Source organism: Devosia rhizoryzae, from assembly GCF_016698665.1.
Classification (GTDB): Bacteria; Pseudomonadota; Alphaproteobacteria; order Rhizobiales; family Devosiaceae; genus Devosia; species Devosia rhizoryzae.
The window spans coordinates 1,625,676-1,738,627 of the sequence record NZ_CP068046.1; the positions used below are offsets into that span (position 1 = coordinate 1,625,676).

108 protein-coding genes and 2 tRNA genes (1 of these 110 only partly in view) are annotated in these 112,952 nt (G+C 62.7%); 40 read left to right on the forward strand and 70 right to left on the reverse strand.

The features are described from left to right. Nucleotides 1–127: 127 nt before the first annotated feature. A complete protein-coding gene (locus JI748_RS08090) occupies nt 128–514 on the reverse strand; it encodes a hypothetical protein (protein WP_201636680.1) in 387 nt (128 codons plus the stop codon). A gap of 94 nt (nt 515–608) precedes the next feature. Here JI748_RS08090 and hemB point away from each other — a divergent pair, with 94 nt between their 5' ends. Continuing rightward, nucleotides 609–1,622: a porphobilinogen synthase gene (gene hemB, locus JI748_RS08095; RefSeq protein WP_201636682.1), complete on the forward strand. Its 1,014-nt coding sequence runs from the start codon at nt 609–611 to the stop codon at nt 1,620–1,622. Here the strand turns inward: hemB and JI748_RS08100 are convergent. Next, nucleotides 1,619–2,560, reverse strand: a complete 942-nt coding sequence (locus JI748_RS08100; RefSeq protein ID WP_201636684.1) for a DMT family transporter — start codon at nt 2,558–2,560, stop codon at nt 1,619–1,621. The genes hemB and JI748_RS08100 overlap by 4 nt on opposite strands. Before the next feature lie 105 nt (nt 2,561–2,665). Here JI748_RS08100 and JI748_RS08105 point away from each other — a divergent pair, with 105 nt between their 5' ends. Both JI748_RS08105 and JI748_RS08110 read left to right on the forward strand, forming a co-directional pair. Then, complete coding sequence (locus JI748_RS08105; protein ID WP_201636686.1) at nt 2,666–3,184, forward strand: RDD family protein; 519 nt, start codon at nt 2,666–2,668, stop codon at nt 3,182–3,184. An 81-nt stretch (nt 3,185–3,265) separates the two neighbouring features. Continuing rightward, nucleotides 3,266–3,991, forward strand: coding sequence for an arginyltransferase (locus JI748_RS08110; RefSeq protein WP_201636688.1), 726 nt, complete (start codon nt 3,266–3,268; stop codon nt 3,989–3,991). Nucleotides 3,992–4,116: 125 nt separating this feature from the next. Here the strand turns inward: JI748_RS08110 and JI748_RS08115 are convergent, their stop codons facing one another. The 10 genes from JI748_RS08115 to rpoZ all read right to left on the reverse strand — a co-directional run bounded on the left by JI748_RS08115 (nt 4,117) and on the right by rpoZ (nt 14,393). Continuing rightward, on the reverse strand, nt 4,117–4,425 hold the full coding sequence (locus JI748_RS08115; protein ID WP_201636690.1) for a Dabb family protein: 309 nt from the start codon (nt 4,423–4,425) through the stop codon (nt 4,117–4,119). 111 nt (nt 4,426–4,536) lie between these two features. Further along, a complete protein-coding gene (parC, locus tag JI748_RS08120; RefSeq protein ID WP_201636692.1) occupies nt 4,537–6,837 on the reverse strand; it encodes a DNA topoisomerase IV subunit A in 2,301 nt (766 codons plus the stop codon). Nucleotides 6,838–7,095: 258 nt separating this feature from the next. Further along, nucleotides 7,096–7,824, reverse strand: a complete 729-nt coding sequence (gene recO, locus JI748_RS08125) for a DNA repair protein RecO (protein ID WP_201636694.1) — start codon at nt 7,822–7,824, stop codon at nt 7,096–7,098. Nucleotides 7,825–7,936: 112 nt separating this feature from the next. Continuing rightward, nucleotides 7,937–8,860, reverse strand: coding sequence for a GTPase Era (era, locus tag JI748_RS08130; protein WP_201636696.1), 924 nt, complete (start codon nt 8,858–8,860; stop codon nt 7,937–7,939). Further along, entirely contained in the window at nt 8,857–9,564 is a 708-nt protein-coding gene (rnc, locus tag JI748_RS08135; protein WP_201636698.1) for a ribonuclease III, read from the reverse strand. Before rnc ends, era begins: the two co-directional genes overlap by 4 nt. Beyond that, on the reverse strand, nt 9,561–10,388 hold the full coding sequence (gene lepB, locus JI748_RS08140; RefSeq protein ID WP_201636700.1) for a signal peptidase I: 828 nt from the start codon (nt 10,386–10,388) through the stop codon (nt 9,561–9,563). The genes rnc and lepB overlap by 4 nt, the downstream gene beginning before the upstream one ends. Before the next feature lie 31 nt (nt 10,389–10,419). Next, nucleotides 10,420–10,842 (reverse strand): holo-ACP synthase, encoded by a 423-nt coding sequence (acpS, locus tag JI748_RS08145; protein ID WP_201636702.1) that lies wholly within the window; start codon nt 10,840–10,842, stop codon nt 10,420–10,422. 142 nt (nt 10,843–10,984) lie between these two features. Beyond that, entirely contained in the window at nt 10,985–11,575 is a 591-nt protein-coding gene (pyrE, locus tag JI748_RS08150; protein WP_201636704.1) for an orotate phosphoribosyltransferase, read from the reverse strand. Continuing rightward, on the reverse strand, nt 11,568–13,847 hold the full coding sequence (locus tag JI748_RS08155; protein WP_201636706.1) for a RelA/SpoT family protein: 2,280 nt from the start codon (nt 13,845–13,847) through the stop codon (nt 11,568–11,570). The genes pyrE and JI748_RS08155 overlap by 8 nt, the downstream gene beginning before the upstream one ends. 177 nt (nt 13,848–14,024) lie before the next feature. Further along, nucleotides 14,025–14,393, reverse strand: coding sequence for a DNA-directed RNA polymerase subunit omega (rpoZ, locus tag JI748_RS08160; RefSeq protein ID WP_201636708.1), 369 nt, complete (start codon nt 14,391–14,393; stop codon nt 14,025–14,027). A 193-nt stretch (nt 14,394–14,586) separates the two neighbouring features. On the opposite strand from rpoZ, the gene JI748_RS08165 reads away from it, so the two are divergent. Beyond that, nucleotides 14,587–15,141: a LabA-like NYN domain-containing protein gene (locus JI748_RS08165; RefSeq protein WP_201636710.1), complete on the forward strand. Its 555-nt coding sequence runs from the start codon at nt 14,587–14,589 to the stop codon at nt 15,139–15,141. 117 nt (nt 15,142–15,258) lie between these two features. Here the strand turns inward: JI748_RS08165 and smpB are convergent, their stop codons facing one another. Together smpB and dapA are read right to left on the reverse strand one after the other, a co-directional pair. Beyond that, the gene (gene smpB / locus JI748_RS08170) at nt 15,259–15,759 is read right to left on the reverse strand and encodes an SsrA-binding protein SmpB (RefSeq protein WP_201636712.1); all 501 of its coding nucleotides are present in this window, start codon (nt 15,757–15,759) and stop codon (nt 15,259–15,261) included. Nucleotides 15,760–15,764: 5 nt separating this feature from the next. Next, a complete protein-coding gene (gene dapA / locus JI748_RS08175; protein WP_201636714.1) occupies nt 15,765–16,640 on the reverse strand; it encodes a 4-hydroxy-tetrahydrodipicolinate synthase in 876 nt (291 codons plus the stop codon). Nucleotides 16,641–16,807: 167 nt separating this feature from the next. On the opposite strand from dapA, the gene JI748_RS08180 reads away from it, so the two are divergent. Then, the gene (locus JI748_RS08180; protein WP_201636716.1) at nt 16,808–17,761 is read left to right on the forward strand and encodes an alpha/beta fold hydrolase; all 954 of its coding nucleotides are present in this window, start codon (nt 16,808–16,810) and stop codon (nt 17,759–17,761) included. Here JI748_RS08180 and JI748_RS08185 read toward each other — a convergent pair. The 7 genes from JI748_RS08185 to JI748_RS08210 form a co-directional block, all read right to left on the reverse strand. Next, the gene (locus JI748_RS08185; RefSeq protein WP_201636718.1) at nt 17,758–18,225 is read right to left on the reverse strand and encodes a hypothetical protein; all 468 of its coding nucleotides are present in this window, start codon (nt 18,223–18,225) and stop codon (nt 17,758–17,760) included. The genes JI748_RS08180 and JI748_RS08185 overlap by 4 nt on opposite strands. 32 nt (nt 18,226–18,257) lie before the next feature. Beyond that, nucleotides 18,258–18,389: a hypothetical protein gene (locus tag JI748_RS17500; RefSeq protein WP_267911611.1), complete on the reverse strand. Its 132-nt coding sequence runs from the start codon at nt 18,387–18,389 to the stop codon at nt 18,258–18,260. Nucleotides 18,390–18,399: 10 nt separating this feature from the next. Then, nucleotides 18,400–20,895: an OmpA family protein gene (locus tag JI748_RS08190; RefSeq protein ID WP_201636721.1), complete on the reverse strand. Its 2,496-nt coding sequence runs from the start codon at nt 20,893–20,895 to the stop codon at nt 18,400–18,402. A 157-nt stretch (nt 20,896–21,052) separates the two neighbouring features. Beyond that, complete coding sequence (locus JI748_RS08195; protein ID WP_201636723.1) at nt 21,053–22,528, reverse strand: porin family protein; 1,476 nt, start codon at nt 22,526–22,528, stop codon at nt 21,053–21,055. 379 nt (nt 22,529–22,907) lie between these two features. Then, nucleotides 22,908–24,065 carry an N-acetylglucosamine-6-phosphate deacetylase gene (gene nagA / locus JI748_RS08200; RefSeq protein ID WP_201636725.1) on the reverse strand — a complete coding sequence of 386 codons (1,158 nt, stop codon included), beginning with the start codon at nt 24,063–24,065 and terminating at the stop codon, nt 22,908–22,910. After that, complete coding sequence (locus JI748_RS08205) at nt 24,062–25,072, reverse strand: SIS domain-containing protein (RefSeq protein WP_201637142.1); 1,011 nt, start codon at nt 25,070–25,072, stop codon at nt 24,062–24,064. Before JI748_RS08205 ends, nagA begins: the two co-directional genes overlap by 4 nt. Before the next feature lie 14 nt (nt 25,073–25,086). Next, nucleotides 25,087–25,869, reverse strand: a complete 783-nt coding sequence (locus JI748_RS08210; RefSeq protein ID WP_201636727.1) for a GntR family transcriptional regulator — start codon at nt 25,867–25,869, stop codon at nt 25,087–25,089. Between the two features lie 194 nt (nt 25,870–26,063). Between JI748_RS08210 and JI748_RS08215 the strand changes: the two genes are divergently transcribed. Continuing rightward, the gene (locus JI748_RS08215) at nt 26,064–26,963 is read left to right on the forward strand and encodes an N-acetylmuramic acid 6-phosphate etherase (RefSeq protein ID WP_201636729.1); all 900 of its coding nucleotides are present in this window, start codon (nt 26,064–26,066) and stop codon (nt 26,961–26,963) included. On the opposite strand, the gene JI748_RS08220 is transcribed toward JI748_RS08215, so the two are convergent. Both JI748_RS08220 and JI748_RS17400 read right to left on the reverse strand, forming a co-directional pair. Next, nucleotides 26,960–29,383: an EAL domain-containing protein gene (locus tag JI748_RS08220; protein WP_233280641.1), complete on the reverse strand. Its 2,424-nt coding sequence runs from the start codon at nt 29,381–29,383 to the stop codon at nt 26,960–26,962. The genes JI748_RS08215 and JI748_RS08220 overlap by 4 nt on opposite strands. Before the next feature lie 349 nt (nt 29,384–29,732). After that, a complete protein-coding gene (locus tag JI748_RS17400) occupies nt 29,733–31,661 on the reverse strand; it encodes an alpha/beta fold hydrolase (RefSeq protein ID WP_233280642.1) in 1,929 nt (642 codons plus the stop codon). Nucleotides 31,662–31,875: 214 nt separating this feature from the next. On the opposite strand from JI748_RS17400, the gene hisD (JI748_RS08235) reads away from it, so the two are divergent. Then, complete coding sequence (hisD, locus tag JI748_RS08235) at nt 31,876–33,174, forward strand: histidinol dehydrogenase (protein WP_201636731.1); 1,299 nt, start codon at nt 31,876–31,878, stop codon at nt 33,172–33,174. 155 nt (nt 33,175–33,329) lie between these two features. Here the strand turns inward: hisD (JI748_RS08235) and JI748_RS08240 are convergent, their stop codons facing one another. The 5 genes from JI748_RS08240 to JI748_RS08260 form a co-directional block, all read right to left on the reverse strand. After that, nucleotides 33,330–34,031 (reverse strand): RraA family protein, encoded by a 702-nt coding sequence (locus JI748_RS08240; RefSeq protein WP_201636733.1) that lies wholly within the window; start codon nt 34,029–34,031, stop codon nt 33,330–33,332. Nucleotides 34,032–34,193: 162 nt separating this feature from the next. Further along, entirely contained in the window at nt 34,194–35,321 is a 1,128-nt protein-coding gene (locus JI748_RS08245; protein ID WP_201636735.1) for a cobalamin-independent methionine synthase II family protein, read from the reverse strand. A 3-nt stretch (nt 35,322–35,324) separates the two neighbouring features. Continuing rightward, nucleotides 35,325–36,362, reverse strand: a complete 1,038-nt coding sequence (locus JI748_RS08250) for a cupin domain-containing protein (RefSeq protein ID WP_201636737.1) — start codon at nt 36,360–36,362, stop codon at nt 35,325–35,327. Between the two features lie 194 nt (nt 36,363–36,556). Further along, entirely contained in the window at nt 36,557–38,362 is a 1,806-nt protein-coding gene (locus JI748_RS08255) for a YbhB/YbcL family Raf kinase inhibitor-like protein (RefSeq protein WP_201636739.1), read from the reverse strand. A gap of 57 nt (nt 38,363–38,419) precedes the next feature. Then, nucleotides 38,420–39,517 (reverse strand): alpha/beta hydrolase, encoded by a 1,098-nt coding sequence (locus tag JI748_RS08260; RefSeq protein WP_201636741.1) that lies wholly within the window; start codon nt 39,515–39,517, stop codon nt 38,420–38,422. A 241-nt stretch (nt 39,518–39,758) separates the two neighbouring features. On the opposite strand from JI748_RS08260, the gene treZ reads away from it, so the two are divergent. Continuing rightward, nucleotides 39,759–41,606, forward strand: a complete 1,848-nt coding sequence (gene treZ / locus JI748_RS08265) for a malto-oligosyltrehalose trehalohydrolase (protein ID WP_201636743.1) — start codon at nt 39,759–39,761, stop codon at nt 41,604–41,606. A 3-nt stretch (nt 41,607–41,609) separates the two neighbouring features. On the opposite strand, the gene JI748_RS08270 is transcribed toward treZ, so the two are convergent. Next, nucleotides 41,610–41,699, reverse strand: a tRNA-Ser gene (locus JI748_RS08270). Between the two features lie 110 nt (nt 41,700–41,809). Here JI748_RS08270 and JI748_RS08275 point away from each other — a divergent pair. Then, complete coding sequence (locus JI748_RS08275; protein ID WP_201636745.1) at nt 41,810–42,337, forward strand: DUF2147 domain-containing protein; 528 nt, start codon at nt 41,810–41,812, stop codon at nt 42,335–42,337. A gap of 12 nt (nt 42,338–42,349) precedes the next feature. Here JI748_RS08275 and JI748_RS08280 read toward each other — a convergent pair whose 3' ends face one another. Next, on the reverse strand, nt 42,350–42,790 hold the full coding sequence (locus JI748_RS08280) for a glyoxalase superfamily protein (protein WP_201636747.1): 441 nt from the start codon (nt 42,788–42,790) through the stop codon (nt 42,350–42,352). 277 nt (nt 42,791–43,067) lie between these two features. On the opposite strand from JI748_RS08280, the gene JI748_RS08285 reads away from it, so the two are divergent. Continuing rightward, nucleotides 43,068–43,832, forward strand: a complete 765-nt coding sequence (locus JI748_RS08285; protein ID WP_201636749.1) for a sulfite exporter TauE/SafE family protein — start codon at nt 43,068–43,070, stop codon at nt 43,830–43,832. A 232-nt stretch (nt 43,833–44,064) separates the two neighbouring features. On the opposite strand, the gene JI748_RS08290 is transcribed toward JI748_RS08285, so the two are convergent. From JI748_RS08290 to JI748_RS08300, 3 genes are all read right to left on the reverse strand, one after another. Continuing rightward, nucleotides 44,065–46,155 carry a molybdopterin-containing oxidoreductase family protein gene (locus JI748_RS08290; RefSeq protein ID WP_201636751.1) on the reverse strand — a complete coding sequence of 697 codons (2,091 nt, stop codon included), beginning with the start codon at nt 46,153–46,155 and terminating at the stop codon, nt 44,065–44,067. A gap of 258 nt (nt 46,156–46,413) precedes the next feature. Further along, nucleotides 46,414–47,031, reverse strand: coding sequence for a hypothetical protein (locus tag JI748_RS08295; protein WP_201636753.1), 618 nt, complete (start codon nt 47,029–47,031; stop codon nt 46,414–46,416). A 176-nt stretch (nt 47,032–47,207) separates the two neighbouring features. After that, a complete protein-coding gene (locus JI748_RS08300) occupies nt 47,208–48,785 on the reverse strand; it encodes an MDR family MFS transporter (RefSeq protein WP_201636755.1) in 1,578 nt (525 codons plus the stop codon). Between the two features lie 142 nt (nt 48,786–48,927). Here JI748_RS08300 and JI748_RS08305 point away from each other — a divergent pair, with 142 nt between their 5' ends. Continuing rightward, nucleotides 48,928–49,536 carry a MarR family winged helix-turn-helix transcriptional regulator gene (locus tag JI748_RS08305; RefSeq protein ID WP_201636757.1) on the forward strand — a complete coding sequence of 203 codons (609 nt, stop codon included), beginning with the start codon at nt 48,928–48,930 and terminating at the stop codon, nt 49,534–49,536. A 202-nt stretch (nt 49,537–49,738) separates the two neighbouring features. Here the strand turns inward: JI748_RS08305 and JI748_RS08310 are convergent, their stop codons facing one another. From JI748_RS08310 to JI748_RS08320, 3 genes are all read right to left on the reverse strand, one after another. After that, a complete protein-coding gene (locus JI748_RS08310) occupies nt 49,739–51,604 on the reverse strand; it encodes a DEAD/DEAH box helicase (RefSeq protein ID WP_201636759.1) in 1,866 nt (621 codons plus the stop codon). 98 nt (nt 51,605–51,702) lie between these two features. After that, complete coding sequence (gene ndk, locus JI748_RS08315) at nt 51,703–52,125, reverse strand: nucleoside-diphosphate kinase (RefSeq protein ID WP_201636761.1); 423 nt, start codon at nt 52,123–52,125, stop codon at nt 51,703–51,705. A gap of 198 nt (nt 52,126–52,323) precedes the next feature. Then, on the reverse strand, nt 52,324–52,701 hold the full coding sequence (locus tag JI748_RS08320; protein WP_201636763.1) for a hypothetical protein: 378 nt from the start codon (nt 52,699–52,701) through the stop codon (nt 52,324–52,326). A gap of 174 nt (nt 52,702–52,875) precedes the next feature. Between JI748_RS08320 and JI748_RS08325 the strand changes: the two genes are divergently transcribed. The 3 genes from JI748_RS08325 (at nt 52,876) to JI748_RS08335 (ending at nt 56,102) form a co-directional block, all read left to right on the forward strand. Beyond that, a complete protein-coding gene (locus JI748_RS08325) occupies nt 52,876–54,750 on the forward strand; it encodes an ABC-F family ATP-binding cassette domain-containing protein (protein ID WP_201636764.1) in 1,875 nt (624 codons plus the stop codon). Continuing rightward, entirely contained in the window at nt 54,750–55,172 is a 423-nt protein-coding gene (locus tag JI748_RS08330) for a cupin domain-containing protein (protein ID WP_201636766.1), read from the forward strand. The genes JI748_RS08325 and JI748_RS08330 overlap by 1 nt, the downstream gene beginning before the upstream one ends. Nucleotides 55,173–55,286: 114 nt before the next feature. After that, on the forward strand, nt 55,287–56,102 hold the full coding sequence (locus JI748_RS08335; RefSeq protein WP_201636768.1) for a DUF4344 domain-containing metallopeptidase: 816 nt from the start codon (nt 55,287–55,289) through the stop codon (nt 56,100–56,102). On the opposite strand, the gene JI748_RS08340 is transcribed toward JI748_RS08335, so the two are convergent. After that, nucleotides 56,099–56,716, reverse strand: coding sequence for a YitT family protein (locus tag JI748_RS08340; RefSeq protein ID WP_201636770.1), 618 nt, complete (start codon nt 56,714–56,716; stop codon nt 56,099–56,101). The two genes, JI748_RS08335 and JI748_RS08340, sit on opposite strands and share 4 nt — an antisense overlap. Beyond that, nucleotides 56,713–57,159: a DNA polymerase III subunit chi gene (locus JI748_RS08345; protein WP_201636772.1), complete on the reverse strand. Its 447-nt coding sequence runs from the start codon at nt 57,157–57,159 to the stop codon at nt 56,713–56,715. The genes JI748_RS08340 and JI748_RS08345 overlap by 4 nt, the downstream gene beginning before the upstream one ends. 122 nt (nt 57,160–57,281) lie before the next feature. On the opposite strand from JI748_RS08345, the gene JI748_RS08350 reads away from it, so the two are divergent. From JI748_RS08350 to rsmA, 5 genes are all read left to right on the forward strand, one after another. Further along, the gene (locus JI748_RS08350) at nt 57,282–58,340 is read left to right on the forward strand and encodes an LptF/LptG family permease (RefSeq protein WP_201636774.1); all 1,059 of its coding nucleotides are present in this window, start codon (nt 57,282–57,284) and stop codon (nt 58,338–58,340) included. Further along, on the forward strand, nt 58,295–59,410 hold the full coding sequence (locus tag JI748_RS08355) for an LptF/LptG family permease (protein WP_201636776.1): 1,116 nt from the start codon (nt 58,295–58,297) through the stop codon (nt 59,408–59,410). The genes JI748_RS08350 and JI748_RS08355 overlap by 46 nt, the downstream gene beginning before the upstream one ends. 102 nt (nt 59,411–59,512) lie before the next feature. Then, entirely contained in the window at nt 59,513–60,403 is an 891-nt protein-coding gene (locus tag JI748_RS08360; protein WP_201636778.1) for a peptidylprolyl isomerase, read from the forward strand. A 77-nt stretch (nt 60,404–60,480) separates the two neighbouring features. Continuing rightward, on the forward strand, nt 60,481–61,461 hold the full coding sequence (gene pdxA / locus JI748_RS08365; protein WP_201636780.1) for a 4-hydroxythreonine-4-phosphate dehydrogenase PdxA: 981 nt from the start codon (nt 60,481–60,483) through the stop codon (nt 61,459–61,461). Beyond that, nucleotides 61,458–62,300, forward strand: coding sequence for a 16S rRNA (adenine(1518)-N(6)/adenine(1519)-N(6))-dimethyltransferase RsmA (gene rsmA, locus JI748_RS08370; protein WP_201636782.1), 843 nt, complete (start codon nt 61,458–61,460; stop codon nt 62,298–62,300). The genes pdxA and rsmA overlap by 4 nt, the downstream gene beginning before the upstream one ends. A gap of 128 nt (nt 62,301–62,428) precedes the next feature. On the opposite strand, the gene JI748_RS08375 is transcribed toward rsmA, so the two are convergent. The 8 genes from JI748_RS08375 to JI748_RS08410 form a co-directional block, all read right to left on the reverse strand. Beyond that, nucleotides 62,429–63,664 (reverse strand): MFS transporter, encoded by a 1,236-nt coding sequence (locus tag JI748_RS08375; protein WP_201636783.1) that lies wholly within the window; start codon nt 63,662–63,664, stop codon nt 62,429–62,431. Beyond that, on the reverse strand, nt 63,664–64,302 hold the full coding sequence (gene gmk / locus JI748_RS08380) for a guanylate kinase (RefSeq protein WP_201636785.1): 639 nt from the start codon (nt 64,300–64,302) through the stop codon (nt 63,664–63,666). The genes JI748_RS08375 and gmk overlap by 1 nt, the downstream gene beginning before the upstream one ends. A gap of 79 nt (nt 64,303–64,381) precedes the next feature. Next, nucleotides 64,382–65,488 carry an endolytic transglycosylase MltG gene (gene mltG, locus JI748_RS08385; protein ID WP_201636787.1) on the reverse strand — a complete coding sequence of 369 codons (1,107 nt, stop codon included), beginning with the start codon at nt 65,486–65,488 and terminating at the stop codon, nt 64,382–64,384. A gap of 138 nt (nt 65,489–65,626) precedes the next feature. Further along, a complete protein-coding gene (fabF, locus tag JI748_RS08390) occupies nt 65,627–66,889 on the reverse strand; it encodes a beta-ketoacyl-ACP synthase II (RefSeq protein ID WP_201637148.1) in 1,263 nt (420 codons plus the stop codon). A 28-nt stretch (nt 66,890–66,917) separates the two neighbouring features. Further along, nucleotides 66,918–67,154, reverse strand: a complete 237-nt coding sequence (locus JI748_RS08395; protein ID WP_092424318.1) for an acyl carrier protein — start codon at nt 67,152–67,154, stop codon at nt 66,918–66,920. A 210-nt stretch (nt 67,155–67,364) separates the two neighbouring features. After that, entirely contained in the window at nt 67,365–68,102 is a 738-nt protein-coding gene (gene fabG, locus JI748_RS08400; protein WP_201636789.1) for a 3-oxoacyl-[acyl-carrier-protein] reductase, read from the reverse strand. Nucleotides 68,103–68,136: 34 nt separating this feature from the next. Then, nucleotides 68,137–69,087, reverse strand: coding sequence for an ACP S-malonyltransferase (fabD, locus tag JI748_RS08405; RefSeq protein WP_201636791.1), 951 nt, complete (start codon nt 69,085–69,087; stop codon nt 68,137–68,139). Nucleotides 69,088–69,207: 120 nt separating this feature from the next. After that, a complete protein-coding gene (locus tag JI748_RS08410) occupies nt 69,208–69,540 on the reverse strand; it encodes a hypothetical protein (RefSeq protein WP_201636793.1) in 333 nt (110 codons plus the stop codon). A gap of 309 nt (nt 69,541–69,849) precedes the next feature. Between JI748_RS08410 and rpsF the strand changes: the two genes are divergently transcribed. The 3 genes from rpsF (at nt 69,850) to rplI (ending at nt 71,181) form a co-directional block, all read left to right on the forward strand. Then, complete coding sequence (rpsF, locus tag JI748_RS08415; protein WP_164535218.1) at nt 69,850–70,251, forward strand: 30S ribosomal protein S6; 402 nt, start codon at nt 69,850–69,852, stop codon at nt 70,249–70,251. 19 nt (nt 70,252–70,270) lie between these two features. Further along, nucleotides 70,271–70,525, forward strand: a complete 255-nt coding sequence (rpsR, locus tag JI748_RS08420) for a 30S ribosomal protein S18 (protein ID WP_067450285.1) — start codon at nt 70,271–70,273, stop codon at nt 70,523–70,525. Between the two features lie 89 nt (nt 70,526–70,614). After that, complete coding sequence (rplI, locus tag JI748_RS08425; protein ID WP_201636795.1) at nt 70,615–71,181, forward strand: 50S ribosomal protein L9; 567 nt, start codon at nt 70,615–70,617, stop codon at nt 71,179–71,181. A gap of 36 nt (nt 71,182–71,217) precedes the next feature. Here the strand turns inward: rplI and JI748_RS08430 are convergent, their stop codons facing one another. Beyond that, nucleotides 71,218–72,696, reverse strand: coding sequence for a phospholipase D-like domain-containing protein (locus tag JI748_RS08430; RefSeq protein WP_233280643.1), 1,479 nt, complete (start codon nt 72,694–72,696; stop codon nt 71,218–71,220). 243 nt (nt 72,697–72,939) lie between these two features. On the opposite strand from JI748_RS08430, the gene JI748_RS08435 reads away from it, so the two are divergent. Together JI748_RS08435 and alr are read left to right on the forward strand one after the other, a co-directional pair. Beyond that, entirely contained in the window at nt 72,940–74,427 is a 1,488-nt protein-coding gene (locus tag JI748_RS08435) for a replicative DNA helicase (RefSeq protein WP_201636797.1), read from the forward strand. 2 nt (nt 74,428–74,429) lie between these two features. Beyond that, a complete protein-coding gene (gene alr, locus JI748_RS08440; protein ID WP_201636799.1) occupies nt 74,430–75,557 on the forward strand; it encodes an alanine racemase in 1,128 nt (375 codons plus the stop codon). On the opposite strand, the gene JI748_RS08445 is transcribed toward alr, so the two are convergent. Both JI748_RS08445 and JI748_RS08450 read right to left on the reverse strand, forming a co-directional pair. Beyond that, on the reverse strand, nt 75,558–75,719 hold the full coding sequence (locus JI748_RS08445) for a hypothetical protein (RefSeq protein ID WP_201636801.1): 162 nt from the start codon (nt 75,717–75,719) through the stop codon (nt 75,558–75,560). Between the two features lie 12 nt (nt 75,720–75,731). Then, nucleotides 75,732–75,923, reverse strand: a complete 192-nt coding sequence (locus tag JI748_RS08450; RefSeq protein WP_164535213.1) for a hypothetical protein — start codon at nt 75,921–75,923, stop codon at nt 75,732–75,734. A 448-nt stretch (nt 75,924–76,371) separates the two neighbouring features. Here JI748_RS08450 and radA point away from each other — a divergent pair, with 448 nt between their 5' ends. The 5 genes from radA (at nt 76,372) to JI748_RS08475 (ending at nt 81,478) form a co-directional block, all read left to right on the forward strand. After that, nucleotides 76,372–77,778 carry a DNA repair protein RadA gene (gene radA, locus JI748_RS08455; protein ID WP_201636803.1) on the forward strand — a complete coding sequence of 469 codons (1,407 nt, stop codon included), beginning with the start codon at nt 76,372–76,374 and terminating at the stop codon, nt 77,776–77,778. Between the two features lie 117 nt (nt 77,779–77,895). Then, nucleotides 77,896–78,534 carry a CvpA family protein gene (locus JI748_RS08460; protein ID WP_164535211.1) on the forward strand — a complete coding sequence of 213 codons (639 nt, stop codon included), beginning with the start codon at nt 77,896–77,898 and terminating at the stop codon, nt 78,532–78,534. Nucleotides 78,535–78,651: 117 nt separating this feature from the next. Then, nucleotides 78,652–80,154 carry an amidophosphoribosyltransferase gene (purF, locus tag JI748_RS08465; protein WP_201636805.1) on the forward strand — a complete coding sequence of 501 codons (1,503 nt, stop codon included), beginning with the start codon at nt 78,652–78,654 and terminating at the stop codon, nt 80,152–80,154. Then, complete coding sequence (locus JI748_RS08470) at nt 80,154–80,888, forward strand: SDR family NAD(P)-dependent oxidoreductase (protein WP_201636807.1); 735 nt, start codon at nt 80,154–80,156, stop codon at nt 80,886–80,888. Before purF ends, JI748_RS08470 begins: the two co-directional genes overlap by 1 nt. Then, nucleotides 80,888–81,478 carry a GNAT family N-acetyltransferase gene (locus JI748_RS08475; protein WP_201636809.1) on the forward strand — a complete coding sequence of 197 codons (591 nt, stop codon included), beginning with the start codon at nt 80,888–80,890 and terminating at the stop codon, nt 81,476–81,478. Before JI748_RS08470 ends, JI748_RS08475 begins: the two co-directional genes overlap by 1 nt. Before the next feature lie 9 nt (nt 81,479–81,487). Here the strand turns inward: JI748_RS08475 and JI748_RS08480 are convergent, their stop codons facing one another. From JI748_RS08480 to JI748_RS08490, 3 genes are all read right to left on the reverse strand, one after another. After that, nucleotides 81,488–82,756, reverse strand: coding sequence for a hemolysin family protein (locus JI748_RS08480; RefSeq protein ID WP_201637152.1), 1,269 nt, complete (start codon nt 82,754–82,756; stop codon nt 81,488–81,490). A 104-nt stretch (nt 82,757–82,860) separates the two neighbouring features. Then, nucleotides 82,861–84,303, reverse strand: coding sequence for a ribosome biogenesis GTPase Der (der, locus tag JI748_RS08485; protein WP_201636811.1), 1,443 nt, complete (start codon nt 84,301–84,303; stop codon nt 82,861–82,863). Nucleotides 84,304–84,305: 2 nt separating this feature from the next. Continuing rightward, nucleotides 84,306–85,061: a tetratricopeptide repeat protein gene (locus JI748_RS08490; RefSeq protein ID WP_201636814.1), complete on the reverse strand. Its 756-nt coding sequence runs from the start codon at nt 85,059–85,061 to the stop codon at nt 84,306–84,308. 138 nt (nt 85,062–85,199) lie between these two features. Between JI748_RS08490 and JI748_RS08495 the strand changes: the two genes are divergently transcribed. Then, on the forward strand, nt 85,200–85,460 hold the full coding sequence (locus JI748_RS08495) for an antitoxin (RefSeq protein WP_201636816.1): 261 nt from the start codon (nt 85,200–85,202) through the stop codon (nt 85,458–85,460). Continuing rightward, nucleotides 85,457–85,864 carry a type II toxin-antitoxin system VapC family toxin gene (locus JI748_RS08500; RefSeq protein ID WP_201637154.1) on the forward strand — a complete coding sequence of 136 codons (408 nt, stop codon included), beginning with the start codon at nt 85,457–85,459 and terminating at the stop codon, nt 85,862–85,864. The genes JI748_RS08495 and JI748_RS08500 overlap by 4 nt, the downstream gene beginning before the upstream one ends. A 3-nt stretch (nt 85,865–85,867) precedes the next feature. Here JI748_RS08500 and guaA read toward each other — a convergent pair whose 3' ends face one another. Further along, on the reverse strand, nt 85,868–87,439 hold the full coding sequence (gene guaA / locus JI748_RS08505) for a glutamine-hydrolyzing GMP synthase (RefSeq protein ID WP_201636818.1): 1,572 nt from the start codon (nt 87,437–87,439) through the stop codon (nt 85,868–85,870). A gap of 127 nt (nt 87,440–87,566) precedes the next feature. Here guaA and JI748_RS08510 point away from each other — a divergent pair, with 127 nt between their 5' ends. After that, a complete protein-coding gene (locus tag JI748_RS08510; protein ID WP_201636820.1) occupies nt 87,567–88,775 on the forward strand; it encodes an acyltransferase family protein in 1,209 nt (402 codons plus the stop codon). Here the strand turns inward: JI748_RS08510 and JI748_RS08515 are convergent. Genes JI748_RS08515 through JI748_RS08525 form a run of 3 tightly spaced genes read right to left on the reverse strand, consistent with a single transcriptional unit; the run spans nt 88,772 to nt 91,027 of the window. Beyond that, nucleotides 88,772–89,254 carry a TspO/MBR family protein gene (locus tag JI748_RS08515; protein ID WP_201636822.1) on the reverse strand — a complete coding sequence of 161 codons (483 nt, stop codon included), beginning with the start codon at nt 89,252–89,254 and terminating at the stop codon, nt 88,772–88,774. The genes JI748_RS08510 and JI748_RS08515 overlap by 4 nt on opposite strands. A gap of 57 nt (nt 89,255–89,311) precedes the next feature. Next, entirely contained in the window at nt 89,312–90,589 is a 1,278-nt protein-coding gene (locus JI748_RS08520; protein ID WP_201636824.1) for an RsmB/NOP family class I SAM-dependent RNA methyltransferase, read from the reverse strand. A gap of 3 nt (nt 90,590–90,592) precedes the next feature. Beyond that, a complete protein-coding gene (locus JI748_RS08525; RefSeq protein WP_201636826.1) occupies nt 90,593–91,027 on the reverse strand; it encodes an MAPEG family protein in 435 nt (144 codons plus the stop codon). A gap of 105 nt (nt 91,028–91,132) precedes the next feature. Here JI748_RS08525 and JI748_RS08530 point away from each other — a divergent pair, with 105 nt between their 5' ends. Further along, entirely contained in the window at nt 91,133–91,471 is a 339-nt protein-coding gene (locus JI748_RS08530) for a DUF3140 domain-containing protein (RefSeq protein ID WP_201636828.1), read from the forward strand. A 132-nt stretch (nt 91,472–91,603) separates the two neighbouring features. On the opposite strand, the gene guaB is transcribed toward JI748_RS08530, so the two are convergent. Then, a complete protein-coding gene (guaB, locus tag JI748_RS08535) occupies nt 91,604–93,106 on the reverse strand; it encodes an IMP dehydrogenase (protein WP_201636830.1) in 1,503 nt (500 codons plus the stop codon). A gap of 334 nt (nt 93,107–93,440) precedes the next feature. Between guaB and JI748_RS08540 the strand changes: the two genes are divergently transcribed. Continuing rightward, nucleotides 93,441–94,829, forward strand: a complete 1,389-nt coding sequence (locus JI748_RS08540) for an MFS transporter (RefSeq protein ID WP_201636832.1) — start codon at nt 93,441–93,443, stop codon at nt 94,827–94,829. A gap of 45 nt (nt 94,830–94,874) precedes the next feature. Beyond that, nucleotides 94,875–96,242: an MFS transporter gene (locus JI748_RS08545; RefSeq protein ID WP_201637156.1), complete on the forward strand. Its 1,368-nt coding sequence runs from the start codon at nt 94,875–94,877 to the stop codon at nt 96,240–96,242. 131 nt (nt 96,243–96,373) lie between these two features. Here JI748_RS08545 and JI748_RS08550 read toward each other — a convergent pair whose 3' ends face one another. Then, nucleotides 96,374–97,111, reverse strand: coding sequence for an RlmE family RNA methyltransferase (locus tag JI748_RS08550; RefSeq protein ID WP_201636834.1), 738 nt, complete (start codon nt 97,109–97,111; stop codon nt 96,374–96,376). Continuing rightward, complete coding sequence (locus JI748_RS08555) at nt 97,101–98,282, reverse strand: Ppx/GppA phosphatase family protein (protein ID WP_233280645.1); 1,182 nt, start codon at nt 98,280–98,282, stop codon at nt 97,101–97,103. The genes JI748_RS08550 and JI748_RS08555 overlap by 11 nt, the downstream gene beginning before the upstream one ends. A gap of 257 nt (nt 98,283–98,539) precedes the next feature. Here JI748_RS08555 and JI748_RS08560 point away from each other — a divergent pair. Beyond that, nucleotides 98,540–98,613: transfer RNA gene (locus JI748_RS08560), tRNA-Gln, on the forward strand. Nucleotides 98,614–98,850: 237 nt separating this feature from the next. Here the strand turns inward: JI748_RS08560 and JI748_RS08565 are convergent. The 8 genes from JI748_RS08565 to JI748_RS08600 form a co-directional block, all read right to left on the reverse strand. Then, nucleotides 98,851–99,894: a LacI family DNA-binding transcriptional regulator gene (locus tag JI748_RS08565; RefSeq protein WP_233280646.1), complete on the reverse strand. Its 1,044-nt coding sequence runs from the start codon at nt 99,892–99,894 to the stop codon at nt 98,851–98,853. 11 nt (nt 99,895–99,905) lie between these two features. Then, nucleotides 99,906–100,670: an SDR family NAD(P)-dependent oxidoreductase gene (locus tag JI748_RS08570; protein WP_201636839.1), complete on the reverse strand. Its 765-nt coding sequence runs from the start codon at nt 100,668–100,670 to the stop codon at nt 99,906–99,908. 2 nt (nt 100,671–100,672) lie between these two features. Next, nucleotides 100,673–102,001, reverse strand: coding sequence for a histidinol dehydrogenase (gene hisD / locus JI748_RS08575; protein WP_201636841.1), 1,329 nt, complete (start codon nt 101,999–102,001; stop codon nt 100,673–100,675). Nucleotides 102,002–102,087: 86 nt separating this feature from the next. Further along, nucleotides 102,088–103,620 carry an amidase gene (locus tag JI748_RS08580; RefSeq protein WP_233280647.1) on the reverse strand — a complete coding sequence of 511 codons (1,533 nt, stop codon included), beginning with the start codon at nt 103,618–103,620 and terminating at the stop codon, nt 102,088–102,090. A gap of 21 nt (nt 103,621–103,641) precedes the next feature. After that, the gene (locus JI748_RS08585) at nt 103,642–104,700 is read right to left on the reverse strand and encodes an ABC transporter ATP-binding protein (protein WP_201636843.1); all 1,059 of its coding nucleotides are present in this window, start codon (nt 104,698–104,700) and stop codon (nt 103,642–103,644) included. A gap of 5 nt (nt 104,701–104,705) precedes the next feature. After that, on the reverse strand, nt 104,706–105,593 hold the full coding sequence (locus tag JI748_RS08590) for a carbohydrate ABC transporter permease (protein WP_201636845.1): 888 nt from the start codon (nt 105,591–105,593) through the stop codon (nt 104,706–104,708). A 1-nt stretch (nt 105,594) separates the two neighbouring features. Further along, nucleotides 105,595–106,626, reverse strand: a complete 1,032-nt coding sequence (locus tag JI748_RS08595; protein ID WP_201636847.1) for a carbohydrate ABC transporter permease — start codon at nt 106,624–106,626, stop codon at nt 105,595–105,597. Nucleotides 106,627–106,780: 154 nt separating this feature from the next. Continuing rightward, a complete protein-coding gene (locus tag JI748_RS08600) occupies nt 106,781–108,019 on the reverse strand; it encodes an ABC transporter substrate-binding protein (RefSeq protein WP_201636849.1) in 1,239 nt (412 codons plus the stop codon). Nucleotides 108,020–108,385: 366 nt separating this feature from the next. On the opposite strand from JI748_RS08600, the gene JI748_RS08605 reads away from it, so the two are divergent. The 3 genes from JI748_RS08605 to JI748_RS08615 all read left to right on the forward strand — a co-directional run bounded on the left by JI748_RS08605 (nt 108,386) and on the right by JI748_RS08615 (nt 109,838). Beyond that, complete coding sequence (locus tag JI748_RS08605; protein WP_201636851.1) at nt 108,386–109,252, forward strand: DUF4344 domain-containing metallopeptidase; 867 nt, start codon at nt 108,386–108,388, stop codon at nt 109,250–109,252. 48 nt (nt 109,253–109,300) lie between these two features. Beyond that, on the forward strand, nt 109,301–109,537 hold the full coding sequence (locus JI748_RS08610; protein WP_201636853.1) for a hypothetical protein: 237 nt from the start codon (nt 109,301–109,303) through the stop codon (nt 109,535–109,537). 127 nt (nt 109,538–109,664) lie between these two features. Continuing rightward, entirely contained in the window at nt 109,665–109,838 is a 174-nt protein-coding gene (locus JI748_RS08615) for a hypothetical protein (RefSeq protein WP_201636855.1), read from the forward strand. 130 nt (nt 109,839–109,968) lie between these two features. Here the strand turns inward: JI748_RS08615 and JI748_RS08620 are convergent, their stop codons facing one another. Continuing rightward, nucleotides 109,969–110,964, reverse strand: a complete 996-nt coding sequence (locus JI748_RS08620; protein ID WP_201636857.1) for an oxidoreductase — start codon at nt 110,962–110,964, stop codon at nt 109,969–109,971. A gap of 117 nt (nt 110,965–111,081) precedes the next feature. Between JI748_RS08620 and JI748_RS08625 the strand changes: the two genes are divergently transcribed. Beyond that, complete coding sequence (locus JI748_RS08625; RefSeq protein WP_201636859.1) at nt 111,082–111,885, forward strand: alpha/beta fold hydrolase; 804 nt, start codon at nt 111,082–111,084, stop codon at nt 111,883–111,885. Here JI748_RS08625 and JI748_RS08630 read toward each other — a convergent pair. Continuing rightward, entirely contained in the window at nt 111,882–112,373 is a 492-nt protein-coding gene (locus JI748_RS08630) for a group III truncated hemoglobin (RefSeq protein WP_201636861.1), read from the reverse strand. The two genes, JI748_RS08625 and JI748_RS08630, sit on opposite strands and share 4 nt — an antisense overlap. Continuing rightward, nucleotides 112,360–112,952: the 3' portion of a helix-turn-helix transcriptional regulator gene (locus JI748_RS08635; protein WP_201637160.1), read on the reverse strand. It continues 19 nt past the right edge of the window; 593 of the gene's 612 nt are visible here — the last part of the coding sequence; its start codon lies beyond the right edge, outside the window; it ends in the stop codon at nt 112,360–112,362. The genes JI748_RS08630 and JI748_RS08635 overlap by 14 nt, the downstream gene beginning before the upstream one ends.

Here is a 112,952-nt window from a genome sequence, read left to right on the forward strand (position 1 = left end):
GGCTGCCCACCTAAGATCAGCCTAAGCCGCACGCTTAAAACTATCTTACTGGAATGCAATGAGAATTTGGCTTAATCGAGCGTTACACCGGGTGAGAAAGTTGTAACCTTTCCCCATCGTAAACGCTTCAGTCGGCCTGCGCGCGCTGGAAACGAATGGCTATCGCAAAGATCACGAGGATGGCCAGCAACAGCACGGCGCGCATGGAAAAAGCGAAGACCGACATGCGCACGTCGGGGCTGCCGGTGAGGTAAAGCAGAAGCTCGGCCGCGGAAGCGCCGATCAGCAGAACCGCACCCCAGCTCGCCTTTATCCAGAGGCCGACGGCGGCAAAAAGCCGGGCCATTGCGAAAACGCCGAGATAAATAAAGGCCGATGAGCCGAGCGCGGTGATGGGGCTGGTGGCGCCCAGGTTGACGCCAAGCAGCCGCGCCGCATCGCTGAGGCCGAGCAGCAGTGCGAGGATCGAAACTATGCGAAGGTATAGGCCGAGACTTGGCGCCTGAAAGAGCATGCGCTCTGATAGAACGTCGGCAGGGCTGCGACAAGCGCAAGGCTTGGACAGCGAAAGCCAGGCTGATAATCAGGCGGCGACAAGGAGACCCCCGATGAGCACTGATTGGCCCAAGCACGACATGAGCTTTCTTGGCGGGCGCCGGCTGCGGCGGATGCGGCAGACGGAGTGGAGCCGCGCGATGATGCGCGAAACCGAGCTGTTGCGGCGCGACCTGATCTGGCCGCTCTTCGTGATCGAGGGGCAGAACGAGCGCACGGCGATCCGCACCATGCCCGGCGTCGAACGCCTGAGCGTCGACCTCATGGTAGAGGCCGCCAAGGCTGCGCGCGACGCCGGCATCCCTGCCCTGGCGATTTTTCCCAACACGCCGGATCACCTGCGTTCGGAGAATGGCGCCGAGGCCTACAATCCGGACAATCTGATGTGCCGGGCACTGGCGGCGATCAAGTCGGCGGTGCCGGAAATCGGCCTCATTGCTGACGTCGCGCTCGATGAATATTCGAGCGATGGCCAGGACGGGCTGGTGCGCGATGGCGTCATCCTCAATGACGAAACGATCGCGGCCATGGTCAAATCCGCACTGGTTCAGGCGCGGGCGGGTGCGGACATCATCGCGCCGTCCGACATGATGGACGGGCGGGTCGCCGCGATCCGCGACGCACTCGATGCCGAGGGCTTCGAGCATGTGCAGATCATGAGCTACGCGGCCAAATATGCCTCGTGCTTTTACGGTCCGTTTCGCGAAGCGGTGGGTTCGGGCAGCCGGTTGCGGGGCGACAAGCGGACGTATCAGATGGATTACGCCAATTCCGACGAAGCCTTGCGCGAGATCGCGCAGGACATCGAGGAAGGCGCCGACAGCGTCATGGTCAAGCCGGGCCTGCCCTATCTCGACATCATCCGCCGGGCCAAGGATGCGTTCAACGTCCCCATCTACGCCTATCAGGTCAGCGGCGAATACGCGATGATCGAGCTGGCGGGTGCTGCCGGCGCGATCAACCGCGATGCGGCGGTGCTGGAAAGTCTCTGGGCCTTCAAGCGTGCGGGCGCCAACGGCATCCTGACCTATTACGCGCTGGAAATGGCGCGCAAGCTCGGGCGCTAACCAGCCTTTTCGGTAAGACCATCTTCGGAAGCGAGTTGCGCCGGGCGCTGACCCTTGCGCGGGCGGACGGCGCTGATAATGCCGGCCAATGCGACCAACAGCATGCCGCCGATGGCGATCGGCTCGGGGGCATGGCCGAACACGAACCAGCCCAAAAGCCCGGCCCAGAGCAGGTGCACATAGGTCATGGGTGCGATCAGCGCAGCCGGGGCGTAGCGGTAGGACTGGGTGAACATGTAGTGGCCGAGCCAGGCGGAGACGCCGAGGCCGGCAAAAAGCACCAGTTGCACCGGCGTGGGTGCTGCGCCGTGGAGAGTCCAGGGCAGGAAGATGCCGAAGCCCATGGCGCCGACCAGCGCCGAGTAGAACAGCATGGCCATGGTGCGTTCGGTATGGGCCAGGACGCGGGACAGAAGGTTATAGGCGGTGGCAACGATGACGTTGCCGAGGACGAAGACGACCCCAAGCGGGTCGAGTCCGCCGCCTGGACGCGCGATCAGCAAGACGCCGGCAAAGCCGACAAGGGCTGCCAGCCAGGCGGCAGGCCGCACCTTTTCTTTCAGGATTGGGCCGGAGAGCACCACGACCAGCACAGGGCAGAGATAAACAATGGCCGTGGTCTCGGGCACCGGCATGCGCTGCAAGGCGAGGCTCACGAGAAACGAGCCAAGCGCAAGGCTGGCAGCGCGGACGATCACGAGGCCGGTGCGCTGGGTGCGCACCATTTCGCGGCCATGCAGCGGGGCGACGATCGCCAGCATCAGCAGGCAATGGCCGATGTACCGGATAGCCGTTACCATTGGCACGTTGTATTCGGTGATCAGCAACTTGTTGGTCGTGTCGTTGTAGGCAAAGAGCAGCGTTGCTCCCAGAACAAGGACAAGACCGCGCAAAGGCTGATGAGTCAGCGGCGCGGGCGCTGCGGGTGCGGGTGGCATGGCTTGGTCCGGAGAGGCAGGCGATTCGTGGGGGCTTGCGCTCACGATAAAGGAATTGCGCCTGGTGGGTTCAAGTTTTCCCGCAAGGCTCTTGCGCTGGGGCCCATGCGTGACAATTTCTCCATCATGACCCAGGAACTTGCCGACCGCCCTTATCTGCCCGACCCTGCCACGGCGCCGGAACTGTTTGACGGCCTGCTGACGCGGCGGGTCACCGCATACCTCATCGATGTGGTGCTGATCGGTGCGCTGTCGCTTATTTTTGGGATCGCTGGCCTGATCTTTGGCCTTCTGACCTTCGGGCTCGGGCTCTTTGCCATGGTGTTCGTCGTGCCGGCGGCATTGATCGTCTATTATGGCGTGACGCTCGGCTCCCCACGCCGCGCCACGGTGGGCATGCAGGTCATGGATATCGTCCTCACGCCCACGCGCGGCCAGCCATTGGATGGCTGGATGGCGATCTTCCATGCCGCGCTGTTCTGGCTGACCTTCTGGATCTCCTGGCCGATCACCATTCTGTTCGCCCTGTTCACGCCGCGCCGGCAGATGATCCATGACCTGATCATGGGCACGCTGATGGTGCGCCGATCGCCGATGGTTCGGCGGTGGCAGCGGCGCGGGTGATGGATCAAGAGGGCGTTTGGGCCGTTGTGGCAAAGGGGCGAGCGCGCTACATTCGTCGCCCAAGCTTTTGACAGGTCCTGGATGACCGACCAGACACCGGAAACTACCCAGCTCTTTTTGACGGCGGCCATGCCCTGCCCCTACCTGCCGGGCAAGATGGAGCGGAAGCTTTTCACCCATCTCAGCGGCCGGCGCGCATCCATGCTGCATCAGCTGTTGAGCGACAACGGTTTCCGCCGCAGCCAGAACCTGATCTACCGTCCGGCCTGCGAAGGCTGCAATGCCTGCCAATCGGTGCGGATCATTGCGGGCGAGTTCGAGCCGAACAAACGCTTCCGGCGCGTGCTTCGCAACAATTCCGACATCGGCGTTTCGGTGCAGCCGGCGGTCGTCACCGCCGAGCAATACGAGCTCTTCAAACGCTATCTCGATGCCCGCCACTATGGCGGCGGCATGACGCAGATGAGCTATCAGGACTATGAGTACATGGTCGAGGATACGCCCGTGCATTCCGTGCTGGTGGAATATCGGCTCACCGACCTGCCCGACCAGCCGTTGGTCGCCGTGGCGCTGACCGATGTGCTGCCCGATGGGCTTTCGATGGTTTATTCCTTCTACGACCCAGACCTCGCCCATCGCAGCATGGGGACATACCTGATCCTCGACCACATCCATCAGGTGCGGTCGGCGGCTCTGGACTATGTCTATCTCGGCTATTGGGTGAAGGATTCGCCCAAGATGGCGTACAAGGCGGACTATCAGCCGCTCGAAGTGCAGCGCGGGTCGCTGGGCTGGGCGCGGCTGTAGCTGAGCTCGATAGTTGCTCCACCACCAGCCGTCACCCCGGGTTTCACCCGGGGCCTAGCCTGAGATCTCGAGATGGGCCCCGGCGTTCGCCGGGGTGACAATCGAGTTCGTGGCGAAGGTGGCGGTCAGACAACCAAATCGAACACGATCAGACCGTCGCGACCGCCTTCCAGCGCGGCGACCAAGCGCGAGCCAGCCGCCTTATGCGCGGGATGAACGAGGTAGGCGTCGCGGGCGGCTTCGTCGACGAAGTCCATGGTGAAGCCATCGCGAAATTCCTGATGCAGGCCTTCGGGTGAAACATTGGCGCCGTAGCTGATGGCAAGGAAGCCATCGACTACCGTCTTGAGGGCTGCGAGATCGGCGTAGATCTCGTTGCGCTCGGTCTCGAGAACATCGGCACGGAAGCGGACGAAGACGCAGTGGCGGATCATTGTTGAGTCTCTGAACAGGTTTGACGCGGTTCTTTCACGGTCTGATTTAAGGGAAGGCCCCCTCACCCGGCGCTGCGCGCCGACCTCTCCCCGGAGGGGCGAGGTGAAGCGCTAACCCCTGAACTTGTTGTTCTTCGGAAACCCCGTTGGTGGCTGGCGGCCGGCGGTGGCGCGGTCGCTCAGCCAGTCGGTCAGTTCCTCGGTCGGCTTGGAATAGGTTCGGCCGGACGAGTCGGTCCAGGTGAGGCCATCGGCTGCGTAGAAGGCCTTGATGTCGGACGTGCCGCCATCCTTGTAGCGCTGGAGGCGCACGCCCTTGCCGCGGGTCATGGTGGCAAGCTGGGCCATGGGGAAGACGAGGAGCTTGCGATTCTGTCCGATGATGGCGACGCGGTCGCCCTCGCCCGGCACGATCAGCCGCGCCTCGTCGGGAAGCGAAACGTTGAGGATCTGCTTGCCCTTGCGCGTATTGGCGATGAGATCGTCCTCGGGAACGACGAAGCCATAGCCGTTGGAGGCGGCGATGATCCGCGTCTTGCCCGGGCGATAAACGAAGAGGTCGACGATGTCCTGACCTTCTTCGATATCGACGATGATGCGCACCGGCTCGCCCTGCCCACGGCCCCCGGGCAGCTTGTCGGCACCGATGGTATAGACCTTGCCGCCGGTGGTCAGCATCAGGAGCTTATCGGTGGTCTCGCAATTGATCGACAACCGCAGCCGGTCGCCGGTCTTGAAGCCCTTTTCGTCAATCGGCGCATTGTGGCCGCGTGGCGCGCGGATCCAGCCCTTTTCCGAAAGCACGACAGTGATCGGTTCGCGCTCGATGAAAGCTTCGCTGACCTCGGCCGCGTCGGCGCTGGGCACGGCACCAAACAGCGAACGGCGGGCGCCGAGCGGATGGAGCGTTTCGCCATCGGCTTCGAAGAGCGGATAGGCCTTCTTCAGCCCCTCGACCTGCTTGGCGATCTCGCCCCACTGCCGCTTGTCGGAGGCGAGCAGCGCTTCGAGCTTGCCCTTTTCGGTGGTGAGGTTCTTGTGCTCCTGGCGGAGCTCGATCTCCTCGAGCTTGCGCAAGGAGCGCAGGCGCATGTTGAGGATGGCTTCGGCCTGATTGTCGGTCAGCGAAAAGGTCGCCATCAGCGACGCCTTGGCATCATCCTCCTCGCGGATGATGCGGATCACCTCATCGAGGTTGAGGTAGGCGATGATATAGCCTTCGAGCACTTCGAGGCGGGCAGCGATCTGCTCGAGGCGGTGCTGGCTGCGGCGGACGAGCACGATCTTGCGGTGGTCGAGCCAGGCGCGCAGCGCATCGGCGAGGCTCATGACGCGCGGCACCGTGCCACGGTCAAGCACGTTGAGATTAAGCGGGAAGCGGATTTCAAGTTCGGTGAGCTTGAAAAGCTGCTCCATGAGGATCACCGCATCGACCGTGCCGGCGCGCGGCTCGAGCACGAGGCGGATGTCGTCGGCGCTTTCGTCGCGCACGTCTTTAAGCAGCGGCAGTTTTTTGGCCAGCAGCAGTTCGGCGATTTTTTCGACGAGGCGGGCCTTGGGAATGCCGTAGGGGATCTGCGTGACGACGATTTGATAGACGCCGCGGCCCTTGTCTTCCTTGTTCCAGACAGCGCGGAGGCGGAACGAGCCGCGGCCGGTTTCATAGGAATGAACGATCGAGGAGCGGCCCTCCACCAGCTGTCCGCCGGTGGGAAAATCGGGTCCGCGCACCAGATCGTCCATGCTGGGTGGCGCGGACGGATCGGGGTGGATCAGCTCCTCGGTCGTGGCCGCAGGATTGTGGATCAGCTTCAGCGCAGCGTTGCAGAGCTCGACGAGATTGTGCGGCGGCACAGAGGTCGCCATGCCGACGGCGATGCCGGTCGAGCCATTGGCCAAAAGGTTCGGAAAATTCGACGGCAGGACGATGGGCTCTTCGTCTTCGCCGTCATAGGTGGCTTTGAAATCGATGGCGTTTTCGGTGATGCCCTCGAGCAGCCGCGTCGCCACCTCGGTCATGCGCGATTCGGTGTAGCGCATCGCGGCGGGGCTATCGCCGTCGATATTGCCGAAATTGCCTTGGCCATCGACCAGCGGATAACGCAGCGCGAAATCCTGGGCGAGACGCACCAGCGCGTCATAGATCGACTGGTCGCCGTGCGGGTGGAACTTGCCGATGACGTCGCCGACGATGCGGGCGCTCTTCTTGTAACCCTGGTTCGGATCGAGCCGCAGCAGGCGCATGGCGTGAAGTATGCGGCGGTGCACGGGCTTGAGCCCATCGCGGGCATCGGGCAGCGCGCGCTGGGTGATGGTCGAGAGCGCATAGCTCAGATACCGCTCTTCGAGCGCTTGCTTCAGATCAACAATGCGCTGATCGTCGGGCGGCTGAATGGTTTCGGCATCGGACATGGGCGGCTCCGCAAGGAGAACGAATCAGGAGCAAAGTATAGCGGCTGGGGAGCGGAACGCTCAGGTTTTGGGGGTTTTGCACGGGTTATGCGGTGGAGCGGAGAGATCGCACACCCCCTCCCTACCTGCGCTAAGCCTTGCGGCTAAGCTTCGGTACCCTCCCCTCTGAGGGGGAGGGTGGACGCAGTGGGCAGACATGCACTGGTGCTACCTTCCCCCTCAGAGGGGAAGGCAAGCAGAGCTTGGCGACGCAGGAGCCTAGCGGCGCTCGGAAGGGGGTGCCTCGTCTTTGGTCAGCAGATCGATCAGCGGCTCGCGCGTCGGCGGCTGTTCGATGCCCCTGGCGGACCAGAGGTGCATGTCGAGGAAATGGCCCGTGAGGCGAAAGGCGGCGCGGAGGTCGTCGGGGCTGGCATTGCCGCGGGCGGTGAGGAAGCTGGGGAGCGCCAGGAGGCGGTCGAGATAGGGTTGGGCCGCGGCGCGGGAGACGGCGCGGCCGGATCGGGGCGAGACGTGGGTGAGGTCCTCGGTAACGCCGGTCGAGGCGCAGCTTGAAAGATCGAGGCCGAAGCCAAGTTCGTCGAGCAGGGTCAACTCGAAGCGGGCAAGCGCGGCGCCGTCGGGATCGTGATCGAGCAAGGACAGCGCCATGCCGAGCAGCCGGTCGTGCGGATCGCGCTCGGGGAGCAGGCGCAGGTGCTCGCAGACGAGCTGGGCGAGGTAAAGGCGCTTGCGATCGGCGATCAGGGTGGCGGCGCGCGCCTGCAGCATTTCGACCATGAAGATGCCAAGGTGGTCTTCGAGGCGGGCGCGCCAGGTGAGCTGGACGGTATTGCCGGGCTGGAGCGTTGCGGCCAATTTTGGGGAGCGGCCGCCGCGCACGAGGCCGAGCGAGCGGCCGCGGCCGGCAACCATGGCCTCGGCGATGAGGCTGGTTTCGCCATGGCGGCGTACGCCGATCAGCAGGGCTTCACCGGTCCATTCCATGGCTTTGGGGCACGACCTCGTGGTTCGACAGGCTCACAATGAGGTCTACCAAAAAACCTCGTCATTCGAAGTAGACCTCATCCTGAGCCTGTCGAAGGACGAGGTCGTGGCATCACCCTTTTCCGTGCGGAAATTCGAGACCCATTTCTCGGTAGCGCTCCGGGTCTTCCGCCCACTTTTCGCGCACCTTGACGAAAAGGAAGAGGTGGATCGGCACCTCGTACATTTCCATCAGTTCCTTGCGGGCCTCTTGGCCGATAGCCTTGATGGTCTGGCCGCCGGCGCCGAGCACGATCTTCTTGTGGCTGTCGCGGGTGACGTAGACGACCTGGTCGATCTTGTAGGAGCCATCCTTCTGGATCTTGAAGCTCTCGGTTTCGACCGTGGCGTTGTAGGGGATTTCGTCGTGGACGCGCAGGAAGAGCTTTTCGCGCGTGATCTCGGCGGCGGTGATGGCCATGGTGAGATCGGTGAGGTGATCTTCCGGAAAGTGCCAGGGACCGGGTGGGATGTGCTTGACGCACCAGTCGATGAAATCCTGAACGCCAAAACCCTTGAGCGCCGAAAGCATGAAGGTCGCTTCGAAGCGCAGGCGTTCGTTCAGCGTCTGAGACAGCGCCAAGAGGCTCTCGTTCTTGACGGTGTCGATCTTGTTGATGATCAGCACTTTGGGGTGCGTGATGTTTTCAAGACCCTCAAGCAGGGATTCAATATCGGGCGTTATGCCCCTATCGGCATCAATCAAAAAGGCGACGAGGTCTGCGTCCCCTGCCCCGCCCCAGGCATTTTCGACCATGGCGCGCTCGAGCCGCTTCTTGGGCTGGAAGATGCCGGGCGTATCGATGAAGACGAGCTGCGCCTTATCCAGCGTCAGCACGCCGCGCACCTGCGACCGCGTGGTCTGCGCCTTGTGCGTGACGATCGACACTTTCGTTCCGACAAGCGAATTGAGCAGCGTCGACTTGCCGGCATTCGGCGCGCCAACGAGAGCGATAAAGCCGCATGAGGTGTCGGAAAGCTCGATGGGTGTGTTCATTTTTCGTCCTTCCACACCTTCTGCTCGACGAGGAAGCGTTCGGCGGCCTTGTGTTCGGCGATGCGCTTGGAGCTGCCAATGGCTTCGACGCGGGGGAAGCCGGCGAGCTCTACAGCGATGGTGAATTCGGGGGCATGGTCGGGGCCGGTGCGCTCGACCAGAATGTAATTGGGTGGTTCGAGACCCTTGGCCTGGCCCCATTCCTGGAGCGTCGTCTTGGCGTCGGCGCGGTTGGCCTGGCCGTCGTGGAGGATGTCTTCGAAATTGGTCTCGATAAAGGTGCGGGCCGCTTCGAGCCCGCCATCTAGGAAGATGGCGCCGATCACCGCTTCGGTGATGTCGCCGAGGATCGCTTCCTTCTCGGCGCCGCCCGAGCGCGCTTCGCTTTCGCCGAGGATCATTTCGGGTCCAAGACCGAGCTGGCGGGCGACGATGGCACAGGTTTCTTTGCGCACCAGGGTGTTGAGCGTGCGGCTCAGTTCACCTTCGTTGGACTTCGGAAAGCGGCGATAAAGCATCTCGGCAACCACCAGGCCAAGGACGCGATCGCCCAAAAATTCTAAGCGCTGGTAGGAGCGTTCGATGCGCTTGGCCGGAGCCAGAGCGCTGGAATGGGTCAGCGCCCGCTCCAGCAGGTCGAGGTCGGCAAAACGATAGCCGAGGCGGAACTGGAGCTTTTCGTAGCCTTTGTCGCGCCGGCTCACGGCGCCGCCGTGCCGCCATAAGGCTGGTCGCTGGAAACACCCTGGAACATGCGATCCCAGCGCACATTGGCGGGCCACTGCCAGATCTGCCAGGGCGCGATATTGTCCTTGATGGAGAAGAAGCGCGCCTCGGCCTTGGCGATGAGGTTGACGGCGGGGACGTAGCCGACCTGGCTCAAGACGCGGCTATCGGCCGAGCGGTCGCGATTGTCGCCCATCATGAAGTAGTGGCCGGCGGGCACGACATATTCGGGCGTGTTGTCGAGCTGCATGTCATCGCCGATTTCCTGGATGATATGTGTCGTGCCTTCCGGGAAGGTCTCGCGATAAACGGTGACTTCGCGGGTATCGCCATTGCTGTCGGTATCGAGCGCCTTGCCGACTTCCTCGCGCTCCACCATCGTGCCGTTGATATAAAGGCGGCCGGCCGTGACCTGGATGCGATCGCCGGGGAGGCCCACGACGCGCTTGATATATTCCTGGTCCTGCGGCACTGGGCGGAACACAGCGACGTCGCCGCGGTTAGGTTCGCGGCCAAAAATGCGGTTCGAGATCGGCAGTTCGAAATCGAGCAGCGCAAAATCGCCGTAGCGGCCGAGCGAGAAGGAATGCTTGCCATAGCCCCAGACGAATTTATTGGCGACGAAGTAGTCGCCGATCATCAGCGTCTGCTGCATGGACGCAGTGGGGATGGAGAAGGGCTGATAGAAAAAGAAGCGCAGGAAGATGGCGATCAGCAGCGCTTCGACGACAACAATGAAAGTCTCGACCCACTCATTGGTAGCCGATTTCTTGGCGATGGGCTTGTCGGCAGGCTGAGTCATTGCGGTTCCGGGTTCTCGCGGTGCCGAAGCGTTAGGCGTTTGCGCCCGTCTGGTCAATTACCGGCAGCGCTTCGATGATGACGAAGGCCTGGGCGAGGCCGGCATCGTCGGTGATGGTGAGGTGGATATGGGCCTCGTGTCCGGCAGGAACAAGGCGGGCCAAAGCTTTGGCCGCACCATTGGTCAACTTCATGGTCGGCTTGCCCGAGGGCAGGTTGACCACGCCCATGTCGCGCCAGTAGACACCCCAGGATATGCCGGTACCTAGGGCCTTGGAGCAGGCTTCCTTGGCGGCAAAGCGCTTGGCGTAGGAGGCCGCGCGCTGGGCACGACGGTCGGACTTACGCTGCTCGATATCGGTGAAGCAGCGCTGGGTGAAACGCTCGCCATATTTGGCGAGCGTCTGTTCGATGCGATGGATCTGAATGAGGTCGGAGCCGAGGCCGATGATCATTCTTCCCTTCTCCCCTCGCGGGAGAAGGTGGCGGCGCAGCCGACGGATGAGGGGACCGCTGAACCATCCCCACCCCTCATCCGCCCCTTCGGGGCACCTTCTCCCGCAAGGGGAGAAGGGTGGGCACAGTGCCAGTCACACATCACTTTACCCCCTGAATACCGCGGCTGCCGGGCTTGACGGCGGGGATGGCGGCCAGTTCTGGTGGCAGCTGGTCGGCTGCATAGGCCGGCACCTTGAACTCGATCAGCGAGATCAGCGGCACGCCGACATCGGCTTCGCCGCCCGAGCGGTCGATTAGGCAGGCGGCGGCGACGACATTGGCGCCGATCTTGCGCAGGGCGTCGACGCATTCGCGGATGGAAAGGCCAGTGGAGACGATGTCTTCAACGACGATGACCTTGTCGTCGGGGCTGATCTCGAAGCCGCGGCGCAGCTCGAACTGACCTTCGACGCGCTCGGTGTAGAGCGCCGGCACGCCGAGATGCCGGGAGGTTTCGTAGCCGGGGATGATGCCGCCGATGGCTGGTGAGACGACCTTGGTGACACCGGGAACTTCGGCGCGGATGCGTTCGGCCAGGGCCTTGCACAGGGTTTCGGTATGCTGGGCGTATTGAAAAACCTTGGCCTTCTGCAGGAAGACCGGCGAGCGCAGGCCCGAGGAGAGGATGAAGTGACCCTCGAGCATCGCCCCGCATTGGCGGAAAATATCCAGCACTTCCTCTTTAGTCACCGCGCGCACTCCTATCGACGCTGCCGTCCCATTCGAGCGTCGAAATCATCGAGGCTTCGCGAATGCCCGCGCGCTGGACGGCGGAGAGGCCCGGGCTGCGCTTGAGCGTTTGCAGGACATCTGTCAGCTGCGCAAGATCGCGCACTTCGATTTCAAAGATCATCTGGTGGAAGTCCGGCGAAATCATGCGCATGACCAGATTGTTGATGTTGGCGTCGCAAGCGGCGATGGCTGACGAAATCTGCGCCAGCGAGCCGGGCTTGTTGACCGATTCCATCGAAATCACGGTGGCGTAGAGCTTGTCGTCGGCCGAGGCCATGTTCCAGCGCACGTCGACCCAGGCCAGATCGCCATCATGCATGTCGATCAAGGCATCGGAATGGATCGGGAAGACGGTCAGCGGCCGGTCGGGCTCAAGAATGCCGACCAGGCGATCGCCCGGCACGACCCCCTCCCCCGACAGCGTCACGGGAGTGTGGAAATCGAGCTGCGCCAGGGCCGCCTTGGCCTTGGGCCCACCCTTTTGTCCGCCGGGAACGCGGAACCGGAACTGGTCGGTGGCGCGCAGGGCGAACCAGCCGTCGGCCGTGTCGGCGACCGGCAGGTCGAGCTTGCGACGGCGCTTGCGGATACCCTTGACCTGGGCCAGCGCATTGCCGAGCACCTCGGAGCCGATCTTGCCCTCGCCGACGGCGATGATCAGGTCGCGCTTGTTGGGGTGATCGAGCGCGTCGGCCAAGGCCTTGCTCTCGCTGTCGTCGAGCATGACGCCTTCGCGCTCGAGCAGCATGTTGAGCACCTGCTCACCCAGCGCAAAGGCCCGCTGCGTCGCCGTCTGGCGCACGGCGCGGCGGATGGCGGCGCGGGCCTTGCCAGTGGCGGCGATGCCGATCCAGTTGCTTGGCGGCCGATGGTTCTGGTCGCGGAGGATTTCGACCTCGTCGCCCGAACGCAGCTGGGTCACGAGCGGCAGGATCAGGCCATTGATCTTGGCGCCGACGCAGGTGTCACCGATATCAGTATGGAGCGCATAGGCGAAATCGATCGGCGTCGCGCCGCGCGGAAGGGCGATCAGCCGGCCGCGCGGGGTGAAGCAGAAGACCTGATCCTGGAAAAGCTCGAGCTTGGTGTATTCGAGGAAATCTTCGGAGGCGATGCCCGAGGTCAGGTGGCTGATGGTCTGCCGCAAGGAGCCATAGGCCTGCGATTCGGTTTCGATGCGATCGAGGTTGGCCGAGGCCCCGTCCTTGTAGAGCGCATGCGCGGCGATGCCGAATTCAGCGATCCGGTCCATCTCCTCGGTGCGGATCTGCAGCTCGACGCGCTGGCGGCTGGGTCCGACGATCGTGGTATGGATCGACTGATAGTCGTTGTGCTTGGGGACAGAAATATAGTCCTTGAAGCGTCCGGGCACGACTTTCCACTGCGTGTGGATGATGCCCAGGGTGTGGTAGCACTGGGCCAGCGAGCCGACGATGATACGAAATCCGATCATGTCGGAAAGCTGTTCGAGAGCGATCGACTTTCGCTCGATCTTGGAGAAGATCGAATAAGGCGACTTGACCCGCGCCTTGATGCTGGTGGCGATGCCTTCTTGAGCCAGCCGCTCGGTCAGTTCGTTGGTGATCGTCGCGATGGTCTCGCTGTAATCGTGCTGCAGCTGTTCGAGCCGCGCCGTGATGGCGCGATAATGCTCGGGCTGGAGGATGCGGAAGCTTAGATCCTCGAGCTCGTTGCGCATGTCCTGCATACCCATGCGCCCGGCAAGCGGGGCATAGATATCCATGGTTTCCTGGGCGATGCGGCGCTGCTTTTCCACCGGCACGAAGTGGAGCGTGCGCATGTTGTGCAGGCGGTCGGCGAGCTTGACCAGCAGCACCCGCACGTCCTGGCTGATGGCGAGCAGGAGCTTGCGCAGGTTTTCGGCCTGCGCTTCCTCGCGGCTCACGAGGTTGAGCCGCTCGATCTTGGTCAGGCCATCGACGATGGTGCCGATCTCGCCGCCAAAAAGCTGATCGATTTCGGAGCGGGTCGCGTCGGTATCTTCGATCGTGTCGTGCAAAAGGCCAACGGCGATCGAGGCGTCATCGAGTTTGAGCTCGGTGAGGATGGCGGCGACTTCGAGCGGGTGATTGAAATAGGGATCGCCGGAGGCGCGCTTTTGCGAGCCATGCTTTTGCATGGCGTAGACATAGGCCTTGTTCAACAAATTCTCGTCGGCGTTCGGGTTATAGGCCTGAACGCGTTCGACAAGCTCGTACTGTCGCATCATGGAAGGTAGCCGCCGCTTCTGGACATTAAGCTTAGCGCTTGATCGGAAAAAGAAAACCCCGGCGCGAACCGGGGTGGAATATATATCGAGCTTGCGTCACGCCTGGGCCATTCGAGCGCAGCTCTCATGGCCTAGCCTGCTCAAATCGCTCCACCGGAGCGATTTGCAAGACGCAGTCTAGTCATCGCGGCGTTCCGGCGGAGCCAGGCTCTCGATGCCGCGCAGCAGTTCTTCTTCGCTGATCGTGTCGAAGTTGATCGAATCGTCGTCGCCGGCGCTTTCGATCAGCGGAGCGGCGGTGTTTTCCGGCTCGTCGACTTCCACATACTTCTGCAGCGAGTGGATCAGGTCTTCACGCAGATCTTCCGGCGAAATGGTGCCATCGCCGATTTCGCGCAAGGCAACGACGGGGTTCTTGTCGTTGTCGCGCGGGACGGTGATCTGGCCACCAGAGGAAATCATGCGCGCGCGATGGGCGGCCATGAGGACGAGGTCAAAACGGTTTTCGACCTTTTGAATGCAGTCTTCAACGGTGACGCGGGCCACGAACGTCTCCAAAATGGATGGGGATGAAGGCCCCCACTACACCAAGAGATCGTGCTTGACAAGGTTTGCGGCCGATCAGTGCGCGAATGACGCGACTTGTCGTAATACAACAAATATGCGACATCCGAACTTAAGTTCGACAATGAACCGTTTTCAGCGTCTGTGCGGGCTTTTTCCGCTTCGGGGTTTCATCATGGCAATTGATCCGCGCGAGAAGATCGCGCTCTTTATCGATGGCGCCAATCTTTACGCCACATCCAAGGCGATCGGCATCGACATCGATTACCGAAAGCTGCTCGCCGAATTCAGCAGCAAGGCTTATATGCTGCGCGCGAATTACTATACGGCGCTGGTCGAGGACCAGGAATATTCCTCGATCCGTCCACTAATCGATTGGCTCGACTACAACGGCTACACCGTGGTCACCAAGCCGGCCAAGGAGTTCACCGACGCTGCCGGCCGCCGTAAGGTCAAGGGCAACATGGACATCGAGCTCGCCGTCGACGCGCTCGAGCAATCCCCCTATTTCGATCACATGGTGCTGTTTTCGGGCGATGGCGACTTCACCGCCCTCGTTGCTGCCATGCAGCGCAAGGGCAAGCGAGTCACGGTTGTCTCGACGCTCACGACCTCGACGCCGATGATCTCCGACGACCTGCGGCGGCAGGCGGATTTCTTCATGGATGTGGCTGATCTGGCGAAGACGGCGGGGAGACCGCAGGTGGTGCGGCAGCCGGTCGAGGCTTAAGGCACTGGCCCTGGCTTCCAAGACCTTATGGTGAGCTTGTCGAACCACGAGGTCGCAGCCACCGAGGGCCCGACCTCGTCCATCGACAGGCTCAGGATGAGGTCTCATTTAGAGCCCCTACCCCCGTCCACCCTCTTTCATAATCCGCGCCTTGTCGCGGTTCCAGTCGCGCTCACGGCTGGTGGCGCGCTTGTCGAAATTCTTTTTGCCCTTGCCCAGACCAATAAGAAGCTTGGCGCGGCCCTGGTCGTTGAAGAACAGCTTTAGCGGCACGATGGTGTTGCCGGCGCGGGCGACTTCCTGATCGAGCTTGGCCAGCTGCTTCTTGCTGACAAGAAGTTTGCGCGGGCGCTTTTCTTCGTGGTTGAAGCGATTGGCCTGAAGGTATTCTGGGATATGCGCATTGATCAGCCACAGCTCGCCCCTTTCGGGCGAGGCATAGGCCTCGGCAATCTGGGCCTTGCCCATGCGAAGGGATTTGACCTCGGTGCCGGTCAGGACGATGCCGGCCTCAAGCGTGTCGCCGATTTCGTAGTCGAAACGCGCGCGGCGGTTTTCAGCCACGAGGCCGTGGCTGATCCATCCGTTTTTTGCTTTGTCGTTTTTTAGTGTGGCCATGGGTCTTAGATAAGACCGGCGTGGCGCATTGCAAAGTCCATAGCATCTTCGGCGCCCTTGGTAGCAGGCACCAACGGCAGGCGCAGCTCGTTGGCGCAAAGGCCAAGCTTGCTGGCGCCATACTTGGCCGGAGCCGGGCTCGGCTCGATGAAGATGTTCTTGTGCAGGTAAACGAGCTTGTCCTGGATCGCCAGGGCACCCTTGAAGTCGCCGGTCAGCGAAAGTTCCTGCATCTGCGAGCAGAGCTTGGGCGCGACGTTGGACGTCACAGAGATACAGCCATTGCCGCCATGAGCGTTAAAGCCGAGCGCGGTAATATCCTCACCGGAAAGCAGGATAAAATCCTTGCCGAGCTTGGCCCGCTGCAAGCTGGCGCGACCGAGATCGGCGGTCGCATCCTTGACGCCGATGATGTTGCCATGCGCCTCGTGGAGGCGGGCGATGGTGTCGACGGTGAGATCAGCGACGGTACGGCCCGGCACCGAATACAGGATCACCGGGATGCCGACCGACTTGGCAACGGCGGAGAAGTGCTGGAACAGGCCTTCCTGGGTCGGCTTGTTGTAATAAGGCACGACCGAGAGCACGGCATCGGCGCCTGACTTTTCGGCGTGTTGCGCAAGGGAAATGGCCTCGGCCGTCGAGTTCGATCCCGCTCCGGCGATTACCGGCACGCGGCCATTGGCAACCTCGATGCAAATCTCGACGACGCGATGATGCTCCTCGTGACTGACGGTAGGGCTTTCGCCCGTCGTACCCACCGGCACCAGACCATGCGTTCCCTCGGCGATCTGCCAATCGACAAAGCTGGCGAAGGCTTTCTCATCCACGGCCCCGTCGCGCATGGGGGTGATGAGCGCCGTAATCGAACCTCGCAGCATTTGTCGGTATTCCTCGGATAGACCCGGCTTTGCGCCGGCATATTGCATGACAGGATAGATCCTGGCCGGTCGGCGCAGGACGGGGGCACCATACTTTCAACCGTGCTTCGTCACAAGGTGAGCGAAACGGCTTGTGAGCCGGGGCCACGCACGGGTAAACCGAGCCTATGCCCTCCGTCTTCAAATCCAGCCGCACCGTTCCCCCCGATCACCCAGCCTTTGCCACGCTGCCCATCGAGCTGATCACCATGCGTGACGCCCGCACGCGCATAGCCGTGCACCGCCGGGGGCAGTTCGGCGACGGGCGCATGCCGCTGGTCTGCGTTGCGGGTTACAACCGCAACATGTCCGACTTTACGGGCTTGGCGGGATACCTGCCGCGGATCGGACAGGGAGACTGGCCGCTGGTGCTGATCGATCTTGGCGGCCGGGGCCGCTCCGATGACCGCGCAAAGGGTTCGGACTATGGCTCGCTCGCCGATGCGCATGACCTGGCCGACACGTTGATGGCGCTGGGGATTGGCAAGGCGATCATCCTCGGCCAGGGGCATGGCGGGCAGGTCGCCATGGCGCTCGCTGCGGAACATCCGCTGCTGGTCGGCGGTACGATCCTGCTCGACGCCGGTCCAGTGACGGATTCGCGCTCCATCGTGCGGCTGCGCAACAATCTCGCGCATATCCATGGCCTTCGCGGCGGCAAGACGGTTTCGGCCGGGTTCAACAAGATCCTGGCGGGGACCTATCCTGGATTGCCGGAAAACCTGTTGCCGCCGCTGGCGCTGCGCAGCCACTGGTTCGACAAGCGCGGGCGGGCGCGGCCCCTGTTCGACAATAAACTTATAGAGCGGCTCAAGGATTTCAGCTTCGATGATGTACTGACGCCGCAATGGCCGCTCTTTGACGCGCTGACCTGCGCCCCGCTCCTGTTGCTGCGCACGCAACTGACCGATCAGGTGCGGCGCGAGACTTTTGAGGAAATGGTGCGGCGCCGACCCGACGCGGTGGCGCTCACCATTATGGGGCAAGGCTCCCCTGCCCTGTTCGACGAAATGGAAGACGTCGAGGCTGTCACTCGCTTCATGGTCGAGGCAAGTGCGAAACAGGCAGAGCTGGCAGCCTAGGCGGCGTTGGAACGTGGTGCGGTGGCAAGAAGCGTTGCCTGCTCGATCCACTGTTCGCGCCCGATCCGCCCCTTGATGGCGATGCGACCCTCGAGCCAGGCGACATGGGCCGGCTGCCATGCGGCGATCTGGTCAAAATGGTAGATGCCCAAATCCTGCAGTGCTGATTCCGTTTTCGCTCCGATGCCTTTGATTAGCCTAAGGTTATCCGGCTTGTTGCTGCGTGGTGCTGGAAGTTCTGGTGGACGCCGGATCGTGGTGGACGAGGAAGCAACGACCAGCGGCAACTGCGGCGCCTGATCAGCGCCCACTCGCGCCAGTCGGCGTGCTGCGGACTTTGTTGGCTCGGCGACAAGCGCTTGAGAAGCCTCGACTTGCACCTGCCGAGGAGAGAGCAGGCGGCGGAGCGCAAGGCGGGAAGCATAGCCGGCCACGCAACCGGTCAGATAGGCGCCGAGGATCAAGAAACCAACTTCAACCACGTGGCCTAGCGGGATCATTTCGGCGTGCCTGACTTCTCAGCGGGCGACAGGCTGAACCAGCCGACGGCCAGGCCGATCAGGGAGGCGATCACAAGGTATGGCCAATAGTAGAAGACCAGGAATGTCAGGGTCGGCCACCAAGCCATGGCGCCTCGCCTAGTTGTTCTCGTCCTGAACGCTGACGACGATGCGGCGGTTCTGCCGCTTGCCGTCAGGGGTGTCGTTGCCGGCGACTGGCTGGGATTCACCATAGCCGACAGCGTAGAGCCGTTCGGCCGCAACACCGCGCTCGATCAGGGCGGCGACCACCGCCTCGGCGCGCGCAACCGAGAGCGCCAGGTTCTTCCGCTCGTCGCCGTCGCTGTCGGTGTGTCCTTCGACATAGATGGAAGTATTAGGGCAAATCGCCAGCGCTTGCGCAAAGGCATCCAGCTCGGGCGCAGCGCTTGAGGCAATGATGGCAGCGCCGGACTGGAACAGGATGGCATTGTGGGCAGAAAGCGTCGCAACCTGCTCGCGGCATTGCGCGAGGAGTTCTGGTGATGTGGTTGCAGCGGCGGGCGCTTCCTGAGGCTCATCAGGCTGCTGATCAGCCGCCGGTTTCGGCTCGGCTACAACTTGTGGCTCTGGTGCCGAGATCGACCCGCTGGCGTCGAGGTCGAGGGCTGCAGTGAGCAGCGCCAAGCTGGCTGCACGCCTTTCGTCATTTTCAGCAGTTCCGGTCACTGTCCAGTTCTCACCGTCGAACAGTGCCGTACCTTGCTCAAGTTCGAGCAGCGCATCGACGGCGCCCCGCACCTTCGCAGCGAACCCATCGGGGGCGCCGGGAGAGACTTTCGTTGTGTCGGTCACTCGTGTCTCGACGTGAACAGCAAGATAGTCGCGCAGCGACCCTGCCGGTACATTGCCGGTGAACAGGAAACTGCCGTCTCGAAGGCGCTCGGCCGACCAGATATAGGGCGAGACAGGCTGGGCGACAGGGCCCGCTTCCGTCAGGTCAAGCGACCAACCAGCTTGCGCCAAGCCATTGACGGCAAACTCGGTCTGGATCGCGCCACGATCAATCGTGGAGCTGGGAACGCCTTCCACAGTCCAGTTGGTGCCGTCAAAGCGCACGGCGCCTTCTTCCAGCCAGGGCAAGAACGCGATCGCCTGCCTGGCAGCGGTGACGAAGTTGTTCGGCTCGCCGGATGCATAACTCACCTCAGAGGACGTCTTTGTCCCCGCGACGGTCACGAGCTGTTGCTCGATCTCCGGGCTCGGCAACATACCAGCCAGGGTGGTGATGCCGTCTTCTTGACGACTTGCGGAAAACTCGTAGCGGGCAGCGCGAGGCGCTGCGACCTCGATCGAGCCCGCTGTGATCCCTTGGGGCAGACGGGTCGCAACGAGCGTGCGCAGCGTGCCGTAGTCGGTGGGGGATTGCGCAATGCCGGTGACCGACAGAACTTCCCCGGAAAGCGCAACACGTCCTTCCGACATGTGGGTCAGGAGCGACAATGCGAAATCGAGGCCGGCCTGGTAGCTTGCCGGCGCACCGCCGCCGAGCTTGAGGAAATTGACGTCGGCGCCCTCGGTTTCCGCCAGGGCTTCGCGCGTCGCCTCATTTGGGACAAACCCGTCAAAGACCAGAACCCCGCCGGATTGACGGGTCACACTCACCCAATAGTCAGAAACCGGAGGTGGCTCCAGCGTGACGATCGATCCAGTGCCGGAAAGCCCGTTGTTCACCGCCTGGGCGATTTCGACGGTAGCAGGCCTGCCGCTCAGGCGGCTGGTACCATCGACAATGCTGGCCTCCCCCTCTTCCAGCTGCGCCAACTGTTCGAGCAATGTGCGGCTTAGATCCGCAAACCCCTCCGGGGCGCCCGACGCCAGCGATAGCCCGGTTGCGAGGGGCGCATTAGAAAGGTCGGCTGTTCTGAAGCGGTCAATCGTCTGCTGATCGGGCGCATAGCCGGCAACCTCGATCCGCTCGCCGTCGAAGCGAGCGGTCCACGTATAGGGCGCCACCTGCATCGGCTCGACAGTAGATGACTTGAGCGACAGTCCGGCTGGGATGTCCGCCAGCGCCATCTGCAATGCGCCGAAGGCGCCTTGGGATTTGGCGCGTCCCTTTACCGTCAGCTCCAAGTCGGACAGTTCGATCTCGCCGCTCTCCATGTCGGCGGCCCGGGCAAGCGCGAAGTTTACGCCTTCGGACCAGTGCTTGAGATCGGGGTAGCCGGCGCCAACCTCGAGCTTCGTTTCTGCAACGTTCACACGCTGCAGCAGGTCTTGACGCGCAGCCTCACTGGGCACACTTCCCGAGAGGGTTAGAGCCTCATCTTCAACCGCTACCTTAAGTTTGAATGGTGTTGCGAGGGGAGCGAGAGCGATGTCGTTCTCGATCGCTCCTACGCCCTGCATCGCAGCAAGGGTCCGTTCCGCCGCCTCACGCTTTTGTTCGGTATCGGTGGTGCCGGTGAGAACCAGATCGCGAGCCACGACCGAGACGTTTGCCCACTTGGCGCCGGAGGCATCCAGTTGTGCCCTGCCCTGTGCGGCCAGGTCTGCAACCATGACCGGTGTCGCCATCGACATGGCCACGCCCGTGCCACCGACAACTGTCAGCACACCCGGCGCCACCCAGAAAAGGAGGTCCTTAATCATCCCGAATCCACTGGAAAGCCGCAACTTCGGGAACGGTAGATGATTTGCGCGCAGCGACAAAGAGAATTGGCTTGTGCCTTGATAGGCTTGTCACCGCAGCCCAAAAAGAAAAGGCCCGGCAGAGCCGGGCCTTTCCCAATTCAGCAGTAATCAAGGATTACTTGAATTCCTTGGCGGCCTTGAAGGTGACCTTGTAGGCGTTTTCGGTGTTCGCTTCGCCGCGCAGCGACGAAGTGAAGTTGCCACCCGGAGCCCAAGCGAGTTCGGCAGCAGCATAGCCGACCGAGTCGTTGAGGAAGCCAGGAGCATTAGCAGCCGGGGTACCGGTCGGAACACCAGCGGTCGAAGCACGAGTGTTGTTGGCAATGGCCGAACCGAAGTAGCCACCGAGTTCACCGGTAACCTTGATGGTTTCGGTCACAGCAGCGACGAGCTGAACAGCAACCTGCGTGGTGTCTTCATCGAGAAGATCATCACGGAAGTAACGAGCGCCGAGGTTCAGCGAAACACCTTCAGTGACAGCGAAGCCAACCTGACCGCCGAAGCCATAGTCGGTGTAGTCGACAGCCGAGTAGCGGTCGACATTTGCAACTTCAGCCGAAGCCGACAGCGTGAACAGGTCAAACGAACCTTCAGCCGAGATCAGAGCGTTCAGGACGTTCTGGTTGTCGGTGAGATCTGCCGTGCGCTGGCTGTTGAACTTGAAGTTGTCCCAGTAGGCAACAGCAGCGCGGATCTTGAAGGCGTCGAACGAACCGGTTGCGCCAGCGTGCACAAACCAGGATTCAACTGTACCATCGAGAATGCCGAGGGCAGCGCCGGTGACGTGAGCAGTTACGCCTTCGCCAGCATACGAGACAACACCAACGAGCGAACCATGGGTATAGGGCGCATTGGAAGCGAGATCGCCACCAGTGAGACGGTCGTAGTCGCTGTTACCGTTAAGGTTTTCGACAGCAACGCCAACCTTGAAACCGTCGGCAACTTCCGAAACAACCTGGATAACGTGACCACCGAGATAGGTGGTGTCGCCATCAATGCCAACGCCCTTGCCGTCGATGGCATCGGAATTGAACAGACCAAGGAACGAGTTGAACGGAGCATCGTCGCCCAAGTCGGCAATCGAAGCCTTCTTACCGGCCATGATGGTGGTGGTGTCACCAACCTGAACGAACGCCTGATCAATGATCACGCCGCCAGTGTCGTCACCATCCAGACCAGCGTCATTGGTCAGACCAGTGGAAGCCAAACCGGAGAAACGCGTCTGATCGATTTCCTTGAGTCGGATGGTTGCGCTTGCACGACCGAAATCGCTCGAAGCGGTGCCAACAGCCTGCAGCCAGGCTTCAACCTTGGAAGACCAATCCGGACCAGCTTCACCAACCGGAACCACACGATTGCCGTCGAAGGTACGAGCAACAGCAGCTTCGGTGCGGTAGTCGCCCCAGACGAATTCATACGACACGCCGCCGGTGATCTGCAGGCAGTTGTCGGAGGACGAAAGGGTCAGGCCCGAGATGCCGAGCGAGTCGCAAACGTCGAGCGAAGTCAGAACGCCGAGATCGGCAGCGTAGCCAGCGGTCGAGAGACCGGCAGCGGCGACAGAACCAAGGATAAGGCTCTTGAGTTTCATTAGGTGACCTCCAAAGTCAGTCATTTTTGCGCCGGTTACCCAGCAGTTTGTCGAAACGCGACCACACTATCGTGGTGCAGTGTGTTGCCGTCGCGTTGCGACCGACAAACGATCCCATGCATGGATTCGCAAGACCCACTCTACGCATGGAAAACTTGGACGCAATCGCGGCAATGCTGTTTTGGGCCCGTCACAATCTCCTTGCGGAGCGCTTGTTGCAGATTCAGCACACAGATCGTAACCTCCTGTTAAGAAGCTTGAACAAAGCGCTAAAGCCAAGTGCTTCCAAGCTTTCGGAACAAGCGAAAAGCTGTCTCGCAGCATCGTGTCTTCATGGCGGAGATGTGGTTTTATTGCGGGCGTGGACTACGGCCGGCCGCTAGCGCCAGACTTTCTCACCGGCGATCCAGGTCTCTTTGACGCTACAGCTTTCATCCAGGTGCACGAAACTGGCCAAGGCCGAACTGCGCAGATGTCCGTAGGTGCTGTCGATCCCCAAAGCTTCTGCCGGGTAGAGCGATGCCATCCTGAAAGCTTCGTCGGGCGCGAGGCCAACGACATCGATCATGAAGTTGACCGCATCGATCATGTCGAGGTCGGCGCCGGCCAGTGTCCCGTCCGCAAGCCGCAACGCTCCGTGGGCGCGGGTGATCGTGCGGCCATTGAGTTCAAAGCTCGTCAGATCGGTGCCGGTCTGCGACATGGCGTCGGTTACGAGGAAAATCTTGGCCTTGCCCTGCTTGGCTCGCAGCGCGGCAGCGATCGTAGCGGCATGAACATGAATGCCGTCGGCGATGAGGCCCGCAGAGACAGTTTCGCGCCCGAGCACCGCGCCGACGATGCCGGGTTCGCGATTGCCCAGTTGGCTCATGGCATTGAAGAGGTGCGTCGCAATGGAGGCGCCAGCGTCGAATGCGAGGTTGGCGGTCCTGAAGTCAGCGTCGGAATGGCCGATGCTGACTACCGCTCCTGCTGCAACCAGTGCGCGGATTTGATCGGGACCGACTGTTTCGGCGGCAATGGTGCAAAGAAGGTTCGGCAAGGCCGAAGCGGCCGCCTGTAGACGCTGCAGGTCAGTTTCGTCCATCGGGCGGATCAGCGCCGGATCGTGCGTCCCTTTTCGCGCCAGCGACAGGTGCGGGCCTTCGAGGTGAAGACCGATAAAGCCGGGCACCTGCGCTTCGGCCGCTGCGATGCCGGCGGCGATGGCTGCGTCGTTGATGGCGGGCGTATCGGTGATCAGCGTCGGCAACAGCGCCGTGGTGCCGAACTGGGCGTGCGCGGCGCAGATGGTGCGGATGCTTTCAAGCGTCGGCGCGTTGTTGAACAGGACGCCCCCGCCCCCATTGACCTGAAGATCGATGAAACCGGGAACCACCATGCCACCATCGAGCATCACGATTTTGGCGCCGGTAGGAACAGCGTCCATCGCGACGATTGCCGCCACGTGGCCCATTTCCACAAGCAGCGCGGCGTTGTCATGCCAATCCCAGCCGTCGAAGATCCGGGCTCCGGCGATCGCCAGAAGGTCGCTCATACCGTTTCCGTCACCTTGCGCAGCATGGGCGGCTGGTCGGGGTTGAGACCGCGATGGCGCGCCAGCGCTTCCACAAAGCCGTAAAAGGAAACGATCAGCGACAGCGGATCGGTGATCGGATGGCCCGTCGCCGCAAAGGGCAGGCGTGATGCCGGACCTGGACGGTCGCTGGTGAGGAAGGCACGGGCGCCTTGCCCGGCCAGCTTGTGTGCCATGTCGGCAACCGATGCCTCTGCGGCATCACGAGCCGCGAGGCCGAGCACCGGGTAGCCGGGGGTGACGATGGACACCGGCCCATGCATCACTTCGGCGGCGCTATAGGACTCGCCCTGGATGCCGCAGGTTTCCTTGAACTTGAGGGCGGCTTCATTGGCGATGGCGAAGCCCGGACCGCGGCCCAGCACGTAAAGTGCCGAATGCCCGTCTAGTGCTCCGATCATTTCCGACCAGTCGCAAGCAACGGCTTGAGCGAGGCTTTCAGGCAGCGCATCGACAGCGGCCTTGAGCTCAGCGTCATTGCTCCAGCGCGCCAGAAGCGCCAGCCCGGCGACAACCGAAGCGACAAAGGTCTTGGTGGCGGCAACGCTTTTTTCAACACCGGCGTGGAGGTCGACGGTGAAGTCGCTGGCATCAGCCAGAGGCGATCCAGGCGTGTTGGTGATGGCGATGGTTGTGGCGCCGGAGCGCTTAGCCGATTGCGCCATGCCGACGATGTCGGGGCTCTTTCCCGATTGCGACACGGCAATGGCGACGGTGCGATCCAGCTTGAGGTCACGCCCATAAATCGAGGCGATCGATGGTCCAACCGAAGCGACCGGCAGCCCCAGCTTCAGCTCGATGGCATATTTGAGATAGGCCGACGCATGATCGGAGGAGCCGCGCGCCACAGTGACCACCAATGCAGGGTCCTCGCGACGAAGCCGTGCCGCTGCCTCGTCCAGCATGGGTGCGGAGGCTTGAAGGAAGGTCGCGACCACGCCGGGGATCTGGTCTACTTCCTGGCGCATGAAGGTGGTGTCGGTCACGGCTTGGCGGCTCCGTTCGTGACGTCGCCCAAGCGCAGCTCGGCGACGAAATCATAAGTATCGCCCCGATAAATGGAGCGGGTGAATTCGATGACGCGGCCACTCGGAAGGTAGGAAACGCGCTCGATGTGAAGGCCGGCCGAGCCGGTCGCCACCTGCAAGAGATGCGCATCGTCCTCGCCGATATTGGCGGCGCGGATGCGCTGGATGGCGCGCACCGGTCGAGAGCCGAAGCGTTCCAGGTATTTGTAGAGCGAGGGGCCGATGGTCGCGGGCTCGGGAAGGACTGTGGCCGAAAGGCTGGCCCGCTCGATGGCGAGCGGCATGTCGCCGGTCAAGCGCAGGCGTGAAACGCGTGCCACCTGTTCGCCGGCGCCGAGCCCAAGGATCATGGTTTCCTCGGGCGACGGCACATAAAGGCCGCGGTCGAGCCATTCGGCACGCACCGCCATCCCGCGACGGGCCATGTCTTCGGTGAAGGAGGTCAGCTGCGACAAGGACTGTTCGACGCGCTGCGTCTGAGGAGCGACAAAAGTCCCCGAGCCGTGCCGCTGCACCAGTATCCCATCCTGCACCAGATGTTGCACGGCCTTGCGGACGGTTACCCGGGAGACATCGGCGCGAATGGCCAGGTCACGCTCGGAAGGAAGGGCGTCACCGGGGTTGATCGTGCCGCGCCTTATGGCATCTTCTATCCAGCGTTTGAGCTGGAGATAAAGCGGTCCGCCAACGGGTAAGACAACGGGGCCATCGCCGAAAATCCCGCCGATTTGCTCCACGTTGGCCTCCCCCAAGGATCACGGCTAACCCGTTCTGGGCGTATAATACCAATAAAATACCATTCACCAAGCCCCTTCCCGTATTTTGACGAGAAGCTTGTTGGCAGCTGCATTTGTGGCCTCACTTTCAAGCGTCCCTCTACCGGTGGACAAGTGGTATTTTTTTGGCATTATCGACGGTCGACGGAGGGATCATGACCAACAAGCAGACCGAACAGTTCCACGCCCAGGCTCAAGGTCTTGATCTGCGGCCTGCCACCGAAATCCTGCAGTTGCTTGCGGCGGGTCAGGTGGCTGCTTCTGCCTCGGTGGAAGCGGCGATTCCGCAGATCGCACGCGCAGCCAATACCGCTGCCCAGACCGTCCGAGAAGGCGGAAGACTGATTTACGCCGCAGCAGGCAGTTCAGGACTGATGGCCTTGGCCGATGCGCTGGAACTGCCTGGCACCTATGGCATCGAGCGCCGCCAAGTCGTGGTGCTGCTGGCCGGTGGCACGGAGGCGCTGCAAGACTTGCGCGGCGGTCCCGAGGACGATGGGGAAGCAGCCGCCGCAGCGGTCAAGGCGCTGCGGCCCGGTCCAAAGGATACCCTAATCGCGCTCACCGCTAGCGGTCACACCCCCTACCCGGTCGCAGCGGCAAAAGCGGCGCAGGCTGCCGGTGCCAGAACGATCGGTTTTGCCAACAATGCCGGCGCCATCCTCTTCGACCATGTGGATGTCGCGGTGTGCTTGCCTACTCCACCAGAGGTCATTGCCGGTTCGACCCGGATGGGTGCCGGCACAGCGCAAAAGATTGCGCTCAACATGCTATCGACGCTGATGGCGATCGAGCTTGGCCATGTTCATGACGGCATGATGGTCAATGTGATCGCCGACAATGAGAAGCTACGCGGCAGGGCTCGTGGCATCGTCATGGCCGCGGCGCAGGTAGATGACGCTACGGCGGCCAAGGCGCTCGAGACGAGCCAGGGCGCGGTCAAGCCGGCGATCCTGATTGCCGCCGGCGCCTCCCCAAAGCAAGCTAGTCAGCTTCTTTCGATGCATGGCGACATGTTGCGGCCGGCCTTGGCTGAGCTCGCAAAAAGCCTTTAGGCCGAGCGCCGCATCCCATCCCAGTCGATCACCCCGGGACGGCCGAGCAGAAAGCCCTGCGCCTCGGTGCAGCCTTCGGCGCGGAGCACATCGAGCTGCGCAGATGTTTCAACGCCTTCCGCCAGCACGGGAACCGAGAGACTCTTGCCCAGCGCCAGGATGGCCCGGATGATGGCCTTGGCCTGCTCGTCATGCTCCACTTCAGGCATGAATGAGCGGTCGAGCTTGATCTTGTCGAAGGGAAAAGACCGCAGCGTGTCGAGCGAAGAATAGCCGGTGCCGAAGTCGTCGATAGCGATGGAAACGCCCAGCGCCTTGATGTTGCTCAGCACGGCCAAGGCCCGCTTGCGATCCGCGATGATCGCGGTTTCGGTCACTTCGAGCTCAAGCCGGTGTGGTGCCAATCCGGTCTGATCGAGAACGTGCTTTACCATGTCCACAAGTTCGAATTGCGCCAGCTGCAAGCCTGAAACGTTGACGGCGATCTTGTGCGGCTCGGGCCACGCGGCAGCCTCGCGGCAGGCGGCGGAGAGAACCCAGGCGCCGATGGCTCCAATTGCCCCGCATTCTTCAGCGATCGGGATGAAATCGGCCGGCGACATCGGGCCGTGGCCGGGCCGGTTCCAGCGCAACAACACTTCATAGCCAGTCGTCCGCCCGGTGGTGACGGATTTTTGCACCTGGTAGGCGAGGTGAAAGCCCTCGGTTTCGATCGCGGTCCACAGGTCCTTGGCGACCGCGCGGCGCTCGCGTGCCGCCTCGTCCATTTCCTGCTCGTAGTAGCAGATGCGCTGGTCGAGTTCAGCCTTGGCGCGGTAAAGCGCGAGGTCGGCGTTGTTGAGAAGTTTCGAGCGGTCGCGGCCGTCATCGGGATAGATGGCGACGCCGATGCTGCCGCCCACCATCAGCATGCTTTCGCCATATCGAACGCGACCGTTCACAGCCTGATCGAGGCGGTCGAGGAAGTCGCGCAGGGCCGCCATGGTGGTGAAGGGTTTGACGGCAGCGAACTCGTCGCCGCCGAGGCGTGCAACCATTTCGCCGTCTTTCAATCCGCCATTGATCTGGTCCGCCAGCGCCCGCAGCACCTGGTCGCCTGCTGCGTGACCGAAACTGTCGTTGATGTCCTTGAACCGATCGAGATCGAGCGCCACCACGGCCAGCTTATCCCCGCTGGCCAGTGCAGCCTCCAGCGCTCCGTCGAGCACCTGATTGTATCGGGCGCGATTGGGCAGTCCGGTCAGCGAGTCATGATGGGCCATATGAGCGATGGCCGCGGCATCGCGCCGGCTCGCCGAAATGTCCTCGACGGTCGCGATCCATGCGCCGCGCCCTGCCTTGTTGCTGCGGACGCGGTAGGCGCGGCCATCGGACAATTGCTGGACGATGTCGCCACCGACCTGCTCCGACATCAAAGCATAGCTCGCCGCGATCTCTTCGGCCTTGGCCTTGGCGGCCACCGCGTCCATGCCACGCGCTTCAAGAGACCGGCACAACAGAGCGTCAAGCCGTTCGCCGACGGCATTGGTGCTCTTGGGCAGGTCGAGCAGTTCCAGCAAGCGCGTGTTGTGGAGCAAGAGCGTGCCTTCGCTATCAAACAGCGCCAGCCCCTGCCCCATATGGGTCAGCGCCAGGCTCAGCCGGTCATTGACCTCGGCCAGCCGCTGCGCATCAGCCGCCTGCCGGACAGCTTCGCGCATGGTGTGACGCCGGTCGACCTCGTCGAGCAAAAGGCTCCCGAACGCTGCGGCCAGGACCATCAGCGAAGTCAAGGCGATGACGAGCGACAGCAGGCCGGAATTCATTTCGCTGGCGCCGGCCAAGGCGGTACAGGCGGAAAAATCGGCAGCCGCCATGGCCGTGAAGTGCATGGCGCAAATGGCGGCAGTCAAAAGGCCTGCGCCCGCGAGGCTACGGCGGGCATTGCCATCGAAACCGACGACTACGGCTGCGCTCGCCAGGACGATGCCGGCGAGGATCGACACCGTGACGGCGCCCGACTGCCAAGCGATCTCGCCCTCAAGCAGCAGCGCCGCCATGCCGGTATAGTGCATTACCGAGATGCCGACGCCGATCGTGGCGCCGCCGAGGATGCGGTCGAAGCGATTGGTGCCGTGAACCGCCATGGCAATGCCGCCGCCGCACAGCAGAACGGAAATGGCCAGCGACAGGGTCGTGAGACCCATGTCGAAGCCAAAGTGAAAGCCGGGCTGAAAGGCGAGCACCGCAACAAAATGCGTTGCCCAGATGCCGATGCCGACCGATAGGGCGGAAACGACGTTCCACACCACCTTCATCTTGCCGGTCGCTCGCTTGGCGTGGCGCATCAGGCTGATGCAGGCATAGGACGAAACGAGGCACACCACCGCCGCCAGCAGCACCAGACGGAAATCATGTCCCGTAAAGAAAAAGTCCAGCACTCTACCACCTGCCCGCTTCAGCAATCAGACCTCCGCAGTGGTATGGAGATCACCTTACAGGAAAGTTACGGAGCGGATCTCTGCAGCCGCTCGGCCCGAACACCTTCTGCCATGCTTAAAAGTTTATCTTTGTAGAGGCGCCGAAAACAGGTGAACGGCAAGACGCGCGGCGCTACGTGAGCTGAAAAGTGTCAGATCCATTGCATTGAGTACTGCGCAACTTTGTCGTCTTTCGAGAATCCGCAGGCGCCAGGCTCACTTATGGCCCCACCTGAAACAGAAATCCCCGCTCTCGCGGGGATGACCTTCGTGGATCAGAGATGTGCAGACCTAAGTCCGCATCTTGCAATCAGGCACCTGCCTGCGCGTTTTCCGCAAGCTGGCCGAGCTTGACCTGCACCAGCATGGAAAGCTCGTCGTAGACGTTCCATTCGTCGACGATCTTGCCGTCCTTCCAGTGGTAGTGGCTCATGCCCATCACCTGGACGCGCTTGCCGGTCGGGTCACCCAGTTCGTTGAGAATGCCATAACCGAGGTGATGGCCTTCCATCAGCCAGCGCACGGCGACCTTGGTGCCGCCTTCTTCGCAAGGATTGGAGGCCACGTGCTGGACTTCATAGGAGGCGTCCGGCAGCGAGCCGATCAGGCCCAGATGCTGGTGAATGATGGCGGCCTGGCCGTATAGCTCCTTCATCAGCGGACCATGATACTGCGCATTGGGCGCGTAATCCTGGGCGATGCGGCCGAACATGCGCTTGGTAAAGACCTCATGCAGCATTTCGATGGTCTGGGCTTCGACATCGTTGTGCGCCAGCGACGTGTCGGCCTTCTCATTGGGCCGGGTCTGACCGAGAAAACGGCGGTTTTCACCGATGTCGAGCGAGGTGAGGCCAGCGTCGAACTTGGACTTGGCGGTGCGAGCCGCGAAGTGGTTGGGGTCGAGGCCCAACTGCTTGATGATCGCCATCTGATCGGCCACGACCCACTCGCGGTAGATCATGTTGCGATGGATCATGCAGTCCGCGATCGTGCGCGAAACGAAGGGCTTGAAGGTCGGCTGGCCGAGGTGGCCATACTGGGTGTGGCGGCCCGAACCGGTCACGAGGTGGCTGGTGTAGAAACCGTCCTTGTCGTTGCCGTTCCAGATCACCTGCGTGCCCATGCCGCGGCGTTCCGGGAAGGAGACCAGCCGCTGGATGGTGTCGCGGACGACGTCTTCGCGATTGTAGATCGTGCCGGTGGTGCCATAGAGCACGCAGTTATGCGTATAGTGGGTATAGATCAGCCCGATGTCGCGCTCATCCCAGATCTTGTGGGTGCAGCGGATGATGTAGTCGACGATGTCGGTATAGATGTCATCGAACCCATCGAGCGACTGCGAGCGCGGGCGATCGTCCGGGGCGATATCGCGATAATCGCGGCGCTCGACCTGAAGCACGCTTTCTTCCAGCGCCACCTCCGAACTGCCCTTGATCTTGGGGTTGCTGGTTACGTCGCTCATCACTGCTCCTTGGGCCGCCTTGGCCGGCATTTCGTTGATCGTGGTCCGTTCCAGCCAGTCGCGCACATGACGCGCCACCGCGGCTGGATTTTCAAGCGGGGCGAAATGTCCTGCTTGCGGAATGGTGTAAAATTGTGCGCCGGTAATGGCGTCGGCGATCTCGCGATGCGCCTCGAGCGTGCAGACCTGCTCGTGCTCGCCCGCCAGAACCAGCGTCGGCACGGCAATCTTGCGCAGCCGCTTGCGGCTATCGGCGCGGCTGATGCCGATCTCGACCTGCGGCCCGAGGCGATCGGCGCCGAGGTCTTCGGCCATGGCGATGACGGTTTCGAGCAATTGGGTGTTGCCGACATTGCCGGGCGCAACCGACCGGTCCCAGCCGCCCCGCACATAATCGGCCATGCCGGTTTCGGCCGCGCGGACGACTTCCACGCGCCGCCGGTCGATGTCGTCCGCGGGAACCGGCCGAGCTGTCGTGTCGACCAGTGCCAGCCGGGCAATGCGCTGCGGCGCCTGGGCCGCTATTTCCAGCGCCACGATGCCGCCCAGCGAAAAGCCGAGCAGCGAGAAGCGTTCGGGCGCCTGCTCGAGCAGTTTGGCGGCCACTTCCTTTGCGGTAGATGCGCCGTTGAGGTCGCCGACGATCGTCACCGGCACATCGAGATGCGCCAGCATCGGCTCGAACAGCCGGCCGTCGCAGGCGGTGCCGGGTAGCAACAGCAGCGGAAGCTGCTCTGCCTTGGCGCTTGCAGGTTTGATGGGTGCCGACTGGTTCACGCTGCACACGCTAGGGCGAAATGAAGACCAGTCTGGAAATAGGTCATGGTTCCTCCGGCCGACCCGACCACCATCGAACCGTCCTCAACTGGAAAAAACTCTGGCAAATATTGAATACGTATGCAAGATCAATTCGACACCGGTTTGGACACGCTAAAGGCTAACCCTCCGTTAGCCGAGGCCCTTCCAAACGCTAATTTCGGAGCAGATTTTGATGACACAGAGTGCCGTTTCACCGTTCCCAGGCGTCGAATATGTGAAGGCGCCGGAGCGTTCTTCCATCGGCGACAACGCACCGGTGGAAACGCTGGTCAGCGAGATCATCAAGAACGTGCGCGCCAATGGCGATGCGGCTGTTCGGGAATACTCGGCCAAGTTCGACAAGTCGGACATCGAGGTTTTCGAAGTCACTGCCGAAGAGCGTCAGGCAGCGCTTGACGAACTCGATCCGCAGACCCGCAAGGACACCGAGTTCGCCATCAACAACGTGCGCAAGTTTGCTGAGGCGCAACTGGCCACGATCCTGCCGCTCGAGGTCGAGACCCTGCCTGGCGTCCATATGGGCCACCGCGTGATCCCGATCCAGCGCGTCGGCTGCTATGTTCCCGGTGGCCGCTATCCGCTCCTGTCCGCGCCGATCATGACCATCGTCCCTGCCAAGGTCGCCGGCGTCGATGAAGTCATCGCCTGCCTGCCGCCCAATGCCCACAAGGCGATGATTGCCGGTTGCGCTCTTTCCGGCGCCGACCGCATCTTCAAGATCGGCGGCGCCCAAGCCATCGCCGCCATGGCTTACGGCACCGAGAGCGTTCCGGCCGTCAACAAGATCGTCGGACCGGGCAATGCCTTCGTCAATGAAGCCAAGCGCCAGGTTTTTGGCCCGGTCGGTATCGACCAGCTCGCTGGTCCTTCGGAAATCTTCGTTGTCGCCGACTCCTCGGGCGATGCAGAAATGATCGCCACCGACCTCCTGGCCCAGGCCGAGCATGACATCCGCACCCGCGTCGGTCTCATCACCACCGACCGCGCGCTGGCCGAAGCGACGCTCAAGGAGGTCGAAAAGCAGCTTGAAACGCTCTCGACTGCCAACACCGCCCGCGAAGCCTGGATCAACTATGGCGAAATCACCGTCTGCGACAGCGAGGACGCGATGATCGGCTATTCCGACCTGATCGCGGCCGAGCACCTCCAGGTGCATACGGTGGATGCCAAGGCTTTCGCCAAGAAGCTGCGCAATTACGGCTCGCTGTTCATCGGCGAACTCGCCAGCGTGGTTTATTCCGACAAGTGCTCGGGTACCAACCACACGCTCCCGACCATGGGTGCCGGCGCCTATACCGGCGGGCTATGGGTCGGCGCCTATGTCAAAATCGCGACGTATCAGTGGCTGGACGAGCGCGGCGTCGAACAGGTTGCGCCCCCGGCGGCCCGCCAGTCGGCGAGCGAAGGCCTCGAAGGCCACCGCAGGGCAGCGCAGCTGCGATTGGACCGGATGCAGTCCAAGGCGAACTAAAAGAAAAGGCCCGCGAAAGCGGGCCTTTTTTGTGCACCACTACTTCCCACACCCTCGGTGTCATCCCCGCGCAGGCGGGGATCCATCCTGAGATCTCAAGATGGGCCCCGGCCTTCGCCGGGGTGACAGCCGGTGGTTGCGGAAGCCGAGTGCCCTCAGCTGATCTTATCCGCGTCCAGCCAAGCCTGCTTCAGCTTCTCAACATTAAACCCCGGCGCCCGGGCGGCGGTCAAAATCGGCACTTCCTTGCGCATCACGACATCGATCGCCCAGGCCATGCGCTCGATATGCTCTGCCGGGATGACCACGCCACCATGCCGATCCGCATGGACCAGATCGCCCGGCCGTACGTTCATGCCAAAGACCGTGACCGGGACGTCGAGCTCGGTCACATGCACGAAGGCGTGGCTGGGGCCGATCGATCCGGCGATCACCTGATAGCCTTCGTCGAGCATGCCAAGATCGCGCAACACGCCATTGGTCAGCGTGCCGGCTACGCCCAGACCCTTGTGCTGCGCCACCTGCATCTCACCCCAAAAACCGCCGATGGCGTGGGGGAAATCGGTGTCCTCGATGACGACGACGTTTGGCCCTTCGCCCTCGGAAACATACTCGTAGTATTTCATGCGCAGAGCCCGCACTTCCGCTGCGGGCTTTTGTGCCGGCGACGATGCGCGGATCTTGGCGGTGCGGGCAAAGCCGACAACCGGCGGCAGGCTGGGATCGGCACAGACAACCGGCGTCTTGGTGAACCCCTCGGCGGTGCGGCCGCCCATGACGTGTTCGAGCGCGTTGCAGACGGTCGGAGTGTCGGCAGCTCGGAGAGCGGCAAGGACGTCGGGAGAAATGGTTGGCATGGTTGCTCCAATGGCGCGGCGCCCTCTTCACCTCTCCTTTGGAGGAGAGGTCGGCGCGCAGCGCCGGGTGAGGAGGCCTTCGTTGATATCATAAGGCCCCCTCACCCGACCCTTCGGGTCGACCTCTCCCCCAGAGGGAGAGGTGTTGCAGGAGCCTTTAATTCAGTGGCGACTGGCGATCTCCGCGCCTTCGCTCAGCGCCTTGAACTTGGCCCAGACGATGTCCGGGTCCACGGCGCCGAAGCCGGCGAAGGTGGAGAAGCCGCAATCGGTGCCGGCGATGACGCGGTCGGCGCCGACGATGTCGATGAAATTCTTGAGCCGCTGGGCGATGAGTTCGGGATGCTCGACGAAGTTGGAGGTCGAGTCGATGACGCCCGGGATCAGCACATAGTCGTCGGGCAAATCGACATTCTTCCAGTCGATCCATTCATGCGCGTGGCGCGGATTGGCGCCTTCAAACAGCAACGCCCGCGGCTTGGCTTTCAGCAGGCCCGGCAGGATTTTCTTGAGCGCGATGTCGCAGACATGTGGGCCCTCATAATTGCCCCAGCACACATGCATGCGCACGTTCGAGCCGTCGATATTGCGCAGCGCGTGGTTCATTACCTCAATGTGGCGGCCGGCGGCCTGGAGGAAGCCGTCGTCATCGAGATCCTTGTACATCATGTGCCGGCCGAGACCGAGATCGGGCGCATCGAGCTGCAGGATGAAACCGGCTTCAACGATGCCCTCGTATTCGACCCGCATGCCTTCGGCCACGGCTTCGAGATACTCGTCCTGCGTCGAATAGAATTCGTTGGGCTGAAACAGCGCGATGACACCCGGCGTCGCCGAGTTCATGAAGCCCTTGGCATAGCCGTTGCGCTTGAGCGCGCCACCGAAGGCTTCAACGTCTTCGCGCAGCGGCTCGAGGCTTTTTACCGTGATTTCGCCGACGCATTTGGGGCGGCGATAGGTCGGCGTGCCACCGGTATTGGCCTGGCGCTTGAGGAAATTGGGGAACATTTCGAGGTCAGCCGGCGGCTGGCGCGAGCTGTCGCCGTCAAAGCCGGTGAGCCGGTCCTTGATATAGGTGGCGTAGGAAATCTTGCTCATTTCGCCATCGGACGGCAGGTCGATGCCTGCCGCCTTCTGCCTGGCGACGATGTCGTCGACCGCCGCCCCGATGATGGTGTTGAAGCCGGCCTCGTCGATGGGGACGCCGGCTTCGCGCGCGAACACAAGGTCCGTCACCTGCTTGGAACGCGGCAAGGAGCCGACATGGGTGGTGAGGATCTTGTGGGCCATAGCTTACTCTGCAGCTTGTGCGGTCTGGAACTGCGGGGCAGCGGGTGAGGCCGCGCCGCGGATGATGAAGGTGATCGCATCGGCCGAAGCCGGGTTGCGGAAACCATGCGCCAGGCCGACCGGGATGGTCAGCGTGTCGCCGGCACCCAGAATAAGCGAACCATCTTCCCAGGTCACTTCCAGCGTGCCGGACTGGACGAACAACACTTCCTGCTCGCTGCGGCTATGTGCGGGCACCACGGCGCCGGTCTCGAGCTTGAGACGGCGGAGGGCGAAGCCATGCTGCCAGTGGCCAACGATCGGACCGGCCTTGAAGCCGTCAGCGGCATCGACATCGCCGATCAGCGCTGCTTCCTCGACGCCTTCACCGGCGAGCGGAGAGTTGGGATTAGCCTTCATCTGCTCCGGCTTGAGCGCGTATTTGGCGAGCTCGTCCATCGGCGGCGTGGCCAATTCCCGCATCTTGGCTTCATCGGGGGGCAGTTCCATTTCAGCGCCTTCCGGCACCTTTTCGCCCAGCGTGGTGTCGATCAGCTTGCCGCCCTTAAGGAGCTTGAGGCCAAAATCCTCGGCCATCTTGAAGACGGAGGGCGCCCAGACGACCTTGCCTGGATCGTCATGGCCAAGCACCACGGCTAGGAAGCCGGTGCCTTCGTCGCGCTTTTCAAAGCCACGGAACATGTGGGTGGGCACGGTAGCCACGTCACCCGGCTCGACGTCGAGGTAACCCTCGTCCTTGTTGGCGCCGAAAACGAAGCGCCACTTGCCGGTATGGACCAGGAAGGTCTCGGCCGTAAGGTGCGAGTGCTGCGAATTGGTGCAGCCGAAGGGCTGGCGGGCGGCACCGAAATTGAAGCCGTGCGCTTCGGGAATATGCACCACCTGCGCCGGGTTCTCGGAAACGCCCGGCCCGATGATGGTGAAGTTTTCCTTGCGGTCCGAACCGGGTGTGCGCGCGTCGATAAACGCGTTGCGCAGGCCCTTGAGATCGGCATAGCGCACCAGGCGCTTTTCCATGTCAGCTTGTGTCCACTTGCTCATGGCTCGTTCCTTTCATGAGACGCAGAAGTGGGACTAAGATGGAGAAGTTTGCATTCGTATGCAAGCGCGGTTGCAAAGCGTAATGCCGCTGTTTTGCGGGTGCGGCGAGTTGCGCATGTCTAGCTGGGCTCTGGATACGTAGATACAGCACAGAACAGGCAGGCGGATGCCTCGCGTCACCCGCCCGCAGATTGCTAGTTCAGCGGCTTTTCCGAGCCAGGGCGTTCATAGGTGCCAATGATCTCGCCTTCGGCCAGAACATGACCTTCCATGGCTGCGAGCACATCCTCGCGCTTGGCGCCCGGTTCTACCGGCAGTTCCGCTATGTCGAGAGCAAAGACCTGAAAGTGATAGTTGTGCGCAGGATCGCCGAGCGGTGGACGCGGACCCATATAGCCGATCTGGCCGCGGCTATTGACGCCTTGCTTGGCCATTTCCGGCTTTTGCAGCACCGGATCTGTACCAAGGCCTTCATCAATCCCGGTTGCATCGCCAGGAATGTCGAAGAGTACCCAGTGAACGAAGGGCTTTGGCTCGGCTGCGTCAGGATCGTCAACCATGACGACAAAGGACTGGGTGCCTTCAGGTGGCGTGCCCCATTCGAGCGCCGGCGACGCGTTGTCGCCTTCGGCAGCATGCTTGAGCGGGATCATTTCCCCAGCGCCGAAGGATGGGGATGACACATCGACCGCGCCTTCGGCCTCGACGATATTGATGGCGATGTCCGACTCCGCGGGCTTCACCGTCACGTCGGGTGGCATCGGTGCTTCGGCCGTATCGGCCTGTTCGCCGCCTTCATACGAGATCCGGTAAAGAATGCCGTTGAAGTCGTCGCCAAACAGCAAATCGCCATTCGGCGCCTGGGTGACGCCGGTCAGCCGGCCCAGAAAGCCATAACCGCCCTCTTCGTTTTCGATCAGCAGGCCCTCGGCGAAGTGGTCCCACGTTGTCGGCTCACCATCGGTGAAGTCAACGCGGGCGATCTCGTAACCGCTCGGTGGCCGGCGGTTCCAGGAGCCGCGCATGGCGACAAAGGCGTCGCCGCGATATTCTTCCGGAAAGGCTGTGCCGGTGTAGAAGGCCATCTGCATGGGAGCAGAATGGGCGGTATAGCCCAGCACTGGCTCTTCGCTGCGCTCGGCCCATTGTTCGAGCGTGATGCCTTCGGGTGGATTGTCCTGCGGGTTGAGGCGCGAGAAATCATACACATAGGGCCAGCCATACTGTTTGCCCTGTTCGATGCGATTGATCTCTTCCTGCTGTTCGTTATCGCCCAGCCAGTCGATGCCGTGATCTGCGCCATAAAGAACGCCGGTTTCCGGCTCCCAGCCGAAGCCGATCGTGTTGCGCAGCCCGGTGGCAAAGATGGTGCGGCTGGTGCCATCCGGCTTCGCGCGCAGCATGGTGGCGCTTTCCGGGTTGGTTTCGGCGCAGGCATTGCAGGTCGACCCGGCAGAAATATAGAGCATGCCATCGGGCCCGATCGCCAGGGTGCGGTTCGGGTGCTGACCGCCATCGGGCAGGTCGTCGATGATCATCTCGAGTTCACCGAAACTGCCGTCCTCGTTGATCGGCGCGGTGAAGACCTGATTGACCGTGGCCAGATAGACCGTGTCTTCGTGAATGGCGATGCCATGCATGCCGGGTCTGCCCGCCACCACGGTATAGCCTTCATACTTGCCGTCGCCGTCCTCGTCGTCGAAGCGGATGACGTCCGACTCGGTGCGGCGCGTGGCGTAGAGGTGATCGCCATGGGTGGCGAGGATGCGAATATTGCCAAACTCGCGGCCCGCCACTTCGACAGTGAACCCTTCCGGCACCTTGATGAGGTCAGCCAATTCGGCATCGTCGCTTACCGTGATCGGTTCGGGCTCAAGGATCGAACCTTCGACAACGACATCGGAATATTGCCCGATCGTGCCTTGCGGCTGGGCTAGGACGGGGGCTGCGGCAAGCAGCGCTGTGGCCGAAACCGTCGCGACGATGATCTGCTTTTTCATTGTGACCTCAGGGAAATGAACAAAGAAAAAGCCCGGCTTTTCAGCCGGGCTCGATGATTACTCGCTGCCAAGCGCTTCGCGCAGTTCAGCGCCGGCAAAGTCCTGCGCTTCCTTGGCCTCCGGCACGACAGCCGCCATGCCGAAGAACTCGTGGGTCACCCCGTTCCAGTTTTGGTACGAAACCTCGACACCAGCCTCTTCGAGCTTGTCGCGCAACATCATGCCTTCGGAATTGAGCGGATCGATCTCGGCCGCAACGATGGTGGTCGGCGGCAGGTCTTCGAGGTCGGCGCTGCCAACGAGGTCGATGCGCGGATCGGCGGCCTCAGACATGTCGTTGAGGTAGTGGCCAACGAACCATTCGATGTCTGCCTTGCCGAGCGGCACCGCATTCTGGTTGGCAATGTAGGACGGCGTCTCGAGGTCATCGCCAGCCACCGGATAGACGGCGAGGATGGCAGACGGCTCGGTCAACTGCTGGTCGCGCGCGGCAATGGCCACGTTAACGGCGAGATTGCCCCCGGCGCTTTCACCGGCAACGGCGATGCGCGAGGAGTCGCCGTTCCACTCGCCGGCATTCTCGACGACGTAGCTATAAGCGGCGATCGCATCGTCATGAGCTGCCGGGAACTTGTCTTCAGGGCCCTGGCGATAGTGCACGGAGACAACGATGGCTTTCGCCTGGTTGGCGAGCGCACGCGGCGACGCATCATAGACGTCAAGATCGGCGATAACCCAGCCGCCACCGTGGAAGTAGACGATGACCGGCAGGGCTTCGCTGCCATCGGCCACGCCTTCGGGCCAATAAACACGGGCGTCGAGTTCACCTTCGGCGCCATCGACTTTGATGTCTTCGGTCTTGGCGACCGGCTCGGGGGTCAGCTCGTCCCCGGAAGTTTCGAGGTACACGGCCTCTACTGCATCGGCGGGAGTTGGCTGCGCCCGCGCTGCAGGAACGTCGAGGGTGTGCACTGGCTTTGCGCCCAGCTCCATCAGCTTGGTGATGACCTGAGCCATTTCAGGGTTGGAACGATCGACAGTGCCGCTATCCTTGCTGGTGGCGACTTCGTCTTCGACGGGGCGGGGTTCTTCCTGCGCGAAGGCAGGCATCGCAAGAGTAGCTAGCGCGGTGGTGGCGAGAAGCAGGCTGCGCATCAGATTATCCTTTGGCCAAAAGCCTTTTGAGTGGTCGTTTGAGGGGAAACACGAACGAACCGCCCTTCAGGCTCGGGCCGCAAAACCACCTTCGGTTGCATCAACGATGGGTTTCCAAAGCAGTTCCTCTGCGCCTCAGCTCGGCCAGTCACTTTTCGTCGGCCCTGCTCCTCTTCCTCGCACTGGAACCCAGCGATGCCTTGCCCGTTCGGAGGCAACCTCCTTGCATCAGAGCCAATACATGACCTCCAGACGACATCTCGGCGCCATCCCGGACGCAAACGGAACGCAGTTTACTGTTTGGGCGGAGGGACGGAAAAGCGTCGTAGTGGAAGTGGAGGGCCAGGGCGCATTCCCGTTGGAAGCCTCTGAAGACGGCTACTTCAGCGCCCATGCAGAAGGCGTGAAGGAGGGTGCCCGATACAAGATCAGGGTCGATGATGGCGCGGCTGTTCCGGATCTCGCCTCACGCTGGCAGCCGGATGGGAATGATGGGGCGTCGGTTGTCGTGTCCGGCGACTTCGACTGGACTGATGGCGCCTGGACGGGCCCGACTACCCGCGACCAGGTGGTCTACGAACTTCATATCGGCACGTTCACGCAGGAAGGCACCTGGAAAGCTGCGCGCGAGAAGCTTGCCTTTCTCGCCGAGCTTGGCGTCACTGTTATCCAGATCATGCCGATCGGCACGTTCAAGGGCGCGTTCGGCTGGGGCTATGACACCACCCTGCCCTATGCGCCTTTCGCACCTTACGGTTCGCCGCAGGACATCCGCGCCTTCGTGGATGCGGCACACGGACTAGGTGTCGGAGTGATCCTCGACGTGGTCTACAACCATGTCGGCCTTGGCGATCATTTTCGCGCCTATAGCGAGCACTACTTTACCGACCGCTACGAGAACGAGTGGGGCGCAAGCTTCAACTATGATGGCGAGCATTCGCGCGCGGTGCGCGACTTCGTTCTCGGCAACGCCGTCTACTGGATCACCGAGTTTCACATGGACGGGCTGCGCATCGATGCCGCGCAGGCCATGTTCGACAGCAGCGAGGAGCACATCATTGCCGAGCTCTCGCGAGCCGTGCGGGAGGCGGCCGCGCCGCGATCGGCTTACATCATCGTCGAAAACCAGCCGCAGGAACACCGGATGATCGATCCGCTCGAACAGGGCGGATACAATCTGGACGGCATGTATAACGACGATTTCCAGCATGCCATCCGCGTCGCCGCGACGGGGCACAACGATTTCTACTATCGCGATTATCTGGGCACGCCGCAGGAGATCGTGTCTTCTCTCAAATACGGCTTCCTCTACCATGGCCAGCGTTCCGACCAGCGCGATGCCGCCTACGGAACGGACAACCTCGATACGCCGCCCGAGCACTTCATCCATTTCTTGGAAAACCACGACCAGGTCGCCAATTCGCCACAAGGTTTGCGCCTCACCTCGCTGCTGTCACCCGCCCGGTTGCGTGCAGTGACCGCGCTCCTCCTGCTCGGCCCCCAGACGCCTTGCCTGTTCCAGGGCCAGGAGTTCGGCTCCTCCAACCCGTTCCTCTACTTCTTCGGCATAGATGGCGAAGCAGCCGATCTCGTTTCTAACGGCCGCAAGGAGTCGCTCAAGAATTTTCCCGGCGTCGCCGATCCTGCCATGCTGGAGCGCCTTGCGGACCCGACCGACCGAAAGACGTTCGAAAGGAGCAAGCTTGATTGGGTCCAGGCCGACCAGAACACGGGCCTGCTGAAACTGCATCAAGACCTGCTTTCCTTGCGCAAGAGCGAGCCCACATTCTCGCAGAACAGCGACAGGCGCATCGACGGCGCGGTCCTCGGTGACGGCGCCCTCTTGCTGCGCTACCTGACTCCCGACCCGGCCGGTCACCGCGTGCTGCTGCTCAATCTCGGCCGCGACCTCCACATGTCCGTGGTCGCCGAACCCCTGATCGCCCCACCCGGCGGCCACAAATGGGTGCCGGCCTGGTCAAGCGAACATCCGGACTACAATGGCGCGGGCCGCCGTCCGGTGGAACCGGAAAAGTTCTGGATCCTGCCCAGCGACTGCGCGGTATTGTTGAGGAGTGAGCCAAGGTAGGCGTGGCGGAGAGGAAGGGATTCGAACCCTCGAGACCGTTCCCGATCTGCACCCTTAGCAGGGGTGTGCCTTCGACCACTCGGCCACCTCTCCGGCGGGTCGGGTCTAGCGGGCGCCTGTTTCGATGGCAAGCGGTTTTTGTCTTGGTCCAAAGCGGGGGCGGCTTTAATTGTGGATCGAGTTAGATGCGAGTCGAAACGCCGATGAAAACCAGCAAACTTTCGAAGCGCATTCGCATTTGCGGGCTGATTGCTAGCACATTGCTAGCGTTTGGCGCCGCAGCGCAGGAGATTGCCCTGCCGCTCGATCCGATCGAAGGGACTTGGCAGACGCAGCTTCTATCCGAAGTGACGATCAGCGCCTGCCCGGAAGGTTTTTGTGGGTATCTGAGCCGTATCGTCGTGCCGGGGGAAGGCTTGACCGTCGAAGAAGCGCAAGCAGCGGCGGCGATGGACCCGGCGGACTTTTTCGACATGCGCAACAAAGACCCTGCCCTGCGCAACCGGCCGATGCTGGGCCTGCAGCTTCTGACGCTGATCCGCAGCGACAAGCCCAATATCTATGATGGCGCAATCTACAACCCGCAGGACGGCAACACCTATTCGGGCTATGTCGAAATGGTGTCGCCCGAGCTGTTGCGGCTCAATGGTTGCGTGTTGTTCAACGTCATCTGCCGCGGCGAGGATTGGGTCCGAGTGATCCCGCCGGTCGAGGGAGAGGCCACGCCGTAGCGCGGCCTCCTTCTACTCCCGCATCAGCCGCATCTGCGGCTCGCCATTGCCGCGCAGGGCTGGCGAGATGCCGCGGATGTCGACCGTGGCGGTGACACGCTGGCGCGTCGCGGCGAACATGAAGTCGGGCGTGACATTGACCGGCTCGTCGAACATCACCGTTACCGTATAGGTGCTCATGCTGGACGAGAGCTGCACCCCAATCAGCAGACCGCGGAAGGGCTGTTCGAGATAGAAGCCCTTGACGCGCATGCCGACCTGGAACGGCACGGCGACGCGATCCGGCAGGGCCGCACGCGCGGTGTTCCAGTCGCGAAAGCCATGGGCACGGGCGACCTCTTCGAGCGCGGCGCCATGGGTTAGGTCCTGGCCAGCCTTGGCGCGAGTCTCGCGCAAGGATTTTGCCTCGGACTTCAGAGTCTGGGCGGATAGAGTATCGAGGGAAAAAGACATATCGGTCTCTCCAAGGAGGCGACTAGTCCATGGGGTCCGCGTTGCCATGATGCGCCTTGGGAGGAAAACCGACGGGATCAGGTGTCTTTGAGCTGGGCTTCACCATGGATCATCCGATCCGCGGACGGCTGGCGCCAGCAACCGGGGCGGTACATGCGCCGCCCCAGCGCAAACGTCAAGAGCTCTGATCAATCGCGGTTATGCTGAGATCAAGCAATTGCATTAGGCGCACCCTGCGACTGGCGCTAGGAACGGCCATCGAGAGCTGGGGAATGCTATGACCGAGATTCTGCTGTTTGTCGCTGGCCTGCTCGGCGGCGCGGTCAATTCGCTGGCGGGCGGCGGTTCGTTCATCGTCTTTCCCGCGCTGCTGTTCGCGGGCGTCCCGGCTGTGCTCGCCAACGCATCCAACACCTATGCCGCCCTGCCCGGCTATGCGAGCGGCGCCTTCGGCTATCGCGAGGCCATTTCGCGGCACAAGGACAAGCTGATCATCTACGGCATCGTCGCGGCGGTTTTCGGCTATGCCGGCGCCGAGCTGCTGCTGGTCGTGTCCGACGATCAGTTCGCCAAGGTCGTCCCCTGGCTCATGACGTTCGCCGTGGCGCTCTTCATCTTCGGCAACCAGATCAATACCCTGGTCAAGTCGCGGGGGAGTTCGGGGCGCGGCATGCAGGCGCTCGGCGACGTGCTGTTGCTGGTGGCGTTAGCTGCGGTCTGCGTCTATGGCGGGTTCTTCAATGCCGGGCTCGGCATCCTGCTGCTGGCTTTCCTGGCGCTGGCCGGCATGACCGACATCCACGCCATGAATGGGCTCAAGCTCTATGTCTCGTCCGTTGTGGCGCTGGTGGCCGTCTTGCGATTTGCGTTCAATGGGACGATCGACTGGTACCATGGCTCGATCGCCCTGGTCGGCGTTACCATCGGCGGCTACACGGCGGCGCGGTTGGCGCAGCATATCCCGAGAAACTGGATCCGGGTTGGGGTGATTGTTTATGGGATCGCGATGACGGGGTATTTCTTTTGGCAGGCTTACGGGTGAGAACGGGTGCGTTGAGGGGCAGACACCCCCTTCCGAGCGCCGCTAGGCTCCTGCGTCGCCAAGCTCTGCTTGCCTTCCCCTCTGAGCGGGAAGGTGACATCGAGTATTTTGCAATTTTTCGCCACACGCATTGCGTTCACCTTCCCCCTTGAGGGGAAGGCAAGCGAAGCTTAGCCGCTAGGCTTAGCGTAGCTCGGAAGGGGGTGTGCGACGCGCCCACCTCCTCCTTGTTCTAAAGCGCCTTCCTGATCCACACCGCCGCGTCGTGAAACGCCGCGCCGCCGAAGGGAGGCGCGGGTTCGGCGCTGGTCAGCATATTGATGCCGCGGCCGCCGCGATGGGCCTTGTTGCGGTGAAGCCCTTCGGCGATCAGGACTCCCTGCGCCAGGCCATTATGGAGCCGTGCCGTCAGCTCGACCGAACCGCGGCGATTGCCGACGATGACGGCGTCGCCTTCGACAATGCCGAGACGCACCGCGTCCTCGATGCGGATGAAGACCGAAGGCTCCCCTTCCCGCTTGAGGCTGCCGGGGGTCTGGTTGAAGCTCGAGTTGAGGAAAGCGCGCGCCGGGCTCGTGGCGAGCTTGAACGGATGCTCGGCATCGGTCTTTTCGGTGACGTCCCAGTGATCGGCAAAGCGCGGCATGATCGCGGGGTTGCAGGACCAGCGATAGCCCTTCTTGTCGGCCACTGCCTGCCAATCCGGCTTGAAGCGGAAGCGGCCATCGGGCCAGGCAAAGCCATGGGCAAACCGGGCAACGCCGTCGGGCCGCTCCTTGTCGACATAGCCGGTCTGTTCGACCTCTTCGAGCGCCGGAAAGCCGGAGCGGGCGAAGGTATCGGCGACGACGTCGCGATCCGTCGCGGCAAAGGTTGCCTCGGTCTGCCCCAACCGTTGGGCGATGGCGTTGATGACCTCATGGTTCGACCATGCCTCGCCCGGCCGCTCGACGACGGCCGGACCATATAGCACGCGGGTGTGGCCGCCGCGGGTATAGTAGTCGTTGTGCTCGAGGAACATGGTGGCCGGGAGGACGATGTCGGCGAGTTCCGCCGTTTCGGTCATGAACTGCTCGTGGACGACTAGGAACAGGTCCTCGCGGAGAAGGCCGCGCCGCACCAGGGTCTGGTCGGGGGCGACGGTCGCTGGATTGGTGTTCTGGACGATCATGGCATAAACGGGCTTGCCGCCCTGCAGCGCCTTGCTGTCGCCGGTCAGCACGGGGCCGATCTCGGACATGTCGAGTGCGCGCGGTTGGCCCTTCTGCAGGCCGGTGCCTTCGAGCTGGGACTTGTCGAGGCCCCAGGTGCCGGAATTGGAATGGAAGGCGCCGCCACCACGGTGCTGCCAGGCGCCGGTCATGGCCGGAATGCAGAGCGCGGCATGGACGGCGGTGGCGCCATTGCGCTGGCGCGAGAAGCCATAGCCGAGACGGAAGAAGGTGCGTTTCGTCTTGCCGACGAGATGCGCGAAAGCCTCGATCTCGGCGACGCTGAGGCCGGTGATGTCGGCGGCCCATTGGGGGTCACGGGTTTGCAGATGTGATTCAAACTCGGGCGAGAAGTCCGTGAACTTGCTCATATATTCCCGGTCGGCCAATCCGTCTCGCAGCAGCACATGCATGACGGCAACAGCCAGCGCGCCATCCGTGCCGGGGCGGAGGACCAGACCCATATCAGCCTGTTCCATGGTGGCGTTGCGGTAGATGTCGATGACGACGATCTTGGCGCCGCGGCGCTTTCCGCGCATGGCATGGGTCATGACATTAACCTGAGTGTGCACCGCGTTGGTGCCCCAGATGACGACGCAATCGGCTTCGGCCATCTGCTCGGGGTTCACACCGCCAAGGAGGCCCGTGCCGGCGATATAGCCGGGCCAGGAAAGGCCGGTGCAGATGGTGTCGTATTGGTGCGAATAGCCGCGCACGGCGCGCAGGCGCTCGATGCCGTCGCGCTGCACGTGACCCATCGTACCGGCATAAAAATAGGGCCACACGGATTCGGCGCCGTGAGTCTGTTCGACCGCAAGGAATTTGCTGGCTATCTCGTCCAGCGCTTCATCCCAGGAAATGCGCTGCCATTGCCCCTCCCCCTTGGGGCCGGCGCGGCGCATCGGATGCAGCAGGCGATCGGGATGGTGGATGCGCTCGGCGTAGCGGGCGACCTTTTCGCAGATCACACCAGCCGTATAGGGATCATCCTTTGCGCCCCGCACGCGACCGACGGTGCCGTCGGCGAGCAGGTCGACATCGAGTGCGCAGACCGACGGGCAATCGTGCGGGCAAACGGAGCGGATGGTGCGGATCGGGGCTTGGGCGTTCATGTAAAGACGGTATGCGAGCCGCCGGAGCGGGACAATCGCATTGTTGGAATGGGAGGGATTTGTGGGCGTGATGGCATCGAGCCAAGACCACCCCCTCCCTAGCTTCGCTAAGCCTTGCGGCTAAGCTGCGCTACCCTCCCCTCTGAGGGGGAGGGTGAAAGCGGTGGGTGTCCCAATTCGATGCCACCTTCCCCCTCAGAGGGAAGGCAAGCAGAGCTTGGCGAGGAACGAGCCTAGCGACGCTCGGAAGGGGGTGATCTAGGCCGCGAAAGCCTTTGTCGCCGTTTCGGCATTGCGCATGGCGCGGGTGGCGGCGTGCTTGGCGAGCTGGCCGGCGCCGCCGTGGAACTGGGAGAAGGTGATGCGGCCCGTCGTGCCGAAGATGGTGACGCCGCGCCAGTTCGGACGCACCGAACGGACGTCGGACCAGTCGAGCGTCGTTTCGCGACCCAGCGCCGTGCGATGCTTGACCTGCCGGTTGTTCCAGCTCGTATTGGTGAATAGCCCGGCAAGGCCGATGCCGATGGCGCCGGCCGCGAGCAGCAGGACCGCGATATAGGTTGCGACCAGCTGCGTCGTGTCGGCGGCGCTGCCCATGACGATCACGGCGAACAGGAGCACGGCAGCCAGGGCCGCGGCGCCATAGCAGGCGAAGTATTCGACCATGGAGGGGCGCAGTTCGGCCCAGCCGCCATCAACGACCATGGCTTCCTCGGGCTGGATGATCCGCAGCGCCAGGAAGGCGGCGTAGCCGAAGGCGACCACGCCGGCTGCGCGCGAGAGCGGCAAATGGGCGGTGGCAGGGATATATTTGAGAACGATCAGCAAGGTGATCGTGAACAGTGGCAAAGCCACTTCCTGCCAACGCAAAGGCACGCTTGTCTCTCCTGGGTGCGAGGCCGATGTCCCGATCGGCAGCCGTAGGAGAAAGGTACGTGACGCCAGTGATTTGACCACTCACATTCTCGCCAGAATTGAATGGCGCGAAACGGGCCCACGGAACCGTGGCGAATATGTCACGAAAAAGCCCGGGGCGAACCCCGGGCCTCTATTCAGCGTGTGGCGCCGATCGGGGCACCGACCGCGGCGGCAGTGGCATGTTCCTCTGCCGCAATCTCAGCCTCCGGCTCCTTGCGCAAGGAGCTGGCAAGTGGCCGCTCCTCGAGCAGGAATGAGAGGCCAAAAGCGAGCACGGCAGCGCCAGCGGCGGTGAAAAACACCGGATGAAGCGCGCTGGCGAAAGCTTCGAGCACCAGTCCACGGACCGGATCAGGCAATTTGGCGACGGCCTGGGCACTGAAGGCGCCGGTGCCGCTGCCGGCCGGCATGATGTCACCCAGGCGAGAAGCGAGGCCGCTCGAGAAGATGGCACCGAAGACCGACACGCCGATCGAGCCACCAATCTGGCGGAACAGGGTGTTGCCGGCCGTGGCTGCGCCGACCATCTGGCGATCGACGGCATTCTGGGTAGCCGTGACGCTGACCGAGTTGACCGGACCGATGCCGGCTCCAACCAGGAACATGTAGATGGCAACCATCCAGGACGGCGTATCGAGCTGCATGGTGGCGAGCAGAACGAGGCCGATGATCAGGATGAACGTCGCGCCGATCGGCAGCATGCGATAGCGGCCGGTGCGGGTCATGGCGAATCCCGAAAGCATGGAGGCGCCGATCAGACCGACCATCATGGGCACGAGCTGAAGGGCAGAGTCCGTAGGCGAGATGCCCTTGGCGAGCTGCAGATACATGGGCAGGAAGGTGATCGAGCCGAACATGGCCATGCCGACCAGGAACCCGACCGCGCTGGTTACCGCAAAGGTGTTGTTGCGGAAGAGGACCAGCGGCAGCACCGGCTCTTCGGCGCGGGCCTCGACCCAGATAAAGGCGGCCAGTGCGGCGACGGCACCGACAACGAGGCCGATGATCTCGACGGAGAACCAGGGGAAGGTGTTGCCGCCCAGCGAGCTGGCGAGGACGAAGGCGGTGAGGCCGGTCGAGAGCAGGACGAAGCCGGTATAGTCGATGCTGTGCTTGACGCGTTCGGCACGCGGCTTGAGGGCGGCGGCGATAACGACAAGCGCAAGGATGCCGAGCGGCAGGTTGATTAAAAAGATCCACTGCCAGGAAATGTGCTCGACGATGAAGCCGCCAAGCAGCGGGCCAACGACCGTCGCGACGCCGAAGACGGCGCCGAAAAGGCCCTGCACCTTGCCGCGCTGGCGCGGTGGGATGATGTCTGCGACCACAGTCATGGCAACGACCATGAGGCCACCACCGCCAAGGCCCTGCACCGTGCGGGCGGCGATGAGGAAGGTCATGTCGGTCGCCATGGCGGAAAGGACGGCGCCGATCAGGAAGATGACGATCGCCACCTGCAGCACGATCTTGCGGCCAAAGAGGTCGCCGAGCTTGCCGTAGATCGGGGCGACGACGGTGGAGCTAAGAAGGTAGGCGATCACCACCCAGGTCAGGTGATCGAGGCCGCCGAGCTGGCCAACGATGGTGGGAAGGGCAGTCGAAACAATGGTTTGGCCCAAAGAGGCCAACAAAAGGGTGACGGCGACGGCGCCGATCACCAGCTTGGTCGATGGGTCTTGCAGCTCGGAAGCTGGCTCAACAGCAGCGGACATTTATGCGATCCTTGAAAAACAGGCGGGTCGGCGTCCGGCGTCGGCCCTTGCGGAATTCACTTAGGCGGCATACATGTGCCTCCAGCAGATACATGTCAATAGCATGCATTTGTCAGAAGCATGCAAATGGGCGAGGTCTCCTATGCCTCTCAAGGACACAAGCGAAGTCGGCGCCCTGTTGCGCCAGGCCGGTATCGATGCTCAGACCGCCGAAGCGGTGATGGACATCGACGGGCTGATGCAGAAATGGCGCCGCCGCGCCTTGCGGCGCGAGTTGGGGCATCGGGCGCTGGTCGACCTAAAGATCGGCATCGACCTCGCGCAGTTCGATGTCCTGGTGGCGATCGAAGGGCCCGAGCCCGAGTTCGGCGAGGTCGGGGGCGAGACCATGGTCGCGACCGTCGCCGAGCGGCTCAACATCGACCCGTCGCGCGCCAGCCGCCTCGTCAGCGAAATGGTGGAACAGGGGTTCGCCCGCCGTGGCGTCAGCCAGGCCGATGCGCGGCGCACGATCATCGAGCTCAGCGACCGCGGCTGGGCGGTGGTTCGAGCCGTGCGGGCTTATAAATTCCTGATCATGGGCGATTTTCTGGGCGAGTGGGACACGGCGGAGCTCGCTGCTTTTGTCCCCATGCTCAAGCGCTTCGGCAGCTGGATGGATGGGATCGACCCGGCTACCGAAAAATACGCGGCCGAGATCGAGCAACTCGCCGCGGGTTTGGCTCAGGCGCCAAAGGCTGAAGTTGCGTAATCGCTGCGACAGTTTTCCGCCGAGGCTTTACTTCTCTAGCCGCCTTCCGGCGAGCAGCAGCGATGATCACGGCCGAGGCGACTTAGAGTGGATCAGCCCAAGTAGACCTCATCCTGAGCCTGTCGAAGGACGAGGTCGTGGCACAGCCGGTGCAAGCGACCTCGTGGTTCGACAAGCTCACCATGAGGTCTCTTGATACAGCCTAGTCCTCGGCGCGCTTTTTCTTGTGGTCCTTGACCTTGGGCTTCTTGGGCGCGGCGGTGCCGTCGGCGGGTTTGGACCATTTTGGCTTGCCCTTGTCCTTGGCGACCGGAGGACGCGGGGCTTTTGCCGGGCGCTCCGCAAAATCTTCAGACTTCGGCTTGCCGTAGCGCTCCTTGCGATCGGCCTTGGTGTCGCGCGGCGCCATCGGATCATAAGCTTTGGGCGGGCCCGGCGGACGGGTCTTTGCCGGACGTTCCGAGCGTTCACCCGGGCCATCTACGGCATTGATGTAGATGCCCTTCTCGTCCGTGCCGTTTTTGCCAACGCTGCGCAAGAACCCATCGACCTTGTCGGCCGCCACTTCGAAGATCGTCTCGGTATCGAAGATGCGGATCGAGCCGATCGCAGATTTGCTGACGCCACCGGCCTTGCAGATCATCGGCAAAAGCCAGCGTGGCTCGGCGCGCTGCTTGCGGCCGACCGAGACCTTGAACCAGGTGCCGCCGGCAAAGGTCTCGCGGGTGCGGGGTGCCCGCGGGTCGTCGACGACGAGCGATGCCGTGATCTCCTCCGGCACCGGACGCGCCGCCAGCTGCTGACGGAAATAGGCCGCCGCGATCGCCTCGGGTGACCATTTGGCGAGAAGACTGCTTACGCTTTCGCGCTCGTCCTCGGTGATTTCATCGCTCAGCTGCGGATTGTTGAGGATCGTTTCGCGATAGCGCGCATCAATCGATTCCGCCGTCGGCGGCGCAATGTTTTCTGCTTCGATCTTTGCCGTGCGCAGGATCGACTGGGCGACACGCTTGCGATGGGTCGGCGCGATGATGACGCAGGTGCCCTTGCGCCCCGCCCTTCCGGTGCGGCCGGAGCGGTGCAGCAAGGTTTCGGCGTTCATCGGCAGATCGGCGTGGATGACGAGGTCGAGATTGGGCAAGTCGATGCCGCGGGCGGCAACGTCGGTGGCAACGCAGATGCGGGCGCGGCCATCGCGCATGGACTGGAGCGCGCTGGTGCGTTCGGCCTGGGTCAGTTCGCCCGAAAGGGTCACGACATCAAAGCCGCGATTGTGGAGGCGCGCCGAGAGGTGCTTCACCGCCTCACGGGTCGAGGCAAAGACGATGGTATTGGTGCTGTCGTACCAGAGCAGCGTGTTAATGACGGCGTTCTCGCGCTCGGCGGCGGGCACGGCCATGAGCTTATATTCGATATCGGCGTGCTGCTCGCCCGAACTGGTGGCCGAGATCCGCAACGCGTCACGCTGGAAGGTCTTAGCCAACTCTGCAATGGGCTTGGGGACGGTGGCCGAGAAAAGGAGCGTGCGCCGATCTTCGGGGGCCGCAGCGAGGATGAATTCGAGGTCTTCACGGAAGCCGAGGTCGAGCATTTCGTCGGCCTCATCAAGCACGACGGCGCGAAGGGCCGACATGTCGAGCGCGCCGCGGGTGATATGGTCGCGAAGGCGACCCGGCGTGCCGACGACGATATGGGCGCCCCGTTCCAGCGCCCGGCGCTCGGTGCGCTGGTCCATGCCGCCGACGCCCTGGGCGGTCTGCGCGCCCATCTTGGCATAAAGCCAGGTCAGCTCGCGCTGCACCTGCATGGCCAGTTCGCGCGTCGGTGCGATGACCAGCGCCAGCGGTGCACCGGGAGCGGGCAGCGTTTCATCGTCGCCCAGAAGCGTCGGCGCGATCGCCATGCCAAAGGCGACGGTCTTGCCCGAACCGGTCTGGGCGGAAACGAGGAGGTCCCGGCCAAGGGTATTGTCCTCGATCACAGCGGACTGAACCGGGGTCAGGCTGTCATAGCCTTTTTCGGCAAGGGCGCTGGCGATGGGGGCAAGAATGGTTTCAGGCAGGGACAAGAGCGTTCTTTCGTGAGGGAGCGTGCCTTTATAGCACAAGCAAAGCAAAAAGGCCGCCCCGGTCGGGCGGCCTTAAAAAGCAGGTCGTTGGCGGGCTTTTAGCCTACGAGTTCTTCATCGGTAAAGAAGAACTTGATTTCCTGGGCAGCGGTTTCCGGCGCGTCCGAACCGTGGACCGAGTTTTCACCGACGGAGAGAGCGAATTCCTTCCGGATCGTGCCTTCAGCAGCGTTGGCCGGGTTGGTTGCGCCCATGATTTCGCGGTTCTTGAGAATGGCGCCTTCGCCTTCGAGAACCTGAACTACGACCGGGGAAGCGATCATCTGCTCGACGAGTTCACCAAAGAAGGGGCGTTCCTTGTGGACCGCGTAGAAGCCCTCGGCCTGGGCGCGGGTCATGTGGATCTTCTTGAGGGCGACGGGCTTGAGACCGGCTTCCTCGAACTTGGTCAGGATCTTGCCGATGAGGTTGCGACGGACGGCATCGGGCTTGATGATGGAGAAAGTGCGTTCGATCGCCATGGCGAAAATCCTGCTAAAGGGAGTGGAAAGGTGGCGCCTTTTAGCGGGCGGTTGTGACTGGCGCAAGACGGGGCTTTTTAGCATCTAGCAAACACCGCATGTCACCCCGGCGAAGGCCGGGGCCCATCTCGAGATCTCTGGATGGGCCCCGGGTCAAGCCCGGGGTGACATCGCGTTCTTAGAGGTGTCAGCTCGAAATTAGTCGTTGTCGACATCCGTCGTGCCGGTGCCGACGACATTGCCGTCAGCGCCGGTGAGGGTCACGTCGACGCGGGTGACGGTCGCCGGGGCTTCGATGGTCTGCTCGACATCGATCTCGAGGGCCTGCTGCGTGCAGATTTCGGCGGTCGAGGTGATGGGGAAGTTCACGGCGAGAGTGCCGTCGGTTTCCTCGCCAAGAACGGCAGGGCCGACTTCTTCGCAGGCGCCGCCGGTATACTCGAAATCGATGGTGATCTGGTTGGCATTGATGCGTTCGGCATCGAGATCATCGAGCGTGGCGGCCTGCTGCGCAAAGGATGGCATGGTCAGGCCGGCAGCGAAGATGGCGGCAAGGGCAACGAGCTTGGTGGACATGTGATTTCCTCTTTCACGTGTTGTCGTCTTGAAACGTTCCGCCCACGGAGAAAGTGCCGGGCAAACTGGGCGACAGAGTGACGCGCGGTTGCCAGATCGTCGCTAACGCCCTACTTCGGGCGCAACACACTCTGCTCGCCCCGTCTTTTCAGCCGCCGTGCCGGACCATTTGCCATGCTCACCATCAATAACCTCGTCTATCGCATCCAAGGCCGCGAGCTCTTCGAAGATGCCTCGGTGGTGCTGCCCACAGGCTCCAAGACCGGGTTCGTAGGCAAGAACGGCACGGGCAAGACGACGCTGTTCCACCTGATCCAGGGCCATATCGGCGCCGATGCCGGCACGATCGAGCTCGACAAGAAAGCCCGCATCGGCGCCGTTGCTCAGGAAGCTCCGGCCGGGGACGAAACGGTGCTCGAAGTCGTGCTGGCGGCTGACAAGGAACGCACGGCGTTGATGGCGGAGTCGCTGACGGCGGAAGACCCCGACCGCATCAGCGAGATCTATACGCGCCTTGCCGATATCGACGCCTATTCGGCCGATGCGCGCGCGTCCTCGATTCTTAAGGGTCTTGGCTTCGAGCAGGACCGGCAGAACGCGCCGACGCGCGAACTCTCGGGCGGCTGGCGCATGCGCGTGGCGCTGGCAGGCGTCCTGTTCAGCCAGCCGGACCTGTTGCTGCTCGACGAGCCGACCAACTACCTCGATCTCGAAGGGACGCTGTGGCTCGAAAAGTATCTCGCCACCTATCCCTATACCGTCTTCATGATCAGCCACGATCGCGACCTTCTCAACAAGGCGGTCAACTCGATCATCCATCTCGAGCATCGCAAGCTCACCTTCTACAAGGGCAATTACGACACGTTCGAAAACACACGCCGCCAGCAGATGGAGCTCAACAACAAGAGCCGCGAAAAGTCGCTGGACCAGATCGCGCATCTGCAAAAGTTCGTCGATCGCTTCAAGGCCAAGGCCACCAAGGCCAAGCAGGCGCAATCGCGCATGAAGATGATCGAAAAGCTCAAGCCCCCGGCCGCGATGTTCGACGAGCATTCGGCCCCGTTCCGCTTCCAGCAACCCAAGGCCGAGGCCCCTACCCCGATGATCACCATGGACAAGGTGGCGGCCGGCTATGGCGACAAGACCATCCTTCGCAACATCACCATGCGCATCGATCCCGATGACCGCATCGCGCTGATCGGCGTCAACGGCAACGGCAAGTCGACCTTTGCCAAGCTTTTGGCGGGCGACATCGAGGCGCAGGGCGGCACGCTGCGCAAGGGCAAGAAGCTCGAGATTGCCCATTTCGCCCAGCACCAGATGGACAAGCTCAAGCCCGAATGGACGCCGCTCGAGCATATGGTCGACCTGATGCCGCTGGACAACGAAGCGCGCCGGCGCTCGCGGCTGGCGCAGATGGGGCTGACCACTTCGCGCATGGACACCAAGGCCAAAAACCTTTCCGGTGGCGAGCGGGCGCGCTTGCTCATGGGCATAATCACCTTCGGCGGGCCGGGCATGATGATCCTCGACGAGCCGACCAATCACCTCGACATCGATAGCCGCGATGCGCTGGTGCACGCCCTTAACGATTACGAGGGCGCCGTGCTGATCATCTCGCACGACCGCCACCTGATCGAAGCCACCTGCGACACGCTCTGGATCGCCGAAGGCGGCACTATCCACGAACTCGACGAAGATCTCGACAGCTACCAGCGCAACATCACCTCCTCCAAGGACAATAGGAGCGCAGGTCCCGGTGGCACTGGCGGCACGCGCAAGCTCACTAAGCAGGAAGCGGCAGCGCGCCGGGCCGAGTTGGCGCCCCTCAAGAAGTCGATCACCGACGCCGAGACGAAGATGAGCCGGCTCAAGATCGAGCTCGAAAAGGTCGAGGCGCAGCTGGCCGATCCCAAGGTCTATAACGGGCCATCCGACCGGGTGGTCGCCCTGGGCAAGGACAAGGTCCGCTTCGGGGCCGAGCTTGAAGGCATCGAGGAAAAGTGGCTCGAACTCAGTGCTGAGCTCGAAGAGGCGGAGCAGGCCTGATGACGACGGCGCAGGAGATCATCGCGACGTTGGGCATGGAGCGGCATCCGGAAGGCGGCTGGTATGTGCAGACGTTTGAGGATGTGGCTGGCCCTGACGGACGGGCGCGATCGACGGCGATCTATTATTTGCTGGAGACCGGAGACCGCTCGCATTGGCACCGGGTCGATGCTGTGGAGGTCTGGCATTGGCATGCCGGCGCGCCGCTGGAGCTTGGGATTGCCGGTGACGGCGGCGTGGTGCGGCATGTGCTGGGGGCAGACTTAGCCCGCGGCGAGCGGCCGCAGGCAGTGGTGCCGGAGGCTGCCTGGCAGTCGGCACGAAGCCTGGGCGATTGGACCCTGGTGGGCTGCACGGTGGCGCCAGGGTTTCGGTTTTCAGGCTTCGAGATGGCTCCGGCTGGGTGGGAGCCGGGGGCATAGGCTGTTATGTGGGGCTCCGGGAGTGGAGGGGCGGTCTTCACCACTGCCTTGTGATCTCGTTGACACTCCCCGACCCTTGCCGTCTTCTGGACCTCTCTTGCCGGGAGCGACCCTATGCGCCGTTTAATCCTGTTGCTGCTTGCCCTGCTGCTGGTGTCGCCGGCTGCGGCATTCGACTGGAAGGATTATGACAAGGGGCAGCGGCTCGATATCCGGCGCTTCGCCGTCAATAATGGGCTCTTCACGCTCTACCACGAAGTGGGACATCTCCTGATCGACAAGCTCGAGCTTCCGGTTCTGGGGCGCGAGGAGGATGCGGCGGACAATATCGCCACCTGGATGCTGCTGCAGAAAGGTACGCCCGAGGCCAATCAGGCCCTCGAAGATGCCGTGCAAGGGTGGGCGCTGACGGCGGAATATTTTGACGATCGCTGGACCAATGAGGACTTTGCCTCCGGGTACAGCCCCGACCGGCAGCGGGCCATGCAGATCGTTTGCCTCCTGGTCGGTGCTGATGGCGCAGCGTTCCGCCCGGTCGCGGATGACTATGCGCTGAACAGCGACCGTCAGCACATGTGCCATTTCGAATATGAGCTGATCGACCGCAGCATGCGCCAGCTCCTCGCCAAGGCTGCGTCAGGAACTGAAGTGACCGTTGTTTATCACGACAGCGGGCGGCACCTGAAGCTGGCCGAGCAGATGCTGCGCAACAGCGGCATTATCGAAACGGTGGCCGAGGAAGTGCGGCGCGGCTATCGCCTGGGTGGCGAGGTTACGATGACCGTGGCGCAGTGCGGCGAGCCCAATGCGTTTTACGACACCGCGTCTGCCGAGATCATCTTCTGCTACGAGCTGATGCAGGATTTCGTTGATCTTTACGCCGATGAACTGCCGCGGCAGCCGACCGGCAAGAAGCCGAAAAGCCGTTAGCTGAAGCCCACATAACGGCCCGGGCGGTGGTTGAGCGCGATGATCATGTTGAGCACGAGCGCGCCCAGCACCGAGTATAGGACGCGATCGAGCGGCAGAATGAAGAATGCGGCAAGCAGGATCATGGCGTCGACGCCGAGCTGGAAATAGCCGGCGCGAATGCCAAAGTTTTCCTGCAGGTAGAGCGCCAGGATATTGATGCCGCCAACGCTCGCCTTGTGGCGGAACAGCGAGAGAATGCCCAGACCAATGAGGCCGCCGCCGACCAGGGCGGCAAAGAGCGGGTCTATCCGTTCAATGCCGATCCAGAGCGGGATCTGGCCGGAGAAGTAGGAAACGAGCGCCACGCAGGCGATGGTCTTGACAGCAAACTGCCAACCCATCCGCCAAAAAGCGAGGGCATAGAAGGGCAGGTTGATGGCAAAGAACAGCCAGCCGAAGGGAATGCCGGTCGCGTATTGAAGGAGAAGCGCCAGACCGGCGCTGCTGCCCGTGGTGAGCTGAACCTGACTGTAGAAAGCGATGCCCAGTGACACCAGCATGGTGCCGATCAGCATGGCAAAGATGTCTTCGTGAAGGTTGTGGCGGCTCGGCGTCGAAAGGTCGGGCGTCATGCTTTTTTGATCCAGCGGCCGGTTGGGTCCTGCTGCCAATAGGTCACGTCGTTGGCGGCGCGCAGATTGCGATATGCGAGGCGCGCGGCGGCCATGGCATCAGGATCGTGGGCGGAAAAGAGGACTACGATGCGCTGGTAGCCCTCGCCCGATTGCGGCAGGGCGCCATCAACGAAGAAGCGCACATTGGCGCCATTGGGGTTGTGGGTTTCGGTGGTCAGCAGCACCGGCTGGTCTGCATCGCTGTCCTCGCCGGCAAGGCCATGAGCCAGGAAGCTGTCGTCGCGATAGGACCAAAGATGCGCATCGAGCGCCTCGGCGCGTTCGCGCGAGCCGACTTCGACCACGGCGCGCCAGCCGCGCTCCAGCGTTTTCTCAAGCAAGAGCGGCACCACCGCTTCGAGCGGGCGCGTTTCGAGATGGTAGAACAAGATTTCGGCCATGTCGTCACCATATCGCCGCCGAGGCGGGCACGCCAGCGACGGAATTGGGCCGCAGCCATTGTTCAGCCGCATAAAGTGCAGCAAGGTGCGCGCGAGTCGAAGCCGAGAAGTCCTGCCCGCCAATGAAAAAACTGACCGCCTATCTGGCAAGGCTGTTCGTGACCGACGCGGCGATCCTCTTCGGGATCGTGTGCTTCCTTCTTTGGCTAGTCAATTGCCTGCGTCAGTTCGAGGTGGTGTCGGTCAAGGGCCAGGGCTTTGCCACGCTGGCGGTGCAGGCGCTTTATACGATGCCGCCGCTGGCGCTCTCGTTTTACTATATCTGCATCGGCATCGGCATGGTGCGGGCGCTGACGGCGCTGCAGGCAAGCCATGAGCTGCACATCATCCATACCGGCAAGGGGCTGGGCGGGTTGTGGCGGGCAGCGGCGGTGACGATCAGCGCATCCGTCCTTGTCGTGCTGTTGTTGGCGCATTGGCTTGATCCCTGGGCCAACCGGCAGCTCAACCAGCTCAACGCCCAGGTGGCGGCGGACCTTGTGAGTTCATCGTTAAAGCCGGGGCGGTTCACGCAGGTGACGCCTGGCGTCGTGCTCTTGATCGGCGGGCGCGAGGAAGGCGGAGTGATCGACGAATTCTTCGCCGACGACCGCCGCGATCCCGAGACGCGGCGCACCTATATTGCGGACTCGGCGCGGGTCATGGCCAATGGCGACGATTACCTGCTGCAGCTCAGCAATGGAACGCTGCAATATACCGAACTCGACGGGCGCTTTTCGGAAGTGCGGTTTGCGAGCTACGACATCAGCGTCGACAGCCTTAGCCAATCGGCAGCCTGGTTTGATCCGCTGGCGGAGCGGGATAGTTTCGACTTGATTGCAGCCGGGGACTGGAACTCTGACGTGATCAAGCGTCTGCTCGACCGGTCGGCCGAAGGCTTGCGTGTCGTGGGCCTGTGCCTCCTTGTACTGGCGATCGCGGGTTTCCCGAGCGGCAACCGGACGCGGATCAAGCTGCCGCTCGAGGCGCTGGTGATGATCGTTTCTTTCGGAGAGCGCGGTATCAGCGCCTATAGCCCGCTTGGAACGGGGACGGGAGCGATCCTTCTTATCGTCTCAGCGGTGGCGATCCTGACATGGCGGGTCTGGCCGAGGCGGCCTGTGCCGATGGTGGCAGCATGAACCATATCGACCGCCTTGTGCTCGGCCGGCTTGCGACACGCATCGGCGCAACCGTCTTCATCTTCTATGGGCTGATCGCGCTGGTCGAGTCGCTCGACACGTGGCGGTTCACCTATGTGTCGGAGCAAAGGGGCTTCGCCATGGCGCTCCTGATGGTCGCGATGAGCGCGGTGCGCTGGACCATCAAGACCTTGCCGGTGACGGTGTTGATGGGAGCGATCCTGGGGCTTGCCGACCTCAAGGCAAAGCATGAGCTGACCGTCATCAAGGCGAGCGGCATTTCCATCTGGCGCGTGCTGCGCGCGCCTGCCCTGGTGCTGATCGTCATCAGCTTCTTTATCGGCATCGGGGCCGAGACGCTGAGCACGCAGATCAACCGCGAGCTGGCCCCTACCCCGCCCGGCCAGGTGGCACAGCTGACGCCTCCCGGGGAAACCTGGCTGGAACAGGAAGGCGATGGCGGAACCCATTACGTGATTATGGCGCGCAGCATGTCGCCGGGCGGCACCAATCTGGGTGACGTGACTATCTTTCACCTGGGTGAAAGCGAGGTGCCCCGGCTCGAAGCGCCCGAGGCCATCCTCGAAAATGGGCATTGGCGGCTGTCGACTGCCTCCGCTCGGTCGCCGGACGGCCCGGCACGGACACTCCGAGACGTCGAAATCCCGACCAGTTCGACCGCAGCGGAAATCCGGCTCAAGCTTGCTTCCACCGAAGACATGACCTTTTTCGAAATCGCAACGCTGTTGCAGCGCGGGGTGAGCGATCCGGCGATACGTTCCGCGACGACCATGCGCCTCGTTAAGCTCCTGGCGCTGCCGCTGGTGCTGACGGGATCGTTGCTGATCGCCTTTGCCTTCACGGCTGGGTTCAGTCGCAACAAGCAGCTTGGCGCCTCGGTGCTCTACGGCATCACGCTGGGGTTTGTTGTCTTCGTCATCACCGAAATGGCTGACCGGGCGGGCACGACCGGGGTGCTGGACCCGGTCTTTGCCGCAGTAGGACCCGCCGTCGTGGCGATCGTCATCGGGGTTACCGTGCTGCTGCACAAGGAAGACGGGCTCATCTAGCTGTTGCGGGCTCTAATTCGGATTTTGGCCGCAATCGTCGAGCAATTGACAGCAAAGAGCGGACGCCGCATTGAAGGCGTGAGTAAGGGGCAGACCTAAGCCATGAAATTTGCAGATCTTCGTCGCGCCACCGGCGCCATCCTGATCGGGGCCGTGCTGGCCATGAGCACTGCGGGCGCTGCCATGGCTGCCACCGTGGTTACGGTCAATGGCGAACCGATCACCGACGTGCAGGTCGACCAGCGCTTGCGCCTGTTCACCATGGAAGGCAATCAGACCGGCCGTGCCGGTGCGCAAAAGCAGCTGATCGATGAAGCGATCCAGATGCAGGAGGCCAAGCGGCTGGGCATCAATGTGTCCAATGCACAGGTCGATGACGCGCTTCTCCAGATCGCGCGCAACATGCAGCTTAGCCGTGACAAGCTGCTCGATCTCTTGCAGCAGGGCGGCATCAACAGCACCACGCTGCAGGACCGCCTGCGTGCTGCCATCGCCTGGAACGGCGTGGCCGAAACGGCAGTGATGTCGCAGGTGCAGATCTCCGAGCTCGATCTTGATCAGCAGGCTGCGGCAAAGGTCCAGGATTTCCAGAACTTCGACTATATCCTCAAGGAAGTAATCTTTGTGGGGGGCGGCGGCCGTTCGGCCCAGGCCAACAAGTATCGCGCCAGCTTTGCCGGCTGCGATAGCGCGGTCGACCTGTCGCTGGCTTACAACGATGTTGCCGTCGTCGATGTCGGCCGGCGCCATGCGACACAGATGCCCGATGCTCTGGCCAAGGAACTCGCCGGCCTCAATGTCGGCGGCATCAGCAAGCCGCGCGTAGTCGAGACTGGCGTTTCCATGTTGGCCGTCTGCGAAAAAGTTCAGGCGGAAGACCTGACCTTCGTCAAGGGCGGGTTGCGCGAAGAAGCTGGTGGCGCCGCGTACGAAGAGCAGGCCGCGGCCTATCTCGAACGGCTCCGCGCCCAGGCCAAGATCATCTACAACTAATCTCCGGGCGGCTGCGGCCGCCCTTCTTGTTGCAGCAGCCGCGGCATGACGCGGCTGCATCTGTTTGGGGGCTGGCCATGGTGCCACTGGCCGTGAGCATGGGCGAGCCGGCGGGCATCGGCCCCGACTTGATCCTGCAGCTTTACGCGCGGCGCGCCGAACTGGCCCTGCCCCCCTTCATGGTCTTCGGCCATGCGGGCTTTCTGTCCTCGCGCGCCAAGCGGCTGGGACTCGACCTCCATTTCACCGATGCCGTGTCCGATTTCGCCCAAGCCATGCCAGTTCGCCACATCGACGGCGACGTGGTCGACCTGCCCGGCGAGGTCCATGTTCCCGCCGGCTCGGTGGTCATCCGCGCCATCGAGCAGGCGGTGGCGGCGACCCTTGCCGGCGATTGCCGCGCCGTCGTGACAGCGCCGATCCACAAGGGTGCGCTCTACGAGACCGGCTTTTTCTATCCCGGCCATACCGAGTTTCTCGCCGCCCTCTGCGCCGAAGATGGCGAGGAACCGCTGCCGGTGATGATGCTGGCGCATGAGGATTTGCGTACCGTGCCGCTGACCATCCATGTGCCGCTCAAGGACGTGCCGGCGCTGATCAATCGCGAGTTGATCCTTGAAACGCTCGGCGTCATGGCGCGCGACCTACGGGCGCGGTTCGGCGTCGCGCATCCCCGCATCGTCGTGTCTGGCCTAAACCCCCATGCTGGGGAAGGCGGAGCCATCGGGCGCGAGGACATGGAGATCATCGCGCCAGCTATCGAGGCGGCACGGGCAGCCGGGATCGACGCCGTCGGCCCCCTGCCCGGCGACACGTTGTTTTATCCGCCGCACTGGCGGCAATATGATGCGGTGCTTGCCATGTATCACGATCAGGCGCTGATCCCGATCAAGACCGTTGCCTTCGACGCCGGCGTCAATGTCACGCTGGGCCTACCCATCGTGCGCACCTCGCCCGATCATGGTACGGCCTTTGGCTTGGCGGGCACAGGCAAGGCTTCGGCGGCAAGCATGCTCGCGGCCTTGCGGATGGCAGATGAAATGACAACAAAACCATGAGCCAGATCGACAAGCTTCCCCCCTTGCGCGAAGTGATCGCTACACACGGCCTGCGCGCCAAGAAGGAGCTGGGGCAGAACTTTCTGTTCGATCTCAACCTTACCGCGCGTATTGCCCGGGTCGGTGGATCGCTCGACGGCGTGCGCGTCATCGAGGTGGGCCCGGGCCCGGGCGGGCTGACGCGGGCCCTCCTTGCCGAAGGCGCGCGCGAGGTCATCGCCATCGAACGCGACCCGCGTGCCTTGCCGGCATTGGCCGAAATCGCCGAAGCCTATCCCGGTCGGCTGACGGTCATTGCCGGCGACGCCATGGAGATGGATTACCCGCTTCTTGCCGACGGCCCGACGCGGATAATCGCCAACCTGCCCTATAATATCGGCACGCAGTTGCTCACGGGCTGGCTCACCATGGAGCCGTGGCCGCCCTTCTTCGAAAGCCTGACGCTGATGTTCCAGCGCGAAGTGGCCGAGCGCATCGTGGCGCAGCCGGGCGACGACGCTTATGGGCGCCTCGGCGTCCTTGCCGGCTGGCGGACCGAGGCGCGGATCGCCTTTAATGTCGGGCGCCAGGCCTTTGTGCCGCCGCCCAACGTCACCTCCGCCGTGGTGCATCTTGTGCCCAAGCCGGTGGAAACGGACCTTCCGGTCAAGCATGTCGAACAGGTCACCAGGGCTGCCTTCGGACAGCGCCGCAAAATGGTGCGGCAGTCGCTGAAGTCGCTCGGCGTGCCGGTCGAGGGCCTGCTGAAGGCGGCGGGGCTAGAGGGTGACGAACGGGCCGAAGAGCTGCCGATCGAGGCATTTCTGGCAATGGCGCGGGCGCTGCCGGGGCTGAGGTAGTCCCCTCTTCTCCCTCCCCTGGAGGGGGAGGGTAGCGAAGCTTGGCGCCGATAGGCCTTAGCGCAGCTGGGTGGGGTGGGGCCGAGAACTCCGCTCCCGGGGCCCCACCCCACCCTCAGTCCTCCCCCTCAAGGGGAGGGAGGTGCAGTAGCCGAGGCTTCTGGAGTGGGGAGGGGTTGAACAAACACCAGCCGCAGCGCCACCAGCAGCGCTAAGGCCGCGGCGCCGCCGCACACGCTCAACACCCCGGCCCAGCCCCACGCCGTCCAGGCATAGCCCCCGAGCGTGCCCAAAACACTGGCGCCAAGATAATAGAAGACGAGGTAGATCGCCGACGCCTGCGCCCTGCCCGTCTGCGCGCGTCGTGTGACCCAGGCGCTGGCAATGCCGTGGGCGGCGAAGAAGCCGATGGTCGCGATGGCGAGGCCCAGGATGATGACCGGGGTGGAGGGAATGGCGGTGATCGCCATCCCCAGGCCCATCACCGCCACCAGCGCCCAGAACACTTTGCGGCGGCCGAGTCGCTGCGACAGGCCGCCGGCCCAGGTCGAGCTGGCGCTGCCGAGGAGATAGACCAAAAAGATCGCGGCAATGGCCGAGTGGCTGAGGAGGAATGGCGGCAGTGCGAGGCGAAAGCCGGCATAGTTGTAGAGGGTGACGAAGCCGCCCATGAGGAGGAAAGCGCTGGCAAAAAGCCAGGGCAGCGCGGCGTCCTGGAAGGTCGCGCGGCAGCGGCGCAGCAGTTCGCGAAGGCTGATCGGGTCGCGGAGGAAGGCGCGCGGCTGCGGCAGGAGGACAGCGACGGCGATGGCGGCGAGGACGATCAAGGCCGCGAGAATGCCGGTGCCTAGCCGCCAGCCGAGCCAGTCCGAGAGCACGCCTGAAATGACGCGACCGGCCATGCCGCCAAGCGCGGTGCCGCCAATATAAAGGCCCATGGAAAACCCCAGCGCGTCAGGGTCCATTTCTTCGGAGAGATAGACCATGGCGACGGCCGGTACGCCGGCAAGTGATATGCCCATCAGGGTGCGAAGGGTAATTAGCTGCCACCAGACCTGGGTAAAGGGCAGCAACATGCCGAGCGCTGCGGTTGTCAGGAGAGCGCCGACGATAAGGCGACGGCGGCCGAGGCGGTCGGCGAGCATCGAGGCCGGGATCAGCGCGACGGCCATGGTCGCGGTCGTGGCCGAGAGCGCGAGCGAGGCCGTACCGGCGTCGCGCACCCAATATTGGGCGAACATGGGCAGCAGCGGCTGCACGGAATAGAGCGAGGCGAACACCGAAAAGGCGGCAAGAAAGAAGGCGATGTTGGCCCGCAGGAACTGGGGCGTGCCGCGGCGGATGGCTGGCGCGGCCGCCTCCATCACGCCGATCCGATCTGGTTCTGCAGGTCGCGCACGAAGCTTTCAAGGTTCAGCTGGCGCTCACGTTCCAGCCGGGCCGAAGACAAGATTGAGCGCATGCGGGCGACCGACTGCTCGAGATCTTCGTTGACGATGACGTAGTCGTATTCGCGGAAATGCTCCATCTCGATGCGGGCATTCTTGAGCCGCTTTTCGATAGTGCCGACGCTATCCTGGGCGCGGCGCTCGAGACGGGCGCGCAATTCCTTGATCGAGGGCGGCAGGATGAAGACCGTGACCATGTCCTCGCGCGCTTTTTCGTAAAGCTGCAGCGTGCCCTGGTAGTCGACGTCGAAAAGGATGTCGTTGCCGGCGGCGAGCTGTTCCTCGACCAAGGCGCGCGGCGTGCCATAAAAATTGCCGTGCACTTCGGCGGATTCGAGCAGTTCGCCATCGCGGCGCATTTTCTCGAAGGTCGGGACGTCGATGAAATGGTAGTGCTTGCCATGCACTTCGTCGGTGCGGCGGGCGCGGGTGGTCACCGAAACCGAGAGCTTGATATTGGGATCGGCGCCGAACAGCGAGCGCGAGATCGACGACTTGCCGGCCCCCGATGGCGACGCAATCACCAGCATCACGCCGCGGCGCTGAAATTCCATGGGAGGCACTCTGGCTCGAAAGAAACTGCTGGCTTAGTTGCGCGATCGCCGCCCCGAGGTCAAGGCGGCGAATGCGTGGCTATTGCGGCGCGTCGGCAGCTTCCTGGGCCTCCAGGGCCTGGCGCGCGGTTTCGGCCTCGGCTTCGGACTGCGCCGCAGCCTCGGCGGCAATCTCGCGGTAGCGCGCGACATTCTGCTGATGATCGGCATAGGTCTCGGCAAAGACGTGGCCTTCGCGCGGCGTCGCGCCCTTGGCGACGAAGTAGAGGTAGTCGTGCTCGTCCGGGTTGGCGACCGCGCGTAGCGCATCGATGCCGGGATTAGCGATCGGCGTCGGCGGCAGGCGGTCGATCTGGTAGGTATTATAGGGCGTCTGCGCCTCGATCTCGGAGCGGCGTATACCGCGATCGAGCGTCGATTGGCCCAGGGTAATGCCATAGATGATGGTCGGGTCGGACTGTAGGCGCATGCCTTCCCGCAGGCGATTGACAAAGACGGCGGCTACCTGCGGGCGCTCGGTCGCGACGCCGGTTTCCTTTTCGACGATCGAGGCAAGAATCAGCAGTTCCGCAGGCGAGTCGAGCGGCAGATCGGGCTCGCGCGTTTCCCACACTTCGGCAAGTGCCTGCGTCATGGCCACTTGCATCTTGTCGAGCACCGACTGGCGCGTGTCGCCCGGCAGATAGTCATAGGAACCGGGGAGGATCGAGCCTTCCTGCGGCAACTGGTCGATGCTGCCGGTGAGTTGGTCGTCGTCGTTGATGCGATCGACCGCCTGCCAAACGGTCCAGCCTTCGGGGATGGTCACCGCATAGCGCAGCGGATTGCCGGTGGTGAGTTCCTTGAGAATATCGGACATGCTGGCATTGGCCGCGATGTTGAAATCGCCGGCCTTGACCACCGAACTGTCTTCGACCCGGCTGCCGAACTGGCTGAAAATCAGAGAATTGCTGACGAAACCCTGCTCTTCGAGGCGCTGCGCGATGGTCGAAAGCCCGTTGCCCGACTCGACGCGGAAGACGCGCTGCTCAGGATTGGGGCCTTCGCCGTAATATTGCGAGGCGACGAAGAAGGCGCCGCCCCCGACCACGACCAGACCAATGACCAGCAGGGTCAGGAAGGCATTGAGCACATCTACCAAGCCATTGCCCGAGCGCCGGCGACGGCGAACCTTGCGATCATTCATATCTGCGCTTTTCCAGCCTGGGTCGCGTTCAGCGCGACTGATTTGGTCTTCTGGCGCCAAACTGTGGCGAAGCGTCGGCAAAAACAAGGGGCACATCGCTTGGCTAGCGATGTGCCCCTCTTGAATCGTGGAAAACGCTTAGCTGATCTTGCGCATCACCAGGGTGGCGTTGGTGCCGCCAAAGCCGAAGCTGTTGTTGAGCGCGACGTTGATCTCTTTTTTCTTGGCCACATGCGGCACAAGATCGATCTCGGTTTCGACGGACGGGTTGTCGAGGTTGAGCGTCGGTGGCGCAACGCCATCGCGCATGGCCAGAAGGCAGAAGATCGATTCGACCGAACCGGCAGCACCCAGAAGGTGGCCGATCGCGGACTTGGTCGAGCTCATGGTTGCCTTGGGTGCAGCATCGCCAAGGAGGCGGGTCACTGCGCCAAGTTCGATCTCGTCGCCAAGCGGCGTCGAAGTGCCGTGTGCGTTGATGTAGTCGATCTCGGCGGCCGGAATGCCGGCGCGCTTAAGCGCGGCTTCCATCGCACGGAAACCGCCATTGCCGTCGGGTGCCGGAGCGGTGATGTGGTAGGCATCGCCCGAGAGGCCATAGCCGATGATCTCGCCATAGATCTTGGCGCCACGCGCCTTGGCGCGCTCGTAGTCTTCGAGCACGACAATGCCGGCGCCCTCGCCCATGACGAAACCATCGCGGTCCTTGTCATAGGGGCGGGAAGCAGCGGTCGGATTGTCGTTGAAGCCGGTCGACATGGCGCGGGCGGCAGAAAAGCCGGCCAGCGACAGGCGATTGACGCAGCTCTCGGTACCGCCGGCAACCATCACGTCGGCATCGCCCAAGGCGATTAGACGCGCGGCATCGCCAATGGCGTGCGCGCCGGTCGAACAGGCGGTGACAACGGAGTGGTTCGGACCCTTGAGCCCGAAGCGGATCGAGACCTGGCCGGAGGCCAGGTTGATCAGGCGGCCCGGAATAAAGAACGGGCTGATGCGGCGCGGACCCTTCTCGTGAAGGGTGATCGACGCGTCATAGATGCCGCCGATGCCGCCAATGCCCGAGCCGATCAGAACGCCGGTGCGCTCCTGCTCTTCGGGGGTCTTGGGCTCGACGCCGGCATCCTGAATGGCCTGGGTCGCTGCTGCCATGGCATAGACGATGAAATCGTCGACCTTGCGCTGCTCCTTGACCTCCATCCACTCGTCGGGGTTGTACTTGCCATCGGCATAGTCCCCGAGCGGAATGCGGTGGGCGATCTGGCAGGCAATGTCGTCGACTTGGAAGTCGTCGATACGCTTGGCGCCACTCTTTCCGGCAAGGATGTTGGCCCAGGTGGGCTCAACACCGCAACCAAGAGGCGTGACAAGCCCCAGACCGGTTACAACGACTCGACGCAATTCCATGGTCAGCGGCCCAGCTCCAAAATCAGCTGGTTGCCTTGGTCAGGAAGGAGACCGCATCGCCGAAGGTCTGGATGGACTCGGCAGCGTCGTCCGGGATTTCGACCGAGAATTCTTCCTCGAAAGCCATCACCAGTTCGACCTGATCGAGCGAATCGGCACCCAGATCGTCGATGAAGCTGGCCTTTTCGGTGACCTTCTCGGCATCCACATTGAGGTGTTCCACAACGATCTTGCGGACCCGATCAGCGACATCGCTCATGTTTGACTTCCCTTTTTAGAAATCGAGGTTTCGTTTCGCTTCTTATTGGCGCGACGCCAATTCATCAAGCGCAGTTTGGCTTTCCGAACCAATCTATGCGGCCTATTTTGCGCCCGCAAGCAGTCCGGGAGGGGTAAACGCGGCGCGGCGTAACATGTTTCATGGGTCGAGACCAGCCGCGCAAAAGGGTTTGCGCGGCTTTCACCCAGATCAGATCATCGCCATGCCGCCGTTGACGTTAAGAGTGTGGCCCGTGATGTAGGCCGCCGCGTCGCTGGCGAGGAAAACGGTGCAGGCAGCGATTTCCTGCGCCGTGCCGAGGCGGTTCATCGGCACGGTGCCCAGAATCGCTTCGCGCTGCTTGTCGTTGAGCTCGTCGGTCATTGCCGAGGCGATGAAGCCGGGCGCGATGGAGTTCACCGTGATGTTGCGCGAGGCCACCTCATGGGCCAGCGCCTTGTTCATGCCGATAAGCCCGGCCTTGGAGGCGGCATAGTTCCCCTGCCCCGGATTGCCGGTGACGCCGACCACCGAGGAAATACCGATAATACGGCCCCAGCGCTGCTTCATCATGCCGCGAAGGCAGGCGCGGTTGAGGTGGAAGGCTGCAGTCAGGTTAACGGCTATAACGTCATCCCACTCCTCATCCTTCATGCGCATGAAGAGATTGTCGCGCGTCATGCCGGCATTGTTGACCAGGATATCGAGCCCGCCCATGGCCTGTTCGGCGGCCGGCACGAGCTTATCGACCTCGTCGAGCTTGGAGAGGTTTGCCGGCAGGATCGGGCAGTCTTTCCCGATCTCCTTGGCCGTATCTTCCAGCGCGCCGACGCGCGTGCCTGAAAGCGCCACCGTCGCTCCGGCAGATGCCAGGGCCTTGGCGATCTCGCGGCCGATACCGCCGCTGGCGCCGGTGACGAGAGCGCGTTTACCTGTCAGATCAAACATTTATGCGGTCCTTTGCAGACACTGATTCAAGCGCTTAGGAATTGATCGAGGCGACGAAAGCGTCGATGTCGGCAGGCGAACCGATGGCCTGTGCGGTGACTTCGGGCGCAATGCGCTTGGCAAGGCCGGTCAGCACCTTGCCCGTGCCGAGTTCGACAAGCGTGGTGATGCCGCCAGGACCTGCAAGCCAGGTGACGCTTTCGGTCCAGCGCACGACGCCGGTGACCTGCGCCACGAGGTGGTGGCGAATCTCGGCCGGGTCGGTGATCGGCACGGCCAAAACGTTCGCCACCAGCGGCACCACGGGCGCCTGCATCTCGACTTCCGCAAGCGCCGCCTGCATGGCGTCGGCGGCCGGTTGCATCAGCGAACAATGGAAGGGCGCGCTCACCGGCAGCAGCAGGGCCCGCTTGGCGCCCTTGGTCTTGGCGATCTCGACCGCGCGTTCGACAGCGGCGGTGCCGCCCGAGACCACGACCTGGCCTGGCGCATTGTCATTGGCGACGTCGCAAACTTCGCCCTGAGCGGCTTCGGCTGCAACGGCCTGAGCCGTCTGCAGATCAAGCCCCAGCAGCGCCGCCATGGCGCCATGACCCACGGGCACGGCCTTCTGCATGGCCTGTCCGCGGGTGCGCAGCAAGCGCGCTGCGTCGGTCAGCGTGAAGGTGCCGGCAGCGCAGAGTGCGGAATATTCACCCAAGGAATGACCGGCAACGAACTGCGCATGGTCATTGAGCGTCACGCCCTTGGCTTCGAGCACCCGGATCACGGCCATGCTCACCGCCATCAGGGCCGGCTGGGCATTTTCGGTCAGGCGCAGGATGTCCTCGGGGCCTTCGAACATGGTGGCCGAAAGGCGCTGGCCCAGGGCTTCGTCGACCTCCTGGAAAACGGCGCGCGCTTCGGGATAGGCCGCGGCCAGATCCTTGCCCATGCCAACGGCCTGGCTGCCTTGGCCCGGAAATGTGAAAGCCATGCTGGCCATGACGCGTCTCCCTTCTAGATCAATCTGACAAGCCGATGCCGGCCTGTCCAGTTGCGGCGCGTTTGAACGGGACTGTGTGGCGGTGTCAAGGCGGGTCGCCTCGCGCCGCCACACTGGATGCTATTGAAGGCCGAGCGCTTCGCGCGTGGTGCGTTCGGCGTCATCGCCCGCCGCCTTGATCTCGGCCTCGCTCTGCCCAATCAAGCGCGCCGCATTTTCGGCCGTTGCCCGTGCCGCCGCCACCGCCTGCACCTTTGCCTCTGCCGTCATGTCAGCCGCGCCATTGCGCAGATCGTCGATCGCCTGCTGCCCGTTCGGCACCTGGATCTGCACCGTCGACGAACCATCCGGCTGGCGCTGCACGGAAACGGCGTCGTCGGGATCGTCGCCACAGGCGGCAAGGGCGAGTGCGGGGAGAACTGCGAGGGGATAGAGCCAGGCTTTCAAGTTCATGGTCAGACCTTTATGAGTGTCGGTGATCGTCTGAACGCGCCATGAGGCGAAGTCGTGACCGGGTCAGGATGTCGCGCATTCGCGTGATCTGCTGGCTTTATGCTTGATTGCCACCGGTTTTGCGCTTATTGCACCGCCAGCAATTCGTTTGGCCGGGGGCTGAACGGAGGGTTTGGCTTTTGCCGAATAGGGTTTTGACCCGGCCTCCCGTGTTCCCGCTCTTTGCAAGACTGCTTTGACGCCTTTCCGGCTTCAGAGGGGCTCCGCGCCGACGAAAGGCTGAGTGCAACTCGAAAGGAAGGCGCATCAATGGCCCTCTACGAACACATCTATCTGGCTCGCCAGGACGTTTCCCAGCAGCAGGTCGAAGAACTGACTACGCAGCTGAGCGAAGTTCTCGGCCAGGGCGGCGGCAAGGTCACCAAGAACGAATATTGGGGCCTCAAGGGTCTCTCCTACCGCATCCGCAAGAACCGCAAGGCTCACTATACCCTGCTCAACATCGAAGCGTCCCCGGCAGCCGTTGCCGAAATGGAACGCCAGATGCGCATCAATGAAGACATCCTGCGCTTCATGACCGTGCGCGTGGACGAGCTGGAAGAAGGCCCGTCGGCAATGATGCAGAAGCGCGATCGCGATGACCGTGATGGCGGCCGCCCCGGTGGCGACCGTGGCGGTTTCTCCGGCGAACGCCGTCCGCGCCGCTTCTAAGAACAAGGAACGTTAGCAAATGGCAATCAAAGACCTCACCACTTCCCAGGCTCGCCGCCCGTTCCAGCGCCGTCGCAAGACCTGCCCGTTCTCGGGCGAAGGCGCGCCAAAGATCGACTACAAGGACGTGCGCCTGCTTTCGCGCTACGTTTCCGAGCGCGGCAAGATCGTGCCGAGCCGCATCACCGCCGTTTCTGCCAAGAAGCAGCGTGAACTGGCCCGTGCCATCAAGCGTGCCCGTTTCATCGGCCTGATGCCCTACGCCGTCCAGTAAGGCCTCGCCTTTCTGAGACTTGTTGGGGTCGCGAATGGTTCGCGGCTCCTAACCGCCGATCCGGCGGGACAGCCACAAGGAATACCCAAATGAAAGTCATTCTGCTCGAGCGCGTTGGCCGCAGCGGCACCATCGGCGACGAAATCAACGTCAAGGACGGTTTTGCCCGTAACTTCCTCCTGCCCCAGGGCAAGGCCCTGCGCGCCACGGAAGCCAACCGCAAGCGCTTCGAAAACGAACGCGCCCATATCGAACAGCGCAACGAAGAGCGCCGCAACGCTGCCGCCGGCATCGCGGAAGGCCTCAACGGCCATGCCGTGGTGATGATCCGCCAGGCTGGCGAAACCGGCCAGCTCTACGGTTCGGTCGCCGCTCGTGACATCGTCGAGGCTCTGGCCGCCGATGGCTTCACCGTGCAGCGCAACCAGGTCGACCTTGCCGACGCGATCAAGTCGGTCGGCGTGCACACCGTGCCGCTGAACCTGCATGCGGAAGTTTCGGTCTCGATCACCGTCAACGTCGCCCGTTCGCCCGATGAAGCAGCCCGTCAGGCCGAAGGCGAGGACGTTACCGTCCACACGTTTGAAGCCGACGAAGGTGGCGATTTCGCCGCCGGCCAGGCCGACGCGGCTGCCGACGACCGCTTCGAAGACTGATCTCTTCGAGCTGTGCCGATCATGCGAAGGCCGGGTTTACGCCCGGCCTTTTGCTTTGGGCTTTCTCGCAAAGCGCTTGAGGAAGCCGCGCATCAGTCCGCGCTGCGATAGCGGCTCGAACATTTCCTCGGGTCCTTCAGGATCGAGCACTTCGTTGTCGGCAAGCCACTTTTCGATGTCGTTGAGCTCGGGCACTTGGTAGTCGCGCAGCGTCCGGCCCGTCCCCCGCAATGTTTCAATCGTCTTGATCAGCGATCCCGTCTCGGCAAGCCGCGCTGCTACCGCTTCGGCGGTGACGCCCAGATGCTCGCCCAACAGGTCGTTGCGGGTCCAGGCGATCTCGCGCCGGACGGCCTCATCATCGGCGTCGGCGACAATGGTGATGTCGCATTCGGTATCGAGCCGCAGCGAGCGGTTGTTGATGTTGGAGGATCCGACCTTAAGCACGGTGTCGTCCGCCACCAGGGCCTTGGCATGCACATAGATCGCCTCACCGCCCAAGCCGACCGGATGGTAAAGCCGCAGCCGGTCGAACTTGTCGGCGCGCTTTATCCAGGTGAAGAGCCTTGCCCGCGCCGTGTCCATCGCCAATGGCTGCAGCCAGCCATCGGCGGTATCGGGGTTGATGACCACGATTTCGGGCCCATCCTGCTCCTGCAGCCGCTTGGCCATGGCCGAGACGATGGCGCGCGACGCAAAATACTGGCTCTCGATATAGATGAGGTTTTTGGCCGTCGCGATCTGGTCGAGCCAGAGCTTTTCCACCTCAAGGATCGGCTGGTAGTCCTCGATCTTCGGCGCCGTCCGGGAAATGGCGATGTCGACATCGGCGAAGTCGATCTCCAGTCCTTCCGGCCACAGCGCCACGCCATCGCTGATCGGCTGAAACGCTGCTACCCCTGCCCGCCCCCAGCGATCTTGCACCAGATCGACAACGGCGCTGACGATGGGTCCGGTTACCGCGGTGGTGACATCGTGCCATGGCTTATAGGGCCGGCGCGTCGTCGGACGGCGGCGGCGCGGATCTTCGTGCCGGTGCTCGCGGGTGTCCCAGCGGGCGCCGGTCATGTCGATGCCGCCGACAAAAGCCATGGCGTCGTCGATCAGGATGATCTTCTGGTGGTGCGATGCGCCGGTGGGGTGGGCACTATCGAATTTCACATGAATGCGCTTATGGCGCAGCCATTGCCAGAGCTTGATCAGTGTCGTGCCGCGCTTGGCCGTGGTGATGATGCCGAAATCCCATTGCAGCAGGAAGATTTCGAGTTCGGGATTGCGCTTCACCAGCCAGAGGATGAAGTTGCCGAGATCGGCCGGACCGCCATCCGCCGCATTGTTGCCCAGCGTTATTCGGGCATCGAAGTCCCAGCCGACCAGAGTGATGCGACGCTGCGCGCGCACCATGACATCGCGTGCGTGGCGGAAATAATCTTCAGCATCGACAATAACGGAGAAGCGGTCCGCAGTGGTAGCGGCCATGCAGTTTTGGCCCGGCGTGAAACGTAGGTCGGCCAATTCGGCTCCGGAGATGGGGTTGACGCTTGGGCACAGAAACCTGCGACGGGCATGCGCGGTTCCAAGCAGGCCGCGGGAGCCTTTCGTTCACGGCTTGTTCTTGTTTCTTCTGTCTGCTAGAAATCCCCATTGTCCCCGCTGTCCACAGGCGGCCAAAGATGGTGTTAACCCTTGGCCCGCTATGCCGAGACTCATGCCACGCTTGCGTGGTTAAGAAAGGTTAACAGCCTCCCGAGGAATCCGATGGCAGAGATCGCGCGCCTTCATCCGGCCGAAGAAAAGTCGTTCCGCATCGCGCCCCACAACGTGGATGTGGAGCAGGCGCTGCTGGGCGCGATCCTGATCAACAACGACGCCTTCTACCGCGTAGCCGATTTCCTGATGCCGGAGCATTTCTACGAGCCGATCCATCGCGAGATCTTCGAGCTTGCCGGCAAGATCATTCGCGCTGGCAAGGCAGCGGAACCGGCAACGCTCAAGACCCACCTGCCTGACCAGCTGCTGCCCGACGTCACCATGATGCAGTACCTGTCGCGTCTGGCGGCAGAAGCGACGACTGTCATCAACGCTGCCGACTACGGTCAGGCAATCTACGATCTCGCCATCCGCCGCAACCTGATCCAGGTGGGCGAGGAAATGGTCAGCGTCGCCTATGACAGCAGCGACGTCGACATGACCCCGGTCAAGCAGATCGAAAAGGTCGAAGGCGAGCTCTTCCAGCTGGCCGAAAAGGGCCGCTACGACGGTGGCTTCCAGAATTTCGGAGCTGCGCTCAACGCGTCCATCCAGATGGCCGGCGAAGCCTTTCAGCGCGACGGCGGCCTGTCCGGCGTTGCCACTGATCTGCATGATCTCGACCGGCAGATGGGCGGCCTGCAGCGCTCCGACTTGATCATCCTTGCCGGCCGCCCGGCCATGGGCAAGACCTCGCTCGTCACCAATATCGCTTTCAACGTCGCCAAGGCCTGGCGCGGCGAGGTGACGCCGGACGGCCACAACAAGACAGTCGATGGTGGCATTGTCGGCTTCTTCAGCCTCGAAATGAGTTCGGAACAGCTGGCGACGCGTATTCTTGCCGAGCAGGCCGAGATTTCCTCCTCCGACATCCGCCGCGGCCGCATCCACGATTCGCAGTTTTCCAAGCTTGTCGACGTCTCCAACATGATGAGCCGACTACCGCTCTATATCGACGATACCGGTGGCATTTCCGTCGCCCAGCTTGCCGCCCGCGCCCGCCGCCTCAAGCGGCAGAAGGGGCTCGACATGCTGGTAATCGACTACCTGCAACTGCTCTCGGGCTCGTCGAAAGCCTCGAGCCAGAACCGCGTGCAGGAGCTGACCGAGATCACGACGACGCTCAAGGCGCTGGCCAAGGAGCTCGAAATTCCGGTGATCGCCTTGTCCCAGCTATCCCGACAGGTCGAAGCGCGCGACGACAAGCATCCGCAGCTGGCGGACTTGCGCGAATCCGGTTCTATCGAGCAGGACGCGGACGTGGTGCTTTTCGTTTACCGCGAAGAGTACTATCTCAAGAACAAGGAACCCAAAGAGGGCACGCCCGAGCACCTCACCTGGCAGGGGGAAATGGAAAAGGTGCATGGCAAGGCGGAAGTGATCATCGCCAAGCAGCGCCACGGTCCCACCGGCACGGTGCAGCTGAGCTTTGAGGCGCAGTTTACCCGCTTTGGTAACCTTGCTCGGGCAGATTATCTGCCTGAACGCATGGAATAGCAATGACGCCGACTTCCGGCCTTGGTGGCCAACTGAGCATCGACCTGGGCGCCCTCGCCCGCAATTGGCGTGCGCTGGACAAGGTCAGCGCCGGCGCCCTGACGGCTGCCGTGGTCAAGGCCGACGCCTATGGCACCGGCATCGACATGGCCTCCAAGGCACTCCACGCCGCCGGCGCCCGCTTCTTCTTTGTCGCGACACCGGACGAGGGCATGGCGGTTCGCGCTGCCGTCCCCGACGCCCATATCTTCGTGCTCTATGGGCTCTATCCGGGCGCGGCCAATCTCTACATCCGCCAGAACCTCATGCCGGTATTGTCCTCCATTCCGATGCTGGAGGAATGGCTGGCCAAATGCGTCGAGCGCAACGAGGCCTATCCGGCGGGCTTTCATTTCGACACCGGCATCAATCGGCTGGGGTTCAGGCTCAGCGAAGCGGGCCAGGTGCGGGAGCGCATCGAGCGCCTCGGCTATGCCCCGCAGATGGTGATGAGCCACCTTGCCTGCGCCGACCAGCCCAACCACGAGAAGAACCGCACCCAGCTGGCGCTGTTCGGCTCGGTCATCTCGCAGTTCCCCGGCATCCCCGCGTCACTCGCCAACTCGGCGGGCCTGATGACGGGCCGCGACTACCATTTCCAGATGGTTCGCCCCGGCATCGCCTTGTTCGGCGGACGCGCCGTGAGCGGCCGCAAGAACCCGATGGCCCCGGTGGTGACGTTGCACGTGCCCATCCTCCAGATCACCGATGGGCGCATCGGCGAAACAGTGGGCTATGGCGCCAACTACACCCTCAACCGCACCAGTAAGCTGGCGGTCCTCGGCTATGGCTATGCCGATGGGCTCCTGCGCTCCCTATCGGGCAGCAATTCGCGCCCCGGCGGCAAGGTCTTCATTCGCGGCAGGGTCTGCCCCATCATCGGCCGTATTTCGATGGACCTGACCATCGTCGACGTCACCGACCTCGGCGGCGATCTGCCCAGCCCCGGTGAGGGCGCCGAAGTGTTCGGGCCCAATGTCAGCGTCGATGATCAGGCCGATGCCGGCGGCACCATCGGATATGAGCTGCTCACGAGCCTCAAGGGCCGCTACTCGCGCAACTATGTCGGCACCGGCGAACTGCCCGAATAGCTAGTTCGACGTGCTGACCGCAGGCGTGTCTTCGCCCGTATCGCCGGGTAGCACGCCGCTTTGCTGGATGATCACCCAGGCGATCGCCGCGATCAGAGCCACCACGAAGGCGATGATGACGATGCGGGCAACGCCCCGGTCTTCCCGGCGTTTTTCAGCCATCTCGGCCTCCCGTTACGGATTGTTGCCGGTGGTTTCGGCCGGTTCACCGGCCTTGCCGGCGGGCAGCGCGCTCTGTTCGGCAGCACTGTTTGCCGTCGCAGCGCCGTCGGCATTGGGCGCCTGATTGTTGGACGTGAACACCACGCCCACAAAGATGACCACCACGACAGCGACGACAATGGCGATGATGACGTTTCGATTCATGGCAAAGCTCCGATTGCTGGAGCTTCAATCCGCGCCGGGTAAGCGGGTTCCATGGCTCATGAGCTCTGCCCATATCCTCTTTATCCCCGCCCACCCCGCCATGCGCTAATCTCCCCCGCATCAGCCGGATGGAGATGGGGTTGCAACGATCAACCGTCCGGCGACAGTCGGGAAGGGTCTTTATCGTTGAGGATCCTGGGTCCGCGGACGGGGCTTGAGTAATCATCCCCTAAGACGCTGCCTGCCAGAAAACCCGGCGCCCCGAGACGAGCTTCGTCTCACATACTAAACTACTCACGAGACGAAAGCCGTCTCGGGGCTCCATCATCTGCCGCAAACCCGGAGGTTCAGCCGTCCGGCCCAAGAGCATGTCTGCAGTTCCCTTTTTGTTCTTGCATCCCTTCCACGGCCTCGGCTAAATCACCCCACCCACAACAGGATCCGCCCCTTGGCCAAAACCCGCTCGACCTTTGTTTGCCAATCCTGCGGTGCGGTCACCACGCGCTGGCAGGGGCGGTGCGATGCTTGCGGCGAGTGGAACACCATTGTCGAGGAACTGGTCGATTCCGGCGTCGGCGCGGGTCCAAAGGCCGCTAAGTCCAATGGCCGCCCGGCCAATCTCGTGCCGCTGTCCGGCGAAACGGAAAGCGCTGCCCGCGTCGTCACCGGCCTTGCCGAGCTCGATCGCGTCACCGGCGGCGGCTTCGTCAAAGGCTCCGCCCTCCTGGTCGGCGGCGATCCAGGGATCGGCAAATCGACGCTTTTGCTGCAATCGGCGGCCGCTCTGGCCAACAAGGGCAAGCGCGTCGTTTATGTCTCAGGTGAAGAAGCGGTGGCTCAGGTGCGGCTGCGCGCACAGCGGCTGGGGCTCGGCGAAGCCGATGTGCTGCTCGCCGCCGAAACCAATGTCGAAATCATTCTCGCAACGCTCGAAAACGGAGCCCCGCCCGATCTCGTCATCATCGATTCGATCCAGACGCTTTGGACCGACCGCGTCGACTCGGCGCCCGGCACCGTGACCCAGGTGCGCACCTCGGCCCAGGCGCTGACCCGCTTTGCCAAGAAAAGCGGCGCCGCGGTCGTCCTTGTCGGCCACGTCACCAAGGACGGTCAGATCGCTGGTCCGCGCGTCGTCGAGCACATGGTCGATGCCGTGCTCTATTTCGAAGGCGATTCGAGCCACACGTTCCGCATCCTTCGCGGCGTTAAAAACCGCTACGGCGCCACCGACGAGATCGGCGTCTTCGCCATGACCGAGCGCGGCCTCGAACAGGTTGCCAACCCCTCGGCCCTGTTTCTTGACCAGCGCGACAAGGACGCCGCGGGCTCCGCCGTCTTCGCCGGCATGGAAGGCACGAGGCCGCTGCTGATCGAAATCCAGGCCTTGGTCGCGCCTTCTCCCCTCGGCACGCCGCGACGCGCCGTGGTGGGCTGGGATTCCTCGCGCCTCTCCATGGTTCTGGCAGTTCTCGAAACCCGCTGCGGCGTCCGCATCGGCGCCAATGACATTTATCTCAACGTTGCCGGCGGGCTCAAAATCAACGAACCGGCTGCCGACCTCGCGGTCGCCGCGGCGCTGATCTCTTCGCTCACCGGTTCGCCCCTCCCCGCCGACGCCGTGTATTTCGGCGAAATCTCGCTGGCTGGCGGCGTGCGGCCCGTGGTGCATGGTTCGCTGCGCCTGCGCGAGGCGCAAAAGCTCGGCTTCGGCTCGGTAGTCACCGGCAAGCTCGGCAATGCCGATCGCAACAGCGCGCTCGATGTTACCGAATATGGTCAGCTCGCCGACATGGTCAGCAGCATCGCCGCGGCCGGCAAGCGGCCGATGCCGGAGCCTGAGCCCGACGCATGGTAAACGAACGGTTTCCGGGGACATCGTTGCTCCTGCCCTGCCCCGCCCTTGGCAGGCCGGGGCAAAGTCGTTAAAGGTCCGGAAACAAGCCGACGCGGCGAAGAATTTAGGCGAAAAGATATGCTGACAGCGTTCGACGTTGGTGTGGGTGTTCTGGTGCTGATTTCGGCGATCCTCGCCACGGCGCGCGGATTAACCCGCGAAGTGCTGTCGCTGGCCACCTGGGCTGGCTCCGCCGCCATCGCCGTCTACATGTATCTCTACCACCCGGACATCGCGCAGCAGTACATTGCCGAGGAAGTGGTCGCCAATATCGCCACCGTGGTCGTGACCTTTATCGTCGCGCTGATCGTGCTCCACCTGCTCACCATGCGCATCGCCGATTTTGTCGTCGACAGCCGCATCGGGCCGATTGATCGCACCCTGGGCTTTGTGTTCGGCGTGCTGCGCGGCGTGTTGATCGCCATCGTCGTCACCATCTTCGGTCTTTGGCTTTTGCCAAACAACCTGCCCGATTGGGCCGCCAACTCGCAGTCGCTGCCCTATCTGCGCGACATGGGCAACACCCTGATCTCGATGCTGCCCGAAGGGCTTGAACAGCAGGTGACCGATGTTCTCCAGGGCGGCGGCGGCAACCTGACCGACGACAGCGAAGCGCCGGTCGAGCCGGGTACCACGACGACGCCGGCTCCCGCCGACGGCGGCACGGTCGACCCCACCGATCCGGTGACCGACCCGGCGCCAGCGCCGCAGGCCTGATCGCGCAGGGCAGCGCTGCCATTTATGTCATTGGTGACATGAAGCGAAATGCGCTAAAGGCCCAGTTGACCGGCGCGGCATTCGAGGTCGCGCCGGACGAGACAGCAGCTTTAAGGCATGGAGCGTCCTGTGACCCATTCCCGCGAAGACGATTTTTCCCTCGACGGTGACACGCTGCATGAAGAGTGCGGCGTGTTTGGCATTTTGGGGCATAGTGACGCCTCGACGCTGACCGCGCTGGGCCTTCACGCCCTTCAGCACCGTGGCCAGGAAGCGGCCGGCATCGTCAGCTTCGACGGCCGCCAATTCTATACCGAAAAGCGCATGGGCCTCGTGGGCGACCACTATACGGACCCTGCCGTACTCGCAAAACTGCCGGGCACCATGGCCATCGGCCATACGCGCTACTCGACCACGGGTGAAGTCGCGCTCCGCAACGTCCAGCCGCTCTTTGCCGAACTTGAAGCCGGCGGCATTGCCGTTGCCCACAACGGCAATTTCACCAACGGCCTGACCCTGCGCCGCCAGATCATCGCCACCGGCGCCATTTGCCAGTCGACCTCCGACACCGAAGTCGTCCTTCACCTCATCGCCCGTTCGCGCCATTCCTCCACAACCGACCGCTTTATCGATGCGATCCGGCAGATGGAAGGCGGCTATGCCATGGTGGCGCTCACCCGCACCAAACTGATCGCAGCGCGTGATCCCGTCGGCATTCGGCCGCTGGTCATGGGCGAACTCGATGGCAAGCCGATCTTCTGCTCGGAAACCTGCGCCCTCGACATCATCGGCGCCAAATACATCCGCGACGTCGAAAACGGCGAAGTCATTATCTGCGAAGTCCAGCCGGATGGCTCGATCACCATCGAAGAGCGCAAGACCGCCCGCAACGTGCCAGAGCGGCCGTGCCTCTTCGAATATGTCTACTTCGCCCGCCCCGATTCCGTGGTCTCGGGCCGCAGCGTCTACAAGGCGCGCAAGAATGCCGGCATCAACCTCGCCAAGGAAGCGCCGGTCCAAGCCGACGTCGTCGTGCCCGTCCCCGATGGCGGCACGCCTGCGGCGATCGGCTTTGCCCAGCAGAGCGGCATTCCCTTCGAGCTCGGCATCATCCGCAACCACTATGTTGGTCGCACCTTCATCGAGCCCACCCAGCAGATCCGCGCCTTCGGCGTGCGCCTCAAGCACTCCGCCAACCGCGCCGAGATCGCCGGCAAGCGCGTCGTGCTGATCGACGACTCGATCGTTCGCGGCACGACCTCGATCAAGATCATCCAGATGATGCGCGATGCCGGCGCCACCGAAGTGCATATCCGCGTCGCGAGCCCGATGATCTACTTCTCCGACTACTACGGCATCGACACGCCCGATCCGGACAAGCTTCTCGCCAACCAATATGCCGATATCAACGCCATGTGCCGCTATATCGGCGCGGACTCCCTGGCCTTCCTTTCCATCGACGGGCTCTACGAAGCCGTCGGCGGCGCCAAGCGCAACCCGCAGGCGCCGCAGTTTACCGACCACTATTTCACCGGCGAATATCCGACTCACTTGACCGATCTGCATGGCCGGACCATGAGCGACCCGCGGCAGGTTTCGCTGCTCAAGGAAGCGGGTTGATGACGGATACTAACGAGCTCAGCGGCAAGGTCGTCCTGGTCACCGGCGCCTCTCGCGGCATCGGTTACGCGGCAGGGCTCGAGGCTGCACGGCGCGGCGCACATGTGATCGCCGTCGCCCGCACCGTTGGTGGGCTCGAAGACCTCGACGACGCCATCCAGGCGCTGGGCGGCTCGACCACTTTGGTGCCGCTCGATCTTCGCGATGGCGAAGCGATCGACCGGCTGGGTGCTGCGATCTTCGAGCGCTGGGGGCACCTTGATGGTTTGATCGCCAATGCGGGTCAGCTCGGCGTCCTGAGCCCTGTGGGCCATATCAAGCCGGACGAGTTCGACAAGGTGATGGCGGTCAATCTCACCGCCAATTACCGTCTCCTCCGCTCGTTGGACGTGCTGCTGCGCCAGGCTGAGGCTGGCCGTGCGGTATTCGTCTCGTCCTCGTCGGCGCGTTCGGCAAAGCCCTTCTGGGGGCTCTATGCCGCGAGCAAGGCAGCGCTCGATGCGCTGGTCAAAGCCTATTCCGGTGAAATCGCGCAAACCAATGTGCGCGCCAATGTGTTTTATCCCGGTGCCGTGCGCACCGCGATGCGGGCCAAGGCGATGCCGGGCGAGAACCCCGAAACCCTGCCCGCGCCGGCCGAGATCGCGCCTGCACTGGTCGATATGCTGAGCCCCACGCTTACCGAACAGGGGCGGCTCTACAATATCGGCACCAAAAGCTTCGAAGAGATCTGATGGTCGCCCTTCGTCCCTACCGCGCCGGCGATCTCGATGCTCTTTATGACATCTGCCTGCGGACCGGCAATTCCGGCGGGGACGCGTCGTCCGTTCACAACGATCCCCAGCTTGTCGGCCATATCTATTCGGCGCCCTATGGCGTGCTCGAGCCCGAAAACGTCTTCGTTGCCGAAGACGACGAGGGTGTTGCCGGCTATGTGGTGGGCACGCACGACACGGACCGTTTCGCCGAGCGGCTGGAGCAGGACTGGTGGCCGGCACTGCGATCACGTTATGCCGGGGCCACGGGACTGACCGACGCCGACCAGCGCCGCCTCGACGCGATCATCAAACCACATCGCTCGCCTGCCGATCTGGTCGAAGCCTATCCTGCCCACATCCACATGAACCTGCTGCCGCGGCTGCGCGGACAGCGGGTCGGGACAAGGCTCCTCGATCTTTGGGTGGCGCAGGCACGCGAAGCGGGCGTCAAGGGAATCCATCTTGGTGCTGGCGCCGCCAATCACGGCGGCATTGCCTTTTGGGGCAAGAACTTCGAAGAGCTCCGCCGCGACAATGGCACCGTGTGGTTTGGGATGGGGCTTTAGCCCCACCCCTTAGACTGCGGCCGCGAGCGGCGACATCAGCACCTTGTCGATGCGACGACCGTCGAGGTCCATGACCTCGAATTTCCAGCCGTCACGCTCAAAACATTCGCTGACCGAAGGCAGGTGGTTGAGCACCGAAAGAACGTAACCGGCGACGGTTTCATACCGGGCATCCTTGGGAACAGGCACCTTGAAACGCTCGCTGAAATCGTCCACCGGCATCCAGCCAGCAACGAGGAACGAGCCATCCTGGCGTTGCACCACGGCCTGTTCGTCACCCACTTCTTCGGTATAGCCGGTAATGACCTCAAGCACGTCACCATAGGTGATGATGCCTTCGAAGTGCCCGTATTCGTCCACGACGAGCGCGAGTTGGGCCGGAGACTTGCGGATCGCCTCGACCACGTCGAGCGCCGTCGCGTGTTCCATGACGACCGGCACGGACTTTACCAGCCTGCGCAGATCAGGCTGCTGACCCGCTGCAAGCGGCGGCAAGAGATCTGCCAGCGCCAGCATGCCGAGGATGGAATCGGCATTGCCCTCCTGCACCAGAACCTTGGAATGATTGCTGGCAAGGATGGTGGCCAGGTTTTCCTCGTAGCTGTCCTCGACGTCGATGACGACCACGTCGAGACGCGGCGTCATCAGGCCGCGGGCGGAGCGGTCGGCGAGACGCATGACGCCCGAGATCATCGAGTGCTCTTCGGTTTCGATGACGCCGGCCGTGGTCGCCTCGGCGATGACGGTGCGCAGCTCTTCCTCGGTGACCTGCTCGTCGTTCTGCTCGCCCTGCCCAAGGAGACGCAGCACGAGCTTGCCGGAGATATCGAGCAGCCAGACGATCGGCGTGCCGACCAGCGCGATGATCTTCATCGGCTGCGCCACGCGCGCCGCAACGCCTTCCGGATTGCGGAGGGCGATCTGCTTGGGCACCAGTTCGCCCAGGATCAGGTTGATATAAGTGATGGCAACGACCACGAGGCCGACACCGGCCACATCGGCAATGTTGTCGGGCACGCCCACCGAGGAGAGCCAGCCGGTCAGGCGAAGGCCCAGCGTCGCGCCTGAGACGGCACCCGAAAGGACGCCGACAAGGGTGATACCGATCTGGACGGAAGAGAGAAATTTGCCGGGATCTTCGGCCAGCTTGAGGGCCGTAGCCGCCCCCTTATTGCCCTGTTCGGCCATGACCTTGAGGCGGGCGCCGCGGGCGGAAACAACGGCCAGTTCGGACATGGCCAGGGCGCCGTTCACGAGGGTAAGAACGACGACGATAATGAGTTCTGTAAGCAACAAAGTGCAATGTTGGCACGCCGCGACCAGTGGCGGGGTGTTACGACGCGCGCACTATAGGGCATGTCCGCCCGTTGTGAAGAGCGATGCTACTTCTTGTCGGCATACGGATTGTTGCCGCCACGCAGCCAGATGCGGATCGGCGTGCCCGGCATATCGAAGGCTTCGCGAAGCCCATTGACCAGATAGCGCTGGTATGAGGCCGGCACGGCATCAGGCCGCGAGGCGAAAATGATGAAGCTGGGGGGCCTCGTCTTGGCCTGCGTCATATAGCGCATCTTGAGGCGGCGGCCCGAAACGGCCGGAGGCGGATGGCCCTCGATCATGCCTGCGAGCCAGCGATTAAGCCGGCTGGTCGAGACATGCGCATTCCAGCTCCGCTCGATGGAAAAGATCGCGTCCATCAGCTTGTCGATGTTGCGGCCGGTCAAGCCCGAGAGCGTCACCAGCGGCACGCCGCGCAATTGCGGCAGCAGGCGCTCGCATTCCTCGCGCAGTTCCTTGAGCTTTTCGTTCTTGTCCTCGATCAGGTCCCACTTGTTGAGCGCAATGACCATGGCCCGGCCTTCGCGTTCGACAAGATCGGCCAGCGCCAGATCCTGCTTTTCGAAGGGGATCGTGGCATCAAGCAACAGCACCACGACTTCGGCATATTGGATCGAGCGCAGCGAGTCGCCGACGGCCAGCTTTTCGAGCTTTTCATGCACACGCGAGCGGCGGCGGATGCCGGCGGTGTCGACGAGATTGATGGTGCGGCCTTCCCATTCCCAGGGAACAAGAATGCTGTCGCGCGTGATGCCTGCTTCCGGGCCCACCAGCACGCGGTCCTCGCCGACCATGCGGTTGACCAGCGTCGACTTGCCCGCATTGGGGCGGCCGACAATGGCGACGTTGAGATAGCGCTTGGGGTTCCAGCGCAAGGTGGCGTCCTCGCCCTCCCCCTCGAGCATGTCAGGCGTGATGTCGACATCGACCTCGGGCATGATGTCGAGATCGCCGACAGCAGCCGCCTCTTCCGCCGCCTGCTTCTCATTGGCCTTATCGATCGCCGCGGAAACGATGGAGTAGAGTTCCGAAAGCCCCAGGCCATGCTCGGCGGAAAGCGCGATCGGCTCACCAAAGCCGAGCTTGAACGCTTCGACCAGACCATCTTCTGCCGCCCGGCTTTCGGCCTTGTTGCCGACGAGGTGAACGTCCTTGCCCGCCTTGCGCAGCACCTGGGCAAAACGCTGGTCGAGCGGCACGACGCCGGCACGCGCGTCGATCATGAACAAGATGATGTCGGCGTCGCGGATGGCGGTTTCGGTCTGCTGACGCATGCGGTCTTCGAGCGAGCCGTCCTTGACGTCCTCGTAGCCCGCCGTGTCGAGCACCTTGAAGGTGAGGTCGGCGATGCGGCCCTCGGCTTCGCGGCGATCGCGGGTAACGCCGGGCGTATCATCGACCAGCGCGATCTTGCGGCCGACCAGGCGGTTGAACAGCGTCGACTTGCCGACATTGGGTCGACCGACAATGGCAAGTGTGACCGTCATGTCTATTCAGCAACCGGCTCGGTGACAGCAGGCTCGGCAGCGTCGTCTTGGACAATAGCGTCCACCGCATCTGCAGCGTCTTGGGCGGGCGTTTCGGCAGCGATGACCCCGTCGGAGAGCATCTGTGCGATATAGAAGCTCACGCGGCTACGCACCGGCGACTGCACCAGCGGGTCGTTGAGGACAGCCTCGAAATTCTGCTGCGCAGCGGCGAAGTCGCCAGCCTTGTAGTGCGCGAGGCCAAGCAGCTCACGCGCCGGGCGCCGCATCTGGCTGTCATCGGTCGCGAGCGTGCCGAGGCGCGCCTCGACATCGGCAACGGTTCCCGTGTCGACCAGCACGTTACCGGCGAGAAGCAGCGCCAGCTCACGCAACCGCGGATTGGACTGGCTGCTCGACAAAGCGTCATAAGCAGCAACGGCGCCAGCACTGTCACCTTGCTCGGCAAGGAGCGCTGCCTTGCGGAACTGCGCCAAGGTGCCGTAGCCGCCCGAAGGATTGGCGGCGATGGCGTCGAGCTGCGTCTCCGCGCCGGCAATATCGCCCGCTTCGGCCGCGTCGAGCGCCGCATAAAGCTGCTGCGAGCCTTCGGCCGAACGGCTGTTGCTGTACCAGGACCAGCCTTCGTTGATTGCCACCAGCAAGACGATGGCCACCGCTCCGCCGATGACGAAAGGCGCGAAACGCCGCCAAAGCGCTCGCATCCGGTCGGAGCGCAGCTCCTCGTCAACTTCGCGGAAAATGTTCTCGTTGGACATGTGGGTCTCTTTGGACGGCAGTTGAACGCGTCTTTAACACGAGGCTTGGGGAAAGCAAATTTTGCGGATGCAAGCTCTAGCGCATTGCAAACGTTGATCTTGATGTATATACTATTTCGAATATACGGGAGCCGCAAAGTGACGCAACGTGCGAAGGTGTTTCAGTCCGGCAACTCGCAAGCGGTTCGCTTGCCAAAAGACTTCCGCTTCGACGTCGACGAAGTGGAAATAACAAGGGAGGGCGATGCGCTGATCCTGCGTCCTCGAGCCGAGGATGCCCAACCTTGGGCTTTCCTGCGGGCCGCCATTGCGCGTGGCGTATCCAGTGACTTTCTCGAAGGTGGCCGTGAGCAGCCTGCCGAACAGATCCGGCCGGATCTGGAAGGCCTGTTTCGCTGATGAAGTGGGCGCTTGATACCAACGCCGTCATAAGTCTGGTGTCCGGTCGCTCAGCCGCCTTGGCGCTTCAGGTGCAAGCACAAAAGGTTGGCGACATTGCCGTGTCGGCGATCGTTGCTCATGAACTCTACTTCGGCGCTTATAAGAGCCAACGCGTCGAGTATAACCTCGAAACTCTTCGCCTGCTGCTGAGAGATTTTTGCCTTCTGGAATTAGACCAGAACGATGCTCGCATTGCCGGAGAGATTCGAGCCGAATTGGCGCGAGCGGGTACACCGATTGGCCCCTACGACGTGCTGATCGCAGGGCAGGCCAAGGCCAGAGGACTGACGCTCGTCACCAACAATGTCGGTGAATTCAAGCGGGTGGCAGGGCTGCAGATCGCCGACTGGACAACGGAATAAGCCTTACTCCCACTCGATCGTCCCAGGCGGCTTGGATGTCACATCGTAGACCACCCGGTTGATGCCGCGCACTTCGTTGATGATGCGGGTGGCCGTCTTGCCGAGGAAGTTCATGTCGAACTGGTAGAAGTCGGCGGTCATGCCGTCGACGGATGTCACGGCGCGCAGGGCGCAGACGAATTCGTAGGTGCGCCCGTCGCCCATGACGCCGACGGTCTGGACCGGGAGCAGCACGGCAAAGGCCTGCCAGATCTGGTCGTATTGGCCGGACTTGCGGATTTCGTCGAGATAGATGGCGTCGGCCTGGCGCAGGATGTCGAGCTTTTCCGGCGTGATGCCGCCCGGGCAGCGAATGGCAAGGCCAGGGCCCGGAAAGGGGTGGCGGCCGATAAAGCTTTCGGGAATGCCCAGTTCGCGGCCGAGGGCGCGGACTTCGTCTTTGAACAGCTCCCGCAGCGGCTCGACCAGCTGCATGTTCATGCGCTCGGGCAGGCCGCCAACATTGTGGTGCGACTTGATGGTGACCGAAGGGCCTCCGGAGAAGGACACGGATTCGATGACGTCGGGGTAGAGCGTGCCCTGGGCCAGGAAGTCGGCGCCGCCGATCTTCTTGGCTTCTTCCTCGAACACTTCGATGAAGAGGCGTCCGATGATCTTGCGCTTGGTTTCGGGATCGACCTGGCCTTCGAGTTCGCCCAGGAACTTCTTCGACGCATCAACGTGCACCAGCGGGATATTGTACTGATCCCGGAACATGGTGACGACCTGCTCGGTCTCGTTGAGGCGCATCAGGCCATGGTCGACATAGATGCAGGTGAGCTGATTGCCGATGGCTTCGTGGATCAGCACGGCGGCGACCGATGAGTCAACGCCGCCGGAGAGGCCGCAGATGACGCGGCCGGTGCCGACCTGAGCACGGATCTTTTCGATCATCTTGTCGCGGTAAGCGGCCATGGTCCAGTTGGACTGGATGCCGCAGATGTGGTGTACGAAATTGGCGTAGAGCTTGGAGCCGTCGGGCGTGTGCACCACTTCGGGGTGGAACTGCACGGCCCAGATGCGGCGCTCTTCATTGGCGATCATGGCGAAAGGCGCGTTAGGCGAGGTGCCGACGACCTCGAAGCCCTCGGGGAGCGATACAACGCGATCGCCGTGACTCATCCAGACCTGGTGCGAGGTCGAAAGCGGCCACACGCCTTCCGAAAGCGAGCTCGTCTTCTGAACCGTCAATTCAGCACGGCCAAATTCGCGATGATGGCCTGCTTCGACCTTGCCGCCCAGCGCCATGCAGAGCGCCTGCTGGCCATAGCAAATGCCAAGGATCGGGATGTTTGCGGCAAGGATGGCCGGATCAATGGTGGGTGCGTTTTCGTCCAGCGTGGAGGCCGGGCTGCCCGACAGAACCACGCCCTTTGGCCTCAGGGCTGCCAAAGCGGCGCCAGCGGACTGGAAGGGATGAATCTCGCAATAAACGCCGGTTTCGCGAATGCGGCGTGCGATCAACTGAGTGACCTGCGAGCCGAAATCGACGATCAGGATGGTGTCGTTAAGCGGGGCAATATCTGGGTGCAGCATGGCGAGGCTTTAGCCCTGCCCCGGCTTTTAGGCAAGCGCCTCGGATGCAGAGCGGCCTTGAGTTTTGCAGGGCAACGCGGGAGAGATCGCGGGCGTTCTGCGACGCAGCTTTACCAGGGAATAGCCGATGTCCGAACCGAACCGCTTGCATGGGGCAGATTTCCTGCGCGCCTTGGCCTGCATTGCCGTGGTGATACACCATCTCGCCGCCCGCATGGACATGGGGCGGGTACCGGAAGCGGTGCAGCCCTTGATCAAGTTCTTCGTCATGGGCAGTTTTGGGGTTACCGTGTTCTTCGTCCTCAGCGGTTATCTTCTGGCTCGCCCGTTTTGGCTGGCGCTGGATGCTGGCGAACCGATGCCGTCGATGCGAATCTATTGGATGCGCAGGCTGGCGCGGATCGTGCCGGGGTTTTGGCTGGCCTTGGTGGTCAGCCTGGTGCTTGATCTTTGGATCGGCAATGCGGTGGCCGATGGTCAGACGCTGTTCCGGTTCTTCGCTGGCGCGCTGCTGGTCAGCGACTGGCATTGGGTGACGCTCTTTCCGGTCGACAATAATGGACCGCTCTGGTCGATCGGCTTTGAGGTCACGTCCTATTTGCTGCTGCCGCTTTGCCTGGGCCTGCTGTTTGCCGCGGGGCGCAAGGGATGGACATCGCGACTGCTGTGGCTGCCGGTCATCGGACTGGTGCTCGGCGCGCATGCTTTGATCGTTGTCTATGCGCCGATCGACGACGTGGAGCGCGGCTGGGACCATGGCCTGATCGGCGGCGCCAAGGCCTGGATGCCGTTCTACAATCCGGTGGGGTTCTTTGCAGTGTTTGCTTTGGGCTCGTTGGCGTCCGGTGTGCAGGTCATGCTCAAGAGCTGGCGGCATCCAGGCTTCGACGTGCTGGGTGTCGCGGCGGTGTTGGTGGCCGGTATGGTCATGGCCCTTCACATCGGCGGTCCGACGGAAGGGTACGGCTGGCTCCAACTTCCCTATGGTTTTCCATGGATGCCACTGGCAATGGGCGTGGCTCTGGTGGCGCTGTCACTATCCGTGCGCGTTGGCAAATGGCTGGACGGAGGGCCAGTGCGGTTCATCGCCAAGATCTCGTTCGGAATTTACATCTGGCACTTCCTGCTCATGTGGCTGGCGCCGTTTGTCTGGCCGCCAGCTTTCAGGACATGGGAACCCGATGGCTGGAGCAACTGGCTCTTGACCAGCGCCGGAGTGATCGCGGCGACGCTCATCGTTGCGACGCTGAGCTTCTATTTGATCGAGCAGCCGGCGGTGCGCTGGGCCCGCCGGCTGGAAAAGCGATCGGTCCGTGGCGAACCGGCGACTGCCTAATTGAGAAGCGCGATTGAAAGATTGAGGTAGGTCGCAAAACTCACCCAGGCGAGATAGGGCGCGAAGAGCCATGCCGAAAGCGTATCGCGCTTGCGAACAGTGACGATGAAGCCCGCGATCGAAAGCCACATGGCGATGATGATGGCGAAGGCGAGCCAGGGCATGTTGGCGCCGAACCAGACCGGCGACCAGGCCCAGTTGAGCAGCATCTGCGCACCCCAGAACTTCATCGCCGTTGATTTGGGATCGCGCATCCAGGTGCGCCAGCCGGCGATGGCGATCAGCACATAAAGCGCAAACCAGACCGGACCGAAAACCCAGTTGGGTGGGTTCAGCGGCGGCTTTTCAACCTCGGCATACCATGGACCGGGCGCGGTCTGGGTGCCGATCAGAGCACCGACGCCCACAACAAGAGCGAGGAAGATGGCGAGGGTGACCCAGGACTGTGGAGTCCGGTGTTCGGTCGCGGCGGCGGACATGAGTGTCTCCGATCAACTGTGAGGTTGAAGAGAGAACGAAATGGAGCCTTCGGTGGTTCACTGGACCTTGCGCAGCAGGTGGATGTAGAAGCCGTCGGTGTTGGTGCGGCGGGGCGTGAGGCAGAGGCCGCCTACGACCGTCGCCAAGCTTTCAGGCAGATCTGTGATTAGGGCGGAACGCCAGGCCTGCGCCATATCGACGGTCGTTAGTTCAGGATGCGCAGCCTTTAGCGCCACGATCTGGTCGTCGTTCTCTTCCGGCAGGATCGAGCAGGTGATGTAGACCAGGGTGCCGCCCGGCTTGAGGTAGCGCAAGCCTTCTTCGAGCAAAGCGGCCTGTTCGGCCTGGCGCTGGGCCAACAATTCAGGGCTGAGCTTCCACTTGGTGTCCGGACGGCGGCGCCATGTGCCGGTGCCGGTGCAGGGCGCATCGATGACGACGCGGTCCATCTTGCCCGCAAGATCATCGAGCGCGCCGGGGTTCGGCGCGCGCACCTGGGCGTTGCGTACACCATTGCGCTTAAGCCGATCATAGATGGGCGCGAGGCGATTGCGGTCTGCGTCATAGGCGAAGATCTGGCCGGAATTGCCCATTGTGGCGGCCAGCGCCAGCGTCTTGCCCCCCGCCCCTGCACAAAGATCGAGCACCTGCTCGCCCTCGCGCGCGCCAGCAATGGCGGAGACGATCTGGCTGCCCTGGTCCTGCACCTCGAACCAGCCCTTGAGATAGCCTTCGTCGGTCGTGACATTGGGCGTGCGCGCATCGCGCGGACCGGCAGGCATGGTCAGGCCGAAAGGGGCGATGGCGGTCTGGGCGGGCGTGAACCGCGCCAGCGAGCGCATCACCTTTTCAGGCGACGCTTTGAGGGCATTGGCGCGCAGATCGAGCGACGGACGGCCGGTCATGGCCTCGCCCTCGGCGATCCAGTTGGCCCCGAAAGCCCGTTCGAGAGATGGCGCGAGCCATTCGGGGACGTCGGCGCGCACCCAATCGGGCGCATTCGAGATGTCGTTGATGGCGATGTCGTCGATCGCTTCGGGCGCGTGGCTGTCGTCGGCAAATGCCGCATTCAGCGCCTCGGCAGTGTCGCCCCAGTTGCGCATGGCAACGGCGAGCACGAGCGCGCGTGGGCTGTCGTCGCCCATGACAAAGGCATGCGAGGCGCGGCGTCGCAGCGCGTCATAGACGAGATTGCCGATAGCGGCGCGGTCCCCTGCCCCGGCAAAGCGATTGTTGATGCCCCAGGCCTTGAGCGCCTCCGATACCGGACGCTTGCGCGTCTCGACATCGGTCAGGACTTCGATGGCGGCGGCGAGACGGCCGGGAAGGCGCATGGGTCAGATACTCGGCAGAGAAAGGATGCGGAACAGCAGCCATAGCCAGAACAGGGCAAGCACGGCAAGGCCGGCACTATAGGCGGCAAAGCGGCGATGCACGCGATTGGTGCTGACGTGGATAATGGCATGCACATAGCGCAGCGCCACGAACAGAGTGGCGAGCACGACCTCGACCCAGCCCACAAGCCCGGTTTGCAAGGCCAGCAGCGTCGCAACAAAGAACAGCATCGGCAGCTGGAACTGGTTGTCGAAACTGTTGGACAGAAGCCGCGCCTTGAGCGGATAGGCCGTGCGGTCCACCGCAATGTCAGCGACGTTGATCTCGCCGCTCATGACCCTCGGCACGCGCTCGCGCCCCATAAGCACGAGAATGGCAACGGTCAGCAACACCTGCGCGCCCATGGCGAGGATCAGGAGCTTGTCGACGAGAGGCATGGTGAAGCTCCGGTAAAGAATCGCGTGCTGCGGCTAAGCCGTTGATTTCAGATTCGGAACGTGGGCGCAGCGCCAGCCGTTGCTTGCCGAACGGAGAATGCTGGCATGACCGACGACGAAAAGGACGACATCCGAAAGGAGTTCGGCGAGGCCGTCAACATGGCGCCGGCCGCGCTCGAAAAGTGGCTCGACACCGAGCACAGCAAGGAAGTCGGCTGGCCCAAGGATCGCGACGAGGGAGAAGAGTCCGTCGGCCACCATTCGGGCCGCCGCATCGTCGAGATCAAGCGCAAGAAGGTGGCCGAACTCACCGACGACGACTTCGCCCAGATGCGCAAGGTCGTCGGCTATGTGCACCGGCATCTCAAGCAACGCCCGGATGGCGATATCACCGACACCAGGTGGCGCTATTCGCTGATGAACTGGAGGCATGAGCCGAAGTGAGCCGCGGCACCACTCAGCCCTGAGACCTCATGGTGAGCTTGTCGAACCACGAGGTCGGGTACACGAGATCGTGCCACGACCTCGTCCTTCGACAGGCTCAGGATGAGGTCTACTGGTGCCCTGCTTCCGCCGTTACCGCCCGCTGCGATAGTTCGGCGCTTCCCGCGTGATGGTCACGTCATGCACATGGCTTTCGCCAAGCGCCGCCGCCGAAATCTTCACGAAGGTGGCGTTGTCGCGGAAATCCTCGAGTGTGTGGGCGCCGGTATAGCCCATCGAGGCCCGCAGGCCGCCGGCGAGCTGGTGGAGGACGGCCCCCACCGGGCCCTTATACGGCACCTGACCCTCGATACCCTCGGGCACGAGCTTCATCTGGTCCCGCACATCCTGCTGGAAATAGCGATCCGCCGAGCCCGCACCCATGGCGCCGACCGAGCCCATGCCGCGATAGGATTTATAGGAGCGGCCCTGGTAGAGGAACACTTCGCCCGGCGCCTCGTCGGTCCCTGCCAGCAACGAGCCCACCATGACGCAGGAGGCGCCGCCGGCGAGGGCCTTGGCCATGTCGCCCGAGAACTTGATGCCGCCATCGGCGATTACCGGGACGCCCTGCTTGTGGCCTTCTTCGGCGCAGGCCATGACGGCTGCCAGTTGCGGCACGCCGACGCCCGCGACGATGCGCGTCGTGCAGATCGAGCCCGGCCCGATACCCACCTTGACGGCGTCAGCGCCGGCATCGATTAGCGCCTTGGTCGCCTCGGCGGTCGCGACATTGCCGGCGACGATGCGGGTCGAATTGCTTTCGCGCTTCACGCGTTCGACGGCTTCGGCGACGCGCACCGAGTGACCATGCGCCGTGTCGATCACCAGGAGGTCCACCCCAGCCTCGATCAGCGCCAGCGAGCGCTCGAAACCGTTGTCGCCGACGGTCGAAGCGGCCGCTACGCGCAACCGTCCCTGCTCGTCCTTGACCGCATTGGGATGGAGCTGCGCCTTTTCGATGTCCTTGACGGTGATGAGGCCGATGCAGCGATAATCCTCGTCGACCACCAGCAGCTTTTCGATCCGGTGCTTGTGCAGCAGCACCTTGGCCTCGTCCTTGCTCACGCCGTCGCGCACGGTGATGAGGTTCTGGTGCGTCATCAGCTCGCGGATCGGCTGGGCCGGATGAGACGCAAAGCGAACATCGCGATTGGTGAGGATGCCGACCAGCTTGCCGATGGCGCGGCCGCCGGTGCCGCCATTTTCGACCACCGGAATGCCGGAAATGCGCGACTTCTGCATCAGTGCCAGCGCGTCGGCGAGGGTCGCTTCGGGGCCGATGGTAATCGGGTTGACCACCATGCCCGATTCAAAGCTCTTCACCATCCGCACCTGCTCGGCCTGTTCTGCGGCGGTCAGGTTCTTGTGGATGACGCCCAAGCCCCCGGCCTGCGCCATGGCGATCGCCATATTGGCTTCGGTCACCGTGTCCATGGCGGAGGACAGGATGGGCAGGTTAAGGCTTATGTCCTTGGTGACATAGGTCGCGATGTCGGTTTCGGTCGGCAAAATATCGGAGCGCGCAGGCTGCAGCAGCACGTCGTCGAAGGTGAGCGCATAGTCGCCGGTTGCGGTGGTAATAATCTTTGCCAAGGCCAGACCCTTCCTGCCTTCTGATCGCATCAGAAATGAGTGGAACGGAACCGCTGCGGAGAAGACGCCGGTTCAGGTTGGCGAGGGTCAATAGCACCGCGGCGGCAGATTGCAAAGCGAGTGGGCGATGGACGGCAATGCGCCGGAACACCTAGCTCAAGTGCCGGGCCGGTGCTATCAGGACAAGGTTTGCCGCATCGCCGGCCAGTGGTTCCCGCGCCTGATGCGGAAAATATCGCTATTTGCCAGAAGTTTTGCTGGTGCAGGCACTGGCCCGGGCACATAGTGAACCTGGCCGCCTTCGCGCCGCTCTCCAGTTCATCGGATTAGGCTTTTGATCCGCGTTACCCCGCTCATCCTGGCGGTGGCCCTGTTCATGGAACAGATGGATTCCACCGTTATCGCCACATCCCTGCCGGCCATCGCCGCCGATATCGGCACCGAGCCGATCGCGCTCAAGCTCGCGCTCACCGCTTATTTCGTGGCCTTGGCGATCTTTATTCCGATCAGCGGCTGGATGGCCGATCGCTATGGCGCGAAAAATATTTTCCGGCTGGCGATCTTCGTCTTCATGCTCGGCTCTCTTGCCTGCAGCTTTGCATTTTCCCTCGAAAGCTTTGTTTTCTCGCGGTTTTTCCAGGGCATCGGCTCGTCGATGATGACGCCAGTGGGGCGCCTCTTGCTGGTGCGTTCCACGCCGCGCAACGAGCTGGTTTCGGCCATGGCGTGGCTCACGATCCCAGCTTTGGTGGCGCCGGTCACCGGCCCGTTGATCGGCGGGTTTTTGACCACCTATCTCAGCTGGCATTGGATCTTCTGGATCAACATCCCGATCGGCATTGCCGGCATAATCCTCGCTGGCATCTACCTCAAAGTACCGGACGAGCGAACGCCCCGGCCCGTCGATCTGGTTGGCTTCTTTATCGCGGCCATCGCTTTTTCAGGCACCGTGTTCGGCCTTTCGGTCGTGAGCCTGCCGGCCTTGCCGATCCTTTACGGCTACCTCACGCTTGCCGTGGGGGTCACGGCAGGGGTCATGTATCTTCTTCATGCGCGGCGCATAAAATATCCTCTGCTCGACCCGCGCCTTTTCCGTCACTCCCTGTTCCGATCCTCGATCACCGGCGGATCGCTGTTTCGCATCGGAGTGGGCGCCCTGCCCTTTCTCCTGCCGCTGATGCTGCAGCTCGGCTTCGGGCTTAACCCGTTCCAATCAGGCGCAATCACCTTCGTTTCGGCGATCGGCGCCATCATGAGCAAGTTCCTGGCAGAGCGCATGTTTGCCCGCTTCGGTTTTCCGCGCGTGCTGGGTGTCGCTGCAGCCTTTGGCGGCGTGCTGATCGCGGCACAGGGCCTCTTCACGGCCGAAACCGCGGTGCCGCTGATCATGGGCGTGCTGCTGGTGGGCGGCATTTTGCGCTCTATGTTCTTCACCGGCTCGAACGCCATCGGCTATGCCGACATTTCCGATGAGGAAGCGAGCCAGGCAACAGCGATCGTTGCCGTGGCCCAGCAGCTTTCAGTCGCCTTCGGCGTTGCCGTCGCCGGTGCGATCATCGAAATCTCGCGCCATTACACCGGCGGCGCCTTGTCGCTGATCAATTTCCAGATCGCCTTTTTCGTGGTGGGTGGCCTCAGCGCCCTTGCCGGTATTGTTTATTTCCGCCTGCCGCCCGATGCCGGCAGCACTGTTTCAGGCCACCGCGCCATAGCAAAAGAATAGCCGGCACGAACCGGCGCGGGAGGACCTTTGTCCCGGACGACACCGCTGATCCTGGCCACGGCCTTGTTCATGGAGAACATGGACTCCACCGTTATTGCGACCTCGCTCGCTGCGATCGCCGCCGATATCGGCACCGAACCGATATCGCTCAAGCTCGCGCTGACCGCCTATCTTGTGGCGCTGGCAATCTTCATCCCGATTTCAAGCTGGATGGCGGACCGTTTCGGCGCCCGGCGCGTGTTTCGCGTCGCCATGCTGGTCTTCATGATAGGGTCGCTTTGTTGCGCCTTTTCCGGTTCGCTGGAGCAGTTCGTCGGCGCCCGGTTCATCCAGGGCATGGGTGGCGCGATGATGGGGCCCGTGGCCCGTCTGGTGCTGGTGCGCATGACGCCGCGTCACCAGCTGGTCGACGCCATGGCCTGGCTCACCATTCCGGCGCTGATCGGCCCGATCGTCGGCCCGCCCTTTGGCGGCTTTCTGACGACGTTTTTCTCCTGGCACTGGATCTTCATCATCAACATCCCGATCGGAATGCTGGGCATCGTGCTGGTCGGCCTTGCCTTGCCCAATGACGAAAGGAGCGCACCGCGCAAGATCGATGGGCCGGGCTTCGTTCTGGCGGGCCTCGCCTTTGCCCTGTTTGCTTTCGGCTGTTCGGTGGTGAGCCTCCCCGCCCTGCCCCCTATCTATGGTGTCGTTTCCGCGGCGCTGGGCATTGGGCTTGGCTACATCTATGTGCGCCACGCGCTCTCGACCGAATATCCGCTGCTCGACCTGCGCCTCCTTGCTGTGCGCAATTTCCGCATCACCATGGTCGCCGGCACCTTCTTCCGGCTCGGCCAAGGCGCGGTGCCGTTCCTCTTCCCGTTGATGCTGCAGCTGGCTTTCGGCCTCACGCCATTTCAATCGGGCATGGTGACCTTTGCCGGCGCCGTCGGTGCGCTGGCCGCAAAGTTCGTCGCCAACTGGATCTTCGCCCATTGGGGCTTCAAGTATCCTCTGGTCGCGTCCACAGCCATCTCGGCCGCCGGTATCCTGGTCATGGGCTTTTACGAGCCCGGCACGCCGATCCCGCTGATGCTGGCCATCCTAGTCTTTACCGGCTTCTGGCAATCGACCTTCTGGACAGGCTCGAACGCCTTCACCTTCGCCGATGTCGAGGATAAGGATGCGGGCCAAGCCAACACGATGAGCCAGGTCTGGGGCCAACTCATGTTCGCCATGGGCGTCGCCCTCGGCGGTGGCACCCTGGAGCTTGCGCACCGGCTACGCGGCGGCGACGAACTGGCGCTCAGCGATTTCCACATGGCCTTCTATGTCGTGGCTGCCGTGGGCGCACTGGCCACGATCCTCTACCTGCGCCTGCCGCGCAATGCCGGGCACCAGCTCTCGGCGCGGGATGGGGTGCACTAAGAAGGCCCCCTCACCCGCCGCTTCGCGGCGACCTCTCCCCCATAGGGAGAGGTGGGTGCACAACCGCGTTCGTCGCGCAGCGACACCTCTCCCTATGGGGGAGAGGTCGGCCAACGGCCGGGTGAGGGGGCCTACCGCTCTTCTTCAGCGTTCTCAGCTACGTTCGAACCCTTGAACCCCTTCGCCACCAGATACGCCTCCGCCGAATCCTTGCGGCTCGATGGCGGCTTGATGTGAAAGGTCGTGTTGAAATGGCGCTTGAGCATATGCAGGAGCTCATGCTCGGTGCCACCCTGGAACACCTTGGCGACGAACGAACCGCCCGGCGCCAGCACCTGAATGGCAAAATCCGCTGCGATCTCGATCAGGTGCACGATGCGCAGGTGATCGGTGGCGCGATGGCCGGTCGTCGGCCAGGCCATGTCGCTCATCACCACATCGGCCTTGTGCCCGCCCAGCGCGTCGATCAGCAGCCCCGGCGCGTCGTCTTCGGTGAAATCCTTCTTGAACAGGATGACGCCGGGGATCGGATCCATGTCGAGATAATCGATACCCACGACCAGCGGGTTGGCATCGGTCGAGCCCACCGCCGCCGCCGCCACCTGCGACCAGCCGCCCGGTGCGGCGCCGAGGTCGACCACGCGGCTGCCCTTTTTGAAGAACTTCTGCTTCTCGTTCATTTCCTTGATCTTGAAGGCCGCGCGCGAGCGATAGCCTTCCGATCGGGCGCGGGCCACATAGGGGTCGTTGAGCTGGCGCTCGAGCCATTTAGTGGACGCGACCTTGCGCCCCTTGGCCGTCTTGACGCGGATCTTCAGATCCTTGTCGGACTTGCGCCCGCCGGTGCCCAGAGCCTTGCTATTGACCATTGCCAGCCCCCTTCGGATAGCGCCCAAAGCGCTTGGTGGTGCGATCGGCATCCATCAACGAGATCAGAATGCCTTCGCGCAAGCCCCGATCCGCAACGCGCACGCGTTCGGTCGGCCATTCGCGACGGATGGCTTCGAAGATCGCGCAGCCGGGCAGCACCAGATCGGCCCGGTCCTTGCCGATGCAGGGATGAGCGACGCGACGCTCGAATGGCATGTCGAGCAGCACGCGCATGGTTTCATCCACATCCTGCCGCTTCATCCAGAGACCGTCGACCTTTTGCCGCTCATAGCGCTCGAGGCCCAGATGCAGCCCGGCCAAGGTCGTCACCGTGCCCGACGTGCCGATCAGGTGCACCGGATGGGTGCCGATCATCTGCCGCAGCTTTTCGCGGCCGCGGAACTGGCGCAGGTGTTCCGAAACATAGCGCACCATGTTTTCGAACACTTCAGGCGTCACGTCGACGCCGCCAAAGCGCTCGGCGATGGACACGACGCCCACCGGCAGCGACTGCCAGGAGCGAATCGACGCCGACATCCGCCCCTGCGACCGCGGACGGCCGCCGCGGAAATCGAGCCACGCCAATTCCGACGAGCCACCGCCGATATCGAACATCAAGGCGCCCGAAGTTTCGCCATCGATCAGGTCGGCACAACCGGTGACCGCAAGCTCCGCCTCGGTGCGGCGATCGACGATTTCGAGATCGAGCCCGATCTCGCTTTTGACCCGTGCGAGAAAGGCCGGGCCGTTTTCCGCAGCGCGGCAGGCTTCGGTGGCGATCAGGCGCATGCGGGTCGGCTGGTGGTCGCGCAGCTTGTTACGGCACTGGCGCAACGCTTCCATGGTCCGCTCCATGGCGGCATCGCCCAGCCGCCCGGTAACCGACACGCCCTCGCCCAGGCGAACGATGCGGGTAAAGCCATCGAGCACGCGAAAACCGCGATCATGCGGACGGGCGATAAGCAGGCGGCAATTATTGGTGCCGAGGTCAAGGGCAGCGTAGAGCGGGCCGCGATGGCGGCGTTGGCCGGAAGATGGTGGCGTCCGCGGATCCGGTGCGGCAAGCGACGGCGCGCCTGCGCTGCGCCCCCGGCTGTCGCCGGATGGCTGACCGGGCCCTGCCTCGGCGCGCGGCGCCGATGCATTGGCGGACCGAGAAATATCGGTCACTTTTGCTCCTTGATGCGCGGTCGCCGAACCGGTTGACGATCCGCGCCCGAACGCACTTTTGTTTCGTGTCGAAGGCGAGGCTAGAGCAAGGGGCGTCCGAGCGCAATGGCGGTTCTGTTCATCCCCCATTCATCGAGACAGTCCAGGCCTCAAAAACTTTGCCACTGGAGCTTGCACTCTCTCCCCGCTTTGCGTAATGAAACCCCGCGCCGCGCTGCGAGCCACGCTCCCGCGCCGCCCAGCCGAGCAGGCTCTGCTGGGGAATAGTTCAATGGTAGAACAGCGGACTCTGACTCCGTCGATCTTGGTTCGAATCCAGGTTCCCCAGCCAGTCTTTTTCGATGATGCCGTCCAGGGCTAACTGCGAAAACCGGTGAATACCGGCGCAAATCCGCGCATGCGGGTCTAGCTGTAGCGGACTGCGGCAGCAGGAGACGCTTTGCCGTGGAAGGAGGTGATCGCCTCCGTCGACCCAGTCCTCATAGGAGACGCAAAGCTGCTTTAGGAGGGCAGCTTTGCAGACGCACGCAGGCTTGGTCGTCATATAGCGCAAGCACGTGCCCCTGGATCAAACGTCCTTAGGGCGGAAGATCTTGCGGCCGTCGGCTTCGACGATGCCGGTCTCGGGATGCCGCGCTGAGCTGCGTACGACGAGCTCGCCATTGTGGATGCGATGCTCGGCTTCGATTTCGCCCGAGGTGATCTGGTCCATGAGGATGTCGACAGTGGATTCGACCATTCGCTTGACCGGTTGGCTCATGGAGGTGATGCCGTAGGAGCGCCAGACGGCCGGACCGACATCGTCATAGCCGACGATGGAGATGTCTTCGGGGATCTTGAGCCCGAATTCGTAGCGCGCCACGTCCATCACCGCGACGGCCATGTGGTCGTTGGCGACAAACAGCGCCTCGGGCCGGTCAGGACGCGAAAACATCATGCGGGCCGCAGCTTCGGCCTCAGGCCGGGAGTAATTGCCGACTTCATAGGCAATCTCGGTAATGCCGTGACCTGCCAAGCCTTCAACATAGCCTTGGTGGCGGTCGCGATTGGTCGATGAGTTTTCAAGGCCCGCGATATAGCCAAAGCTCTTGTGGCCACCGGCGACGAGGAACTCGGCAATACGCTTGCCGCCTTCCCTATTGCGGGTGGTGACGCTCGAGACCGCGTCCCGCTCGGTGGTGCGGTTAAACAAGACGACCGGAATACCCGCGCTGGCACATTCTTCCGAAAGCTCTGAGGAAAGCGAGGTCGAGGCAAGGATGATGCCGTCGACGCGGTACTGCATCAGCTGGTCGAAAACCGGGTCGCTGTCGCGATCCATGAAGCCGGTGAACAGCAGCAAGTGGTAGTTTTCCGCAGCCAGCGCCCGGCCGAGTTCTTCGAGCACGTCGGGGTAGAAGAGGTTTTCCAGATAAGCCATCACCACGGCGATGATGCGCGAGCGGTTGGTGATCAGCGAGCGGGCGATGGCATTGGGCCGGTAGCCGAGCACCTTGGCCGAAGCCAGAACCTTCTGGCGAGTCTTGGAGGAAATGGATGCGCCCGGCGTGAAGGTGCGCGAGACAGCCGATTGCGAGACGCCGGCATGTTCGGCGACTTGCGAGGAGGTCACGCCCGCCTTTTTTACTCCGCCGTCCATCCGCCATCCACCAGAAGCGATGTGCCGGTGATCAGTGCTGCGGCGTCACTCGCCAGAAACACGATCGGGCCCATCAGGTCTTCCACTCTTCCCAGCCGGCCAAGCTTGATCTTGGAGAGCACCCAGTTTCTGAAGTCCGGGTCGCTCAGGTTCTTGGCCGTCAACTCGGTTTCGACAAATGTCGGGCACACCGTGTTGACCCGAATATTGTTCGGCCCGAGCTCGATTGCCATGGCCTTTGTGAGGCCCTCCACAGCATGTTTGCTGGCGGAGTAGACCGCGCGCGCCGGCCCGCCTACATGCCCCATCTGCGACGAGATGTGGATTATCGAGCCGGGCAGTCTCGCAGCCAGCAACCGCGCAACGATGGCCTGCGAGACAAAGATCGTCGCGCCTAAATTCAAGTTCATCACCGCCTGGTAGTTGGCGGGCGTAATCTGGGTGAAACTGGAGTGCCGCGCGGTGCCGGCCGAGTTGACGAGGATCTGGAACGGTTCGACATCGTCGACAAAGGTTTTGACAGTGTCGCTGTCGGTGATGTCGAGCGCCACGCCCTCGACCGCAAAATCGGCAGCAGCCATCTCGTTGACGACTGTTTCGATATCCGAAGCGGTGCGGGCGGCGATGGTCACCGCCGCGCCGGCCTCGGCCAGTGCCACCGCCGCACCCAGCCCGATGCCTCGCGTTCCCCCGGTGACGAGAGCACGCTTGCCGTCGAGGCGAAAGCTGGGGGTGCGGGGCAGTGTCATGGCTACTCGGCGGCTTGCGTGCGCGGTGCAGCGCCCGTGCCATAGGGCACGTTGCGACCGCCGTAACGGCGCACGCGGACATTGGCCTGTTCGGCGTGGCCGACAAAGCCTTCCAGCATCGAGAGGCGCGAGCCGTATTCACCGATCATGGCCGAGGCTTCGTCGGTGGTGACCGTTTGCCAGGTGCAGGTTTTCATGAACTTGCCGACCCAGAGACCACCGGTATAGCGCGCAGCCTTCATGGTGGGCAGAGTATGATTGGTGCCGATGACCTTATCGCCATAGGCAACATTGGTGCGCGGCCCTAGGAACAGCGCGCCATAGTTGGTGATGTTATCGCGGAACCACATATCGCGATCGGTCATCACCTGGACATGCTCGGAGGCGATGCGGTCGGCTTCGGCCAGCATTTCTTCGTAGCTGTCGCAGACAATGACTTCGCCGAAATCCTGCCACGACTTGCGCGCGATTTCGCCGGTCGGGAGAATTTCGAGAATGCGGTCGATCTCGGCCATGGTTTCGCGGGCGAGCTTTTCCGAATTGGTCAGGAGGATCGCAGGCGAGGTCGGGCCGTGCTCGGCCTGGCCAAGAAGATCGGTGGCGCACATTTCGCCGTCGACGGTTTCGTCGGCGATGACCAGGGTCTCGGTAGGGCCGGCAAACAAGTCGATGCCGACGCGGCCGAACAGCTGGCGCTTGGCTTCGGCGACGAAGGCATTGCCGGGACCGACAAGCATATCGACCGGGGCGATGGTTTCGGTGCCGATCGCCATGGCGCCGATGGCCTGGATGCCGCCGAGAACATAGATTTCGTCAGCGCCCGCCATGGCCTGCGCGGCGACCACGGCTGGGGCGGGCTTACCGCCAAACGGAGGAGCGCAGGTGATGACGCGTTCGCAGCCGGCGACCTTGGCGGTGATCACCGACATGTGGGCGGACGCAAGCAGCGGATATTTGCCGCCAGGAACGTAGCAGCCCACGGCGTTGATCGGCACATGCTTATGCCCAAGCGTCACGCCGGGCAGCGTTTCGACCTCGAGGTCCTGCATCGTATTGCGCTGCGCCTGGGCGAAGTTGCGCACCTGCGTCTGGGCGAATTCGATGTCGCTCAGATCCTGATCGGTAAGCTGGGACATGCACTCGTCAATCTCGGCCTGGCTCAGGCGAAAGTCCTTGCGCTCCCACTTGTCGAACTTGGCCGACAGTTCCTGGATCGCGGCGTCGCCGCGCTTTTCGATATCGGCGAGAATACCTTCCACGGTGGCGCGAACCTGACGATCCGCCTCTGCCCGTTCCTCGACATCCTTACCGCGCTTGAGCCAGATCGGCATTTTACGCCCTCCCGAATTCTGTTGCAGACAGTTTGCATACGTATGCAAGGTTTGTAAACGGCGACCTGCTGATCGTCGTAATATTCTTAGGTGAGCGCTGGTGGCCGTTGCACGGCATGATCGGTCGCGCGCTCAAAGGCGTCACCGATCTGAACGATGGTCGCTTCATCCCAGTGCTTGCCGACGATCTGCATGCCCATTGGCAAGCCATTGTCGAAGCCGATGGGCATGGCCAGAACGGGATGACCGCTGACGTTAAAGCCAATGGTGCGCATCGGCGTCCACACGGCTTCTTTTTCGAAGGGCGCGGCCAGCAGCGCCGTGGTCAGCGCACCAGCCGTGATCAGGGCATCGTGGCTGAGCAGAAGCCTGTCGACCTCAGCCCGGAACAGTTCCCCTGCCCCGCGCGCTCTGGCGAGTTCATCCTCGGTGACAGCAAGGCCGGCGGCCAGGCTCAAGAAAGCGCGGCGGCCGAAGTCGTCGGGACGATCACGCAGGCTCTGCGCATGATAGTCGAAGCTTTCCTTGTGAAGGATCGCGGCGGCGGCTACTTCGATGCTGTAATAGTCGGGAAGCTCGACTTCCTCGATGATCGCGCCAAGTTGCGACAGGGTCGAAATCGCCGTGTCTATGGCGCTCAGAACCGCCGGCGAGGTCTGGCTATCCTGGGCAAACCAGTTGCGGGCGTAGCCGATGCGCAGCCCCGATATGGACCGGCCAAGCTTTTCCGATGCCGATACCCCCGGCGGGAAATCGGCAATGACATCGAGCGTGGCGGCAGCCTCGGCAACGGTCGCGCTCATGGGCCCAACATGGTCCATGCTGTCCGACATCGGCAACACGCCGCTGCGCGGCACGAGGTCGAATGTCGGCTTCAGCCCCACGACGCCGCAATAGAAGGCGGGTCCGCGCAGCGAGCCGCCGGTATCGGTGCCCAGCGTCGTGCGCAGCAAGCCGCCGGCAACCGCCACCGCACTGCCGGACGACGAACCGCCAGTAATATGCTCGAGGCTCCAGGGATTTCGCGCTGGCGGAAAGGCGCCTCGATTGTCTGGGCCGACAGTGCCCCATTCATAAGTCGCAAGCTTGCCGATGACGATGGCGCCAGCATCGCGCAAACGCCGGACAACCTCGGCGTCTTTTTCGGCGAAGGCGTTCTTGCGTCCCGGGGCGTTCGCCGTCGTCGCGAGGCCCGATACGTCGATCAGGTCCTTGATGCCAACTGGAATGCCATGGAGGTGGCTGATGTCGACGCCTTCGGCAAAGGCTGCATCAGCCTCTTTCGCAGCAGCAAGCGCGCCTTCGCGATCGACCACGTAGAAGGCGCGATAAGCGCCATCGCGCGCCTCGATACGGCGCAAATAGGCTTCCACCAATGCGACCGAGGTCAGCCGGCCATCACGCAGGATATTGCCTTGCTCGAAGAGCGAGAGATCGAGCGCCATGTCTGCGGTCGCGTCGATCGCAGGCTTGGCGTTGGTCTCCACACACGCCAGGCCGTCGCTCATCCAGTCGGCAAGTTTTCGCACGCTTTCGGCCTCGTCAGCCGACAGCTGCAACCCGTGGCGCTGCACCGCCTCGTCGAAGACGGCGCGCTTTTCGTCGATGGTCTCAGCCACTCTGGCTTCTCCGGCAGGCATTTATCCAGCCGTAGCGATACGCTGACCGGTGGACCGGTCAAAGAGGTGGCAGGCACTTGGGGCGATGTTGACGCGCACCACGTCGCCGATTTCGGCGCGATAATCCTTGCCGACCTTGATCGACACCAGTTCACCGGCAACGCGCATCGAGATCATGGTCGCCTCACCCAGAAGCTCGACACTATAGATCGGCGCTTCGATGTGGGAATTGCTGTCGGCCAAGACAGCATCTTCGGCGCGGAAGCCGAGGGTCACCGGGCCGTTGAACTGCGTCGAGAGGCCATCGACGCGGATATGATCGCCGGTAAAGACGCCATTGTGGATTTCGCCGTGCACGAGGTTCATGGCCGGCGAACCGATAAAGCTCGCGACAAAGGTGTTTGCCGGTCGATCATAGATCTCCATCGGCGTGCCGACCTGCTGGATCAACCCATTGCTCATGACCACGACGCGGTCGGCCAGGGTCATGGCTTCGATCTGGTCATGCGTCACGTAGATGGTCGTGCGCTTGAGCGTATGATGAAGGTTCTTGATCTGCGCACGGGTCGAAACGCGGAGCTTGGCGTCAAGGTTGGACAGCGGCTCGTCCATGAGGAAGGCGTTGGGCTCGCGCACGATAGCGCGGGCAAGCGCGACGCGCTGGCGCTGGCCACCCGAAAGGGCCGCCGGGCGGCGCTGCAGGAAGTCATCTAGCTCGACCATTTTGCTCGCCGCCATGACGCGCTCATGGTGCTGCTCGGCCGGCACTTTGCGGACCTTAAGCGGGAAGCGAATGTTCTCGTAGACGGTCATGTTCGGGTAAAGGCCATAGCTCTGGAACACCATGGAAATGTCCCGGTCCTTGGGCTCGAGCTTGTTGACCAGCCGGTCGCCGATCCAGATTTCGCCTTCGGTAATGTCCTCGAGCCCCGCAATCATGCGCATGGTCGTGGTCTTGCCGCAGCCCGAGGGCCCCAGCAAAACAAGGAATTCCTGGTCGGCGATATCGAGATTGAAGTTGTCGACGCCGATGAAATTGTTCCAGCGCTTGGAGACGTTCTTGAGACGGATCTGGGCCATCGGAGTTAGCCTTTCACTGCGCCGGCGGTCAGGCCGCTGACGATCTGGCGTTGGAAGAAGAGGACGAGGATGAAGAGCGGCACTGTGGCCGAGACCACGGCGGCGACGGCGAACATGACATTGCCCTGCTCCTGCACCGAGCCAAGGAAGCTCGATATCTTGGGCACCATGGTCTGGTTGTCGCTGCTGAGCAGCATCGAGGTCACGGCAAAGTCGTTATAGGCCAGAAGGAAGCTGAAAAGGCCCGTGGTCACGACGCCGGGCCACATGACCGGGATGATGACGCGGCGGAAGGCTTCGAAGCGCGAACAGCCGTCGACCATTGCCGATTCATCGAGATCCTTGGGGATCGAGAGGAAGAAGGAATGCAGCATCCAGAGCGTGAAGGGCTGGTTGATCGCGACGAGCACGATGATCGACGTCGGCAGCACGCCCCAGATATTGAGCTCGAAGAAGGGCAGCAGATAGCCCGAAACGAGCGTAATGTGCGGCATGGCGCGGAACACCAGCGCGGCGATCAAGATCCAGAAGGCGTAGCGCTGACCTGAGCGGGCAAGCGCATAGCCCCCGAGCGTGCCGAGCGTCAGTGAGATCACCGTTACGGAAACGGTGACGATCGCGGTATTGGCGACGGCGCGCCAGAACTCGCGGGTCACCCAGGCGCCATAGTAACCGTCACCAGTGAAGGCGCTGCCCGTCTGGCGCTGGGTGAAGGGGCCGGTAATGGCGTTGATCCAGTTTTGCCGGGAAAAGAAGTCCGGCTCGACCTTGAACGAACCCCACACCGTCCACAGGAATGGGAAGGCAGCGAGCACAACCCAGACCACGAGGAAGCCGATGATGACGATGTTGAGGCCAAGCGGCCGACGCTGAGAGACTGCGGTGTCGGACATATCAGACCACCTTGTGGTTGAATTCGCGCCAGGTGCGGACCAGCACCGGGGAGAGCAGAATGATGACGCCGATGATGGTGATCACCGAAGTCGCACCAGCCGAGCCGAAGAGCTGCGCGTCGCCGGAAAGATCGTTGAAGATCAGCCAGCTGAGCGAAGTGGCATTGGCTTCGGCCGAGAAGCCGACGATAGGCTCGAAGACGCGGAAGTTGTCCATCAGCTGCACCAGCGCCACGAAGGTCGCAAGTGGCGCAAGATGAGGGATCACGACGTAGCGGATGCGCTCCCAGCGGCTGGCACCATCGATCATCGCCGATTCCAGCGTGTCGGCGGGAACGGTCTGGAGGCCGGCATAGAAGACGACGAAGCTGAAGGGTGCGTTGGTCCAGACGCCGTAGAACAGCAGGGACAGCCAGGTCAGCAACGGCGACTGGCGCAGCGACAGGGTCGGATCATCGAAGAGCACGCGCAGGTTGGCGCCGATAATGCCGTTCGGCTGGATCATCCAATAAAGGATCAGCGAGCCGATCAGTGGCGTGATGATCATCGGCAGAAGCGAGAAGAAGATGACCGGACCCTTGACCATCTTCGGCACTGTGTTGACCGCGAGCGCGATGATGAAGCCGAGTGCCATGGCGATCGGCGTCACCACGAAGCAAAAGACCAGCGTGAAGGCGAGCGCCTTATAAAGCGGCAGGTTGTAGATGCGGGTGACGATGTCGCCGATGCCATTGTTGTTGGCAAGGATGGCGCCGATCTCGTCGACCGCAAGGTGGCCGCGATTGAGGTAGGTTCCGAACCTGTTGAAGCGCCCCATGGGCTGCTCTTCACGAAGCTCGGCCATGGCAGCCGTGTCGACGCGGGTCTCGGTGGTGCAGCCGCCAAAGGGCTGGCAGCTCTCGACCTGAACCAGAATTCGACCGTGTTCGACATGGAAGCTCTGCACCACGACCGAGACGATCGGCAGGGCGATGAAGAGGACCATCGCGATCAGCGAGGGCAGGATGAAGGCAAAAAATGTCTTATGCGGCATCTGATGCCTCCCATACGCGGCAAATGAATGGAGCGCGGCGACAAGCAGCCGCCAACACCACGGCGTGGCCGCGGCGCGGGGTTGAAGGGGCCCACCACGAGGGAGGAGCAGACCCCTTCGAAGTCAAGTCAAGCCTCGGAAAGAGGCGCCCGACTTAGAGGTAGCCGCCTTCCTTGGCAGCAGTGTCATAGGCTGCCTTGACGTCGGCCAGAGCCTGAGCCGCATCTTCCGAACCGGCCATGTATTCGGCCAATTCAGCAGAGAGAGCGGTGTGGAGCAGGCCCATGTAAGGCTGCATCGGGTAGGCACGGGCACCGGCATTTGCGGTGGCGATCACGCCAACGGCGTTCGGGCCCGGCTCGTAGCCCTTGACCAGCCAGGTGGCAACGGTCGGGTTCGCCGCAACCATTTCGGGGTTGATGCCGTGGACCATGGCCTGGAACGAGGCGGCAGCGTCTTCGTCCGAGATGTTCTTGGCAATGGTGAAACCATCCCACCAGAGCGCCACAGCCGGAGTGGTGCCGCCGTTGATCACGGGAGCCGCCGCCAGAACGGTGTTTTCGACAACGCCTTCGGCAGCGCCTTCACCGTCGAGCATGTCGCCAGCGAGCGAACCCCACTGGACCATCATCGCGACATTGCCGGCTTTGTATTCGGCCTGGATGCCGTTGGCGTCGAAGGTCAGGTAGTCCGGATCCATGTACTGGGTCAGGGCGCGCATGGTTTCGAGCGTCTTCATGCCATTTTCGTTGTCGATGGCAAGTTCAGCCGAACCCGGAGCGAAGAATTCGCCGCCGGTGCCGAGATAGGTGTTGACGAATTCGGCGGCCAGATCCCAACCGGGCTTGTCCGAAGCGGCCAGCGGGTATTCCATCAAGCCGTCGGCCTTGATCTTTTCGGCAGCGGCGAGGATGTCCTCGTAGGACTTGGGCTCGGCAATGCCCGCCTGGTCGAGGATGTCCTTGCGATAGAAGAGGTGCTGGGCATTGCCCATAAAGGCGATGGCCATGGTCTTGCCATCGATCTTGATCAGCTGGTTCGGCTGCAGGTCAGCGCCATATTCGGCAACCAGATCGTCGAGCGGACGGATCAGGTCGTCGTTCATCAGCGGAACGATTGAGTTGTTGGCGACCACGGCAACCGAATATTCGGCCGGGTTGATCGAGAGAGCTGGAACCTGGAGGTTCTTGTGCTCGGCAGTGGCATTGGCCGTGACCGTGATGCCATCGGCAGCGCATTCTTGGGCGGTCGTGTTGATGAGGCGCAGCGCCTCGAAGTCGTTGGAAAGGATACGGACCGAACCGGTACCCTCGATCCCGCAGTCAGCGAATGCAGCGCCGGCGGTGAGGCACAAAACGCCGATTGATACAGTGGTTTTCAGCAAAATATTCATGGTCTCTCCTACCGGTGCACGACGCCCCATCGCGCCCCGCATCCCTTGTTGGCTTTAATTTCCCGTGGCCAAGATTGGCACTTTCGCATCCGCCAAATGGCCATTTGTCTTCCGCACGTCACAATTGCTAGGCCACCTTGCATACGAATGCAATCCTGAATTTAGCTTCGGTTAATGGGGGCAACTGGATGGGTTGCGGTGAAACATTCTGCCGGTGGAAGACCTCTCGCCCACGACGTTCCGGAGCGGCAGTTCGCTTCGCCCTGAACTTGCTGGCCAAAGGCAGACTTCCCTCTTCCCCTCAACAAAACTCCGTATAAACATGCGGCGTAGCCCGGCATGTTGCTGCGGGGCATTGGGGGATCGATGAGAGTTTTTGCGGCAGCACTAATGGCCATGATGTGCCTCACCTTTCCCGCCCTCGCCCAGGACGAAGACGAGATCGCACAGGCGATTGACTTTGCCATGCATGACGCGGCTTTCACCATGTACCACGAGATCGGGCACATGCTGGTGAGCGAGCTCAATCTGCCGGTCCTCGGCAAGGAGGAGGACGCAGCGGATGCTCTGGCTGTCATCATGCTGCTCAACGATGACAGCGACGAGAACAGCTACAATGCGCTGATCGATGCGGCCGATGGCTGGTACTTCAATGCCGTGAAATCGACCGGCAGCACGATCGAGGATTTCTCGTTCTACGACGAGCACAGCCTCGATATTCAGCGCGCCTATGCCATGGTTTGCATGATGGTGGGCAAGGAGCCGGACTATTTCAGCGAAGTCGCAGACGCCTATGAGTTCAGCGAGGATCGGCGGGTGGGCTGCGGCTATACCTATCGCCAGGCCAAGGCGGCCTGGGATGCGCTCCTTAAGCCCCACGCGGTGCGGAGCACGCAAGGAAAGCCGATCGAGGTGATCTTCGAGGACGCGGGGGACTATTCGGACTTCAGCCAAATTCTCAAAGGCCGTCAGGTGTTGGAGCACGCTGCGGACCTTGTGATGGAAAAATATGTCCTCCCCGCGCCGGTCACCTTCGTGGCCACCCAATGCGGCTCGGCCAATGCCTTCTACGATCCGAGCGAACGGCAGGTGACCTATTGCTATGAGCTCGCTAACGACCTCTTCTCGCTCTATGTGAACGACATCCTCGGCTATGGCGAGGAACAGTCCGCCGATGACGAAGAGGAAGAGTCCGCGGGCAATTTCCTCTCCAACGCCGTCCCGATTCAATAGCGCTTACACTCCTCGTGTTTTGAGATGACGCCTGCCCGCGGCGCCGCTATGAGCACTTCGGTTGCGGAAAGGGCCGGCATGCAGTTCAAGGTGAAATGGGCGCGTTATCACCCCGCCCGGACCAGGCTTGAGTTTTGCGCCTCCGGCACGCGCAATGGCGCCCTCTTCACCGTGGTGACCGATGTCCGCTGCCTCAAAGATCCGGTGACGTCCGAAAACATCCACCTCGTGGCCTTGCTCCGCCTCGAAGAGCTGTTCCGCCGGCCGAGCGCCTCGGGCAAATAGCGCTCGACTTACCCCTGGCGCATGGCTCCTTTGAGCAAAGCGGCCCTACACGACGAACCCTTTCGGGACCATTTAGGTGTCATGGAAGCGAACGGGAATTGGCCCGGTTCGTTTGATGGAGTAAGCCATGAGCACCCCGCGCAAGAACAAGTTCTTTGCGACCCTCGACACTTTTGCCACCGTGTTCGGCAGCGCAGCTGCCGTGTCGGCGGCAGTCGAAGCCGGACGGGCGCCCAAGGCCAAGCACCTCGAGAGCCTGGGCATCGACCCGGTCGCCTTCCGCAACATCGGCAGGATGTAAGCCACGCTCGCGGTCCCTTGGGGACTGCTGATGCGCAGGGCCCGAGCCCTCCCTCTTAAGGCCCAGCGCCCGCCTGCCGACACGAAAGCCCGGATGCCGGATCCCTCCCCGGCGTCCGGGCTTTTCTTTTCTATTCCAGATGCGGGTTGACCAGCACTCGCCCGCGCACTTCGCCCTGGAGGATCTCGGCCGCTTTTTCCGGCAGGTCGGCGAGCCCGACCTCCTCGATATTGCTGCGATAGACCCCCATGTCGAACAGCCCGGCCAACCGCTGCCAGGCCGCAACCCGCGCTGCAAAAGGCTGCATGACGCTGTCGATGCCCAGAAGGTTCACGCCGCGAAGAATGAACGGCAAGACATTGGTGTTGAGCGCGATTCCCGCCGCATTGCCGATGCTCGCGACCGACCCGCCATAGCGGATCTGCCGCAACAGCTTGCCGAGAACATCGCCGCCGACGCTGTCGATTGCCGCCGCAAAGCGTGCTGATTCGAGGGGCTTATCGGGCTGCGCCAGAAACTCGGCACGATCCACGATGCTCGTGGCCCCGAGTTCGCGAAGCATATCGCCGTGCTGCGGGCGGCCAGACAGGGCGGCAACCTTGTAGCCGAGCCGCGCCAGGAGCATCACCGCGATGGAGCCGACCCCGCCGGCCGCGCCGGTCACCAGCACTTCCCCGCTTTGGGGTGAGAGCCCCATGCCTTCGAGTCGATCGATGGCCAGCATCGCCGTGAGCCCCGCCGTACCAACAGCCATCGCATCGCGGGTCGACAACCCCTCCGGCAGCGGCACCAGCCAGTCGGCTTTGACCCGCGCCCGTTCGCTGAAACCGCCCCAATGCGTCTCCCCGACTCGCCAGCCCGTCAGCACCACCTTGTCTTCAGCCGTGTAGCGGCCATCATCGCTGCGGCGCACCGTGCCGGCAAAATCGATGCCCGCCACATGCGGAAAGCTCCGCACCAGCCCGCCCTCCCCCATAAGGCAAAGCCCGTCCTTGTAGTTGAACCCCGCCCATTCAACATCGACCGTGACCTCGCCCTCCGGCAATCGGCTTTCATCCAGCGTTTGCACCGTGGAGATGGTCCTGCCGTAGATGGGCGCCTGGGTCACGAGTGCGCGGAAGCTCATGAGTGTCATTCTCCTTAGGTTTGGGCATACTTGCCCAAAGATCGGCCGGATGAAAGGCCGCGCGCCTGTCGAAATCGGGCATTCCTGTTCGTCGTTAAGGCATCAAGGGAGAACACCATGCCGCAGCCATTCAGCGACGACGCGCTCGACATCTTTGCCGCCGACGGCCCGCCGGCGCTGCCGCCAGGCGGCGACACGATCGAGCGTGACGGCACGCGGCTTTGGTTTGCCAGCTGGGGCCAAGGCCCCGCCGTGCTGCTGCTGCATGGCGGCATGGGCAATGCCAACAATTTCGGCCACCAGGTTCCGGCGCTGCTCGATGCCGGTTATCAGGTGATCGTCATGGACAGCCGCGGCCATGGCCGCAGCAGCTGGAACGGCGGCGCTTTTTCCTACACCGATATGGCCGAGGATGCGTTTGCGGTTCTGGACCGGCTCGGCATTGGAAAGGCGGCTGTGGTCGGCTGGAGCGACGGCGCCTGCACCGGCCTTGCCATGGCCAAGCAGCACAAGGAGCGCGTCTCCGGCGTCTTCTTTTTCGCCTGCAATGTCGATGCGACCGGCGGTTTACCCTTCGTCATGTCCGACCGGATCGGCAAGTGCCTCGAGCGGCACCAGAAGGATTATGCTGCGCTCTCGCCCAAGCCCGCGCAGTTCGATGCCATGAGCGCCGCGCTCCAGGTCATGCAGCGCGAACAGCCGAACTATTCCGCCGAAGACCTGAGCACCATCGGGGTTCCCGTGACCGTTGCGCAGGCGGAAGGCGATGAATTCATCCGGCCCGAGCACGCCCGCTATATCGCCGAAACCGTCCCTGGCGCCCGCTTCATCGACCTGCCCGGCGTTACCCACTTCGCCCCGGTGCAGCAGCCCGCCCTCTTCAACAGCGCGGTCCTGAACTTTCTCGGGCCACTCGGCTAGTCGTCGGGCGTCCACACCGGCGCAGGCTCGCGTTTCAGCGGGCCCATGGTCATGATGTCCTCGCCGCGCCGCATGGCTATGTTCATGCGGAACGAATTGCCGACGCGTTCGGAGCGTTCGATGAAGATCGCCGCGATCTCCGGCGGGCAGAGCTCTGTCACCGTTTCGCGGAACAGGCGCAGCCAGCGCATGAAGTGCGCGTCACTGAGCTCCGGGATAGCCATGTGCTTGGGCATTGGCCGGCCGCCATAGCGGCCGCTTCCCAACAGCATCGAGCTCCAGAAATCGGCAATGGTGGCAAGGTGTTTCGGCCAGTCCGGGCCTGCAATGACCCGGTTGAACACCGGCCCGATCACGTCGTCGAGCCGCGCCCGGGCATAGAATTCATCGACCACCGCCCGGATCATCGCTTCGTCGAGGCCTTCCGGCGTGTTCCAGCCAACACGCACATGTTGGGTGCCGACCGGCGGACGATCAGTGTCTGTCATGGTCAACGGCCTTGATCGTATAGGAACAGCGCCGACCACCGGAGACGATGTGGTCGGTGCGCTCAACCTCTGTGTCAGGGCCCAGGACCGAGCGAAAAACGTCGAGTTCGGCGCGGCAGAAACCCTGGCATGCCGTCGCCGCGGCGCAGATCGGGCAGTGATTTTCCACCAGCAGCAGCGAGCCGTCCGGCAGTTCGGTCCAGGCAGCCATATAGCCCTCCTGACTGCGAAGATCGGCCAGCGCCGCAACGCGCCCCTTGAGATCGCCTGCTGGTGCCAGAGCCGTCTCATAGGCGCGGGCGGTCTGCGCCTCGCGTGCCGCGATGATGGTGTCGAGCGCGGCTCCGCCGAGATGGTTCTGGACGATATCGAGCAGTTGCACCGTGAGTGCAGCATGCGTGTCGGGGAAGCGCCCCTGCGCCAAGGGCGTGAGTGCCCAAAGCTGGGTCGGCCGCCCTATTCTTGAGGCTGTGTTGCGCGCCTCGACCAGATTTTCATCTGCCAGCCGCATCAACTGCTGCCGCGCCGCTTCGCCTGATGTTCCCAGCATCGCGCCTAAAGCGGCGGCAGAAAGGGTGC

Bases quoted from the DNA above. Each gene is read 5' to 3' on its own strand.
- JI748_RS08090 (WP_201636680.1), bottom strand. From the start codon at position 514: ATGCTCTTTCAGGCGCCAAGTCTCGGCCTATACCTTCGCATAGTTTCG.
- hemB (WP_201636682.1), top strand. From the start codon at position 609: ATGAGCACTGATTGGCCCAAGCACGACATGAGCTTTCTTGGCGGGCGC.
- JI748_RS08100 (WP_201636684.1), bottom strand. From the start codon at position 2,560: ATGCCACCCGCACCCGCAGCGCCCGCGCCGCTGACTCATCAGCCTTTG.
- JI748_RS08105 (WP_201636686.1), top strand. From the start codon at position 2,666: ATGCGTGACAATTTCTCCATCATGACCCAGGAACTTGCCGACCGCCCT.
- JI748_RS08110 (WP_201636688.1), top strand. From the start codon at position 3,266: ATGACCGACCAGACACCGGAAACTACCCAGCTCTTTTTGACGGCGGCC.
- JI748_RS08115 (WP_201636690.1), bottom strand. From the start codon at position 4,425: ATGATCCGCCACTGCGTCTTCGTCCGCTTCCGTGCCGATGTTCTCGAG.
- parC (WP_201636692.1), bottom strand. From the start codon at position 6,837: ATGTCCGATGCCGAAACCATTCAGCCGCCCGACGATCAGCGCATTGTT.
- recO (WP_201636694.1), bottom strand. From the start codon at position 7,824: ATGGAATGGACCGGTGAAGCCCTGCTGATCGGCGTACGCCGCCATGGC.
- era (WP_201636696.1), bottom strand. From the start codon at position 8,860: ATGAACACACCCATCGAGCTTTCCGACACCTCATGCGGCTTTATCGCT.
- lepB (WP_201636700.1), bottom strand. From the start codon at position 10,388: ATGACTCAGCCTGCCGACAAGCCCATCGCCAAGAAATCGGCTACCAAT.
- acpS (WP_201636702.1), bottom strand. From the start codon at position 10,842: ATGATCATCGGCCTCGGCTCCGACCTCATTCAGATCCATCGCATCGAA.
- JI748_RS08155 (WP_201636706.1), bottom strand. From the start codon at position 13,847: ATGATGCGACAGTACGAGCTTGTCGAACGCGTTCAGGCCTATAACCCG.
- JI748_RS08165 (WP_201636710.1), top strand. From the start codon at position 14,587: ATGGCAATTGATCCGCGCGAGAAGATCGCGCTCTTTATCGATGGCGCC.
- smpB (WP_201636712.1), bottom strand. From the start codon at position 15,759: ATGGCCACACTAAAAAACGACAAAGCAAAAAACGGATGGATCAGCCAC.
- dapA (WP_201636714.1), bottom strand. From the start codon at position 16,640: ATGCTGCGAGGTTCGATTACGGCGCTCATCACCCCCATGCGCGACGGG.
- JI748_RS08180 (WP_201636716.1), top strand. From the start codon at position 16,808: ATGCCCTCCGTCTTCAAATCCAGCCGCACCGTTCCCCCCGATCACCCA.
- JI748_RS17500 (WP_267911611.1), bottom strand. From the start codon at position 18,389: ATGGCTTGGTGGCCGACCCTGACATTCCTGGTCTTCTACTATTGGCCA.
- JI748_RS08190 (WP_201636721.1), bottom strand. From the start codon at position 20,895: ATGATTAAGGACCTCCTTTTCTGGGTGGCGCCGGGTGTGCTGACAGTT.
- JI748_RS08195 (WP_201636723.1), bottom strand. From the start codon at position 22,528: ATGAAACTCAAGAGCCTTATCCTTGGTTCTGTCGCCGCTGCCGGTCTC.
- nagA (WP_201636725.1), bottom strand. From the start codon at position 24,065: ATGAGCGACCTTCTGGCGATCGCCGGAGCCCGGATCTTCGACGGCTGG.
- JI748_RS08205 (WP_201637142.1), bottom strand. From the start codon at position 25,072: ATGCGCCAGGAAGTAGACCAGATCCCCGGCGTGGTCGCGACCTTCCTT.
- JI748_RS08215 (WP_201636729.1), top strand. From the start codon at position 26,064: ATGACCAACAAGCAGACCGAACAGTTCCACGCCCAGGCTCAAGGTCTT.
- hisD (WP_201636731.1), top strand. From the start codon at position 31,876: ATGACACAGAGTGCCGTTTCACCGTTCCCAGGCGTCGAATATGTGAAG.
- JI748_RS08240 (WP_201636733.1), bottom strand. From the start codon at position 34,031: ATGCCAACCATTTCTCCCGACGTCCTTGCCGCTCTCCGAGCTGCCGAC.
- JI748_RS08245 (WP_201636735.1), bottom strand. From the start codon at position 35,321: ATGGCCCACAAGATCCTCACCACCCATGTCGGCTCCTTGCCGCGTTCC.
- JI748_RS08250 (WP_201636737.1), bottom strand. From the start codon at position 36,362: ATGAGCAAGTGGACACAAGCTGACATGGAAAAGCGCCTGGTGCGCTAT.
- JI748_RS08255 (WP_201636739.1), bottom strand. From the start codon at position 38,362: ATGAAAAAGCAGATCATCGTCGCGACGGTTTCGGCCACAGCGCTGCTT.
- JI748_RS08260 (WP_201636741.1), bottom strand. From the start codon at position 39,517: ATGCGCAGCCTGCTTCTCGCCACCACCGCGCTAGCTACTCTTGCGATG.
- treZ (WP_201636743.1), top strand. From the start codon at position 39,759: ATGACCTCCAGACGACATCTCGGCGCCATCCCGGACGCAAACGGAACG.
- JI748_RS08275 (WP_201636745.1), top strand. From the start codon at position 41,810: ATGAAAACCAGCAAACTTTCGAAGCGCATTCGCATTTGCGGGCTGATT.
- JI748_RS08280 (WP_201636747.1), bottom strand. From the start codon at position 42,790: ATGTCTTTTTCCCTCGATACTCTATCCGCCCAGACTCTGAAGTCCGAG.
- JI748_RS08285 (WP_201636749.1), top strand. From the start codon at position 43,068: ATGACCGAGATTCTGCTGTTTGTCGCTGGCCTGCTCGGCGGCGCGGTC.
- JI748_RS08290 (WP_201636751.1), bottom strand. From the start codon at position 46,155: ATGAACGCCCAAGCCCCGATCCGCACCATCCGCTCCGTTTGCCCGCAC.
- JI748_RS08300 (WP_201636755.1), bottom strand. From the start codon at position 48,785: ATGTCCGCTGCTGTTGAGCCAGCTTCCGAGCTGCAAGACCCATCGACC.
- JI748_RS08305 (WP_201636757.1), top strand. From the start codon at position 48,928: ATGCCTCTCAAGGACACAAGCGAAGTCGGCGCCCTGTTGCGCCAGGCC.
- ndk (WP_201636761.1), bottom strand. From the start codon at position 52,125: ATGGCGATCGAACGCACTTTCTCCATCATCAAGCCCGATGCCGTCCGT.
- JI748_RS08320 (WP_201636763.1), bottom strand. From the start codon at position 52,701: ATGTCCACCAAGCTCGTTGCCCTTGCCGCCATCTTCGCTGCCGGCCTG.
- JI748_RS08325 (WP_201636764.1), top strand. From the start codon at position 52,876: ATGCTCACCATCAATAACCTCGTCTATCGCATCCAAGGCCGCGAGCTC.
- JI748_RS08330 (WP_201636766.1), top strand. From the start codon at position 54,750: ATGACGACGGCGCAGGAGATCATCGCGACGTTGGGCATGGAGCGGCAT.
- JI748_RS08335 (WP_201636768.1), top strand. From the start codon at position 55,287: ATGCGCCGTTTAATCCTGTTGCTGCTTGCCCTGCTGCTGGTGTCGCCG.
- JI748_RS08340 (WP_201636770.1), bottom strand. From the start codon at position 56,716: ATGACGCCCGACCTTTCGACGCCGAGCCGCCACAACCTTCACGAAGAC.
- JI748_RS08345 (WP_201636772.1), bottom strand. From the start codon at position 57,159: ATGGCCGAAATCTTGTTCTACCATCTCGAAACGCGCCCGCTCGAAGCG.
- JI748_RS08350 (WP_201636774.1), top strand. From the start codon at position 57,282: ATGAAAAAACTGACCGCCTATCTGGCAAGGCTGTTCGTGACCGACGCG.
- JI748_RS08355 (WP_201636776.1), top strand. From the start codon at position 58,295: ATGGCGGGTCTGGCCGAGGCGGCCTGTGCCGATGGTGGCAGCATGAAC.
- JI748_RS08360 (WP_201636778.1), top strand. From the start codon at position 59,513: ATGAAATTTGCAGATCTTCGTCGCGCCACCGGCGCCATCCTGATCGGG.
- pdxA (WP_201636780.1), top strand. From the start codon at position 60,481: ATGGTGCCACTGGCCGTGAGCATGGGCGAGCCGGCGGGCATCGGCCCC.
- rsmA (WP_201636782.1), top strand. From the start codon at position 61,458: ATGAGCCAGATCGACAAGCTTCCCCCCTTGCGCGAAGTGATCGCTACA.
- JI748_RS08375 (WP_201636783.1), bottom strand. From the start codon at position 63,664: ATGGAGGCGGCCGCGCCAGCCATCCGCCGCGGCACGCCCCAGTTCCTG.
- gmk (WP_201636785.1), bottom strand. From the start codon at position 64,302: ATGGAATTTCAGCGCCGCGGCGTGATGCTGGTGATTGCGTCGCCATCG.
- mltG (WP_201636787.1), bottom strand. From the start codon at position 65,488: ATGAATGATCGCAAGGTTCGCCGTCGCCGGCGCTCGGGCAATGGCTTG.
- JI748_RS08395 (WP_092424318.1), bottom strand. From the start codon at position 67,154: ATGAGCGATGTCGCTGATCGGGTCCGCAAGATCGTTGTGGAACACCTC.
- fabG (WP_201636789.1), bottom strand. From the start codon at position 68,102: ATGTTTGATCTGACAGGTAAACGCGCTCTCGTCACCGGCGCCAGCGGC.
- fabD (WP_201636791.1), bottom strand. From the start codon at position 69,087: ATGGCCAGCATGGCTTTCACATTTCCGGGCCAAGGCAGCCAGGCCGTT.
- JI748_RS08410 (WP_201636793.1), bottom strand. From the start codon at position 69,540: ATGAACTTGAAAGCCTGGCTCTATCCCCTCGCAGTTCTCCCCGCACTC.
- rpsF (WP_164535218.1), top strand. From the start codon at position 69,850: ATGGCCCTCTACGAACACATCTATCTGGCTCGCCAGGACGTTTCCCAG.
- rpsR (WP_067450285.1), top strand. From the start codon at position 70,271: ATGGCAATCAAAGACCTCACCACTTCCCAGGCTCGCCGCCCGTTCCAG.
- rplI (WP_201636795.1), top strand. From the start codon at position 70,615: ATGAAAGTCATTCTGCTCGAGCGCGTTGGCCGCAGCGGCACCATCGGC.
- JI748_RS08435 (WP_201636797.1), top strand. From the start codon at position 72,940: ATGGCAGAGATCGCGCGCCTTCATCCGGCCGAAGAAAAGTCGTTCCGC.
- alr (WP_201636799.1), top strand. From the start codon at position 74,430: ATGACGCCGACTTCCGGCCTTGGTGGCCAACTGAGCATCGACCTGGGC.
- JI748_RS08445 (WP_201636801.1), bottom strand. From the start codon at position 75,719: ATGGCTGAAAAACGCCGGGAAGACCGGGGCGTTGCCCGCATCGTCATC.
- JI748_RS08450 (WP_164535213.1), bottom strand. From the start codon at position 75,923: ATGAATCGAAACGTCATCATCGCCATTGTCGTCGCTGTCGTGGTGGTC.
- JI748_RS08460 (WP_164535211.1), top strand. From the start codon at position 77,896: ATGCTGACAGCGTTCGACGTTGGTGTGGGTGTTCTGGTGCTGATTTCG.
- purF (WP_201636805.1), top strand. From the start codon at position 78,652: ATGGAGCGTCCTGTGACCCATTCCCGCGAAGACGATTTTTCCCTCGAC.
- JI748_RS08470 (WP_201636807.1), top strand. From the start codon at position 80,154: ATGACGGATACTAACGAGCTCAGCGGCAAGGTCGTCCTGGTCACCGGC.
- JI748_RS08475 (WP_201636809.1), top strand. From the start codon at position 80,888: ATGGTCGCCCTTCGTCCCTACCGCGCCGGCGATCTCGATGCTCTTTAT.
- der (WP_201636811.1), bottom strand. From the start codon at position 84,303: ATGACGGTCACACTTGCCATTGTCGGTCGACCCAATGTCGGCAAGTCG.
- JI748_RS08490 (WP_201636814.1), bottom strand. From the start codon at position 85,061: ATGTCCAACGAGAACATTTTCCGCGAAGTTGACGAGGAGCTGCGCTCC.
- guaA (WP_201636818.1), bottom strand. From the start codon at position 87,439: ATGCTGCACCCAGATATTGCCCCGCTTAACGACACCATCCTGATCGTC.
- JI748_RS08510 (WP_201636820.1), top strand. From the start codon at position 87,567: ATGTCCGAACCGAACCGCTTGCATGGGGCAGATTTCCTGCGCGCCTTG.
- JI748_RS08515 (WP_201636822.1), bottom strand. From the start codon at position 89,254: ATGTCCGCCGCCGCGACCGAACACCGGACTCCACAGTCCTGGGTCACC.
- JI748_RS08520 (WP_201636824.1), bottom strand. From the start codon at position 90,589: ATGCGCCTTCCCGGCCGTCTCGCCGCCGCCATCGAAGTCCTGACCGAT.
- JI748_RS08525 (WP_201636826.1), bottom strand. From the start codon at position 91,027: ATGCCTCTCGTCGACAAGCTCCTGATCCTCGCCATGGGCGCGCAGGTG.
- JI748_RS08530 (WP_201636828.1), top strand. From the start codon at position 91,133: ATGACCGACGACGAAAAGGACGACATCCGAAAGGAGTTCGGCGAGGCC.
- JI748_RS08550 (WP_201636834.1), bottom strand. From the start codon at position 97,111: ATGGTCAATAGCAAGGCTCTGGGCACCGGCGGGCGCAAGTCCGACAAG.
- JI748_RS08570 (WP_201636839.1), bottom strand. From the start codon at position 100,670: ATGACACTGCCCCGCACCCCCAGCTTTCGCCTCGACGGCAAGCGTGCT.
- hisD (WP_201636841.1), bottom strand. From the start codon at position 102,001: ATGCCGATCTGGCTCAAGCGCGGTAAGGATGTCGAGGAACGGGCAGAG.
- JI748_RS08585 (WP_201636843.1), bottom strand. From the start codon at position 104,700: ATGGCCCAGATCCGTCTCAAGAACGTCTCCAAGCGCTGGAACAATTTC.
- JI748_RS08590 (WP_201636845.1), bottom strand. From the start codon at position 105,593: ATGTCCGACACCGCAGTCTCTCAGCGTCGGCCGCTTGGCCTCAACATC.
- JI748_RS08595 (WP_201636847.1), bottom strand. From the start codon at position 106,626: ATGCCGCATAAGACATTTTTTGCCTTCATCCTGCCCTCGCTGATCGCG.
- JI748_RS08600 (WP_201636849.1), bottom strand. From the start codon at position 108,019: ATGAATATTTTGCTGAAAACCACTGTATCAATCGGCGTTTTGTGCCTC.
- JI748_RS08605 (WP_201636851.1), top strand. From the start codon at position 108,386: ATGAGAGTTTTTGCGGCAGCACTAATGGCCATGATGTGCCTCACCTTT.
- JI748_RS08610 (WP_201636853.1), top strand. From the start codon at position 109,301: ATGAGCACTTCGGTTGCGGAAAGGGCCGGCATGCAGTTCAAGGTGAAA.
- JI748_RS08615 (WP_201636855.1), top strand. From the start codon at position 109,665: ATGAGCACCCCGCGCAAGAACAAGTTCTTTGCGACCCTCGACACTTTT.
- JI748_RS08620 (WP_201636857.1), bottom strand. From the start codon at position 110,964: ATGAGCTTCCGCGCACTCGTGACCCAGGCGCCCATCTACGGCAGGACC.
- JI748_RS08625 (WP_201636859.1), top strand. From the start codon at position 111,082: ATGCCGCAGCCATTCAGCGACGACGCGCTCGACATCTTTGCCGCCGAC.
- JI748_RS08630 (WP_201636861.1), bottom strand. From the start codon at position 112,373: ATGACAGACACTGATCGTCCGCCGGTCGGCACCCAACATGTGCGTGTT.